General features: G+C 58.3%; 102 protein-coding genes, 1 tRNA gene, 1 pseudogene and 1 riboswitch (2 of these 105 running past the window's edge). Of the genes and pseudogenes, 46 read left to right on the top strand and 58 right to left on the bottom strand.

What is annotated here, in order from left to right:
- Together M5G26_RS02915 and M5G26_RS02910 are read right to left on the bottom strand one after the other, a co-directional pair.
- Positions 1 to 335, bottom strand: partial view of an AI-2E family transporter gene (locus M5G26_RS02915; RefSeq protein ID WP_123376318.1) — the beginning only. Its footprint begins 736 nt before the window's first position; only the first 335 of its 1071 coding nucleotides appear in the window; the start codon lies at positions 333 to 335; its stop codon lies off the left edge, out of view.
- A 32-nt stretch (positions 336 to 367) separates the two neighbouring features.
- Entirely contained in the window at positions 368 to 607 is a 240-nt protein-coding gene (locus M5G26_RS02910; RefSeq protein WP_134178123.1) for a sulfurtransferase TusA family protein, read from the bottom strand.
- A 98-nt stretch (positions 608 to 705) separates the two neighbouring features.
- Between M5G26_RS02910 and M5G26_RS02905 the strand changes: the two genes are divergently transcribed.
- The gene (locus M5G26_RS02905; protein WP_016984698.1) at positions 706 to 2139 is read left to right on the top strand and encodes a M48 family metalloprotease; all 1434 of its coding nucleotides are present in this window, start codon (positions 706 to 708) and stop codon (positions 2137 to 2139) included.
- Between the two features lie 79 nt (positions 2140 to 2218).
- Here M5G26_RS02905 and M5G26_RS02900 read toward each other — a convergent pair whose 3' ends face one another.
- The 4 genes from M5G26_RS02900 to rpoE form a co-directional block, all read right to left on the bottom strand.
- A complete protein-coding gene (locus tag M5G26_RS02900) occupies positions 2219 to 3652 on the bottom strand; it encodes a DegQ family serine endoprotease (RefSeq protein ID WP_134178122.1) in 1434 nt (477 codons plus the stop codon).
- Positions 3653 to 3862: 210 nt separating this feature from the next.
- Complete coding sequence (locus M5G26_RS02895; protein WP_134178121.1) at positions 3863 to 4828, bottom strand: MucB/RseB C-terminal domain-containing protein; 966 nt, start codon at positions 4826 to 4828, stop codon at positions 3863 to 3865.
- Positions 4829 to 4836: 8 nt separating this feature from the next.
- Entirely contained in the window at positions 4837 to 5424 is a 588-nt protein-coding gene (locus M5G26_RS02890; protein WP_007911408.1) for a sigma-E factor negative regulatory protein, read from the bottom strand.
- 30 nt (positions 5425 to 5454) lie between these two features.
- Positions 5455 to 6036 (bottom strand): RNA polymerase sigma factor RpoE, encoded by a 582-nt coding sequence (gene rpoE, locus M5G26_RS02885; protein WP_003172477.1) that lies wholly within the window; start codon positions 6034 to 6036, stop codon positions 5455 to 5457.
- 557 nt (positions 6037 to 6593) lie between these two features.
- On the opposite strand from rpoE, the gene nadB reads away from it, so the two are divergent.
- Positions 6594 to 8210: an L-aspartate oxidase gene (nadB, locus tag M5G26_RS02880; protein WP_273914399.1), complete on the top strand. Its 1617-nt coding sequence runs from the start codon at positions 6594 to 6596 to the stop codon at positions 8208 to 8210.
- Here nadB and M5G26_RS02875 read toward each other — a convergent pair.
- Both M5G26_RS02875 and M5G26_RS02870 read right to left on the bottom strand, forming a co-directional pair.
- A complete protein-coding gene (locus M5G26_RS02875) occupies positions 8179 to 8631 on the bottom strand; it encodes a protein YgfX (RefSeq protein WP_273914398.1) in 453 nt (150 codons plus the stop codon). The two genes, nadB and M5G26_RS02875, sit on opposite strands and share 32 nt — an antisense overlap.
- Entirely contained in the window at positions 8615 to 8869 is a 255-nt protein-coding gene (locus M5G26_RS02870; RefSeq protein WP_007911418.1) for an FAD assembly factor SdhE, read from the bottom strand. The genes M5G26_RS02875 and M5G26_RS02870 overlap by 17 nt, the downstream gene beginning before the upstream one ends.
- A gap of 150 nt (positions 8870 to 9019) precedes the next feature.
- Between M5G26_RS02870 and ygfZ the strand changes: the two genes are divergently transcribed.
- Both ygfZ and M5G26_RS02860 read left to right on the top strand, forming a co-directional pair.
- Positions 9020 to 9961: a CAF17-like 4Fe-4S cluster assembly/insertion protein YgfZ gene (ygfZ, locus tag M5G26_RS02865; RefSeq protein ID WP_273914397.1), complete on the top strand. Its 942-nt coding sequence runs from the start codon at positions 9020 to 9022 to the stop codon at positions 9959 to 9961.
- A gap of 35 nt (positions 9962 to 9996) precedes the next feature.
- Positions 9997 to 10818, top strand: a complete 822-nt coding sequence (locus M5G26_RS02860) for an HDOD domain-containing protein (RefSeq protein ID WP_007911420.1) — start codon at positions 9997 to 9999, stop codon at positions 10816 to 10818.
- 148 nt (positions 10819 to 10966) lie between these two features.
- On the opposite strand, the gene M5G26_RS02855 is transcribed toward M5G26_RS02860, so the two are convergent.
- On the bottom strand, positions 10967 to 12352 hold the full coding sequence (locus M5G26_RS02855) for a sensor histidine kinase (RefSeq protein WP_095119116.1): 1386 nt from the start codon (positions 12350 to 12352) through the stop codon (positions 10967 to 10969).
- Positions 12345 to 13016, bottom strand: a complete 672-nt coding sequence (locus M5G26_RS02850; RefSeq protein ID WP_102900255.1) for a response regulator — start codon at positions 13014 to 13016, stop codon at positions 12345 to 12347. The genes M5G26_RS02855 and M5G26_RS02850 overlap by 8 nt, the downstream gene beginning before the upstream one ends.
- 236 nt (positions 13017 to 13252) lie before the next feature.
- Here M5G26_RS02850 and M5G26_RS02845 point away from each other — a divergent pair, with 236 nt between their 5' ends.
- The 5 genes from M5G26_RS02845 to M5G26_RS02825 are packed head-to-tail and all read left to right on the top strand — an operon-like array spanning position 13253 to position 18634.
- On the top strand, positions 13253 to 14545 hold the full coding sequence (locus M5G26_RS02845) for an OprD family porin (protein ID WP_007911430.1): 1293 nt from the start codon (positions 13253 to 13255) through the stop codon (positions 14543 to 14545).
- 53 nt (positions 14546 to 14598) lie between these two features.
- On the top strand, positions 14599 to 15576 hold the full coding sequence (locus M5G26_RS02840) for a Bug family tripartite tricarboxylate transporter substrate binding protein (RefSeq protein ID WP_134178115.1): 978 nt from the start codon (positions 14599 to 14601) through the stop codon (positions 15574 to 15576).
- A 56-nt stretch (positions 15577 to 15632) separates the two neighbouring features.
- On the top strand, positions 15633 to 16091 hold the full coding sequence (locus tag M5G26_RS02835) for a tripartite tricarboxylate transporter TctB family protein (protein ID WP_095119119.1): 459 nt from the start codon (positions 15633 to 15635) through the stop codon (positions 16089 to 16091).
- A 1-nt stretch (position 16092) separates the two neighbouring features.
- On the top strand, positions 16093 to 17607 hold the full coding sequence (locus M5G26_RS02830; protein WP_134178113.1) for a tripartite tricarboxylate transporter permease: 1515 nt from the start codon (positions 16093 to 16095) through the stop codon (positions 17605 to 17607).
- Positions 17600 to 18634, top strand: a complete 1035-nt coding sequence (locus M5G26_RS02825; RefSeq protein ID WP_038358335.1) for an AbrB family transcriptional regulator — start codon at positions 17600 to 17602, stop codon at positions 18632 to 18634. The genes M5G26_RS02830 and M5G26_RS02825 overlap by 8 nt, the downstream gene beginning before the upstream one ends.
- Before the next feature lie 127 nt (positions 18635 to 18761).
- On the opposite strand, the gene ung is transcribed toward M5G26_RS02825, so the two are convergent.
- On the bottom strand, positions 18762 to 19454 hold the full coding sequence (ung, locus tag M5G26_RS02820) for a uracil-DNA glycosylase (protein WP_007911441.1): 693 nt from the start codon (positions 19452 to 19454) through the stop codon (positions 18762 to 18764).
- Between the two features lie 132 nt (positions 19455 to 19586).
- Here ung and M5G26_RS02815 point away from each other — a divergent pair, with 132 nt between their 5' ends.
- A complete protein-coding gene (locus M5G26_RS02815; protein ID WP_273914396.1) occupies positions 19587 to 20699 on the top strand; it encodes an enoyl-CoA hydratase/isomerase family protein in 1113 nt (370 codons plus the stop codon).
- Positions 20700 to 20767: 68 nt separating this feature from the next.
- Here the strand turns inward: M5G26_RS02815 and M5G26_RS02810 are convergent, their stop codons facing one another.
- From M5G26_RS02810 to M5G26_RS02800, 3 genes are read right to left on the bottom strand one after another with little or no spacing between them, the layout of a single operon-like run.
- Positions 20768 to 26332 carry a calcium-binding protein gene (locus M5G26_RS02810; RefSeq protein WP_273914395.1) on the bottom strand — a complete coding sequence of 1855 codons (5565 nt, stop codon included), beginning with the start codon at positions 26330 to 26332 and terminating at the stop codon, positions 20768 to 20770.
- Positions 26333 to 26334: 2 nt separating this feature from the next.
- The gene (locus tag M5G26_RS02805; RefSeq protein ID WP_273914394.1) at positions 26335 to 27189 is read right to left on the bottom strand and encodes a hypothetical protein; all 855 of its coding nucleotides are present in this window, start codon (positions 27187 to 27189) and stop codon (positions 26335 to 26337) included.
- A gap of 1 nt (position 27190) precedes the next feature.
- A complete protein-coding gene (locus tag M5G26_RS02800) occupies positions 27191 to 28435 on the bottom strand; it encodes a glycosyltransferase family 4 protein (protein WP_273914393.1) in 1245 nt (414 codons plus the stop codon).
- Positions 28436 to 29013: 578 nt separating this feature from the next.
- Between M5G26_RS02800 and M5G26_RS02795 the strand changes: the two genes are divergently transcribed.
- Positions 29014 to 34308 carry an SET domain-containing protein-lysine N-methyltransferase gene (locus tag M5G26_RS02795; RefSeq protein WP_273914392.1) on the top strand — a complete coding sequence of 1765 codons (5295 nt, stop codon included), beginning with the start codon at positions 29014 to 29016 and terminating at the stop codon, positions 34306 to 34308.
- 124 nt (positions 34309 to 34432) lie between these two features.
- Here the strand turns inward: M5G26_RS02795 and M5G26_RS02790 are convergent, their stop codons facing one another.
- Together M5G26_RS02790 and M5G26_RS02785 are read right to left on the bottom strand one after the other, a co-directional pair.
- Positions 34433 to 34840 carry a hypothetical protein gene (locus M5G26_RS02790; RefSeq protein ID WP_064388490.1) on the bottom strand — a complete coding sequence of 136 codons (408 nt, stop codon included), beginning with the start codon at positions 34838 to 34840 and terminating at the stop codon, positions 34433 to 34435.
- 181 nt (positions 34841 to 35021) lie between these two features.
- A complete protein-coding gene (locus M5G26_RS02785; RefSeq protein ID WP_134178108.1) occupies positions 35022 to 35285 on the bottom strand; it encodes a hypothetical protein in 264 nt (87 codons plus the stop codon).
- Positions 35286 to 35568: 283 nt separating this feature from the next.
- Positions 35569 to 35669, top strand: a riboswitch (guanidine-I (ykkC/yxkD leader).
- Between the two features lie 63 nt (positions 35670 to 35732).
- On the opposite strand from M5G26_RS02785, the gene M5G26_RS02780 reads away from it, so the two are divergent.
- The 15 genes from M5G26_RS02780 to M5G26_RS02710 all read left to right on the top strand — a co-directional run bounded on the left by M5G26_RS02780 (position 35733) and on the right by M5G26_RS02710 (position 53308).
- Positions 35733 to 36800, top strand: coding sequence for a putative urea ABC transporter substrate-binding protein (locus M5G26_RS02780; protein WP_273914391.1), 1068 nt, complete (start codon positions 35733 to 35735; stop codon positions 36798 to 36800).
- Between the two features lie 18 nt (positions 36801 to 36818).
- On the top strand, positions 36819 to 37634 hold the full coding sequence (locus M5G26_RS02775) for an ABC transporter permease (protein WP_122608834.1): 816 nt from the start codon (positions 36819 to 36821) through the stop codon (positions 37632 to 37634).
- The gene (locus M5G26_RS02770) at positions 37631 to 38419 is read left to right on the top strand and encodes an ABC transporter ATP-binding protein (protein WP_273914390.1); all 789 of its coding nucleotides are present in this window, start codon (positions 37631 to 37633) and stop codon (positions 38417 to 38419) included. Before M5G26_RS02775 ends, M5G26_RS02770 begins: the two co-directional genes overlap by 4 nt.
- A 25-nt stretch (positions 38420 to 38444) precedes the next feature.
- Entirely contained in the window at positions 38445 to 39170 is a 726-nt protein-coding gene (locus M5G26_RS02765; protein ID WP_273914388.1) for an urea amidolyase associated protein UAAP1, read from the top strand.
- 11 nt (positions 39171 to 39181) lie between these two features.
- Complete coding sequence (locus M5G26_RS02760; protein ID WP_134178104.1) at positions 39182 to 39823, top strand: urea amidolyase associated protein UAAP2; 642 nt, start codon at positions 39182 to 39184, stop codon at positions 39821 to 39823.
- Between the two features lie 253 nt (positions 39824 to 40076).
- Positions 40077 to 43709 carry an urea carboxylase gene (gene uca, locus M5G26_RS02755; protein ID WP_273914387.1) on the top strand — a complete coding sequence of 1211 codons (3633 nt, stop codon included), beginning with the start codon at positions 40077 to 40079 and terminating at the stop codon, positions 43707 to 43709.
- Positions 43710 to 43733: 24 nt separating this feature from the next.
- Positions 43734 to 45506, top strand: coding sequence for an allophanate hydrolase (atzF, locus tag M5G26_RS02750; protein WP_273914386.1), 1773 nt, complete (start codon positions 43734 to 43736; stop codon positions 45504 to 45506).
- Between the two features lie 461 nt (positions 45507 to 45967).
- Positions 45968 to 47455, top strand: coding sequence for a sensor domain-containing diguanylate cyclase (locus tag M5G26_RS02745; protein ID WP_273914385.1), 1488 nt, complete (start codon positions 45968 to 45970; stop codon positions 47453 to 47455).
- Entirely contained in the window at positions 47448 to 47678 is a 231-nt protein-coding gene (locus M5G26_RS02740) for a cysteine-rich CWC family protein (RefSeq protein WP_150692087.1), read from the top strand. The genes M5G26_RS02745 and M5G26_RS02740 overlap by 8 nt, the downstream gene beginning before the upstream one ends.
- A gap of 33 nt (positions 47679 to 47711) precedes the next feature.
- Positions 47712 to 48404 carry a pseudouridine synthase gene (locus tag M5G26_RS02735; RefSeq protein ID WP_273914384.1) on the top strand — a complete coding sequence of 231 codons (693 nt, stop codon included), beginning with the start codon at positions 47712 to 47714 and terminating at the stop codon, positions 48402 to 48404.
- Positions 48405 to 48720: 316 nt separating this feature from the next.
- Entirely contained in the window at positions 48721 to 49605 is an 885-nt protein-coding gene (locus tag M5G26_RS02730; RefSeq protein WP_093438451.1) for an alpha/beta fold hydrolase, read from the top strand.
- A 158-nt stretch (positions 49606 to 49763) separates the two neighbouring features.
- A tRNA-Gly gene (locus tag M5G26_RS02725) sits at positions 49764 to 49837 on the top strand.
- Between the two features lie 638 nt (positions 49838 to 50475).
- On the top strand, positions 50476 to 51702 hold the full coding sequence (locus M5G26_RS02720; protein WP_273914383.1) for a dTDP-4-dehydrorhamnose 3,5-epimerase family protein: 1227 nt from the start codon (positions 50476 to 50478) through the stop codon (positions 51700 to 51702).
- 48 nt (positions 51703 to 51750) lie between these two features.
- Entirely contained in the window at positions 51751 to 52023 is a 273-nt protein-coding gene (locus M5G26_RS02715; protein ID WP_034153121.1) for a hypothetical protein, read from the top strand.
- 64 nt (positions 52024 to 52087) lie between these two features.
- Positions 52088 to 53308 carry an MFS transporter gene (locus tag M5G26_RS02710; protein ID WP_273914450.1) on the top strand — a complete coding sequence of 407 codons (1221 nt, stop codon included), beginning with the start codon at positions 52088 to 52090 and terminating at the stop codon, positions 53306 to 53308.
- Positions 53309 to 53535: 227 nt separating this feature from the next.
- Here the strand turns inward: M5G26_RS02710 and M5G26_RS02705 are convergent, their stop codons facing one another.
- Positions 53536 to 53898, bottom strand: a complete 363-nt coding sequence (locus M5G26_RS02705) for a DUF6124 family protein (protein WP_273914382.1) — start codon at positions 53896 to 53898, stop codon at positions 53536 to 53538.
- A gap of 565 nt (positions 53899 to 54463) precedes the next feature.
- Here M5G26_RS02705 and M5G26_RS02700 point away from each other — a divergent pair.
- Positions 54464 to 55246, top strand: a pseudogene (locus M5G26_RS02700) (class I SAM-dependent methyltransferase).
- A gap of 157 nt (positions 55247 to 55403) precedes the next feature.
- Here the strand turns inward: M5G26_RS02700 and M5G26_RS02695 are convergent.
- Positions 55404 to 56003 (bottom strand): hypothetical protein, encoded by a 600-nt coding sequence (locus M5G26_RS02695; protein WP_273914381.1) that lies wholly within the window; start codon positions 56001 to 56003, stop codon positions 55404 to 55406.
- Between the two features lie 578 nt (positions 56004 to 56581).
- Between M5G26_RS02695 and M5G26_RS02690 the strand changes: the two genes are divergently transcribed.
- The gene (locus M5G26_RS02690; RefSeq protein WP_273914380.1) at positions 56582 to 57445 is read left to right on the top strand and encodes an HNH endonuclease; all 864 of its coding nucleotides are present in this window, start codon (positions 56582 to 56584) and stop codon (positions 57443 to 57445) included.
- Positions 57446 to 57534: 89 nt separating this feature from the next.
- On the opposite strand, the gene M5G26_RS02685 is transcribed toward M5G26_RS02690, so the two are convergent.
- From M5G26_RS02685 to M5G26_RS02675, 3 genes are all read right to left on the bottom strand, one after another.
- Positions 57535 to 57795 (bottom strand): hypothetical protein, encoded by a 261-nt coding sequence (locus M5G26_RS02685; RefSeq protein WP_273914379.1) that lies wholly within the window; start codon positions 57793 to 57795, stop codon positions 57535 to 57537.
- Between the two features lie 609 nt (positions 57796 to 58404).
- On the bottom strand, positions 58405 to 59175 hold the full coding sequence (gene tam / locus M5G26_RS02680; RefSeq protein ID WP_273914378.1) for a trans-aconitate 2-methyltransferase: 771 nt from the start codon (positions 59173 to 59175) through the stop codon (positions 58405 to 58407).
- 134 nt (positions 59176 to 59309) lie between these two features.
- Positions 59310 to 60395, bottom strand: a complete 1086-nt coding sequence (locus tag M5G26_RS02675) for a type I restriction endonuclease (RefSeq protein ID WP_220558258.1) — start codon at positions 60393 to 60395, stop codon at positions 59310 to 59312.
- Positions 60396 to 60607: 212 nt separating this feature from the next.
- Here M5G26_RS02675 and M5G26_RS02670 point away from each other — a divergent pair, with 212 nt between their 5' ends.
- On the top strand, positions 60608 to 61018 hold the full coding sequence (locus M5G26_RS02670) for a low affinity iron permease family protein (RefSeq protein ID WP_007911483.1): 411 nt from the start codon (positions 60608 to 60610) through the stop codon (positions 61016 to 61018).
- Between the two features lie 88 nt (positions 61019 to 61106).
- Here the strand turns inward: M5G26_RS02670 and M5G26_RS02665 are convergent, their stop codons facing one another.
- The 8 genes from M5G26_RS02665 to M5G26_RS02630 all read right to left on the bottom strand — a co-directional run bounded on the left by M5G26_RS02665 (position 61107) and on the right by M5G26_RS02630 (position 66934).
- Positions 61107 to 61610, bottom strand: a complete 504-nt coding sequence (locus M5G26_RS02665) for a DUF4142 domain-containing protein (RefSeq protein WP_273914377.1) — start codon at positions 61608 to 61610, stop codon at positions 61107 to 61109.
- Between the two features lie 76 nt (positions 61611 to 61686).
- Positions 61687 to 61842 carry a KGG domain-containing protein gene (locus tag M5G26_RS02660; RefSeq protein ID WP_007911485.1) on the bottom strand — a complete coding sequence of 52 codons (156 nt, stop codon included), beginning with the start codon at positions 61840 to 61842 and terminating at the stop codon, positions 61687 to 61689.
- Between the two features lie 116 nt (positions 61843 to 61958).
- Positions 61959 to 63308, bottom strand: coding sequence for a sensor domain-containing protein (locus M5G26_RS02655; protein WP_150692081.1), 1350 nt, complete (start codon positions 63306 to 63308; stop codon positions 61959 to 61961).
- Between the two features lie 79 nt (positions 63309 to 63387).
- Positions 63388 to 64026, bottom strand: a complete 639-nt coding sequence (locus M5G26_RS02650) for a LysE family translocator (protein WP_134178092.1) — start codon at positions 64024 to 64026, stop codon at positions 63388 to 63390.
- A 60-nt stretch (positions 64027 to 64086) separates the two neighbouring features.
- Positions 64087 to 64503 carry a fosfomycin resistance glutathione transferase gene (gene fos, locus M5G26_RS02645; protein ID WP_273914376.1) on the bottom strand — a complete coding sequence of 139 codons (417 nt, stop codon included), beginning with the start codon at positions 64501 to 64503 and terminating at the stop codon, positions 64087 to 64089.
- Positions 64504 to 64507: 4 nt separating this feature from the next.
- Entirely contained in the window at positions 64508 to 65236 is a 729-nt protein-coding gene (locus M5G26_RS02640; protein ID WP_273914375.1) for a hypothetical protein, read from the bottom strand.
- Between the two features lie 29 nt (positions 65237 to 65265).
- Positions 65266 to 66000, bottom strand: coding sequence for a hypothetical protein (locus tag M5G26_RS02635; RefSeq protein ID WP_273914374.1), 735 nt, complete (start codon positions 65998 to 66000; stop codon positions 65266 to 65268).
- 22 nt (positions 66001 to 66022) lie between these two features.
- The gene (locus M5G26_RS02630; RefSeq protein WP_273914373.1) at positions 66023 to 66934 is read right to left on the bottom strand and encodes a LysR substrate-binding domain-containing protein; all 912 of its coding nucleotides are present in this window, start codon (positions 66932 to 66934) and stop codon (positions 66023 to 66025) included.
- 78 nt (positions 66935 to 67012) lie between these two features.
- On the opposite strand from M5G26_RS02630, the gene M5G26_RS02625 reads away from it, so the two are divergent.
- A complete protein-coding gene (locus M5G26_RS02625) occupies positions 67013 to 67501 on the top strand; it encodes a DMT family transporter (protein ID WP_273914372.1) in 489 nt (162 codons plus the stop codon).
- A 166-nt stretch (positions 67502 to 67667) separates the two neighbouring features.
- Here M5G26_RS02625 and M5G26_RS02620 read toward each other — a convergent pair whose 3' ends face one another.
- Complete coding sequence (locus tag M5G26_RS02620; protein WP_273914371.1) at positions 67668 to 68978, bottom strand: hypothetical protein; 1311 nt, start codon at positions 68976 to 68978, stop codon at positions 67668 to 67670.
- A 220-nt stretch (positions 68979 to 69198) separates the two neighbouring features.
- Here M5G26_RS02620 and M5G26_RS02615 point away from each other — a divergent pair, with 220 nt between their 5' ends.
- Positions 69199 to 69801, top strand: coding sequence for a hypothetical protein (locus tag M5G26_RS02615; protein WP_273914370.1), 603 nt, complete (start codon positions 69199 to 69201; stop codon positions 69799 to 69801).
- A gap of 15 nt (positions 69802 to 69816) precedes the next feature.
- Here the strand turns inward: M5G26_RS02615 and yiaY are convergent, their stop codons facing one another.
- Positions 69817 to 70965, bottom strand: a complete 1149-nt coding sequence (yiaY, locus tag M5G26_RS02610; protein WP_273914368.1) for an L-threonine dehydrogenase — start codon at positions 70963 to 70965, stop codon at positions 69817 to 69819.
- Positions 70966 to 71121: 156 nt separating this feature from the next.
- On the opposite strand from yiaY, the gene M5G26_RS02605 reads away from it, so the two are divergent.
- A complete protein-coding gene (locus tag M5G26_RS02605; protein ID WP_273914367.1) occupies positions 71122 to 72141 on the top strand; it encodes a DUF4917 family protein in 1020 nt (339 codons plus the stop codon).
- 63 nt (positions 72142 to 72204) lie between these two features.
- On the opposite strand, the gene M5G26_RS02600 is transcribed toward M5G26_RS02605, so the two are convergent.
- Positions 72205 to 72747: a helix-turn-helix domain-containing protein gene (locus M5G26_RS02600; RefSeq protein ID WP_273914366.1), complete on the bottom strand. Its 543-nt coding sequence runs from the start codon at positions 72745 to 72747 to the stop codon at positions 72205 to 72207.
- A 106-nt stretch (positions 72748 to 72853) separates the two neighbouring features.
- On the opposite strand from M5G26_RS02600, the gene M5G26_RS02595 reads away from it, so the two are divergent.
- Together M5G26_RS02595 and M5G26_RS02590 are read left to right on the top strand one after the other, a co-directional pair.
- Entirely contained in the window at positions 72854 to 73636 is a 783-nt protein-coding gene (locus M5G26_RS02595) for an aldolase (protein ID WP_273914365.1), read from the top strand.
- 22 nt (positions 73637 to 73658) lie between these two features.
- Positions 73659 to 74540 (top strand): dihydrodipicolinate synthase family protein, encoded by an 882-nt coding sequence (locus M5G26_RS02590; RefSeq protein ID WP_273914364.1) that lies wholly within the window; start codon positions 73659 to 73661, stop codon positions 74538 to 74540.
- A gap of 138 nt (positions 74541 to 74678) precedes the next feature.
- Here M5G26_RS02590 and M5G26_RS02585 read toward each other — a convergent pair whose 3' ends face one another.
- The 3 genes from M5G26_RS02585 to M5G26_RS02575 all read right to left on the bottom strand — a co-directional run bounded on the left by M5G26_RS02585 (position 74679) and on the right by M5G26_RS02575 (position 76116).
- Entirely contained in the window at positions 74679 to 75023 is a 345-nt protein-coding gene (locus M5G26_RS02585) for a YegP family protein (RefSeq protein ID WP_116028834.1), read from the bottom strand.
- Positions 75024 to 75215: 192 nt separating this feature from the next.
- Positions 75216 to 75521: a ribbon-helix-helix domain-containing protein gene (locus tag M5G26_RS02580; protein WP_016982789.1), complete on the bottom strand. Its 306-nt coding sequence runs from the start codon at positions 75519 to 75521 to the stop codon at positions 75216 to 75218.
- A gap of 13 nt (positions 75522 to 75534) precedes the next feature.
- Complete coding sequence (locus M5G26_RS02575; protein ID WP_134178082.1) at positions 75535 to 76116, bottom strand: DJ-1/PfpI family protein; 582 nt, start codon at positions 76114 to 76116, stop codon at positions 75535 to 75537.
- A 278-nt stretch (positions 76117 to 76394) separates the two neighbouring features.
- On the opposite strand from M5G26_RS02575, the gene M5G26_RS02570 reads away from it, so the two are divergent.
- A complete protein-coding gene (locus tag M5G26_RS02570; protein ID WP_134178081.1) occupies positions 76395 to 77285 on the top strand; it encodes a DMT family transporter in 891 nt (296 codons plus the stop codon).
- 125 nt (positions 77286 to 77410) lie between these two features.
- On the opposite strand, the gene M5G26_RS02565 is transcribed toward M5G26_RS02570, so the two are convergent.
- From M5G26_RS02565 to M5G26_RS02550, 4 genes are all read right to left on the bottom strand, one after another.
- Complete coding sequence (locus tag M5G26_RS02565) at positions 77411 to 78628, bottom strand: class I SAM-dependent methyltransferase (protein ID WP_273914363.1); 1218 nt, start codon at positions 78626 to 78628, stop codon at positions 77411 to 77413.
- 306 nt (positions 78629 to 78934) lie between these two features.
- The gene (locus tag M5G26_RS02560; protein WP_102902728.1) at positions 78935 to 79552 is read right to left on the bottom strand and encodes a TPM domain-containing protein; all 618 of its coding nucleotides are present in this window, start codon (positions 79550 to 79552) and stop codon (positions 78935 to 78937) included.
- Between the two features lie 33 nt (positions 79553 to 79585).
- Positions 79586 to 80341 (bottom strand): TPM domain-containing protein, encoded by a 756-nt coding sequence (locus M5G26_RS02555; protein ID WP_273914362.1) that lies wholly within the window; start codon positions 80339 to 80341, stop codon positions 79586 to 79588.
- A gap of 118 nt (positions 80342 to 80459) precedes the next feature.
- Positions 80460 to 81068 carry a LemA family protein gene (locus M5G26_RS02550; RefSeq protein WP_064393025.1) on the bottom strand — a complete coding sequence of 203 codons (609 nt, stop codon included), beginning with the start codon at positions 81066 to 81068 and terminating at the stop codon, positions 80460 to 80462.
- A gap of 261 nt (positions 81069 to 81329) precedes the next feature.
- Between M5G26_RS02550 and bglX the strand changes: the two genes are divergently transcribed.
- Positions 81330 to 83621: a beta-glucosidase BglX gene (bglX, locus tag M5G26_RS02545; protein ID WP_273914361.1), complete on the top strand. Its 2292-nt coding sequence runs from the start codon at positions 81330 to 81332 to the stop codon at positions 83619 to 83621.
- Between the two features lie 96 nt (positions 83622 to 83717).
- Here bglX and M5G26_RS02540 read toward each other — a convergent pair whose 3' ends face one another.
- The 9 genes from M5G26_RS02540 to M5G26_RS02500 all read right to left on the bottom strand — a co-directional run bounded on the left by M5G26_RS02540 (position 83718) and on the right by M5G26_RS02500 (position 93311).
- The gene (locus M5G26_RS02540) at positions 83718 to 84875 is read right to left on the bottom strand and encodes a phospholipase D-like domain-containing protein (RefSeq protein ID WP_273914360.1); all 1158 of its coding nucleotides are present in this window, start codon (positions 84873 to 84875) and stop codon (positions 83718 to 83720) included.
- Position 84876: 1 nt separating this feature from the next.
- The gene (locus M5G26_RS02535) at positions 84877 to 85467 is read right to left on the bottom strand and encodes a YceI family protein (RefSeq protein WP_273914359.1); all 591 of its coding nucleotides are present in this window, start codon (positions 85465 to 85467) and stop codon (positions 84877 to 84879) included.
- Positions 85468 to 85719: 252 nt separating this feature from the next.
- Entirely contained in the window at positions 85720 to 86490 is a 771-nt protein-coding gene (locus M5G26_RS02530) for an IclR family transcriptional regulator (RefSeq protein WP_150692062.1), read from the bottom strand.
- A gap of 58 nt (positions 86491 to 86548) precedes the next feature.
- Entirely contained in the window at positions 86549 to 88006 is a 1458-nt protein-coding gene (locus M5G26_RS02525) for an amidase (RefSeq protein WP_273914358.1), read from the bottom strand.
- A complete protein-coding gene (locus tag M5G26_RS02520; RefSeq protein ID WP_273914357.1) occupies positions 88003 to 89313 on the bottom strand; it encodes a citrate-proton symporter in 1311 nt (436 codons plus the stop codon). The genes M5G26_RS02525 and M5G26_RS02520 overlap by 4 nt, the downstream gene beginning before the upstream one ends.
- Before the next feature lie 81 nt (positions 89314 to 89394).
- Positions 89395 to 90570, bottom strand: coding sequence for a M20 aminoacylase family protein (locus M5G26_RS02515; protein ID WP_273914356.1), 1176 nt, complete (start codon positions 90568 to 90570; stop codon positions 89395 to 89397).
- A 314-nt stretch (positions 90571 to 90884) separates the two neighbouring features.
- Positions 90885 to 91181, bottom strand: coding sequence for an amidase (locus tag M5G26_RS02510; protein WP_273914355.1), 297 nt, complete (start codon positions 91179 to 91181; stop codon positions 90885 to 90887).
- Positions 91178 to 92251: a serine hydrolase domain-containing protein gene (locus tag M5G26_RS02505; RefSeq protein ID WP_273914354.1), complete on the bottom strand. Its 1074-nt coding sequence runs from the start codon at positions 92249 to 92251 to the stop codon at positions 91178 to 91180. Before M5G26_RS02505 ends, M5G26_RS02510 begins: the two co-directional genes overlap by 4 nt.
- Before the next feature lie 181 nt (positions 92252 to 92432).
- Positions 92433 to 93311, bottom strand: coding sequence for an acyl-CoA dehydrogenase family protein (locus tag M5G26_RS02500; protein ID WP_273914353.1), 879 nt, complete (start codon positions 93309 to 93311; stop codon positions 92433 to 92435).
- A gap of 153 nt (positions 93312 to 93464) precedes the next feature.
- Here M5G26_RS02500 and olsB point away from each other — a divergent pair, with 153 nt between their 5' ends.
- Together olsB and M5G26_RS02490 are read left to right on the top strand one after the other, a co-directional pair.
- Positions 93465 to 94220: an L-ornithine N(alpha)-acyltransferase gene (gene olsB / locus M5G26_RS02495; protein ID WP_016982801.1), complete on the top strand. Its 756-nt coding sequence runs from the start codon at positions 93465 to 93467 to the stop codon at positions 94218 to 94220.
- Entirely contained in the window at positions 94220 to 95014 is a 795-nt protein-coding gene (locus M5G26_RS02490) for a lysophospholipid acyltransferase family protein (protein ID WP_273914352.1), read from the top strand. Before olsB ends, M5G26_RS02490 begins: the two co-directional genes overlap by 1 nt.
- A 224-nt stretch (positions 95015 to 95238) precedes the next feature.
- Here the strand turns inward: M5G26_RS02490 and M5G26_RS02485 are convergent, their stop codons facing one another.
- Complete coding sequence (locus M5G26_RS02485) at positions 95239 to 95823, bottom strand: acyl carrier protein phosphodiesterase (RefSeq protein ID WP_134178069.1); 585 nt, start codon at positions 95821 to 95823, stop codon at positions 95239 to 95241.
- Positions 95824 to 95993: 170 nt separating this feature from the next.
- Between M5G26_RS02485 and M5G26_RS02480 the strand changes: the two genes are divergently transcribed.
- Genes M5G26_RS02480 through M5G26_RS02470 form a run of 3 tightly spaced genes read left to right on the top strand, consistent with a single transcriptional unit; the run spans position 95994 to position 98575 of the window.
- On the top strand, positions 95994 to 96296 hold the full coding sequence (locus M5G26_RS02480; protein ID WP_007917068.1) for an ArsR/SmtB family transcription factor: 303 nt from the start codon (positions 95994 to 95996) through the stop codon (positions 96294 to 96296).
- A gap of 34 nt (positions 96297 to 96330) precedes the next feature.
- Positions 96331 to 97497, top strand: coding sequence for an MFS transporter (locus tag M5G26_RS02475; protein WP_007917078.1), 1167 nt, complete (start codon positions 96331 to 96333; stop codon positions 97495 to 97497).
- A 28-nt stretch (positions 97498 to 97525) separates the two neighbouring features.
- Entirely contained in the window at positions 97526 to 98575 is a 1050-nt protein-coding gene (locus M5G26_RS02470; RefSeq protein WP_273914351.1) for an alkene reductase, read from the top strand.
- Positions 98576 to 98952: 377 nt separating this feature from the next.
- Here M5G26_RS02470 and emhR read toward each other — a convergent pair whose 3' ends face one another.
- A complete protein-coding gene (gene emhR, locus M5G26_RS02465; protein ID WP_038358223.1) occupies positions 98953 to 99585 on the bottom strand; it encodes an efflux system transcriptional repressor EmhR in 633 nt (210 codons plus the stop codon).
- A 266-nt stretch (positions 99586 to 99851) separates the two neighbouring features.
- Here emhR and emhA point away from each other — a divergent pair, with 266 nt between their 5' ends.
- The 5 genes from emhA to M5G26_RS02440 all read left to right on the top strand — a co-directional run bounded on the left by emhA (position 99852) and on the right by M5G26_RS02440 (position 108394).
- Complete coding sequence (gene emhA / locus M5G26_RS02460; protein ID WP_122600734.1) at positions 99852 to 101009, top strand: efflux RND transporter periplasmic adaptor subunit EmhA; 1158 nt, start codon at positions 99852 to 99854, stop codon at positions 101007 to 101009.
- 3 nt (positions 101010 to 101012) lie between these two features.
- Positions 101013 to 104162, top strand: a complete 3150-nt coding sequence (gene emhB / locus M5G26_RS02455) for an efflux RND transporter permease subunit EmhB (RefSeq protein ID WP_016982808.1) — start codon at positions 101013 to 101015, stop codon at positions 104160 to 104162.
- On the top strand, positions 104159 to 105619 hold the full coding sequence (gene emhC / locus M5G26_RS02450; RefSeq protein ID WP_095113831.1) for an efflux RND transporter outer membrane subunit EmhC: 1461 nt from the start codon (positions 104159 to 104161) through the stop codon (positions 105617 to 105619). Before emhB ends, emhC begins: the two co-directional genes overlap by 4 nt.
- A gap of 443 nt (positions 105620 to 106062) precedes the next feature.
- A complete protein-coding gene (locus M5G26_RS02445) occupies positions 106063 to 107322 on the top strand; it encodes an OprD family porin (protein ID WP_273914350.1) in 1260 nt (419 codons plus the stop codon).
- A gap of 268 nt (positions 107323 to 107590) precedes the next feature.
- Positions 107591 to 108394 (top strand): methyltransferase domain-containing protein, encoded by an 804-nt coding sequence (locus M5G26_RS02440; RefSeq protein WP_273914349.1) that lies wholly within the window; start codon positions 107591 to 107593, stop codon positions 108392 to 108394.
- A gap of 95 nt (positions 108395 to 108489) precedes the next feature.
- On the opposite strand, the gene pcaC is transcribed toward M5G26_RS02440, so the two are convergent.
- From pcaC to M5G26_RS02400, 8 genes are all read right to left on the bottom strand, one after another.
- Positions 108490 to 108882, bottom strand: a complete 393-nt coding sequence (gene pcaC / locus M5G26_RS02435; RefSeq protein ID WP_134178064.1) for a 4-carboxymuconolactone decarboxylase — start codon at positions 108880 to 108882, stop codon at positions 108490 to 108492.
- Positions 108883 to 108892: 10 nt separating this feature from the next.
- Positions 108893 to 109684: a 3-oxoadipate enol-lactonase gene (pcaD, locus tag M5G26_RS02430; RefSeq protein WP_273914348.1), complete on the bottom strand. Its 792-nt coding sequence runs from the start codon at positions 109682 to 109684 to the stop codon at positions 108893 to 108895.
- Between the two features lie 12 nt (positions 109685 to 109696).
- On the bottom strand, positions 109697 to 111061 hold the full coding sequence (locus M5G26_RS02425) for a 3-carboxy-cis,cis-muconate cycloisomerase (protein ID WP_273914347.1): 1365 nt from the start codon (positions 111059 to 111061) through the stop codon (positions 109697 to 109699).
- A gap of 46 nt (positions 111062 to 111107) precedes the next feature.
- A complete protein-coding gene (locus M5G26_RS02420) occupies positions 111108 to 112406 on the bottom strand; it encodes an MFS family transporter (RefSeq protein WP_134178061.1) in 1299 nt (432 codons plus the stop codon).
- Positions 112407 to 112616: 210 nt separating this feature from the next.
- On the bottom strand, positions 112617 to 113183 hold the full coding sequence (gene pcaG / locus M5G26_RS02415) for a protocatechuate 3,4-dioxygenase subunit alpha (protein ID WP_273914346.1): 567 nt from the start codon (positions 113181 to 113183) through the stop codon (positions 112617 to 112619).
- Between the two features lies 1 nt (position 113184).
- Entirely contained in the window at positions 113185 to 113889 is a 705-nt protein-coding gene (gene pcaH / locus M5G26_RS02410; RefSeq protein ID WP_038358206.1) for a protocatechuate 3,4-dioxygenase subunit beta, read from the bottom strand.
- A gap of 36 nt (positions 113890 to 113925) precedes the next feature.
- Positions 113926 to 115131, bottom strand: a complete 1206-nt coding sequence (pcaF, locus tag M5G26_RS02405) for a 3-oxoadipyl-CoA thiolase (protein ID WP_273914345.1) — start codon at positions 115129 to 115131, stop codon at positions 113926 to 113928.
- On the bottom strand, positions 115128 to 115343 hold the end of the coding sequence (locus M5G26_RS02400; protein ID WP_273914344.1) for a CoA-transferase subunit beta. Its footprint extends 564 nt past the window's final position; the window shows 216 of its 780 coding nt (coding positions 565-780); its start codon lies beyond the right edge, outside the window — the gene reads right to left on this strand; the stop codon is at positions 115128 to 115130. Before M5G26_RS02400 ends, pcaF begins: the two co-directional genes overlap by 4 nt.

Below are 115343 nucleotides of genomic sequence, written 5' to 3'. Positions count from 1 at the left end.
GATTGCCACTTGGCGAGCATGCCCGGCAGCTCATTGAACAGGGTGATCAACTGATGCCAGAGCAACGGCAGCACCACGACGATAAACAGCATCAACACGCCCATGAACAGAGCGAACACCAGCCCCACCGCCACACCACCCGGCACGCGCAGGCGCTCCAGCGTGACCACCAGGCCCTGCATCAGATACGCCAGCACCATCCCCGCCAGCACCGGCGCGAGCATGCCGCCAAGGGTGAGAACCGCGGTGAAGGCGAGAAACAGCAGCACCGCCAGCACCACAGCTTCTTCATCGGAGAAGTAGCGCTGAATCCAGTCGCGTAACACTTTGAACATCAATAATCCTTAGGTCTTTTACGCTGTCGGTTTCAGGCCTTTTTCAACCAGTAACGGTAAACGCCCGCGTCGTCTTCTTCGAGCAGCAGCGTATGACCGGCCAATTTGGCAAAGGTGCGAAAGTCGCGCTGCGAGCCGGCATCCGTGGCGATCACCTTGAGGACGGCGCCACTTTGGAGTTTGTTGAGTTCCATTTTTGCCTTGAGCAACGGCAACGGACAATTCAGGCCACTGGCGTCCAGTTCCACGTCATGGGCTACAGCGTCAGTCATTGCGTCACTCCGGTTCAGGTCGTCGAGCTGCCTAGAATATCTGGTCGCAGCTCCGGTGTCCGGCTACAGTAAGGTCTTTGTCTTCTAAGGCTTTGTGCATGACTTTTCTGCGCCCTACCCTGCTGACGCTCGCTTGCCTGCTCGCCTCACCAGGCTTTGCCGACGATCTGCCGTCACTCGGCGACGCCAGTTCTGCCATTGTCTCGCCGCAACAGGAATATCAGCTCGGCCGCGCCTGGCTGGCCATGTTGCGTAGCCAGGTTTCACAGCTCAACGATCCGCAACTCAAAGACTACGTCGAATCCAGCGTGTACAAGTTGGTGGAGACCAGCCAGGTCACCGACCGGCGTCTTGAGTTCATTCTGATCAACAGCCCGCAACTCAACGCCTTCGCGGCGCCGGGCGGTGTGGTCGGGGTCAACGGCGGTCTGTTTCTCAATGCGCAGACCGAAGGTGAATACGCTTCGGTACTCGCGCACGAATTGGCGCACTTGTCGCAACGCCACTTCGCTCGCGGTGTAGAGGCTTCGCAGCGGATGCAGGTGCCGATGATGGCGGCTTTGTTGGCCGGGATCGTTATTGCGGCGGCCGGCGGCGGTGATGCCGGGATCGCGACCATCGCCGGTACCCAGGCGGCGGCGATTCAGTCGCAACGCACCTTCTCCCGGCAAAATGAGCAGGAAGCCGACCGCATTGGCATCCTCAATCTGGAAAAGGCCGGGTACGACCCTCGCTCGATGCCGACCATGTTCGAACGCCTGATGCGTCAGTATCGTTTCGACGCCAAACCACCGGAATTCCTGCTGACTCACCCGGTGACCGAATCGCGTATTGCCGACACCCGCAACCGTGCCGAGCAGGCCAAACCGGGCGGCATCGAAGACTCCAAGCGCTATCAGTTGATCCGCGCACGCGTGCAACTGATTTACGAAGAAACTCCGGGGCTGGGCGCCAAGCGCTTCCGTGCGCAACTGGATGAAAACCCGAAAAACGACGTGGCGCGCTACGGTCTGGCGATTGCGCAGATCAAGGGCGGCCAATTGAATGAGGCGCGTGAAAACCTCAAGCAATTGTTGGCAACGTCACCAAACGAAATCATCTACAACCTTGCTCAAGTCGATCTGGACATCACCAATAATCGCCTGCCGGATGCGCAATCGCGGGTTGACCGGATGCTCACGCAGTATCCGGGCAACTATCCGCTGAATCAGGTGCGTGTGGATCTGCTGTTGAAACAGAATCGCGCGCCTGATGCCGAAAAGGCGCTGGAAGCGTTACTCAAATCGCGCCCGGATGATCCGGACGTCTGGTATCAGGTCGCCGAGACTCGTGGTTTGTCGGGGAACATCATTGGCCTGCACCAGGCGCGTGCCGAGTATTTCGCGTTGGTTGGCGATTATCGACAGGCGATCCAGCAGCTCGACTTTGCCAAGCGCAAGGCAGGCAGCAACTTCCCGTTGTCTTCACGCATCGATGCCCGTCAGCGTGAGCTGATGGAGCAGGAGCGCATGATCAAGGACATGATGGGCTGAGCCTTGCACCCTCACAAAAGCTTCAGGCATAAAAAAACCGCCTCTTTCGAGGCGGTTTCTTTTTTACCCTACCGCTGGATTATTCAGCCAGCTTGAAGGTGATGAAGCTGGCACGACCTTGACGCAGTACGCGCATCGACACCGAACGGTTCTTCGGCAGCGCTTTGGCGATCTCGCCGAACTCCTTGGCGGAGCCGATGGCCTGGTTGTTCAGGTGCGTGATCACGTCACCTGGCTGCAGACCGATCAACGCCGCAGGACCGTCCTGCACTTCCTTGATCACCACACCACCTTTGAGGTCGTAGGTTTTCTTCTGCTCGGCAGTCAGTTCGCCCACCGAAACACCGAGGCGATTGCTGGTGCTTTCAGTACCGGACTTCGGCAGCGCATCCAGTTCCTTGTCTTCGTCCGGGATCGCGCCAACGGTCAGCTCGACGTTCTTGCGCTTGCCTTCCCGAATCACTTCCAGATTGGCTTTGGCGCCAGCCTTCAACGCGCCGACCAGATGTGGCAGGTCAGCAGACATGACGATCGGCTGGCCGTTCATGCTCAGGATCACGTCACCGACTTGCAGGCCACCCTTCGCCGCCGGGCCGTCATCCTGAATCTGTGCAACCAGCGCGCCGGCCGGTTTATCCAGACCGAACGACTCGGCGAGATCCTTGTTCACTTCCTGGATGACTACGCCCAGCCAGCCACGGCTGACCTTGCCACCGCTCTTCAGCTGATTGGAAACGTCCATCGCCACGTCGATCGGGATCGCGAACGACACGCCCATGAAGCCGCCCGATCGGGTGTAGATCTGCGAGTTGATGCCGACCACTTCACCGTTCAGGTTGAACAGCGGGCCACCGGAGTTGCCCGGGTTGATTGGTACGTCGGTCTGAATGAACGGCACGTAGTTTTCGTTTGGCAGGCTGCGGCCGACGGCGCTGACGATACCTTGGGTCACGGTGTGGTCGAAGCCGAACGGCGAACCGATTGCCACGACCCACTGGCCGGCCTTCAGATCTTGAGACTTGCCGAGTTTGAGCACCGGCAGATCCTTGCCTTCGATTTTCAGCAGGGCCACGTCGGAACGAGGGTCGGTGCCGATCAGCTTGGCTTTCATTTCGCTGCGATCAGCCAGACGCACGAGGATCTCGTCAGCATCCGCAATTACATGGTTGTTGGTCAGGATGTAGCCATCCGGAGAGATGATGAAGCCCGAGCCCAGCGACTGCGCTTCACGCTGACGACCACCACCGCCCGGCGAGCGCTGTTGAGGCGGCATGCCACGCTCGAAGAACTCGCGCAGCATCGGCGGCAGACCTTCCAGATCAGGCATCTGCTGGTTCACTTTGCGATCCGGCAGTTTTTGCGTGGTACTGATGTTCACTACCGCTGGCGAAGCTTGTTCGACCAATTGGGTGAAGTCAGGCAGATCGGCCGCTTGTGCAGCAGGGACTGCCTGACCGAGCAACAGCACGGTGGCGAAAATGGAGAGATAAGATTTCAAACTTGGTATCGACATACAGCTCCCGTTACGACGAGCAGGGTTAAGCGATATGGAGCAAGGAACACCGGAAACCACCGACCGGCATTTTTGTTCCGGCAAAAACAAACAAGGCCAGAGCCGTGAGGCTCTGACCTATAAAAAATTTCCGGGCTATTTGCAAATGAAAATGCTCAGCAAACATTTCATCTACGTCTCGACGAAGAAGTGGTAATGACTGAAATCAGCTCACTGCTTGCTGGTTGCAGCGCCATCGGTATTACGCATCGACAGAGCAATTCGTTCGGCGGTGCCAATCGGGATCTCGCCAACCACCGTCACCATCATTTCGCCTTGAGGCGTTGTCAGGCGGCGGGAAACAGCAACGGTCGGGCCAAGCTGAGTCCGGGTATCGGTAACGGTTGCACCGTTCAACGGCTCAAGGAAAACCGAGAAACGCGCCAGACCGTCGTCATACAGCAAGCTGCTGACCTGAGTCTTGGTTTCCGGATCTTTGTGCGAGTTACTGCTGGTCAATTCGAAACCTGGCGGCAGCCAGTCCGAATGCCATACCTGAGCAGTCTTGACAGCCGAAGCCTTGTCGCTGTCGAGCGTAATCGCTTTACAGTCGGCGTCGGCCTGCAAGTCTTTGTCCGAAGGGACTTCATCAGTATCAAGACTGGTGAACTGGAAGCGTTCGAGCAGTTGCCCCTTGTCGTTCAGCAACAACGACTTCAGCGGCAAGCCGGTTTTCTTGTCCAGATGCAACTCAAAACCGTAACGATGCTGATCGCGAGGCGTCAGCGATACAATCACTGCGTCTCGCCCAGCCACGCGCGATTTGCCGATGACGGCAAGGTCATACCAGTTTTTCAGCTTTTGCGGATCGAGAGGACGAGCGGCTGAGTTGGGAGAATCCCCCAGTCCGGCTATCAGGGTGCCGCTGACGCATTGAGTATGCCCATCAATGCGCACGACTTCCTGTGCCGAACCGTCGAGCTGGAGTAAACGCTCGCGGACCTGGCCATTCTGGACGCGATGCCAGATGTTATGGGTAGAAAAGCTACCGTTACGCTCGTAAACGAATGTGCCGTGAAAGCTTTGCTGCTGCTCGGCCTGGCCCAGACGGGTCAACCAGTCCTGGGCCTCATCAGCATGGGCTGGAACAATGAACCAGCCACTGAGCAGAAGCGAAAGTAGAGGTATGGCGCGCATGATCCTCCTTAACGGTTTTCCAGACTTGCTGCACGTGCGTATGGCAGTGCGCTTTCAGTGCCTTTCAGTGCAGCCTGTTGAGCGTGCTGGCGCAGATAACCTGGCAGACGCTGATCATGCCAGCCTGGTTGACCTTGCAATACGCCGTTGGCCATAGGGCCAGTGGCTTCCGAACTCTCACTATAGCCTGCCAGAACAGCCGGACCTTTGACCTGTGGGGTCGCCAGGGTTGGCTGATTGGATTGCTGAGCCAGTTCGACGCCAGCGATTTCGTCCTGGTTGTACAGGCGCACACCAGCCAGCACGGCAACAGTCACCGAGGCTGCAACAGCCAGACGGCCGAGGTTACGCCATGGGCTGCGAGATACTTTGGCCGGAGCCGTTTCGTCTTCCAGTGCAGCAGACACTGCCGCAGCGATGTCCAGACGTGGCAGCAGCAGATCCTTGTGCATGGCTGCCCGAGCGATCTGGTAACGAGCCCAGGTCTCACGGGTTTCTACGTCGTCCAGTGCATTGAGCACCCGACGCAATTCCAGTTCGTCCGCTTCGTTATCCATCACTGCGGACAGCGATTCCTGCAGGGCTTCACGACTCATGGCGTTCCTCTCTTGGCTGTCGCCGCTGTCTCAGTTTTCCTGCAACAACGGCTGCAGGGCTTTATCGATGGCCTCCCGAGCGCGGAAAATCCGGGAGCGCACGGTACCCACCGGACATTGCATGACGCTCGCAATGTCCTCGTAACTCAGACCATCGAATTCACGTAAAGTTAAAGCCGTACGCAAATCCTCTGGCAGTTGCTGGATGGTTCGATGGACGGTGCCTTCGATCTCATCCCGCAGCAGTGCACGTTCCGGTGATTCGAGATCCTTGAGGCCGTGATCGCCATCGTAGAACTCTGCATCCTCTGAACTTACATCGCTATCCGGCGGCCGGCGGCCGCGTGAAACCAGGTAATTCTTTGCCGTGTTAATGGCAATACGGTACAGCCACGTATAAAACGCACTGTCGCCGCGAAAGTTTCCAAGTGCTCGATACGCCTTGATAAAGGCTTCCTGAGCCACGTCCTGGGCTTCATGGGTGTCGTGCACGAAACGCACGATCAACCCGAGAATCTTGTGCTGATACTTCAGCACCAACAGATCGAAAGCTCGCTTGTCGCCGCGTTGAACGCGCTCGACCAGCTGCTGATCCTCTTCCTGGGTTAGCATGAACACTCCTCGATAAGCCCGAAGGAGACTTGCATAACTAAACGACCAGACTTGCAAACATAGACTCGGGCTTTTCGCAAAAGTTCTCCCCCTCCAGGCAAGTTTCCTGCGAGCTCTGATTTGGCACGCACGAAAAACGCAGCTCGGGATAAACCGGCTGCGCGAATAATCTTGTCATCGGTTTCGCCGGCAGGAATCCAACCGCAGATTCCGCACTGAAGCCGACACTGTCCCTTATCTCTGGCACCGACTATTGATCTTGGGCCTTTGGCAAAAGTTCCAATTATTTATAGCCGTCGCCACCCGACATTGGGCAACCCTGTGCAGAAAAAGTCTGTTTCAGCGCCGATACAGTCGCCTTTTCCCCCAACCAGGGAAAAAAACTTCCGACGAAGCACCCGTTTTTCCCGTCACAGTAGTTTCACAATGCCATATCGGCGCGGCTATTGTGCCGCCCCACCCCTCTATATACTAGTGGGCTGTGTGGCTGTCTTGACTCGCCGATCCAGCTGTCTTGCTCCACCCCCGACCCGGGTCGCTTTGAGCGGAATCCTGTAATGAGCCAACAATTCCAACATGATGTTCTGGTCATAGGCAGCGGTGCTGCCGGTTTGAGTCTCGCGCTGACCCTGCCGGGTCATTTGCGCATTGCCGTATTGAGCAAAGGCGATCTGGCCAACGGCTCGACGTTCTGGGCTCAAGGTGGCGTCGCCGCCGTGCTCGACGACACCGATACTGTCGAATCCCATGTCGATGACACCCTGAATGCGGGCGGCGGCCTGTGTCATGAAGACGCCGTACGCTTCACCGTGGAGCACAGCCGCGAAGCCATCCAGTGGCTGATCGATCAAGGCGTGCCCTTCACCCGCGACGATCAGTCCGGCACAGAGGACGGCGGATTCGAATTCCATCTGACCCGTGAAGGCGGTCACAGCCACCGGCGCATCATCCATGCGGCCGATGCAACGGGTGCGGCAATCTTCAAAACCTTGCTGGCCCAGGCCAAAGAACGTTCGAACATCGAGCTGCTGGAGCAGCGGGTTGCCGTCGACCTGATCACCGAACGTCGCTTGGGCATGGAAGGCGAGCGCTGCCTCGGCGCCTATGTACTCAATCGCAAAACCGGCGAGGTCGACACCTACGGCGCACGCTTCGTGATTCTGGCCTCGGGCGGTGCCGCCAAGGTCTACCTCTATACCAGTAACCCCGACGGCGCCTGCGGTGATGGCATCGCCATGGCCTGGCGTTCGGGCTGCCGCGTGGCGAACCTGGAATTCAACCAGTTCCACCCCACCTGCCTGTATCACCCGCAAGCCAAGAGTTTTCTGATCACCGAAGCCCTGCGCGGCGAAGGCGCCCATTTGAAGCTGCCCAATGGCGAACGCTTCATGTCTCGCTTCGACAAGCGCGCCGAGCTGGCACCACGCGACATCGTCGCCCGGGCCATCGACCATGAAATGAAGCGTCTGGGCGTTGACTGCGTCTATCTCGATATCAGCCACAAGCCCGAATCGTTCATCAAGACCCACTTCCCGACGGTTTATGAGCGCTGCCTCGGGTTCGGCATCGACATCACCAAGCAGCCAATCCCGGTGGTACCCGCCGCGCACTACACCTGCGGCGGCGTGATGGTCGATCAGAACGGCCGCACCGATGTGCCGGGCCTTTATGCCATCGGCGAAACCAGCTTCACCGGCTTGCACGGTGCCAACCGCATGGCCAGTAATTCGCTGCTGGAATGCTTCGTCTATGCCCGCTCGGCCGCGGCGGACATTCTCGCGCAGCTGGACGATATCGCCGCGCCAAGCGCCCTGCCCGCGTGGGACGCCAGCCAGGTGACCGATTCCGACGAAGACGTGATCATCGCGCACAACTGGGATGAATTGCGCCGGTTCATGTGGGACTACGTCGGCATCGTGCGCACCAACAAGCGCCTGCAACGGGCGCAACACCGCGTGCGCTTGCTGCTGGACGAGATCGACGAGTTCTACAGCAACTATAAGGTCAGCCGTGACCTGATCGAGTTGCGCAACCTGGCGCAAGTCGCCGAACTGATGATCTGCTCAGCCATGGAACGCAAGGAAAGTCGTGGCCTGCATTACACCCTCGACTATCCGGACATGCTGCCCGAAGCGCTCGACACTATTCTGGTGCCACCCACCTACGTCGGCTGAACTTGAGCCGTACTCGCAGGCGTCGGTGCAAATCCGCCGCCTGCGAGTCCCGAGGCACGCAGATCGATCTGACCCGCCATTCGCCGCGCAAGCGAAAACGCAGCACCACAATCAGCGGTAGCGCCAGACTGTCCGGGCGCAACTGCACCGCCTGCCAGCCGTCCGCCTGATTCCACAACTGCCAGCCATCGGCGTCCCGGCGCAAACCGCGAAAGGCTCGACGGTGATTCAGCAGAACCTGCCGAGGTAACACCCAAATCCCGTGAAGCAGGCAAACGAAAGCCCCGAGCAGACTGGCCCAGAGTGGAATCGAAAGCAGAAACAACGCAGCCAGTGCGAACGCCTGGGCCAACAGATACGCCGCCAGCAACTGCCGTGAGGCATGCCAGCGGCATTCGAACGTGTTACTTGGGCTGGACACGGTCCAGGATCATGCGAACCATGCGCTGCAGTTCAGGATCTTCAGACTCGCTGCGCTCCATGAACCAGCCGAACATGTCCTGATCCTCGCACGTCAGCAGACGCACATACAGATCGCGATCCACCTGGTTCAACGTCGCGTAAACCTCCTGCACGAATGGCACCAGCAACACGTCAAGCTCAAGCATGCCGCGACGGCTGTGCCAAAAGAGGCGATTCAGTTCAACTTGTTCGACCATGGAGCCCTCCTCAAATTTGGCGGCAAGTATACAGCCCCGAGGCGGGTCGCACAGTCGGCTTTGGTCGGGCACCACCGATCCTTTATCAACTACCCATTTCACCAACGCGCCCTTATGATGTGCCCCAGTCTATTTACCCTGCGATGACCCATGGCCGATTCTGCTTTTTTCTGCACCCTGTCTCATGAAGGCGTTCTCGCGGTTCGCGGCGCGGATGCCGGAAAATTCCTGCAAGGCCAGTTGACCTGCAACCTCAATTACCTGAGCGACAGCCGCTCCAGCCTCGGCGCGCGTTGCACGCAAAAAGGCCGGATGCAGTCGAGCTTTCGCATTCTGCTCGAAGGTGACGGCGTGGTCCTGGCGATGGCCAGCGAGCTGCTCGAGCCGCAACTGGCGGACCTGAAAAAGTACGCAGTGTTCTCCAAATCCAAACTGACCGACGAAAGTGCCGCTTGGGTACGCTTTGGTCTGGAGCATGGCGATAACGCCTTGACCAGTCTCGGTCTGGACCTGCCGGCAGAAACCGACAGCCTCGTGCGTAATGAAAGCCTGATCGCGATTCGTGTTTCGCCGGATCGCGCCGAACTCTGGGCACCGTTCGATCAGGCGGATGCGATCAAAGCCAAATTGTCCGCAGCCCTGCCTGAGGCCGAGCTGAATCAATGGCTGCTAGGCCAAATCCGCGCCGGTATCGGCCAGGTCATGCCGAGCACCCGCGAGCTGTTCATCCCGCAGATGCTCAACCTGCAAGCCGTTGGCGGCGTGAGTTTCAAGAAAGGCTGCTACACCGGCCAGGAAATCGTCGCGCGCATGCAGTACCTGGGCAAACTCAAACGTCGTTTGTATCGCTTGAGCCTGGACGCTGCTGATTTGCCGGAACCTGGCACACAATTGTTCGCGCCAAGCCACAACAGTTCCATCGGCGAAGTGGTGCTGGCCGCCAAGGCCGGGCAAAACATTGAACTCCTGGCGGTGCTGCAGGCCGAAGCTGCCGAAGCCGGTGATTTGCATCTGGGCACCCTCGAAGGTCCCGCGCTGCATCTGCTCGACCTGCCTTACGATCTGGATCGCGACCGCGAAATCCAGCGCTGATCGCAGCACTTGTTGCAACACCCTAGAGAGTTTAAATGAGCGAACTGGCGGAAAAAGTCCAACAGGATTTGGTTGAGGCCATCGATAACGATGACCTGGTTCTGCCCACGTTGCCGGAAGTGGCCCTGCAGATTCGCAAGGCCGCTGAAGACCCGGAAATCAGCGTCAGCGACCTGAGCAAAGTGATCGGCCGTGACACGGCGCTGTCGGCGCGCCTGATCAAAGTGGTCAACAGCCCGCTGCTGCGCGCCGCGCAGGAAGTCACCGACCTGCACACCGCCATCACCCGGCTGGGCATCAACTACAGCAGCAACCTGGCGATCGGTCTGGTAATGGAGCAGATCTTCCACGCCCGCTCCGAGGTGGTGGAACAAAAGATGCGCGAAGTCTGGCGCAAGAGCCTGGAAATTGCCGGGGTCAGTTATGCGCTGTGTCGCCGTTACACGCAGCTCAAACCCGATCAGGCAGCGCTCGGCGGGCTGGTGCATCAGATCGGCGTGTTGCCGATTCTGACCTACGCCGAAGATCACTATGAGCTGCTGTCGGATCCGGTCAGCCTCAACCATGTGATCGACCATATTCACCCGTTGCTTGGCGACAAGCTGCTGCGGGTCTGGGAGTTCCCGGAGCGACTGGTGGAGTTGCCGGGGCGCTATCAGGACTTCAAACGCGACTCGACGGCCATTGATTACGTCGATCTGGTGCAAGTGGCGAGCCTGTATTGCCACAAGGACACGGATCATCCGTTTGCGCGGATCGATCCAATGACTGTTCCGGCGTTCAGAAAGCTTGGGATCGATCAGGAGAACAAGGAACTGTGCGCGGATCTGGAAGAGTCGCGGACTATGTTTTACTGATCCAAGACCGCGCCGCCCCATTCGCGAGCAGGCTCGCTCCCACAATGAAATGCATTCCCCTGTGGGAGTACAGCTGATTCACACATTGAAATGCATTCCCCCTGTGGGAGCGAGCCTGCTCCCGAAGGGGCCAGCAAAACCACCACAATCACCCGGCGATAAAACTGACCCGCACTTTCAACCCCGCCTGCTCGCCATCATGCAAAGTGATCTGGGCCAGATGCGCCCGGCAGATCTCGCCAACAATCGCCAGCCCCAGCCCAGAACCCGCCACCTGCTGATTACGCCGGTAGAACCGCTCGAACACCCGATCGCGCTCCTCCAGCGGAATGCCCGGGCCGTCATCTTCGACTTCAAGCACAGCCGGCGCTGTCACGCGCAAAATCACGTTGCCACCCGGTGGCGTGTGCGCCAAGGCGTTGTCCACCAGATTGCTCAGCAACTCATTCAGCAGAGTCGGCTCACCGCGCAGCCAGACCGGTTCGTCCGCCTCCAGCGCCAGCGCCACCCCGCGCTTGTGCGCCAACGGCGCCATGGCCATGCCCAATTCCCGGGCCAACTGGCTCAGATCGAGCAACTGCGCACCGCCCTCGGCGATCGCCCGCGCACCGTTTTCGACGCGCGCCAGCGACAACAACTGATTGGCCAAATGGGTCAGGCGATCGGTGCTTTGCGCCGAGGATTCCAATGTCGTGCGCCACGTCTCGGGTTCGTTCGAACGCAGGCCCAGTTCAAGCCGCGCCTTCAGCGCCGCCAATGGCGTGCGCAACTCATGGGCCGCATCGGCGATGAACTGCGCCTGCCGTTCGAACTGACCACGCAAGCGCTCGGTGAAATGATTGAGCCCGCGCACCAACGGCCACAGCTCATGCTGCACTTCAACCAATGGCAGTGGCCGCAAGTCGTCGGGCTGACGCTCTTCCACCGCCGTGCGTAAACGCTCCAATGGGCGCAGTGCCGCACTGACCGCAAACCAGACCAGCAACAACGCGCCGATCGCCAGCATACCCAGGCGCAGCAAAGTATCAGCCGCCAGACTGCGCGCCATGCTCACACGCGCTTCATCGGTTTCGGCGACGCGGATTTCCGCCATGCCGTTCATGTTCGGTTCGGTCACCGCCTTGAGCAGACTGACCACGCGTACGTTTTGCCCTTTGTAGGTGGCGTTGTAGAAACGCGCCAATGCGGGATAACTGTCGGTACGCGGCGTCCCCGGCGGCGGCCCGGGCAAGTTTTCATAGCCGGAAATCAGCTTCTGATGGATGTCATTGACCTGATAGTAAATCCGCCCCGCGCTGTCATAAGCGAAGGTGTCGAGTGCCACGTAAGGCACATCGGCGCTCAATGTGCCGTCACGTTGCGACAGACCCGCCGCGATGGTCCGCGCCGAGGCCAGTAACGTGCGGTCGTATGCCGTGTCGGCAGCTTCGCGACCATTCCAGTACGCACTCAAACCACTGGCGAGCATCAACACCACCAGCAGCAATGCGAGGTTCCACAGCAAGCGCCAGCGCAGGCTGCTGGGCTTATGCATCGCGGCTTTCCAGCAGGTAACCGAGGCCGCGGAAGGTCACGATCGCCACCGGTTGGCCGTCGAGTTTCTTGCGTAAGCGATGCACGTAGATTTCGATCGCGTCGGGGCTGGCTTCTTCGTCGAGGCCAAACACCTGCGCGGCCAGTTGCTCCTTGCTCATCACCCGCCCCGGTCGGGCGATCAGCGCTTCCAGTACGGCTTGTTCGCGAGAGGTCAACGTCAGCAAATCTTCGCCGAGGGTGAAGCGCCGGGTGTCGAGGTCATAGGCGAGTACGCCGCAGCGCTGCTGACGCTCGCCGCCCAGCACACTGCGGCGCAACAAGGCTTTGACGCGCGCTTCCAGTTCAGTCAGTTCGAACGGTTTGGCGAGGTAATCGTCGGCACCCAGATTGAGGCCATGGACACGATCCTTCACATCACTGCGCGCGGTGAGCATCAGCACCGGCAGATTTTTCCCACGTGCGCGCAAACGCGCGAGCACCTCAAAACCGTCCATGCGCGGCAGGCCGACATCAAGGATCGCCACGGCGTATTCCTCACTGCCCAGCGCCAGATCGGCGGCCACGCCATCGTGCAACACATCCACGGTCAGACCGGTGCTTTTGAGCGCCTGAGCGACACTTTCGGCCAGTTGCAGATGGTCTTCGACGAGCAGGACACGCATGGATTTTTACCTCGTTCAGGGATGGCCGACGCCACGCTTTGCCGCGGAGTTTACAGCCGCAACCGCCGCTGTGAAGCCCGAAAACCTTGAAAGTCTGCTGAAAGGTTAGCGAAAGGTTAGCTGGTTACAGTCGGCCCACGGACAGTTCCGACTGCCGTCGCTGATGCCACACAGCGCAACGAAAAACGCCACGAAGCGTTTTCGACCAATAAGAACAATAAACGGAGTACACCCGCATGCCGTCCATGCAGCCTCAGGCGTCCACGCCTGTTCGCCCTTCCCGTTTCAGCCACACCGCCCTCGTCAGTGCCGCCGCCCTTGCCGGTTTTTCGCCGTTGAGTTTTGCCGACTTCATTGAAGACAGCAGCGCCACCTTCGAAACCCGCAACATGTATTTCAACCGCGACTTTCGCGATGGCACCAGCGCCCAGCAATCCAAGCGTGACGAATGGGCCCAGGGTTTCATGCTCAATCTGCAATCGGGTTACACCGACGGCACCGTGGGATTCGGTGTCGATGCTTTAGGCATGCTCGGCGTCAAACTCGATTCAAGCCCGGACCGCACCGGTACCGGCCTGCTGCCGACCCACGATGACGGACGCGCGGCAGATGAGTACTCCAAGGTCGGCCTGACCGGCAAAGTAAAAATCTCTGCCACCGAACTTAAAATCGGCAGCCTGATTCCTGAACTGCCGATTCTCAAACCGAACGACGGGCGCATCCTGCCGCAGACCTTTGAAGGTGGCTTGCTGACCTCCAAAGAGATCAAGAACCTGACCTTCACCGGTGGTCGACTGGAAAAAGCCAAGGATCGCGACAGCACCGATTTCGAAGACATCGCCCTGAACAACAAGAACAGCCGTTTCGCTGGTACCGCGGCCGGCAAACACTTCGACTTTGGCGGCGTGGACTACAAGTTCACCGACAAGATCACCGGCAGTTACCACTTCGCCCAACTCGACGAAGTCTACAACCAGCACTTCTTCGGCCTCGTCGCTTCGCGGCCGATGGGCCCCGGCACGTTTGCAACCGATCTGCGTTTCGCTGTCAGCGATGATCAAGGCGCGGCCCGTGGCGGCGAGATCGACAACCGCTCGCTCAACGGTCTGGTCAGCTACGCGCTGAGCGGCCACAAGTTCAGCGCCGGTTATCAGCACATGTCTGGCGACAGCGCTTTCCCTTATGTCGATGGCAGCGACCCGTATCTGGTCAACTTCGTGCAGATCAACGATTTCGCCGGCGCTGAAGAGCGCTCCTGGCAGGCTCGCTACGACTTTGACTTCGCCAAGCTCGGCATTCCCGGCCTGAGCTTCATGAGTCGCTACTTGAGCGGTGACAACATCAAGCTCAAGAACGGTGAAGAAGGCAAAGAGTGGGAACGCAACACCGAGATCAAATATGTAGTACAAAGCGGCGCCTTGAAGGATGTCGCCGTGCGTTTGCGTAATGCCACTTACCGCTCCAACTACTCGGCTCGCGATGCAGACGAAGTGCGTTTGCTGGTGAGCTACAGCGTTGCCCTTTGGTAAATGCCCGTAAGTGAAAAACACGTCGAATAACAACAATGCCCGTGGAGAATCGAATGAACCTGTCACTGCGTAAAGTTGCACTGGCCGCCAGTTGCATCCTGTTTGCCGGCCAACTGATGGCCGAACCGAAACGTCCGGAATGTATCGCACCGGCCTCCCCCGGCGGTGGTTTCGACCTGACCTGCAAACTGGTGCAGAGCGCACTGGTCAATCAGAAACTGCTGAGCAAACCGATGCGTGTGACCTACATGCCCGGCGGTGTCGGCGCAGTGGCCTACAACGCCGTGGTCGCGCAACGTCCGGCCGATGCCGGCACGCTGGTGGCGTGGTCGAGCGGTTCGCTGTTGAACCTGGCGCAGGGCAAGTTCGGTCGTTTTGATGAAACCAACGTGCGCTGGTTGGCAGCGGTCGGCACCAGCTACGGCGCCATCGCGGTGAAAAGCGATTCGCCCTACAAGACCCTCGACGATCTCGTTCAGGCACTGAAGAAAGATCCAAGCTCGGTGGTGATCGGTTCCGGCGGTACCGTCGGCAGCCAGGACTGGATGCAAACCGCACTGATCGCCAAGGCTGCCGGGATCAACCCGCGCGACCTGCGTTACGTCGCCCTCGAAGGTGGCGGCGAAATCGCCACGGCGCTGCTCGGCGGCCACATTCAGGTCGGCAGCACCGACATCTCCGACTCCATGCCGCACATCCAGAGCGGCGACATGCGCCTGCTCGCGGTGTTCGCCGACAAGCGCCTCGACGAGCCGGAAATGAAAGACATCCCGACTGCTCGCGAGCAAGGCTACGACATCGTCTGGCCGGTGGTACGCGGCTTCTACCTCGGGCCAAAAGTCAGCGATGAAGACTACGCATGGTGGAAAGAGTCGTTCGACAAACTGCTGGCCTCCGACGAGTTCGCCAAGCTGCGCGACCAGCGTGAACTGTTCCCCTTCGCCATGACCGGCCCGGAACTCGACACCTACGTGAAGAAGCAGGTCGCGGACTACAAAGTGCTGGCCAAAGAGTTCGGCCTGATCCAGTGATCGTCCCTGTCTAGCGGCTGCGTTCCCGCTGACGGGGACGCGGCACAGGAGCTCCCATGCTTATTCAACGCATTTTCGCCTCCGTGCTGTTGCTGGTTTGCGCCGGCCTGGCACTGATGGCGTGGCCGTATCAAGCGGCTTTTTCCTACGAACCGGTCGGCCCACGCGCCTTCCCTCTGCTGATGCTCGGCCTGATGGGCGCGGCGCTGCTGTACATGGTGTTCCGCCCGGCGCCGATCAAACACAGCGACGACGAGCCGCCACTGGATCGCGAAACCCTGACCAAGATAGCCATTTGCGTCGCACTGTTGTTGGTGTTCGCCGGTCTGTTCGAACCGCTGGGTTTCATCCTCAGCAGCATCCTCATCGGCATTCCGATGGCGCGCCTGTATGGCGGTCGCTGGATGCCGAGCATCGTGGTGACCACGCTGATGGCCATCGGTCTGTACCTGTTGTTCGACCGTGTGATGGACGTTCCGCTGCCCCTTGGCCTGCTCGACGTGCTGGAGAACTGATATGGATACCCTCGGTTATTTGGGTCAAGGCTTCGGCGTCGCGCTGAGCCCGTACAACCTGGTCACGGCCCTGACCGGCACACTGATCGGCACCGTCGTCGGCCTGCTGCCGGGCCTTGGCCCGATCAACGGCGTGGCACTGTTGATTCCGATTGCCTTCGCCCTCGGGCTGCCACCGGAGTCGGCGTTGATCCTGCTGGCGGCGGTGTATCTGGGCTGCGAATACGGTGGCCGGATCAGTTCGATTCTGCTGAACATTCCCGGCGAAGCATCGACCGTGATGACCACCCTCGACGGTTACCCGATGGCCCGTAAAGGTCTGGCCGGTGTGGCGCTGTCGCTGTCGGCGTGGAGTTCGTTTATCGGCGCGTTTATCGCCACCTGCGGCATGGTCCTGTTCGCGCCGTTGCTGGCGAAATGGGCGATTGCCTTCGGCCCGGCGGAATACTTCGTGCTGATGGTGTTTGCGATTGTCTGTCTCGGCGGTATGGCCGGGGATCGACCGTTGAAAACCTTTATTGCGGCGTTGATCGGCCTGTTCCTGTCGAGCGTCGGCATCGACGCCAACAGCGGCGTTTATCGCTTTACCGGCGACAACATTCACCTGACTGACGGCATTCAATTCGTCGTGCTGGTGCTGGGCCTGTTCTCGGTCAGTGAGATTCTGTTGTTGCTGGAGAAAACCCATCGCGGCCAGGAAGCGGTGAAAGCCACCGGGCGGATGATGTTCAACTTCAAGGAAGCGTCGTCGGTGTTCGTGGTGAACATCCGTTGCGGTCTGCTCGGCTTCATCATGGGCGTGTTGCCGGGTGCCGGCGCGACCCTGGCCAGCGCCGTGGCTTACATGACCGAAAAACGCATCGCCGGTGCCAGCGGCAAATTCGGTGAAGGTGATGCCCGTGGCCTCGCCGCCCCGGAAACCGCCATCGGTGCTTCGGCCTGTGGCGCGTTGGTGCCGATGCTGACGCTGGGCGTGCCAGGTTCGGGCACCACGGCGGTAATGATCGGCGCGCTGTCGCTGTACAACATCACCCCGGGCCCGCTGCTGTTCCAGCAACAACCGGACATTGTCTGGGGCCTGATCGCCTCGTTGTTCATCGCCAACATCATGCTGGTGATCCTCAACATCCCGATGATCCGCATCTTCACCCGCATCCTCGCGGTGCCGAACTGGGCACTGGTGCCGGTGATCGCGATCATCACCGGGATTGGCGTCTACGCAGTGCACGCCACCACGTTCGACCTGTTCCTGATGGTCGGTATCGGCATCTTCGGTTACATCCTGCGCAAGCTCGACTTCCCGTTGTCGCCGGTGCTGCTGGGCTTCATCCTCGGTGGTCTGATGGAGCAGAACCTGCGTCGGGCGCTGTCGATTTCTAACGGTGCGCTGGAGATCCTCTGGTCGAGCCCGATCACCTTCGGTGTCTGGGTGCTGACTGCGATCATGCTGCTGATGCCACTGTTGCGCATCTGGCGCAAACGTTCGGTCGCGCGTCGCGCCATTGCCGATGTTTGATCGCGCCTCACTGAAATCCTGGTGGGGAACCCCGCTGGTCGGTCTGCTCGGCGGTTACCTCGCCAGCCAGATCGGCTGGCCACTGCCGTGGATGGTCGGCTCGTTGCTGGCGATCATCCTCGTGCGCTGCCTGACCCCGTGGCAACTCACCGAAATCCCTGGCGGCCGCAAGTGCGGCCAGTGGATTGTCGGCATCGGCATCGGCCTGCACTTCACCCCGGTGGTGATGGAGCAGGTGCTCAGTCATTTCGGTTTGATCTTCTTCGGTGCGCTGGTCACCAGTGTCTCGGCGGTAGTGGGCGTGTGGTTGATGCGCCGTACCGGTGAAGATCGCGCCACGGCGTTTTTCTCGAGCATGCCCGGCGGTTCCGGGGAGATGGTCAACCTCGGCGCGCGTAATGGCGCGATGCTCAGCCATGTCGCGGCGGGGCAAAGTTTACGGGTGTTGGTGGTGGTCTTGTGTGTGCCAGCCGCGTTCAAGTATTTGCTCGGCGACGGCACACCGATTTCTCATGCCGGCAGCGTCGATTGGCGCTGGCTGGCGATTCTGTTTCCGGCGGGTGGTTTGCTCGCTTGGCTCTGGCAGCGTTTGCGCCAACCCAATCCGTGGCTGTTCGGGCCGTTGCTGGTGAGTGCCGCGGTGAGCATTGGCTGGGATCTGCACATTGGCTTGCCCAATGGTGGCAGTCAGATTGGCCAGTGGTTGATTGGCAGTGGCTTGGGTTGTCACTTCAACCGGCAGTTTTTCCGCCGTGCGCCTTCATTCATGGGGCGGACATTGATCGGCACGGCGCTGACCATGTTGATCGCGACGTTGGCGGCGTTGGGCTTGAGTGCGCTGACCCATCTGGATTTGCGTTCGCTGACCCTGGGCATGATGCCCGGCGGGATTGCCGAGATGAGTCTGACGGCGGAGACGCTGCAATTGTCGGTGCCGCTGGTGACCGCGATGCAGGTGATGCGCTTGTTGTTTGTGCTGTTTCTGGCGGAGCCGTTGTTCAAGTACTGGAATCGTAATCCCGAGTAAGACCGCGTCGCCCTTTTCGCGAGCAGGCTCGCTCCCACAGGGCTTTGAGGTGTGCACACAATCTGTGGCAACCACAAGAACCTGTGGGAGCGAGCCTGCTCGCGAAGGGGCCGGCTCAGTCAGCCCATCAAATCGGCGGCAAACGCCACTCGATCGGCGTCTCTCCATTCTGCTCGAGAAACTTGTTGGTCCGGCTGAAATGCCCACAACCCAAAAACCCGCGATACGCCGACAACGGCGACGGATGCACCGACGTCAGCACCAGATGCTTGGTCGCGTCGATCAGCTTCTGCTTGCTCTGCGCATGGGCGCCCCAAAGCATGAACACCAGATGCGGCTGGCGCTCGCTGACCAGTTCAATGATCCGATCAGTAAAGAACTGCCAACCCTTGTCCTTGTGCGCATTGGCATTGGCGCGCTCGACGGTCATGGTGGTGTTGATCATCAACACGCCCTGATCGGCCCAGCTCTGCAGGTAACCGTGATTGGGAATGTCGATGTTGAGGTCGCGTTTCAACTCTTTATAAATGTTGACCAGCGACGGCGGTGCCGGCACGCCCGGTTGCACCGAGAAGCACAAACCGTGGGCCTGGCCCGGGCCGTGATACGGGTCCTGGCCGAGGATCACCACCTTCACTTTATCCAGCGGCGTCGAGTTCAAGGCATTGAAAATCATCGGCCCCGGCGGATAGATTTCCTTGCCGGCCGCCCGCTCCTGCTGCAGAAACTGGCGCAACTCTGCCATGTAAGGCTGGTCGAACTCAGCACGCAGTGCCTCCTTCCAGCTCGGTTCGAGTTTGATACGGTCGTCAGCAGTCATGGTCATACCCGGCAAAAACAATGGGGCGAACCCTAGGAAAGCCGACCACGCTTGTCAATTGATCTGATGCAGATCCGGCACTTTCCCACACAACGATCATACTGATCGTTCAAATTCCCGATCGAGGTCACGATGAATCTGCACTTCGAAGAACTCACCGGCACCGACGGCGCCCGCATCGGTATCGCCAGCCTGGATGCTGAAAAATCGCTGAATGCGCTGTCCCTGCCGATGATCAACGCCCTCAGCGACAAGTTGAACGCCTGGGCCAAGGATCCACAAATCGTCTGTGTGCTGCTGCGCGGTAACGGCGCCAAGGCCTTCTGCGCCGGCGGCGAGGTGCGCAGCCTGGTCGAGGCCTGTCGCGCCCATCCCGGCGAGGTCCCCCCGCTGGCCGCGCAGTTTTTCAGCGCGGAATATCGCCTGGATTACAGCCTGCACACCTATCCAAAACCGCTGATCTGCTGGGGCCATGGTTACGTGCTCGGCGGCGGCATGGGCCTGCTGCAAGGCGCGAGTACGCGGATCGTCACGCCGAGCAGCCGCTTGGCGATGCCGGAAATCAGCATTGGTTTGTATCCGGACGTCGGCGCCAGTTGGTTTCTCGCCCGGCTGCCGGGCAAGCTCGGCTTGTTTCTGGGCCTGACCGGTGCGCACATGAACGCTCGTGATGCGATCGATCTGGATCTGGCTGACCGCTTCCTGCTAGACGAACAGCAACCACAACTGATCGAAGGCCTGTTGCAGCTCAATTGGCAGGAACAGACCGACGTGCAACTCAACAGCCTGCTCAAAGCGTTGCAACAGGAAGCCGTGGCGCAGATGCCCGACGCACAATGGTTGCCACGGCGGCAGCAGATCGACGAATTGCTCGACGTCAGCGACGTGACCTGCGCGTGGAAAGCCATCAGCCTGCAACGCGACAGCAGCGATCCGTTGATCGCGCGGGCGGCGAAAACCATGAGCGAAGGCTCGCCGCTGACCGCGCATCTGGTCTGGGAACAGATCATCCGCGCCCGGCACATGTCGCTGGCCGAAGTCTTTCAGATGGAATACACCTTGAGCCTCAATTGCTGCCGGCATCCGGAGTTCAGCGAAGGGGTTCGCGCACGGTTGATCGACAAGGATCAGAAGCCGCACTGGCATTGGCCTGATATCAACAATGTGCCGGATGCGGTGGTCGAGGCGCACTTTCACAAGGTTTGGGAGGGGCGGCATCCGTTGGCGGATTTGACGCAGTATTGAAGTACTGATTGCCCGCGATGGTCACCTCTTGGTCCCATCGCGGTTCCCTCAATCTAAAGTTATTGCGGTCACATGTTCAGTTCATAGAACTGAATTATTTCGGCCAATGCGAGTTGCGACTCTTCATTTTCCTTTACAAGAATATCCTCCACATCCCGCAACGGCGGAAGAGGATGCAGTCGTTCGGCAATTTGCATTGAGGTGTAGTCTTGAACTGCCTTTCCTTCACCGCTAACCCTTATGAACCCAATCGCGCTTTCGCCTCCAGAAAAATGATTAGCCACTCGAATCTTGGGGCCCACGCCATAACTGACCACTATGACAAGATCATCCTGATCGCGATGAAACCTTAATTGTTCAATAGGTATACCCACACCAGAAAAATCGATTCCATCGATCCCACCCCCGGAGTTGTCAATAAAGTCTCTTCCAAGACCATCGTATTTATAGAGATCGTTGCCAGCACCACCAGACAATGTGTCATTACCGGGACCGCCGAGCAGCACATCATCGTCGACACTCCCCATCAGCACATCATGTCCCTGCATACCTCTGATTTCACCTGCGCCGCTTAGCGTGTCATTACCGTGACTTCCCACCAGTGGGAGCGCTTGGCCATCTCTCATAGATTTGACACTGGCCGCATTATCGACCAACAGACCATTGTGATAAGTATCCGGGGCAGGACCCAGCTGACTGGAGCCAAACAGCTCTCTGAGAGTAACGCTTGAGCCATCTGCAAATTTTATAATCTCAATGCCAGAACCCTCGATATCTCCGGCATTGGGTAGAACAATGCGAACTTTCTGCGACCCACCCCATTTAATATCGAGTGTCGAATAGAGCATTTTCGCCCGTGGCGAATGGCGATAGGCATCACGACGCGGATCAGGTGCCAACTCAACATTCACTGTTTCAATGAGTGTTGCGCCCCAACTGAGCTGCAAATTCTCCTGCGTCGCGTCCTCTGGAAGCACGACAGTATCTTGATCGACTAATCCATACTCGTCCTTCCATCCGGCCACACCTACTTCAGGTCGGAGAAAAACCGGATTCAGCACATCCGCGATAATGGTCGTTGCGCCAGCATGCGCCTGCACGATGTAAGTATCGGCACCGTTTTCACCGTACAGGTAGTCATCCCCCGCGCCGCTCACTAAATAATCAGCGCCTTCAGAACCGAGCAGGGTATCGTTGCCTGCCCCGGCGGACAGAAAGGCACCCGGTATCCTGTCATTAACAGAGCCATAATCAAGTAGAAAACCAGAATAGGCGACGATCAGGTCATCGCCTGCACCACCCTGGAAAAGATTGCCGACTTCGACATTAACTCGCCCACCGACATCGTCGCCGTGGACAACTTTATGTTTGATCGTTTCAGTTGTGACATCCCGCCGAAATTCCTTGCGGACAGTTTCGCCCGCCGTGAAACTTTCAGCGGGATAGACGTACCACCCTTCAATAGCGCCTGAATCTGTTCTATCTGCAATAATTACGTCGCCGACTTTGAATGAAAAACCGCTGGCAGTGCCAGATCGAAAATAACGTGGCTCCAGCAATAACGGCGACGTAATGCCCTCTTTCTTTACCTCTCGAAAACTGGATTGGGATGTAGAGCTTGACTGTCTTTCGCTAAATACCGCATCGCCAGTGGCAGATCCCATCCATTGAGGTGTTTCAGATAACGTACCCGTTTCGGTGCTTTCATTTACCACGTCAGTGTGGGTGATATATCCCGTATCGCTGGTAGCTATATAGCTCCGAACCCAAACACCTTGGTTATTCAAAGTAAAACCTGTTTCATGCCTGCTTTTGGAACGCTTTGCTTTGAGCTCCGTCAGGAACCTGTCTGTCCAGCCAACATTATGATCAATGGCATTACTTCGTTCCTCACCATGAACAACGATCCCTGATTGGCCCGGAACAGCAACCGGGTCTTCGTCTGCAATGATGTCTTTATCTTCTTCTTTGGCCAGCACTCCATCCCCTGCTGGCGGTTCGATGATATCTACAGCTGGCAACGTTTTTTTCATGACCTCTTGATAGCCGAGAATGACACCATCGCTAAACGTGAACGTTGAATTCTTCCATTCTTCATAATTCCTGATAAGGATGGCGTCCCCCTTACCATTGAACAGCCGCAATACCCGGCCTACGGAAACATCAATGATGTCGGCTTTCAAACTTTCCGCAGAGAACCCGGCACCGAACTTGATGACATTGCTGCCACCTGAATCGGTGATAACGTCAAGACCATCACCCACCCCGAAATAGTAAAGATCAGCGCCGTCATGGCCCTCCATCACGTCGTTACCGGCCCCGCCATCAAAAACGTTATTGCCTGAATCTCCACGAAGGTGGTCTACACCCTCCCCGCCCAACAAAGTGTCGTTGCCACCACCGCCCAGCAGGGTATCGTTGCCTGAACCGCCGTCCAGATAATCTGCGCCGTGTTCAGCCTCGGCTGTCTGCTCGTAGTCGCCGGATAAAATGTCATCATCAGCGCCGCCATAAAGCGTGTCGGCGCCCAAGCCTCCCAGAAGGGTATCGTTTCCTTCATCGCCTTGAAGGTAATCATTGTTGATTCCACCTGACTGCAGGTTGGACACATCACCATCCAGCGCGTCAGCTCCTGCCCCACCGATCAGGGTATCGGAGCCACCCATTCCCTGAAGTGTGTCATCGCCCGTTCCGCCATCGAGTAAATCATTACCGTGATAACGAATCGGGTGCTCAGCATAATCCCCGGCCAGCGCGTCGTTGCCTTCACCTCCGAACAGCAGATCATCCGCCCCACCGCCCCAGAGTGTGTCGTCTCCCGCACCACCGTCCAGCAGGTCATTTCCAAAAAAGCGGGCGGCGTCACCGGCAACGCCGTTCAGTACATCGTCATCCCCCTTGAGAGTGTCACTCCCCGGGCCACCATAAATAGCATCGGCTCCACCGTTACCAGCGAGCCAATCATCGCCACTGCCACCGTCCAATACATCGTTGCCATGGTGTTTGCTTTGCAGTCCACCGCCCCAGTCGAGGTTATCGCCCATCATTGTGTCGTTACCGCTTCCTCCGGCCAGCGTGTCATTCCCGCCATCCCCTCTAAGAAGATCATCTTCAGTTCCGCCATCAAGCAGATCGTCGCCCCATCCGCCATTGAGAACATCGCGACCGCCCTGACCGTAGAGAACATCGTTATCGCCCTGCGTCGAACTATTGAAGGAGGCCTTTGAAAAGACAGTTCGGTGACTGGTGACACCACCGTCTATAAGCACTTTGACGCGTGTGAATCCCCATTTCTGCTCCAGCGCGCCGGTCGTTTCATCCCCTGATAAAACGTCATCTCCGGCACCGCCAATCAGCGTATCCCGATCGTTACCGCCCAGAAGCACGTCCTGGGATGCCGTACCGATGAGCAAATCGTGACCAGCACCGCCATCAAGCCAATCGCCGCGAGTTGCTTTGCCTTTAGAGTCGCCAGCGGCCATGGCTTTTTCGAGCGTCGTCTGCTTGTCCCCAAACAACTGATCGTTTCCGTCCTTACCGAACAATCGGTCTGATCCACCAAGTCCGAGAATGACGTCGTCCTTGGCAGAGCCGTAAAGCACATCGGCCTTGTTTCTCTGTTTTACGTTGGCCAATAGCAAGGCGTTGCCCAGCTCATCGTATGAGAACTGATCCCCGGGAACATTGGGGTCGATATCTTTCGCTTTCCAGTCGCCCTGGAGAACCAGGTCGGCAGCAGAGAACGTAGGGGCTTGGTGTTCAGGAAGTCGGATACCCAGCATCCCGGGGCGGAAGTTCTTGATAACGACGAGATCGTTCAGGCCATATTTGATGTTGAGCGTGGGTTCATTGCGATCTTCGATGAGGGTCAGGGTGATGGCCTGATCCTCGGTCGACCAGATATTGTTCAAAGGGGCGCGACGTTTGAGTGAAGGAATGGGCGCGCCGTTGATCCACAGCTGGCCATTGGCGTTGGCGTCGAAGATCTCATCGATGCCATCACCGCTCGAAAATTCATAGCGATCGCTGCCTTCGCCACCGATCAAAGAATCGTTACCCATTCCTCCGAGCAAGACATCATCACCGGCCATTCCGTACAGCGCATCATTGCCGTCGCCTCCGGCAAGCAAGTCGTTGCCGCGTCCACCCTCGATGACATCGTGACCTGCCAGTCCGTTGATTGTGTCATTGCCCGCGCCGCCATACAGATGATCACTGTTCGTACCGCCCTCGAAAGACCGCGCGCCGTCATCGCCGAACATGACCAGCGGATTCAACACACCGGTGGTCATCGGCGCCTGTTTGGCTGAGGCGAGATCGGAGTAGGAAAACTTCTGTAGCGAGTGTTCTCCAAACGAGCCCTGAGTTCGGGCAATCAACCGGGCCAACATCTGCGCACGATCGGCGAGCCATTGCGCGGTGATGAAACCTTCGCCGGTCAACGGATCGTAGAGCTCCAGTCCGCGTCCGGGGTAACCGTCATCGCGTTCTATGACGATTTCACTGAGTTGCTTAAGCGAATTTCGCAGTGCCAGGCCGATGGGTGTCGACTCACCCGCCAGTTTTGCCCATGAATTCGCGTTTCCGTATTCACCTATTGATCGGGTGACGATGCTTTGGGACTGCTCTGGTGAAAATGCCGAGAAGAATGCGTAGGCGTTGGTGGCGAAGGTTTCATCGGTTGTAGGTGACGCTGCTGAATCGCCTTCGTAGGTGCGCTTGAACATGTCCAGGAATTCGTTCTGGCCATAGCGAAATATCAGGTCGACTACGACGGAAACCGGCGTGCCTTTCACTACATGCTGAATCAGCGGATTGAGGCTGCCACTGGCGAGCGCGATATTGATTTGCTCTGGCACGACGGAAAGCAGACTTTGCAATGGATTGACGCCGAAATTGCTGATCGCCGCTCGCAGGCCGACAGTGTATGAATCGATGGCGAACAGAATATTTTTATAGTCATCGAGCCTGTTGGCTTTTGTTTGAGTCGGCGGGCCGCCATCTTCCCCTTGCGAATCACCAGCGGAGATCAATCTCCAGGTTTCATAGGGAGGCGCTCCTCCCAACAGGCTGAATCCGACGGTCCCGGACCAGCCGGCGTTATGGCTCACGGCTGTATCCTTCTCTCCGCAAGCCTCACTAAACAGTGCTTTGCCGATCGCACTGGCATCAATCTCTGCAATCTGGCTGATGGATGGAACCGTCCAGGGTGCCAGTCGACCCGCGAGGGATCCGTCGATCAAGGTATTGATGAAATTGGCGGCGACCTGATTCGATGACAGCTGCATCAGGTCTTCACTGAAGATTTTATTCAATCTCAGTTCACCTTGCCGCGAGGTATAACCGCGAATCAGGGCGGAGTAGGCACCGTTTCCACCGTTGGCATCAATGGCCACGGCAAGCCAGAGCCTGGCGCTTTTCAGAATTTTTCCCGCTTCATTATCGACAACGGTAACCTCAGAAACTCTTCCGCCAATAATATCGAATAGTTTTTGATACAGGGGCGCGCAGCTAGCCCCCTCTATTCCCAGTGCCTCGTACTCAATTTTTTTTGAGAGAAGCCTCATACCTTTGCAAATATTGGCTGCGTTAAAGATCGCTGTTTTTTCAATATCGCTAAAAACATAACTCATTGTTACTTCCTTGTAATAACTGAGCGTGAAAGATAATCACTGAGAAACTTGAGCATCTCAGGTGCTTCGCGTAATGACGATAGACCGAGGTCTACGCTGCCGTGCCCCCCAGCAAAGTCAAAGCTATCCAGATTGACAGCGCAGAAAAAGTTCAACTTGCCAAAATCCAGATTTTCCAATTCTGCTCTGCTGAACCTTGCCAATTTCTCGTCAGTCAGTTGTTCCTCGGAAGCCGGGCGAATCAAGCCGTTACAGCTTATCAATCGAGGGGTGCCATCACGCCGCGGCCAGCCAGTAATGACAAACGTTCTGACGGAATCCACATTCTTGAAATGCGGCGGCGGAGCATCCAGCCAAATTTCTAACCCCGGATAATTAGTCAACTTCACAATCAACTCATCCGGCCAGTTGACGTGTCGATAGCCCCGCTCATGGGGCTCGGTAGTCTCTTTTCTTGTATAAAGCCCGGCGGTCAATTTATAAAGACGCCAACTTTCAGGAATCGACTTCAGGCTCTGATCCTGGTACCGGCGGAGACCCGTCCCGGTCCACCAGAAATGCCCCTTGAGCGTATTGGCCAGACACGCTTTCTTATTCGCCAGTTCAGGCATGCCCACATAAAACTCCGGCACCAGAGTCTTATCCACATAGCTGCCGCCCAGTATGGGCACCTGCTTCATGCTCGCCAGCTTCTTTTGACAGGCTTCCTGATCCGCGTAATAGATTGCCATCGCCGCGGCGACTTCTTCTTCACGGATATAAAAATCCACCACGCAATAACAGGCATAAATAAACAAGCCGTACTTCAACAACTTCTTAAACCATTTAACCAAATTCTTACGCGACATCCGGAGCATTTCAAATCTCCCTGTCAAACTGAGGATCAGGCTGTTTCTTCAGATGCCCGGACGTCGCGCCTTCAAACACATCAAAGTATTGTTTCGTGCCGTACTTCACATCAAATCTGCTCGCCGTCAACTTCGCGGCGCTGCGAAGGCAGTCGTATTCATCAACGGAACCAAGAACCCTGGCAATACATTTGGCAATACCGTGATGATCGAAGAAATCCACCAGCAACCCATTGTGACCATCAACGATCACCTCCCTTACCGGAGCCGTATCCGACGCTACTACCACACACCCAGACGCCATCGCCTCCAGTAACGACCACGACAAAACAAACGGATACGTCAAATAAACATGAACCTTTGAACACTCCAGAAGCGCCCGGTAAGTCCGGTAAGGAAGCTTCCCTGTGAAATGAACGGTGGAATGATCGAAACTTACCTCTGCCTCCATCCTGCTGCGCCAATTTGCATATCCAGCCGGCTTACACCCGTAACTGACGTCATCACCGCCCACTATGATTATCTGTGCATCGGGACACTCAGCCTGAATAGGCGGGATCGCTCGCATAAAACTATGAAACCCGCGATAAGGCTCAAGATTCCTCGCGACATAAGTAACGATCGGCTGCCCGGCTCTCAGCTCGACTCCATTGGGCAACCTGACTGCCCTGACTTTCGCCAAGCAAGAACTTTGAATGACGCCTTCGTGAATAACCCGAATGGCCGACTGATAAGCTGCAGGAAACAGACTGCGCTGCCACCGCGTAGGGGCAATGGCAATGTCACATTGTTCGAGATTCAAAAGATGCAGCGAATTGAGCACTCGCAGCTTTGATGACTCTCTTGTGGCTCGCGGGAATTCAGGGTCGAACCCGGAATCCGCGCCCTGTGCTCGATAGTAATATTCGCAATAGTGAATAAGCGGCGCGTCAGGATAGACATCCTTGACGAAGAGCGTTTCCCCCCATCCGGGATGAGCGAGAATCACGTCCGGCCGATAACCCGAATGTTTCAGCCGGCTCAGGATGTCAAAAACCTTGTGTCCATCAGTCACCGCTTGTTGGTAACGGGTCAGATAGGGGTGAATATCGCCCGATGCTCTGCTGGCAGCGCGGTATCGACATATTTTCACCTCTGCGATACCCGGCGCCGTATCCCGACCTATCGCCAAAACCTCATAACGCCTGTCAATCGCTGCCAGCACTACGTGACGGAACTGGCCAGGAAAGTTTTGGTGAATCACAAGAAGCTTCATAGCGGCATCGTCCTTTTATTCGCCGCTATTGAACTGAGTTTTGCTCACCTCGATCGGCAGGAACAAACGCTAACAAATGCAAGGAAATGAAACTGTAGGAAGCGTCTGGGAATGCCCTAGGACAAGGCTAATGGGACGACTTTTCGACGGGCATAAAAAAGCGGCGCTAATAGCGCCGCTTTCATTTGTGTGGATTTACCAGCGATTGCCACGCCCATTATGGTCACCGCGCCCGCTGTGGCGGTCGTAGTTGCCACGACCGCGGTGATCGTTATCCCAACCGCCGCCACGGTAGCCATCCGAGCGCCCGGGATCGTTGCCGTACCAGCGACGGCTTGCGTCATAACGCGGGGAGGCATCCGTTGGTGAACTTGACGGTTTACTGAGCTAATCGCCGGGTTGGACAGGAAGCCCATTTACATCCTGTCCGGTCGCGCGACACTGGGCTCATCTGACCTGTACGCAAAGACTCACACTTGGTTTATGGCGTTTGTTCTCGGAGTGTTTTTACGCTCGTGAACGCTGGAAGCGCCAACCTGCGCGCTCCCAAGGATGACTCTTTGACTATGGACAGTCTCATGATGGGCAATACCCTCCTACTCACACCTTCGCAGACGCAACTGCTTTCCCCTTACGATCAATCCACGCCAGGACCTGATGACATCGACTTGCTGGCTCCTCCTGTGGCTAACTTGGGTGGGGCGTTGTACTGGCCCATTCCCCTGAGCGCAGACGAACAACGCCGCTTGCGCCTGATCACCATGAGCCATGCACACCATTTGGGCGACCGGCCACTGGTGATGCAGACCAAGGGAGGTGTGCTGGAGTTTTTGCGTTATCGCTGTCCACTCCCGGATAACATCGCGATCGATCCGGCCCGGATACTGGAAAGCCTGATCAGCTCTGCGCAAGGACAACTGATGGGCACTGCATTGCAGCGAAGAATGCAGGGTATCGACAGCGAAAGCAGTGCGATGGATTACCTGCTGGCGGGGATCGCACTGCAGATGGATCCTGAGTCGATCACTGCCCCCCATCGCAACAAGGCAGCTGGCTTCGATCTGGCCAGCAATCGACACTGCGGCCGGCATGCATCTGCCGTCGTCGATGACCTCGCTGAACACTTGAGCCGTGAAGGTAGAACCAGCGCTGCCCTGGCAAAAGCCGGTGCGTACCTTTTGCTGAGCAGGTCGGCACCGCAGTTTCTGATTGAGGGCATACCCGGGAATGTAAAAGTCGGCAGTCTGGCATGGACGAACCTGACCATGGCGGCAATAGCCATCGAAGCTCATACACCGGGCAAAGTCCCCGGCCTGACGTTTGCCGAGGTCATGAGCAAGGCTGAAAATGCTCGCTTGGTTGACCCGGCATCTACTCAACGCATTCAGACAGCCGTATTACTCGATTGGGCCGTCGCCAACGAAATCATCCTGAAAAAAAACGATGACGCCTACACCGACGGTCAACTTGAAACGATAAGGGCGACATTTAATCAAGAGCTTGATGAGCGTCTTGCTGCCACCAGAATTCTGGACAAGGCATTACCAACACGAAAAGACATTGCCCTGTCCCTGTTGATAGAGCGGTTTGGCGACCTGGGCACGCTTTTCGAAGTCAAGGCACTCCACACGGATACGTATCGCGGCGAGAGTGGACAGACGGGTTTCAGTGGCATCCATTCGCTACTGGATTACGCGATGATGGACTTGCCCAACCCGCGCCCCCTTGCTTCCACTGATGCCCGCCTCCCACTGGAAGCATTGAACAACAACCCGACGTTTGGTGTGCGGGAGGCCTTCGAGCGGCAGTTCACACGCGCAATCGTGGATAAAAAGGCTGCGGTCAATACAACAATCAGACACATGATCTGCCTGCTGCCACGGGAGGAGAGAAAGAACTTCGAATTTGGGAAAATCAGCTTTTTCCAACAAGGTTCCTTTGTGTCGGATGGCTTTTTCAATCATACCCCTTGTCCCAACGAGCCCGGACTGCTCATCAAGACGGAGCTGAGCGGTAAGTTCCAGGCCTATGAAATCAATATCAATAAAGACACGATTGAACGAACCACCTTGCACAAGGCAAAGCAACAGGAGTCAAGGGAAGCCAACAAATATTTCACGACCAGAGAGCTTGTCCCCCTTGAGGCGGCGAATGAATTGGGGCGTGAACACGCTTTGAGCGAATCACTGGTAAACAATTTCAACAGCGCTCGGTCCCGTGCGATTGCCGACGCCTTTGTGCAACATCTCGATCTGGATGATCCCGCGATCAAAGAGCTGGCGCGCGGGCAGACGCCCATGGACGACTATTACCGGCCCAAACCGCTGGGTGAGTTTTTATTGAACCTGATCCCCTTTCGATCAGCGATCGTTAATTTCCAGAAAGGCAACTACGGCGAGGCGGTGTTTGATCTCACTGTGGATGTATTCGGTTTTCTCACGGCGGGCGTCGCCACTGCAGGAAAACTGATCAGGATCGGCAGAACTGTTCTGTCCACTGGCGCCAGGGCATTGAAGACTGCCCAGGTCATCGGTGTCGCCACCATCGATGTGCTCAACCCGGTGGGTGGCTTGGGTGATCTGGCCAGACTTGTAGGCACCGGTGGCCTTTATCTTCTGTCCAAAGGTGCCAAAGCCGTCAACCGGCTCAGGGGCGCCGCCGACCGTTACGACGTATTGAAAGCCATCAGCAAACAATATGACGCTGCGGCAACGGGCACCGTGAAGGTATTCGATCAGACAGTGGAGGGTGCCGCCATACTCAAGAGCGGCCAATGGTATTCATTCGATGTCGACACGATGCAGCCTTATGGTAGCCCGCTCGACGACTTTGTGATCGCCACCCAGGCGGTCGCCGGCAAGGTGGAACATGCGGATTTCGATGATCTGGGCGATCTGAGCTACAGGATGTTCGGTCAGTTCAGCGTGCCAGAGTCGGCAATCGCTGGGCTCTCACCCAACAGTAGAGGCTTGTATATCGCTGTCGATGGGCACGTGGCCCATATCCGCCATACCGACAAAAGCGGAAGAACGGCTATTTACGAGGTCAAAAATGTCCAGCGTGCGCAGGACGGCTCGATTGACGCCCAGATTTATCACGAAAATCGCAAGACCCATTTGCTGCTCCGCAATATAGAGGGTGATCAGTGGCAACGACTGGGCGCGTCAGGGGGTGGGCTGGAAATTACCGCATTGCATTTGCGGATATGGCAAAAATTGACGCCGGCGCAAAAGGAGCAAATTACCCGTAGCGGCTTTTCCCAACAATATCTATTGCCTCGAAAAACATTTCAGTATTACGTCAAGCCTGACGGCGAATTGAGCGCTGCCGGCATGCTGGTGCTTGACCGCCCCGCTGACACCCCCTTTAACCTGCCGAACGCAACGCATGTCCTCGAGTGGCAGAACATGACGCAGAACGCCCGTGACGAAATGACCATGGGGGGATTTGCCGGTCAGTATCACTTCAACACGGCGACCTTACGGAGTTACGTAAAAGCCGACGGTCGCTTGGGCTCGGCGGGCGAAGCGCTGCTGCACAAGGCGAACGGAGGGTCCTATAAAACGTTGACTGGTAATCATCTGGAGCAGTGGCGTAAGCGCTTCAGTGAACCGGGCAACGCGATGACACCCACGCAGTTCATGCAGCAACATCAGTTCAACCCCTTCATATGGAAAAAGCACGTCAAGCAAGATGGATCACTGACAAAGATGGGTCTCAAACGTCTCGGTAACGCAGGAGAAAACGCTAACCCGGCTGTCCCGGCTCAGCAACCCGATGCGCAGGTGATTCGGGAAATCGAGGTGCCCGGCCGGGTGTGGAAGGGCAAGACTCGGCGGATCACTGCCGAGCACCTGAAACTATGGGAGGCAATGCCTCAAGCAGAGAAGCAGAAGCTGACCCGTGAAGGATTTGCGGCCCGGAACAATCTGCCGCGAAAAACGTTTGAATACTACGTGATGCCTGACGGCCAATTCAGTGAAACCGGCTTACTCGTGCGTTACCGTCCGACAGACAAAGCCTTCAACAGGACAAGCGCTACGCATGTCCGTGACTGGCAAAACAAGAGCCAGCTAGAACGTGACACCATCACAACTCAAGGGTATTGCGGTCTGCACTATCTTCACCCGGAGACCTTTGCCGGATATGTGCAAGCCGATGGAAGCCTGAAGCCTGCTGGAAAATCCCTGCTGCACCGGGCGGCCGGTGGCACCTATAACCCTTTGACCGATGAGCATTTGAGTGAGTGGCACAAGCGCTCCCTGCAGCAGAACAACACCCTCACGGCAGAGGAATTCGTCAGTCAACACGCAATCAATCCTACTGCATGGCAGGCGAACGTCAAAGTCGATGGATCCCTCAGAGCCGTAGCCTTGCAACGTATCAAAACTGCATCACCCCCTGAAGTTTCCAACCAGCTACCAGGCCGGACTTCGATAGCGCGCAAGCAAAGGGTCATCGCCGAATATTTGCGGGACTGGGAGGAGCTACCGCAAGCGGAGCGCCGTCGGCTTACGCGCAAGGGCTTTGCCAAACAGCACAACCTGTCTCGAAAAACATTCGAGTACTACGTGAAGCCTGACGGCGAGTTGAGCGCGAGCGGCATGTTGGTGCGTAACCGTCCTGCCGACTTACCGTTCAACCAGCCGGATGAAACACATATTCTTGAGTGGCAAAACATGTCTCAGCAAGAGAGAGACACAATGACCCTGGAAGGATTCGCCGGTCATCATCATCTTTATCCGAACACATTCCCCAATTATGTCCGGGTCGATGGAGGTCTTGGGCCAAGGGGGCAGTTCGTGATGCAAAAGTTAACGGGCCTTACTTATAACGATATTACCAACGAGCACTTACGCCGCTGGGAATCGAATTTAACGCTAGTGGAAAACAAAGTGACGGCGATGGACTTCATGCATCAGAACGGGCTGGATCCACGCCAATGGATAAGCTTCGTCAACATAGACGGTACGTTGAAAGAAACAGCCTTGCGAGGTTTCGAAGGCGCGGGTCAAAGCAGCATGCCACGTCTTGAAGGCCGACAACCTGAAACGAATACGCCACAAAAACGGCCGGCGCAGGACTCACTGGAATCACCACAACCGAAAAGACCCGCAGACGCGCCAGAGCGTGCCGAAGAAGTTTCTGGCCCCTCTTCGGACATCCTGCCTGTCGCAATCAAGTTTGAGCTCGGCACTACCTCGCTCTTGCGTCCTCATAAGATCAACAACACGCTACCGATTCTGCAACACCCGGTCACCGGACGGAGTATGACGCTGGAGGTCGAGAAAGAAATCGAAAAGATTGCTATCACCCACTGGAACGGTCTTCTTGACGACCTTGCAAACGCAAAGAGGGAGGTCACAAGAAACCAGATCATTACATCGGTAAAAAAATGGCTTTATGAAGAGGGTCATCATCAGTCCAGATTTGACGAGACCCTGAGTGTTTTCACGGATCTGGAGCACGGGCCAGATCGCGGTGACTCGGTGTGGGCGCGACGCGATATTCCACAGTTTGAAGTGCTTGGACCGTACGCAGGCAAATTCCATGAATCAGAAGAGTCGTTGTTTCAGGAGATACGCAAGAAAGGTTCACGGGCTGTACTGACCTACCTGTTCGGCACACGTTCGGGCAAACGCTCGGTAAGTGCACTGCATACGGGCAACACACTTAGCCTGATCAACACCTCACAACTGGGCGGATTTCCGGCCTGGAAAACGAACAATGTCACCGCCATTGCGGTCGGAAAAAACCTGACGTTCTACGTTGCACTTAACGATATCAAGAAAGGTGAAGAACTGCTGGTGGACTATGGATTGGCCTATCAGCCGATACCGGATATCGCCATCAAGCCGGATCCTGGTCCCTGAACGCTCGGGCAGAAAGCTGTTACGGCCATCAATCCTCTGGTGCGTTTTACAATTACCTTCATCCTGATGATATTCCGGGCACAAAAAAGCGGCGCTTCAAGCGCCGCTTTTCATTTGCGGGTCATTACCAACGGTTGCCACGCCCATTATGGTCACCGCGTCCGCTGTGTCGATCGTAATTACCACGACCGCGGTGATCGTTGTCCCAACCGCCACGACGGTGGCCATCCCAGCGTCCGCGATCATTGCCGTGCCAGCGACGGCTTTCATAATGACGCGGGGCCGGTTGATAGTAACGCGGCGCCGATTGGTAATAGCGCGGTTGCTGGTAATACCGCGGGGCTGGTTGGTAATAGCGTGGCTGCGCGTAATACCTGCTGCCACCGTTGTAATACGTGCCACCCGTGTTGTAGTAGGCCGGTGCAGGTGAGGTGTAGACCTCTGAGCTGTAATACGAGTCCGCGTAGGAGTACGGGACGCAACCGGCAACGGAAAACATCAACGCAGCAAGCAGAAGAATTCGTCTATACATGGCGGCCTCCTGGACCGCGGGTTGGCCACACCAGCGACGCTGGCAGGCGACAGTCATTTAATCGGTGACTGTCGAAAAATCAGACAGCGTTTTCGGCATCTGGTGCGTTCCTGCAACAAGTTGAAACAAGTGATTGATGAAACCTTGTTCATCCGCAAAAACGCCGTCATTCAGCCGCTGATTAATGGTGACCACCGTGATATCCGCCGCCGTGATAACCCCGTCCGTAACCGCCGCGATAACCGTAGCCGCCGTGGTAATAACGCGCGCCGCCGTAGTAGCGCGGACCGTAATAACCACCGTAGTAATAAGGCGAGTAATAGCCGGGATAGTAGTAAGTAGACGGGTAAGCATCGTAGGGTCCGGTGTAGTAATAACAACCGGACAGACCCAAACCGAGCACCGCTCCCAGCAGCACCCTTCGCAACGTTTTCTGAATAAGCATGGCGGCCTCCTGAAAGACCTGCGACAGCAGTCGGCACAGACCGGCTGACATCAGTTTTGACTGACGAAGCCATGCCGAGTGCCGACAGCGCAAAACCATCGGATCAGCGGCAATCGCGCTGCATCACGGTGCAGCCGCGCACCAACTCAAAGCGCCTCAGCGCCCTCGCCGCCAACCCGATGCGACCCGCGCGCCCGTGCCAGAGCGCCTGACGCGACTTGGCACGCGTCTCGCTTTAGCAAACCCGTGCAGGAGTCATCACAGGTTCGCGGCACCACAATTTGCAATGGCTGACTAGGGTTCCGGCTCGCAATCGCGAGTGGCTGGTCCGAGAGTTGGCGACCTCCAGTTGAGGTTACACGGCGGGACAAAAGCCCGGGAGACAAGCCACCGTTCGCGGTGCCGCGTTGCCTTCCTGTCCGCCCTTGATCAACTGGAGAATCCACCATGACCCGACTACGTTTGCCCGCCCTGCTCGCCGCCGCGTTCGCCGCGCTCATCAGCACGCAATCCCCCGCCGCCCAGAAAGACCACTTCAGCGTGTGCTGGACGATTTACGCTGGCTGGATGCCATGGGAATACGCCGGCAGCCAGGGCATCGTCGACAAATGGGCGAAGAAATACGGGATCAAGATCGACGTCGTGCAGCTCAACGACTACGTCGAATCGATCAACCAGTACACCGCCGGCCAGTTCGACGGTTGCACCATGACCAACATGGACGCACTGACCATTCCAGCGGCGGGCGGCGTCGACAGCACCGCGCTGATCGTCAGCGATTTCTCCAACGGCAACGACGGCATCGTCCTCAAGGGCGACGGCAAGAAAGTCGCCGATCTCAGGGGCATGGACGTCAACCTGGTCGAACTGTCGGTCTCGCATTACCTGCTGGCCCGCGCGCTGGACTCGGTCGACCTGACCGAAAAAGACCTGAAAGTGGTCAACACCTCCGACGCCGACATTTCCGCTGCATTCAACACCGATCAGGTCAACGCCGTGACCACCTGGAACCCGATGCTCTCGGACATCAAGGCCAAGCCGGGCGTGACCGAAGTGTTCAATTCCAGCCAGATTCCCGGCGAGATCATGGACATGATGGTGGTCAACAGCGCCACCCTCAAAGACAACCCGGCGCTGGGCAAAGCACTGACCGGTGCGTGGTTCGAAGTGGTCGAGTTGATGAACGCCAAGAACGCCGCGAGCAAAGCTGCGCTGGAGCATATGGCCAAAGCCTCGGGCACTGATCTGGCCGGATTCCAGGCGCAACTCGACACCACCAAACTGTTCGCCACACCGCGCGAAGCGCTGAGTTTCGCCACCAGCAAGCAACTGCCGGAAACCATGCGCAAGGTCGCCGAATTCTCCTTCCAGCACGGCTTGCTCGGCGAAGGCGCGAAAGACACCAGCGCGGTCGGCATGGCCTTCGCCAACGGCGTGACCAGTGGCGACACCGGCAACCTCAAGCTGCGTTTCGATCCGACCTACGTGCAGATGGCCGCCGACGCCAAGCTGTAAGCCACGGAGGATTTGGCCATGCGCCTGATCAATCGCCACCCGGATCGCCCGAGTCGCCTGTTGCTGGTGATCCTGCCGTTCGCTTTGCTGCTGTTCGCCTATTTCATGGGCTCGGCCGAGCGCCTGGCGGACAACCCCAACGACAAACTGCTGCCCAGCGCCGTACAGATGAGCGACGCGGTAAAACGTCTGGCCTTCAATGCCGACAGCCGCACCGGGGACTACCTGTTGTGGCAGGACACCGCGTCGAGTCTGCGGCGCCTGGCCATCGGCCTCGGTATTGCTGCGCTGGCCGGGCTGTGCCTGGGCATCGCCGCCGGCACGCTGCCGCTGTTTGGCGCACCTTTGTCGCCACTGTTGACGGTGTTGTCGATGGTGCCGCCACTGGCAATCCTGCCGATTCTGTTCATCGTCTTCGGGCTGGGCGAGTTGTCGAAAGTCATGCTGATCGTGATCGGCATCACCCCGGCCCTCGCTCGCGATCTGGAACAGCGCGCGCGGGAAATTCCCGTCGAACTGCTGATCAAGGCGCAGACCCTCGGCGCCTCGACCTGGACATTGATGCTGCGCGTAGTGCTGCCGCAACTGTTGCCGCGTTTGTTGATCTCGTTGCGGCTGATGCTCGGTTCGGCGTGGCTGTTCCTGATTGCCGCCGAAGCGATCGCCTCAACCGACGGCCTCGGCTACCGAATTTTTCTGGTGCGACGCTATCTGGCGATGGACGTGATTCTGCCGTACGTGGTGTGGATCACCCTCCTCGCCTGGCTGATGGATTGGGGTCTGAAGTACCTGACCCGTCGCGCCTTCCCTTGGTATGAGGGAGCGGCCAAATGAGCTTCATCACGGTGAAAAACGTCTGGCAGCAGTACGCCGATCAAGTGGTGCTGGAAGGCTTGAACCTGAGCGTCAACGAGGGTGAATTCTGCACCTTGGTCGGCGCGTCCGGTTGTGGCAAATCGACCTTCCTGCGCTTGCTGCTCGGTCAGGAAACGGCGAGTCGCGGCGAGATTCTGCTCGACGGTCAAGCGCTGGCCAGCGAGCCGGATGCCAGCCGTGGCGTGGTGTTCCAGCGCTACTCGGTATTCCCGCATTTGAGCGTGCTGGACAACGTCGCCCTCGGCCTCGAACTGCCGCGTGCACCGTTGCTCGGCCGGCTGTTCGGCAGCGCCAAACGTGATGCGCGCGAACAAGCGGCGGCATTGCTGCATAAAGTCGGCCTCGGCCATGCCCTCGACAAATACCCGGCGCAGTTGTCCGGTGGGATGCAGCAACGCTTGGCGATAGCCCAGGCGCTGATCATGAAACCACGGGTGTTGCTGCTCGACGAACCGTTCGGCGCGCTCGATCCGGGCATCCGCAAAGACATGCACGCCTTGCTGCTGGAGCTGTGGCGCGAGACCCGGTTGACCGTGTTCATGGTCACTCATGACCTGACCGAAGGCTTCAGCCTCGGCACGCGTTTGCTGGTGTTCGACAAGGTTCGTCTCGACCCGCACGCCCCCGGCGCCTATGGCGCACGCATCACCTACGACATCCCTTTGAACAGCGACCGCCGCGCCCAACGCGCCGCCGTCGATGCCCTGCCGCTACCACTGGCGGGCGCCCTTCGCACCGCTTGAGAGGACTGCTTCGATGAATAAACCGATGACGGATTCAACCCAACTGTTCCCACCCTTCGCCGAAGAAATGCTCCCCGGCGGCGGCCACCGTTCCTTCGTGTTGAAGCGCGGCCAATTGCTGCGCCTGACCGATCTGCGCGGCGGCGCCAACGTCAGCCTGACCCTGCTCAACGCCAATGAAAAAACCGAGCGGCTGAACCTGCCCGACAGCCTCAAATGCCAACACACCGCCAAGCTCACCAGCGGCCACTGCCTGTACTCGGACATGGGCCGCGTGCTGGCCGCAATCACCGCCGACACCTGCGGCTGGAGCGACAGCCTCGGCGGTGTGCTCAGCGCTGAAGAGGTTGCGCAGAAGTACGGTCAGGGCCGCTATCAGGAACTGCGCAACGGCTTCTTCCGCAACGGCACCGACAACCTGTTGGTGGAACTCGGCAAGTGGGGTTTGGGCCTGTCCGACCTGTTGATGACCCTCAATTTGTTCAGCCGCGTCAACGTCGATGAGGCCGGGCGTTTCCACTTCGTCGAAGGCAATTCCAAGACCGGCGATTACATCGAGTTGTACGCGCCGATGGACACGCTGGTGGTGCTCACCGCGCTGCAACACCCGATGGATCCCTCGCCTGAATACGCACCCAAACCGCTAAAGCTGAGCTGGATGAACGCCGACGCCAGCGTCGCCGAACACTGCCGCACCTCGCGCCCGGAAAATGAGCGCGGCTTTATCAACACCGACCGTTTGTTCGCCTGAGGATCGCTGCCATGTCAGTTGCTATCGCCACTTCGCAAAAACAACCCGACACAGCGGTGTACCGCGCCACGATCCCGGCCGGTGAACCCTGGCTGATGGAGGTCAAGGCCGGCCAGACCCTGCGCATCCTCGATCTGGAAGGCAATCAGGCCGTCGATACGTTGTTCTACAGCCTCGCCAATCCCAAGGAACGCTACGACGTGCAGCGCACCTTGCGACGGCAGAACAGCGTCTACCTGAGCACCGGCAGCGTGCTGTATTCCAACCTCGGCCACGCGATGTTGACCATCGTCGCCGACACTTGCGGACGCCACGACACCCTCGGCGGTGCCTGCGCGCAAGAGAGCAACACCGTGCGCTACGCCCTGGAAAAACGCTACATGCACAGCTGCCGCGACAACTACCTGCGCGCCTGCGCCCATGACGGGCGATTGGGCAAAGGCGACATCGGGCCGAACATCAATTTCTTCATGAACGTGCCGGTCACGGCGGATGGCGGACTGACGTTCGAGGACGGGATTTCCGCGCCGGGCAAGTTCGTCGATTTGCGTGCGGAGATGGATGTGATCGTGCTGATTTCCAACTGTCCGCAACTGAACAACCCGTGCAACGCCTACAACCCGACACCTGCGGAGCTGTTGGTATGGAACTGAAAATCAGTCGTTTGCGTCGTTGGCTTTTCGCACTTTGCCAGGCGCGTTCCGGCCAGTGCATCAAATAACCGCTCCCCTGTAGGAGCTGCCGCAGGCTGCGATCTTTTGATCTTGAATTTTCAAAAAGCAAAATCAAGAGATCGCAGCCTGCGGCAGCTCCTACAGGTGCGGCGTGGATTTAAGTCATCCGGGACGGCCCGGATGTCTGTCGAAAAACAGCGGGACGGCCCGCTCCCCCTTCAGGGGTTATGCCATGTTCGAAAAAGTCCTCATCGCCAACCGTGGCGCCATCGCCTGCCGCATCCTGCGCACCCTCGCTTCACTGCAGGTCAAAGGCGTGGCCGTGTATTCCGAAGCCGACGTCGCCAGCCTGCACCTCCTGCACGCCGACGAAGCCCACAGCCTCGGTGAAGGCGCCGCCGCCGGCACTTATCTGGCGGTCGACAAAATCCTCGCCATCGCAAAACAAAGCGGCGCCACGGCGATCCATCCCGGCTACGGATTTCTCTCGGAAAACGCCGCGTTCGCCGAAGCCTGCGCAGCACACGACATCGCCTTCATCGGCCCGACGCCGGAGCAACTTCGCGTATTCGGCCTCAAACACACCGCCCGCGCGTTGGCCAAACAGCACGGCGTGCCGATGCTTGAAGGCACCGAACTGCTCGACAGCCTCGACGCCGCGCTGATTGCCGGCGAACAAGTCGGCTACCCGGTGATGCTGAAAAGCACCGCCGGCGGTGGCGGCATCGGCATGCGAGTGTGCCGTAGCGCCAGCGAACTGAGCGAGTCGTTCGAAGCGGTGAAACGCCTCGGTCAGAACAACTTCAGCGACGCCGGGGTGTTCATCGAGAAGTACATTCAGCGCGCCCGCCATTTGGAAGTTCAGGTGTTCGGTGACGGTCGCGGTGAGGTCATCGCCCTCGGCGTGCGCGACTGCTCAGTGCAGCGGCGCAATCAGAAAGTCCTCGAAGAAACCCCGGCGCCGAACCTGCCGGATGGCATGGCCGATGCGCTGTGCGCAGCGGCGATCAAACTGGCGAAAGCGGTGAACTACCGCAGCGCCGGCACGGTGGAATTCGTCTTCGACAGCGAGGCGCAGCGCTTCTACTTTCTCGAAGTGAACACACGGTTGCAGGTGGAGCATGGCGTCACCGAACAAGTCTGGGGCGTCGATCTGGTGCGCTGGATGGTCGAGTTAGCGGCCGGTGATCTGCCGCCGCTGAGCGAGCTCATACGTGGTTTGCAACCTGAAGGCCATGCGATTCAGGCACGGCTTTATGCAGAAGACCCGGGCCGCGATTTTCAGCCGAGCCCAGGCTTGCTGACGGCCGTGGAATTCCCGCCAGCCAACGGTATTCAACTGCGCATCGACACCTGGGTCGAGGCTGGCTGCGAGATCCCGCCGTATTTCGATCCAATGATTGCCAAAGTCATCACCTGGGCGCCGACCCGCGAACAGGCGCGTGCCGAGTTGCATCAAGCGTTGGGCGACAGTCTGTTGTACGGCGTGGAAACCAACCGCGATTACCTGCGGCAGATTCTCCTCGACACGCCTTTCGCCAGCGGCGAGCCGTGGACCCGTTGCCTGGAAGGTCTGGTCTATCGCGCCAACACCTTCGAAGTGCTCAGCGCCGGCACGCAAACCAGCGTGCAGGACTATCCCGGTCGCCTCGGCTACTGGGCGGTCGGTGTACCGCCGTCGGGGCCGATGGACAGCCGCGCGTTGCGTCTGGGCAATCGTCTGCTCGGCAATGCTGACGGCGCGGCGGCGCTGGAAATCACCATGAGCGGGCCGTTGCTGCGCTTCAATTGCGCAGCAGTGGTCGCGGTGACGGGTGCGCCGATTGCCTTGACGCTTGAAGGCACAAGCGTGCCGATGAACACCGCGCTGCTGATCCCGGCGGGTGCGACGTTGCATCTGGGCAGCATCAGCGGCGCCGGGGCACGCAGTTATCTGTGCCTGCGCGGTGGTTTGCAGGTGCCGGATTATCTGGGCAGTAAAAGCACCTTCACCCTTGGCCAGTTTGGTGGGCATGGCGGGCGGGCGTTGCGTGCCGGGGATGTGTTGCATATCCCTGCGCTGACTGACCGCAGCAGCGGTCAACAACTGGCACTCCAGCACATTTGCGAGTTGCCGGCGGTGCGGCAGATTCGGGTGATTTACGGCCCGCACGCTGCGCCGGAATACTTCACCGAAAACTACATCGGCACTTTTTTTGAAACCCAGTGGGAAGTGCATTTCAACTCCAGCCGCACCGGTGTGCGCCTGATCGGGCCGAAGCCGGAATGGGTGCGGGCCGACGGTGGCGAGGCCGGGTTGCATCCATCGAACATTCACGACAATCCGTATGCCATCGGCGCGGTGGATTTCACCGGGGACATGCCGGTGATCCTCGGCCCGGATGGCCCGAGCCTTGGCGGGTTCGTGTGCCCGGTGACGGTGATCGAGGCGGACCTGTGGCAACTGGGGCAGCTCAAGTCTGGCGATAGAATCCAGTTCATCCCCGTCAATCTAAAAACCGCTCGCGATCTCGCCTGTCAATGGGATAACTGTGGGAGCTGGCTTGCCAGCGATGGGGCCCGGCCAGACACCGCATTAACTTCATCGCTGGCAAGCCAGCTCCCACAGGATCTTGTGTCGCCTGTGGTGCTGGAGTTGGGTCAGGGTGATATGCGCCTGGTCGGGCGGGTTTCTGGCGACACCCATTTACTGCTGGAAATCGGCGAGCCTGAACTCAATCTTGTGCTGCGTTTTCGCGCCCACGCCCTCATGCAAGCGCTGGAACACAAATCCCTGCACGGCGTGATCGACCTCACCCCTGGTATCCGCTCGCTGCAAATCCACTACCAGCCCGAGCAACTGCCGCTGGCTGATCTGCTCGGCATCATCGCCGGTGAGTGGGACGCGGTGTGCGCGGCCAACGATCTGCAAGTGCCGTCACGTATTGTGCATTTACCGCTGTCGTGGGACGACCCGGCCTGCCAGTTGGCCGTCGAGAAATACATGACCACTGTGCGCAAGGACGCGCCGTGGTGCCCGAGCAATCTGGAGTTCATCCGGCGCATCAACGACCTGCCGAACCTCGACGAAGTGCAGCGCACGGTGTTCGATGCGAGCTATCTGGTGATGGGCCTTGGCGACGTCTACCTCGGTGCGCCAGTGGCCACGCCGCTGGACCCGCGCCATCGCCTGGTCACGACCAAATACAACCCGGCGCGCACCTGGACCGCTGAAAACTCGGTAGGCATCGGCGGCGCCTACATGTGCGTGTACGGCATGGAAGGCCCCGGCGGTTATCAGTTTGTCGGGCGCACCTTGCAGATGTGGAATCGCTACCGCGAAGTCGCCGCGTTCGACGGTAAACCGTGGCTGCTGCGCTTCTTCGATCAGATTCGTTTCTACCCGGTCAGCGCCGAAGAACTGCTACGCATCCGCAGGGATTTTCCACTCGGGCGCTTCGATCTCAACATCGAACACAGCCAGCTCAACCTCGCCGATTATCAGGCTTTTCTCAATCGCGAAGCCGAAGGCATCAACGCCTTTCGTGCCCAGCAACAGGGCGCCTTCAATGCTGAGCGTGAACGCTGGATCGCCAGCGGCCAGGCGCATTTCGACAGCGAAGAAGCCGTGACGGAGTCCAGCGAAGACGCGCCGCTAACCGACGGAGAACACAGCGTCGACAGCCACATTGCCGGCAATCTCTGGCAGGTGCAGGTCGAGGCCGGCAGCCGTGTCGCGGCGGGGGATGTGCTGGTGATTCTCGAGTCGATGAAGATGGAAATCCCGGTACTCGCGCCGATGGCCGGGGTGGTGCGCGAGATCCGCGTGCAGCCCGGTTCGGCGGTGCGTGCCGGACAACGGGTCGTGGTGCTGGAACTCGACTGAAGCCAATTGGATAAGGATCAACTCATGAATCTGCAACTCGATGTTCTGCGCCTGGCCTATCGCAATGGCGACACCACACCGCGTCAACTGCTGCTGAAACTACGCGAGAAAGCCGCCGCGCTGAACCCGGATTATCACCTGTTCATTCATCTGCTCAGCGTCGCCGAACTGGAGCCCTACCTTGCCGCCCTCGACGGCCGCGACCTCGACAGTCTGCCGCTGTATGGCGTGCCGTTTGCGATCAAGGACAACATCGATCTGGCCGGCATACCGACCACCGCCGCGTGCCCGGACTTTGCTTATGTGCCGGAGCGTTCGGCGACCATCGTCGAGCAGTTGATTGCGTTGGGGGCGATTCCGCTGGGCAAGACCAATCTTGATCAATTTGCCACGGGGCTTAACGGCAGCCGCTCGCCGTATGGCGCGTGCCCGAACAGCGTGTTGACGGAGTATCCGTCCGGCGGTTCCAGCGCCGGTTCGTCGCTGGCGGTGGCGCTGGGCGTGGCGAGTTTTGCCTTGGGCACCGACACCGCAGGCTCCGGTCGGGTGCCGGCGGCGCTGAATAATCTGGTTGGATTGAAGGCGAGCAAAGGCCTGATTTCCACTGCTGGTGTGCTCCCCGCGTGCCGCACTTTGGATTGCGTGACCACGTTCACCGCCACTGCGCGTGAGGCCAGTCAGTTGCTGGCGTTGACGGCAAAACTTGATCCGCGCGACGAATACAGCCGTCGCAATCCATCGTGGAATGACGGCTCGGCGTTTGGAGCGCCACGCGCATTTCGTTTCGGTGTGCCGCGTGCGCAGGATCTTGAGTTTTTCGGTTGCGTCGAAGGGCCGCTGTTGTTTGGCGATGCCATCGACCGGCTCAAGGCCTTGGGTGGCGAAGCGGTCGAGCTGGATCTTTCGCCATTCATTGAAACCGCGCGTTTGCTTTACGAGGGGCCGTGGGTCGCCGAGCGCTATAGCGTGGCGGGCGAGTTGATGGAACAGAATCCCGAAGCCGTTCTGCCGGTGATTCGCGCCGTGCTGGCCAAGGCCCCGGCGGTGACCGGTGTGCAGACCTTTCGCGCGCAGTATCGGCTGCAAGCCCTGAAAGCGCTGTGCGATCAGGCACTCGAAGGTCTCGACTGCGTGCTCACCCCGACCATCGGCCGCCCGGTGACGCTGGCCGAACTGCACGCCGAACCGGTGCTGCGCAACTCCGAACTGGGTTACTACACCAACTTCATGAACCTGCTCGACTACGCCGCCGTCGCCGTGCCCAGCGGGTTTATGGCCAATGGGTTGCCGTGGGGCGTGACGCTGTTTGGAAGGGTTTTCACCGATCAATATCTACTGAGCGTGGCCGATGCGCTGCAGCGCCAGCTGGATTCCGACCTGCCGACACCGGCGAACGTTGCACGTCATGATCGCGCACGCATTGTGGTGTGTGGCGCGCATCTGCAAGGGTTGGCGTTGAACTGGCAACTGACGCAGCGGGGTGGGCGCTTGCTGGAAACAACGTTGAGCTCGCCTGATTATCAACTGTATGCGTTGGCTGGCGGCCCGCCATTGCGGCCGGGGATGGTGCGGGTCAAGGATGGCGGTGTGGCGATCGCGGTGGAGGTGTGGGAATTGCCGAGCAGTGAGTTGGGCTCGTTCCTCACCGGGATTCCGGCACCGCTTGGGTTGGGCACGGTGCAACTGGCGGATGGGCGTTGGGAGAGCGGGTTTATTTGTGAGCCGTATGGACTGGAGGGTGCGCTGGACATCAGCCATTTGGGGGGCTGGCGGGCGTATCTTGAGACTCGGAACTGATCCGGAAACCAACCCTCACCCTAGCCCTCTCCCGGAGGGAGAGGGAACTGACCGAGGTGTTTGTGAGGGGATTGCCATTCAGTGATACCCCGTCGAACTCAGGTTTTGAAATCACCACAATTCGGCCCCCTCTACCTTCAGGAGAGGGCTGGCAGGCGTATCTTGAAACTTGGAGCTGATCCAGAAACCAGCCCTCACCCTAGCCCTCTCCCGGAGGGAGAGGGAACTGACCGAGGTGTCTGTGAGGGTATTGCCATTCAGTGATAACCCGTCGAACTCGGGTTTTGAAATCACCACTATCTAGCTCCCTCTCCCTCCGGGAGAGGGCTGGGGTGAGGGAGCTATCCTTCTGACACACCCTCTACGTCATATCCCCCGCCATTTCAGGCATAAATCCCGCAGTCTTTTCCCGGCCATCCCACTAGAATGCATGCCATCGGGCCACTGCCAACGGAACTGCCATGCCGCTTCGTTCTCCCCTGTACTCGCAACGCTCCCTGGTCCTGACGCTGATCGCCCTGCTCGGCGCCGGTTTCCTCGCCACGTCGTTGCTGAGTTACTACGCCTCCCGCGCGTCGATCCGCGACAACATCGTCAACACCGAACTGCCGCTGACGTCCGACACGGTGTACTCGGAAATCCAGAAAGACCTCGTCCGGCCAATCTTGATTTCCTCGATGATGTCCCGCGACACCTTCATGCGCGACTGGGTGGTCAACGGCGAGCAAAAATCCGAGCAAATGACCCGTTACCTCGACGAAGTCATGACCCATTACGGCGCCTACACCGCGTTCTTCGTCTCCAACGCCAGCCACACCTACTACCACGCCAAAGGCGTGCTCAAGCAGGTCAAGGTCGATGAGCCGCGCGACGCCTGGTACTTCCGTGTGCGCGACATGAAGGACCCGTATGAGATCAACGTCGACCCGGATCTGGCCAACAAGGACAACCTGACCTTCTTCATCAACTACAAGGTGTACGACTACCACAACCGTTTCATCGGTGCCGCAGGCGTCGGTCTGACCGTGGATGCGGTGATCAAGCTGATCGACAAGTATCAACAGCGCTATCAACGCAGCGTGTACTTCGTCGACACCTTCGGCCGACTGGTGTTGACCGGCGCCGACGGTGGCCCGGAAGGCGCGCACATCGGCCAGAGTCTCGGCGAACTCGAAAGCATGAAAAGTCTGGTCAGCCAGTTGCCCAAACCCCACAGCGGCAGCTACGAATATTCCGCCCACGGTCAGGGGCATTTCCTCAACGTGCGGTTTATCCCGGAGCTGAACTGGTACCTGTTCGTCGATAAACGCGAAGATGGCGCGCTGAGTGAAATCCGTCAGTCGCTGTACCTGAATCTGCTGATCTGCCTGCTGGTGACGCTGATTGTGCTGGCGCTGCTCAACCGTGTGATCAAACGCTATCAAAGCAAAATCCAGGCTCAGGCCACCCTCGACAGCCTCACCGAACTGCCCAATCGCCGTGGCTTCGACATTCTCGCCGCACAGGCCCTGCACGAAGCGCAACGCGAGACCAAACCGCTAACGGCGTTGCTGCTCGACCTCGATCACTTCAAAGTGTTGAACGACACCTACGGGCACATGGCCGGCGATCAGGTGTTGATCGGTTTTGCCCGCGACCTGCAAAGCTGCCTGCGCCATGCCGACATTGTTTGCCGCTGGGGCGGTGAGGAATTTATCGTTTTACTGAAGGACACCGACGGCGACACCGGTCAGAAAATTGCCGAAAAGATCCGCCAACACGTCGAACAACACGAATATGCCTACGACGGCCACCGCCTCAATCTGACGGTAAGCATCGGCGCCACCACCCTGCAACGCGATGACACCTTGCACAGCCTGCTGTCGCGGGCCGATCATGCGATGTACCGGGCCAAACACACCGGCCGCAACCGCACCTGCGTGGAAATGCCTCACTCGACTTATGCCTGATTCCGACGTTAAACCCGACCATTGCCCGGCCTGCGGCGCCCGCAACGACTGCAGTCTGGCCGACCCGCGCACCGCCGACCGCGAATGCTGGTGCTATGGCGTGAACATCGATCCGGCCGTGCTTGAAGCGCTGCCGCCAGAACTGCGCAACCAATCCTGCCTGTGCCCGCGTTGCGCGCAAGTCGAGGCGCAACTGCAAGCGGCCAAGCGGCCGATCCCGTAAGATGCGCGCCCCGCCACTCACTGAAACCTGAACATGCGCGTCGACCGTTTCCTCAGCAACCTGCCCCGCTACAACCGTCAGCAGGTTCGTCTGTTGCTGGTGGAAAAGCGCGTGCGGATTGACGGAAAAGTCGTCAGCGATCCGCACAGCGAAGTGCTGGAATTCAGCCGTGTCGAAGTCGATGACGAAGTGCTACAAGTCGGCAAAGCGGCGCGCTACTTCATGCTGCACAAGCCGCCGGGCTGCGTCAGCGCCACCCGCGATCCGCAACATCCGACCGTGCTCGACCTGATCGATGAGCCGGACAAGGACGATCTGCACATCGCCGGACGCCTGGACTTCAACACCACCGGCCTGATGCTGATCACCAACGACGGCGCATGGTCGCGACGCCTGACCCAGCCGCAGACCAAACTGCCAAAGGTCTACTACGTCGAGACCGAGCAGGAGATTGGCGCGCAATATGCGATCACCTTTGCCGAGGGCATCTACTTCGCCTTCGAAGACCTGACGACGCAACCGGCGCAGCTGGAGCTGCTTGGCCCACGGTCGGCGCGGCTGAGCATCGTCGAAGGTCGCTACCATCAGGTGAAGCGCATGTTTGGTTTCTTCAACAACAAAGTCCTGCGCCTGCACCGCGAATCGATGGGACTTCTACACCTCGATAACGCGCTAAAACCGGGCGAGTACCGCGCTTTGCGCACCGAAGAGATCCATTTGTTCTAAGCCGGCGACCGCTCAGCAGAAGTTGTCGAACAATTTACCAACGGCACTTGCGCGATCCCGACTCCCCTGCTTGAATCAGGACGTCGGCCAGATTGTGACCGATGAGTCACAACATACATCCAAGAAACTTTTTGCCGGTAGAGAGCCTTCAAGGCTCCGCCTCAGCCGGCAGACTGCCCGCCAATAACAATACCCGTCGACCGCAGTCATGGATCGACATGGGCCAAGCAAATTCCAGGCGTATGCCTACCTGTCACAAAGCTCGTGCAATCTCTATTTGCGCGCATACCCGCTTGCTTGCCAGGAGTCTTATGACATGAGGCCAGAAATCGCTGTGCTGGATATACAGGGTCAGTATCGGGTTTACACGGAGTTCTATCGCGCAGACGCCGCAGAAAAGACCATCATCCTGGTCAACGGCTCGATGGCCACGACTGCGTCGTTTGCACAGACTGTGAAAAACCTGCACCCGCAATTCAACGTGGTCTGCTACGACCAGCCCTACGCGGGCCGGTCAAAAGCCCACAATCGCCACGAGAAACATCTGACGAAGGACGTCGAAGGGCAGATTCTGCTCGAGCTGATCGACCACTTCGCCGCCGAACACGTGCTGTCGTTCTCCTGGGGCGGCGCTGCGACCCTGGTCGCCCTCGCCCACCAGCCACGGCGCATTGAACGGGCGGTGATCAGCTCGTTCTCGCCAGTGATCAACGCGCACATGCTCGACTACCTCGAACGCGGCGTCGACTACCTCGGCCAGCGCGACGGCGACCGCGTCGGCCATCTGGTCAACAACACCATCGGCAAACACCTGCCGTCACTGTTCAAACGCTTCAACTATCGCCACGTCAGCAGCCTCGCCGAGCACGAATACGGGCAGATGCACTTCCACATCAGCGACGTGTTGCACAGCGATCGGCAGTGCTATCTGAACGCAGCGAAAAAGATCAACGTGCCGGTGCTGTTTCTAAACGGCGAATGGGACGAATACACCGCAGCCGAAGACGCACGCCTGTTCGGCAACCACGTGGCCCAGAGCACGTTCACCACGCTGCAAGCCACCGGGCACTTCCTCGACATGGAACACAAGGCCGCGTGCCGCGACAGCCAGAACGCCCTGCTCGGCTTTCTGAAACCGGCACAGCAAGCCAGCCGAACGCGTTACTCGTTTGTTCAGGATCAACATGCATTGGCTATTTGAAAGGGTGTCGTCGCGAGCGAGGCTGCGGGGCTGGGATTTTGCTTTACGCACCGCAGTGCTCGCCCGTGATTGACCGTTTGCAGTGATTTAAAGCGTTCATGAGTAAAAGAAAAACTTCAAATCCGTGGCCGAGTCTGGTACAAAGTCAGCCGCTCTGAGCGGGTATAGTTTAATGGTAGAACAGTAGCTTCCCAAGCTTCCGACGAGGGTTCGATTCCCTCTACCCGCTCCACTCAATTTTTGTCTCACGTTGTGTGTTTTTGACGGGGGATGCAGGAACAGCAAAAACCGGCCTACAGGGCCGGTTTTTTTGTGTCTGAGATTTGAGGTTGGTCATTTGGGCAGCGCAGAACCATCAAGCAACAAACCGTTGATTGCAGATTCGCCGGTTCCCTCTGACGCTTCGGTCCCTCCAACGATAAGAAGTGTTGTTATTTTTTTGGTTAATTAAATACGCGTGGGACACCATTCTATGTCTTTAACCCACGAAACCAACAGCGCACCATTAGAGAGCGCTGAGCAGCATATAACTTTACGGCTTCGATCTCCCAGCGCAACGGATAAAGAAATACTCATCCAGTTCAGCCATATTCGGCTGAACGAATAGTGGATCGTATGCCCGCACTATTTTTGCATCCATGCACGAAAAGAGAGCAAATAAAAAATTGTAAAATTTTTCCTGATTTTTTATTGACATCAGTTTTTTGATTGACCTACCTTTGTTTTAACAGCAATGCAATTCAACGGCGCCGTGAGTGCCAAAGCAACGCTGATGTTTTTGTTTCATATGCCAAGGACAATCAGGTCACCCATTGACGGCTGACCCAGGCAATTTGCTTTCTCTAAAAGCAAGCATTGAAAGAGGGATCTATGTTCAAAAACATTGAAGATACTGACTACACATCTGAATTTTCAATCAGCGGGCTAAAGTTCGAAGCCAATCAATCGCTGAGCATTCCCTGCGGGGCCAGCTTGTTTAATCACAAACTAATTTCAAGTGCAGGCCCAATGATTTCCGACTTCGTTACGCATGAAGCCAACTTCAATTACTCGACCTATGGCATACATGTCGGACAAGACGATCGATTGACATTCATGGGTGGTGATAGGCGCAGAATCGAAGGTTATTTTGTTGATTGCAGGGAAGAAAGCCCAACATTGCATCAAATAGTTCGACTCCGTTTCAACACCAGCCTCAAACGGCATCTTGTCATTCCACGTGGTGTAGCACATACGTTCGATAATCTGGAACGTGTAGTGACAAGGGATGAGCCCGTCTGGTATTCAGACACAAACAACTCCGCTTGGAGTATTGATAATGACTTGGTGTCAGTATCAAGAGACACTCGCCTGGAAGACTTCCCTGTGGTCAGACCCAACAAGTTACGTCTTCCAAACGAAGCTCACACGTTCCTTTCAAAAATATCTCAATCTTTGCTGGAAAACCCCAAGGCTTACCTTGCAAGATTTGCTGTAAGCATTGCGGGCACTGAGACCTATGTGATGCTCGAACCTAAACAATGGTCAGATGACGAAGGGTATTTAGCTGAACTGATTTCTAATGTAACCAGCCCTGGCGTTATTGCCAAAAGAAATCGATATGCACTGACGGGGCAGCAATCGTTCACACTTGTATCCAATACCGATTCATGCGTGGCAGATGTACTGATACTGAAAGAGAACGCATCTAGCATTGCACGCCGCTACTGGCATGCACGAACCAGAAAAATCTACACCTTTCTGAATAACGAAGGGTCAGTGATTGAGATAGATTGTATTGACCTGCGCAAGAACTCACCGACCTATGGTAAAGAATATACCTCACAGGTTATTTGTGATCCGCGAATCAGCCTTTGGATTGACCAGGGTATCGCTTACTTTTTCCGCTGTGCCGAAGATATGATTATCCGTTGTGAGCATGAAGTTTTTGTAGACATCAACGAACCACGCGGTGATTTGCCCATGTTTGGACAGGACATGATTCCTTTACCAAATAACGAGGCCTATCCGAACCTCAGCTTGCCCGTTCTCAAATGCCCCGGCGAAGTGGTCTATAAGATGGCGCAGTTTGAACAGCAACAATTTAATAGAATTTGATTTTGGGTGCGCACGCAATTGCTTTTCAATGCATGAAGGAGATTCAATATGGAAGAAGTTCTCGTAGCAAAAGCAGTTTCCTGGAAAACCGAGCTGACCTCAATGATGAGCTCAGCAACCTCTGAGACAGATAAACAGGCCTTGGCTGCATTTCAAAGCGCATTAATGCCTTACCTGGATACCCCCGACTCGCTGCGAACCCTACTAGGAAAAATCCAAATGGCGTCAACGCTTGAGACTCTCACCGCGAGAGCTGAATTTTCAAGTTTGGCGGAGTTTCAATCCACTTTACCAGACACAGTAAAAGTGATCGCCGCGTAACAAAAATATTTACGTGATCGGATAAACAGTCGTGCGTACCTACCTGAACCTTAACAACTCTAAAATGTATATCTTCGCTTCGGTGGGCGTATTTATTGCGCTCTCCGAAGCAGTTTACGATCTGGTATTCGCGAATCTTGCCTATTCTATAACAGGCACTACTTCAGCTGTAACAACCACCTATGCGGTTGGCTATATTGCAGAACTACTGGTAACGCTACTGGGTGCAGGATTCATTGACCGCTTCAACAAGTGGAAATTATTCATCGCCACTCAGGTTATCAACATCATTGTATTTTCAGCAGCAACAATCATTTTATCCTTCCATACCAACACTGTCGCCTGGGTATGGACGTTCGCATTTCTGGTAGATCTGATACACCAGTATTCCAGGCTGATAATGTTTGCCCTGGTGCCTTTTTTATTCGAGCGCGAAGAGATACCCGGCATCAATGGTTTTTTGGCGACAATGAATGGCGTTGCACGGTCTGTTGGGCCGGCAATCGGTGCGATTGCTATTCTACAGATCGGCCTGTCTAGATCACTTACAGTATCGGTCGCGTTCATGTTGATCGCCCTGCTGTTGGCATTAAGCTTAGTCTCTAGATACCAATCTCGACCGCTAGAAGCCGCTGAAGCCGAGCATTCATCCTTCAAGCAGCGCTTTCAAGAAAGTATTACCGGCGCGTCCCGTACTACAGTAGCGCTACTCCGGGCACGGCAATGGCGCGCGTTTCTTGGATCCTACTCGGCGTGCGTGTTAGTTATAAGTGTCCTGGCGCTCCTGTGGATTCCGCTCCTACGCGACTTCCACGAATTTACGCCTGATCAGACTGGCTATCTTTACAGCATTGGTGCAGCAGGGGCAGTCTTGGGAGGCGTCACCACAAAAAGGTATGGTGGGGGAAATTTTCTCCAAATGATTATATTCATCGCGCATTTTGTGATGCTAGCTGGGGTAATAACCACACTACTCATCAGAGGCAACGCTATTTTGGTAGGGGCTGGCATGTTTGCTTTTCAATTTGGAGCAACGGTGTATTTTCGTACCACGGCCAGCGCTATACAGTTGTCAGTCCCTAAAAATATTATCGGAAGTTGGTATGGGGCTATCGATTTCACAAGCCGTTTTGCCGGTTTGACGGGAATATTACTTGCTGGCTGGGGGTACGATCAGATCGGGGTTTACTGGGTTTACTCAGGCTTGCTCCTGCTACTTGTAGTCAGCGCCTTGAACTGGACTCCCAGTCGAAAATTTAACGGGTTATTAAACTCAACTACCTAACCTGGATACGGGGAGTCATAAATATCGAATTATTTCTGCGATCGATTAAAAGCCGAAGCTTTGCTTCATCTGGTTCGATGGCACCCATGCCCAATTGATGGCTGCGAGCGCCTTAAGAAAGTTTGCGCCCGGTAATTAACTGGTAGAAAAACGCCTGTAAATTGGGCAACAAAAAAACCGGTCTTCGACCGGTTTTTTGTGACCGCCAATTATGAGAGAACTCGTGATTAGCCCGCCGGCACCACGTTATCCAGCGCCTTATTCACCGCCAACTCACTCAACATGACAATCTGCGCAATGCCAAGCGCGGTCTTGCGGTGCGAGGTGTCGAGTTGTGCGGCGAAGTTGTTGAGCAGGGTGGTGGCCGAGCCGAGGGTTTCACTGGCGTTGGCAAGTAGCGATTCGGTGTCGTACTTCGGGTTGGCGAGGAACATCGGTTCGGGTTCGTGGGTGGAGCCCATGATTTGGGCGGCGGGGCTGAGGTAGTGGTCGAGCGCGCGTTCGGCGGCTTCGTGGAATTTCTTTGAATTGGGTGATTCGTAGGGGGATGCCGGATCGGTTTCCGGCGGATTGGGCGTTACTTTGAACATTTGGTGTATTCCAAAATAGGGCTACGACCATTCCGCTGCTACACGAAAGGGTGGCGGCTGTACGCAAGTTAGCAGACCGGGCGAATCCACCAAAATCCCGGCGCACCCGAGGGTGCCATGCGCACAGCCACCATTAAGCACAGGAGATCCTGGCTAAATGACGCTCGTACGATTTGGTGGAAACGCGTGGCTGCTAAACCCGATCACTGGAAATCAGTGACGCGAACCAAGTTACCGACCGCCTCCCAAGCGCACAAGCCGGCGGATTCTGGCTTAGCGGTAGGCAACGGCGCAAGGATTTGTAGGCTTCAGGACGTAACACTGCACGCCTTTAAACACTTCGCCCGGAATACGTTTACACGACGACAAACCATAGCGTTTTCCCCGACATTACAGATCCACAACACTCCATCGATTTTCACCGTCCTCTCGACCGACTAGCATTTCCCCATCACCCACCACCCTCCCCCTGCGCGGCCATCAACGAATACGCGCCATCACTTTCGAGGGATTCCAATCGCGGCCACTTTGCCGCTGAAGATCGAACTCAAAAGAGCACTTCACCATGACGCAAAACATTTACGACGATCCCGAGTTTTTTCAGGGCTACAGCCAGATGAACCGCTCCATCGGCGGCCTCGACGCGGCGCCGGAGTGGCCGGCGCTCAAGGCGCTGTTGCCATCCATGCACGGCCTGAACGTGGTGGATCTGGGCTGCGGTTATGGCTGGTTCAGCCGTTGGGCCATTGAGAATGGCGCGGCCAGTGTCTTGGGGCTTGATGTCTAGGAGAAGATGCTGGAGCGCGCGCGGGCATCTACGACGGCGGCGAACATTCGTTATGAGCGCGGCGATCTGGAACAGCTCGAGCTGCCCGTCTGCAGTTTTGATCTGGCTTACAGCTCACTGGCGCTGCACTACATCAAGGATCTGCCGGGGTTGTTTGCGCACCTGTACGCGGCGCTCAAACCGGGTTCGTATTTCGTGTTTTCCATTGAACATCCAATCTTCATGGCGCCGCGTAATCCGGGTTGGTTGATTGACGCTGAAGGTAACAAGCGTTGGCCGCTGGACAGCTATCAGTTGGAGGGTGAGCGGGTGACGAACTGGCTGGCTGAGGGCGTGATCAAGCAGCATCGTACGGTCGGGACATTGCTCAATTCGCTGATCGATGCGGGGTTTACCATTCGACATGTCGATCAATGGGGGCCGAGCGATGCTGAAGTGGCGGCGCAACCGGTGCTGGCAGAAGAGCGAGAACGGCCGATGATGATGTTGGTGGCGGTGCAGCGCTGTCGAAGTGCGCGAAACACCCCGGCCGGAACTGGGCGCCAGTCTTCCATAGGTTGATTTGGAGAATGAGTGTTATTTGTGTTAATGATCTGAGAGGAGCGGCCGCCGAGTGGGGACTCCTCCACCTTGGTGACCGCGCCAAAACAATCGGAGGTTGTGAACCTCTAAAACAAATCCCGATGGACTCTTAAGTTTTATTTCGATGATTAGCACATTAGCTCGTAGCAATATCGGCGCTTCTGGCTTTTTTGCGAAATTTATGTCGAGTGATAATATCAAACTTTAACAATTTCAAAGTTAGTCGACGGAAAAACACTTTAGCGATCGGTCCTGTTTTTCTTCGAAGGGTAGGTATTGATGAGGCCACAATCCAAAACAATAAAATTGGCACAATAATTATGACGCCAACTGGGAGTACTATTAGCTGAGAGCAGTCTTTTATAAACTGAACTACTGAGAAACTCCTTTGGTATGTATGATGTTTCAATAGCGCATCCGAAATTACATTTGTACCTATGGCCGCTGATATTGCAGGAAAGAGATAAGTGAAAATAGCCTGATATTTTAGGAAGTTATCATAAACACTTTGCGATAATTGATTTTCGTTAATTAGCGACACTGCTTCCGTTTGCATTTCCATGAATTGGACATGACCATATGCGCCAAGACAAATCAAACAGACGCCAAGAAATATTACTACTGGCCGCGTAAACTCCCCGCTCAAGAATAGCCCACAAGTCAATAGAGCCAGCATCAATAAGCTAGCGGCAATTATTGACAATATAGTAGGTGAGTAAATTGGATCGAATGGCATATTGGTTTCCGATGCGGGTTTAAATATGATTTGACTGTGGGTTTATGCGCATCATCTTATGGACTACGTTTTTTTGGATGATTTGCATTATCTAAACAGTACTACACTGAAACTAAATTCATACTTTGCTGAACCTAGATTACTTTCTTGTAGCTCAATAGCGTAGTCGTACTAAGTTTATCTTTACACTGTCTTGCCTAATGTGCGCTCTTGGCGTATCAAGCCATATACCGTTTACCTGTGCAAGCTATTTGCCACCATTGGGCCCGATGTCTGTTTTGGTCAAAAGGAGACGGGGGGGCAATTCCGGCGCATAAGGTCTCTGGTCGCCCCTCAGTTCGACAACTTGCGTGAAAAAACGCCTATAGGTACTCCCCCTACCGCTAGATTGTTTTCGCAAAGGGGCATTTGATGCGTCAGCGACGAGGGAGAGTGATCATGATGCTGAAGATCCGGGCGGTTTTGTATTGTCACGTGTATCTGATTGTCGTCACGGTGCCGTCATGCGTGCCATGCTCGGTTTCAGGAGACGCGAGTACTCCATCAAGCTGGTCACCCTTATGGAAGGATAGAAGTCTATGGCGAACAGACACCTTTACAACAAAGATGCGTTAAGTGAGTTTGGCGAGTTCAACGGGGTCGCGATGTACTCCGCAAGGCCAACTACTATCAGCTCAGGTGACCTGATATATGTAGTTTCTGGAAGCGCAGACAAGTTGAAACGTTATTTTTTTCATGGGATTTATCGATATACCAAAGAGGAGGAAACAGATAAGCGAGGACGGCGTAAATATCTGATCGAGGCCTTTACCCCCCTCGCACCACCGCTTGAAATTACAAAAAAAATGCTTCCTGAGGGGCATACATTTAACACCTTCATTGGAAGCCACATCACCTCTTTAGAGCTGGTGCGGGACGATTACAAAGTGCTTTACGACGAGATGATAGCTACTAGTGCTCAGTACAGATCGTCTTTAGAGAAAGATATTGAAGAAATGACTCGCGCTGACTCTAGAGATGCGTCGATTACAAGAGAGGTGATGTGTCGGCTAGGCCAAGGTGAGTTTAAGAAAAATGTCATGAGAGTCTGGGGGAGTAAGGTATGTGCTCTAACAGGCATCGACGTGCCCGAAATGTTGATCGCCTCACACATCAAACCATGGGCCGAATGTGAAGACGGGGAGCACCGAAATGGCTGCAACGGCATTCTTTTGGCCAGTCACATCGACAAACTTTTTGATAGTCATCTAATAACCTTTCGGGAGGGTGTGGGCGGATTTTCGTTGGAGGTCAATCCGAAATATGCGGAAATTTTGGACAAGCATTTTCAACTTAAAAAAAGACGGCTTGAGCTTGGAGAAATGAAACCCTCCGATTCGAGAGAAATTGGTGCTTTTTTGCGCTTTCATAACAACGCGTTTGATCTAAAGCGGGGGACGTAACGCCCTAGCTCTGCTTCAAGATGGGATTACAATCCACATAGCGAGGCCGTGGATATCTGAGTGAATACCGGACTGCCCGGAAAATTGGCTCAAACGAGTTCATGCTCCCATTTGTAGCTGCTGTATAGGAATGGTCGGCTGTCTTCCTTGGTAGTCTCCACAACCCTCAGGCGCACCTTCGTGCCTACTGGATAATCTCTGATCTCTCTCGAGCACTCAATCTTCATGTTTTGGGCAAAGGACTGCCCGCTTGTTGGTCGCACGCCATTCTTGCGGCGGGCGGGATCATAGAAAACCTCCGCGATGATTGAAACGTATTCCTTTGGGTCGTGCCTGCGTTCCCAGGTCATGGTCGCTCCTTAATACATCGTATCTGTCGAGACGTGAGTGAAGGTTAGCCAACGCGTGCTGTCAAAGCCTTATATCTGATTTGTGCTCGAACCTAAGAAAACCTGATACTGGATAAGCAACGCGACTTGGACAATGGTTTCCTGATTGGTCACCACCCACGTTTAGAGAACAGCTATGACTTATCTACAGACTTTGTATCGATTGCGATCAGGTTTGTGGATTTTTGGAGGCATAAATCCACGCAACTACAACCTCTGATATCGCGTTCCAAGGCATGGCTTCTGATAGGGCCGTGATTACTTCCACCAGTCCCGAACCTTGAGAGTTTGTGAAAAACATATGAATGGGGCCGTGCAAAATCTTGGCCTCATCCAGAGCGTCGAGGAACGACCCTGCGCTGTGTTTGAAAAGTGTTAGGCGAATTTATGTATACGTGTCTGTGTCCATGCTGAACTCATTGGTCAAATTGGAAGCGGCAGCGATATCCGCTGTAATAATTATCAGATCAAGGTCTCCCTCGGGAGAGGCTGGGCGGGCGGCGTTCCGATGAAGGGCCCGTCCCAAAGCGCACCAAAAATTTCCAGCCGAAAAAACAGGACCAATTTATTTCAGCGCGTCGCGACGATAAACAACCTGGGAAATGGCAGCAGTACCGAGCCATCCGCTAGCGCCGGATAAGCCTTCTCAACCTCCGACAAATACTGCTCCAGGTACTGCGCCTTTTCCGCCTCGGTCAGCGGACTCAGAAACGGAATCAACCCGCTACCCTTGAACCACTCCACCACCCCCGCCGCCCCGCCTGACAGCTGATGGTGATAGGTCGTACGCCACACATCGACCCGAGAGCAATGTGGCCGCAGCATCGAGAAATAATCGCCGGCACTCGCCATGTCAGTACGCAGCCCCGCAGCGCCTGAAAGCTTGCTCGCCCACGGACCCTCCGCGGCAACTTCACGCATCAAGCGGTGTGAGGGTTCATTGAGGTTATCCGGCATCTGGATCGCCAGGCTGCCACCGGCCGACAACTTGCTGGCCAACGCCGGCAACAACGTCGCGTGATCCGGCACCCACTGCAGCACGGCATTGGCGAAGATCACATCAAACGGCCCGGCATCGGCCCACTGATCAATCTCGGCGACATCAAAGCGCAAATCCGGCAAGCGCTTGCGAGCCGCGTCGATCATGTCTGCCGAGCTATCCAGCCCGCTGACCTTCGCCCCGGGAAAACGCTGCACCAACAACTCAGTCGAGTTACCGGGACCACAACCGATATCGACCACTGTTCGCGCTTCAGGTGTGGGAATCGCCGCCAGCAGATCGCGGGCCGGGCGGGTGCGTTCATCTTCGAAAGCGACGTATTGTTTGGCGGACCAACTCATTGCGTTCTCCTGTTCGGGACATTCCAGCGGTTCGTCACGATACAGGCAGCGTCGCGAGCAGTTCCAGTGCGAGACGTTGCAAAGAGTGTCTTCATGCTCATCAAAAAAACCGGCCTTGGGGGCCGGTTCTTTTATCAGTCGTAATAGCCGACCGTTTTCTTCAGATGATCCGAATACTCATAGATGTCATCGACTGAGCTGATCGCATGGCGGGTCTCATTTTTTTCTTCATCAAAGATTCCGATGTACTTCTGCGACCGGTTGAAATGCAGGCGGCAGATCGGTTTGCGATTGTTGTCATCCAGCAGAATCCCAAAATAGCTCTGAGTATCACGTTGAACAATTCGCTTGGCATCGACCACCGACCGAACCAAAGCACGAACGATGTGGTATCCCTCAAGCTCTTCCAGTGTTGTCAGGACTTTGTCGTCTGATTCATCTCGCGGATCCACTGGATCAGTTCCGGTGGACGCGGCCGGCAACGACGCCAGCGCTGGTTGAATTGCACCGCTCATTGCCGATTTGAGTCGGTCATTGATCTGGTCATTCAAAAATTGCACGACGGCTTTTCTGGTCAGTTCATGAAACTGCTCGCGTACTTTTTGTGTGATCACACCGTCGTAAACACGGGAGGCAAAAACCTTAACGAAGTCATCATCCGGTTTACTGACCTGCGCAGCGATCACCTTCTTGATTTGGCTGACATACTTCAGTTCGCCCGCCGCGTTGATGATCGAGTCAACGTCAAAAGCTGACTTCGTCAGTTTGATCAGCTCTGGAACCGAGTACTCATCTATATCGAGAAGATCCAGCTCCAGAAATGGCTTTTCATCCATCTTGTTTGGCGCATCCAGATCGGTAAAAAACTTGTAGATCTGACCGTTGGTGAGGATGGAAATACGAGCGCTGGTGACGTGAAAGTAACGAAATAGCTGGGAGGCGTGATTGATATGCAGAGGCTCACCGATCTTTTTGCACTCAATCAAAATCTGAACTTCGCCCTCCTTCATGATGGCGTAATCAATTTTCTCGCCCTTCTTCGTACCAATGTCACAGACAAACTCTGGCGTCACCTCAGTCGGGTCAAAGACGTCGTAGCCCAACACCGTGCTGATAAATGGCATGACGAACGCATTTTTCGTTGCCTCTTCCGTCTGGATTGCGGCGCTCTGCAACCGTACTTTGGCGGCTAGGCTGGCTAACTTTTCGAAGAATTCCATGAGTGGCCTCTTGCGTGATGTCTGTCCGTGTAATGGGCTACTGGCAATTTGATCGCCACTTGATACTAGCCACAAACCCACACAATGAAAGTTTCGCCATCAGGCGGACATTGCGCGGCCGTGTTTTATCGATAGGGCATGGATGTAAGTAGAATTTTCATAACGCCCCCAATGTCTGAATTTCAAGCACTCCCCCAATAAGGAACACGGCTATGAAATTCGCAAAAATCTCCCAGAAGCTCGCGATGGTGGCCGGTAGTCCCAAGACCTTCATGGGCGCATTGATTCTGATCGGGTTGTGGGGTTTGAGCGGGCCGATCTTTGATTACAACGACACCTGGCAACTGATCATCAACACCTCGACCACCATCATCACCTTCCTGATGGTGTTCCTGATCCAGAACACGCAGAACCGCGATACCGATATTCTGCATTTGAAAATCGATGAATTGCTCTTGGTGACCAAAGAGGCGCAGAACGCGATGCTTGGGCTGGAGGCGCTGGATCTGAAGCAGTTGGAGGCGTTGCGCAGGCACTACCGCTCGTTGGGCGAGGGTGAGGTGTTTAACCTTGAGGGGCTGGGCGAGAAGAGCAAGTCGAAGCAGGATTTGAATGAGTGTTGAGGGTTTAAAATCAAAAGATCGCAGCCTTCGGCAGCTCCTACATAAACAGGTGTAGGAGCTGCCGAAGGCTGCGATCTTTTGATCCTGATTACCGGCTAGCCTGTAAGGCGCGAGCCTTCTCCAGATGACTTTGCAGCTTCGGCAAGGTCTCGTCGGCAAAAGCCTTGATCTCCGGCACGTCCGTGGTCTGCGCTTGCTGCTGAATCTGCTCGATGGCCTCTTCAGTGGCTTTGACCTGACTGGCGGCGTAGGCCTGATCGAAGGAGGCGCCGTCGGTCACTTGCGGCATCATTTCCTTGGCCTTGTCGGCCAGTTCTTCACGGGGCGCGACGGGCAGGTCGAGCTTCTTGGCGATTTTCGCCAGGTGCTGGTTGGCCGTCGTACGGTCGTTGATGACGACGATGGTGTAGTCCTTGACCTCTTTCGATTCGGCCTTGCTGTGGGCCAGACGACTGGCCTCGATGTCGGCCATGCCTTTGGCCGAGGCATCGTTGATGAAATCGGCGGGCGACTGGGCAAAAGCACTGCTGGCACACAGACCCAACAGCGATGCAAAACTCACGGTACGTATACGGGTGGCCATTCGGCTCATGGTCGCGCCCTCCTTACTTGCAAAATTCAAGCGGGAGCTTACGCCCCCGCCTCTCAATCAAAACTACCTTCACCGACTACTTCGATTTCTGAGCGGGCTTGCGGCCCATGTCTGGTTTTGGCTCTTTGTCGACGGTCGTTGTGGTGGTTTTCCCACCTTTGCGACCTGCTTCAGAGGCCTTGGTTCGATCGTTGGCGAAGTTTCCCGAGTTCGAGTTTCTTGAATTAGGCATGATTCTCTACCTCTTGGTAATGATCGTGGCGAGCAGGTGCCCGCCTAGATTGAGAATTTCCCGGGCCGTAAAGGTTTAGAAAAGTTGCAGTCGCTGCGACGAACGGCGGCCCCGGATCAGCTGTTGAGCGCGTGATGGTTCAGGCGTTTGGCGGCGTACATCGCCTGATCGGCATGGCGAAACAGTTGCTGTTCCTCACTGCCGTGCTCTGGATAGCGGGCCACGCCGATGCTTGGTTCGATGTGCAGGTTGTGGCCATCGAGACGCATCGGTTGCACCAGCACCTGTCGGATTTTTTCCGCCACGCCGTCAGCATCTTCCGAAACCTGAACGCTGTGCAGCAGCACGACAAATTCATCGCCGCCAATTCGGGCCACCGTGTCGGTTTCCCGCACGCAGCCCTTGAGGCGGTTGGCCACGGTTTGCAGGAGCATGTCGCCGACGGCGTGACCAAAGGTGTCGTTGACCTGTTTGAAGCGATCCAGGTCGACATACAACAAGGCCATGTGCCCTGATTGCTCGCGAGCGCCGGCCAACGCAGCCTTCAAGCGATCGCGCAGCAATTCACGATTGGGCAGCTGCGTCAGCTGGTCGTACTGCGCCATACGTCGCAGGCGGGCGTGCAATTGCTGGCGTTCGATGGCCGTGGCGACCTGGGCGCAAACGTATTGCAGCAGTTCCTTGTCTTGCTCGGTGTAGCGCTCGCCGCCGGGCAGGCTTTTGACGATCAAGGCGCCGATGGTGCCGTTTTTCGAATTCAACGGCACGCCGAGCCAGCAAGGCGCGTTCTGCCCCGCCACCAACTCGGCGAAATCTACCGGGGAATCCGCACTGTCCGGTGTCAGAAGAATCGGCTGGCCGCTACGGATAACTTCCGTGCACAGCCGCCCGGTGACGGTGCCCGGTTGCTCGGGCTGCAATTCGTGATCGTCGACGTGATAAGGGAAATTCAGTTGTGCGCAGTGCTCGTCGTACAACGCCACGGAGAAATTCATCGCCGGCAGCCATTCGCCGATGATCAGATGAATACGCTTGAACAGCGCCAGCAGATCTTCCGCCGCATGGGCCGCTTCGGAAATCGCGTACAACGCTGCCTGGCGCGACTCGGCCTGCTTGCGCTCGGTGATGTCGCGCGCCACGGCGATGCGCAGTTGATCGACTTCCGACCAGCGCGCCGACCAGAGGATATGCACAACGCTGCCGTCCTTGCGCAGGTAACGGTTTTCGAAGTTGAGTTTGGGTTCGCCACCCATGATTTCGTTGGCGGCTGCGAGGGTGCGCTGACGATCCGCCGGGTGCACCAGCTCGATCATTTGCCGGCCGATCAACTCTTCAGGCGAATAACCGAAAACACGCTCACAAGCGGCACTGACAAAAACGAAGCGACCCTGTTTGTCGACCGCGCAAACGGCGTCCAGCAACAGATCGATAAAACTCGCCAACGGCGCGGAATTTCGGCTTTCCATGGTTCAGCGTGGGTGTCCGGGCAATGCAGCACTGATCAACCATCCCTGACCTTTTTATTGCGCCTCCCTGCACACATTTTCAAGCCTTGTTCGGCATCAGCCCCGGCAGTGCATGCACCAGCGCGTTGATGGCAAAACCGATAAACATCACGCCGCACAAGCGGGTGATAAGCAACTCATGACGCTGATACAGCATGCGTACCCGTTGCGCGCCAACCACGCCAATCAGAATAGCGTAGGCCAGCAGGCCGCCGAGGAAACTCAGGGCAATCAACGCCGGCAGCATCGACCAGTTGAGCAGTTCGGCGCGGCTCGACAGCAGCGCGGTGAACGTTGCGACCGCCACCGGGTAGGCCTTGGGATTGGTCAAGCCGAACAGAATGCCGTGCCAGAACGGCTTGCGCGCCGCGCCCTGCGGCTCGTCACCATTGCGACGCTGGGCGCGCACCGCGCGCCAGCCGAGCCAGAACAAGTACACACCGCTGAGCACACCGAGCACATCAAACGCGGTGCTGCCGATTTCCCGGGCGCCGACAATTGCGATCAGCGCCGTACTGCACCAGACCACATCACCGAGCAGGTGCCCGCAAAGAAACCCCGCCCCGGCCCGTCGCCCGTGGGCTGCACCGATGCCAAACACCGCCAGCACCCCCGGCCCGGGCGTGATGCCGTAAATGAAACCCGAGGCCAGCACGGCCATTAGCAACGATGGAGTCATGGAAAACCTGCAAGCGCCAGAACACGTGGCCGCCAGTCTATAACAGACAAATGTGTCTGATCATGACTCGTCGTAAAAACGCATGCCGGCGTACGGTTTTTGCCGACACGCTGCCAGCCGTGAAGCGAGATCGCCGACGTGAATTTCCAGCTTGTGGCCGTCGGGATCGAGAAAATAGAACGACGCACCTTCGCTGCGGTTATCGCGCCATTCCTGCACATTCGCGGCTTTTAGCTTCTGCACGAGATCTGGAAAATCGGCCGTATTGAGACTGAAAGCGTAATGGGTGTAATCGGCGCACGGTTCGCTTGAACGCAGCGGATCAAGCGACAGACACAACCACAGCCCCGGCAGCGACAGGTAAGCGCCGGCGTCCCACGTGGCTTCGACGCGCAGCTGCAACACATCGCGATAGAACGCCAGACTGCGATTCAAATCGCTGACCGCGAGGGTCAGGTGGTTGAGGCCGGTGAGCATCGGGTCAGTAACCTCTGAGGTCTTCGGGGACGATGTATTGCTGGCCGTCGTAGGTCAGGACGACGCGAGTTTTCTTCATATCGATCGTTTTCGAGATGCACTCCTTGCCCGACAGGAAGGATTTGTAAACTGAACCACTCGAGCTGACGATCAGATCGGCAAAACCATGGTGGCTCGTCGCGCCGAGATCAACAGTCCTGCGGATTTGCGTGTCTTCGGTGGCACACTCATCCGTCCCTTCGCCGAACTCCTTGCGAATCACCAAGCCTTCCAGCACCGGGCGCAACTTGTTGCCTTCGCGCACATATAACGCCAAATCGGTTTTTGCGTAAGGATTGGCTCTGGAGCCGTGACTGGCGAATTTCGAACGCAATCCGAATGCACGGACATCTGCTGCCAATCGGTAGCGGGCCGTATCGATTGTCAGATCGTCGAAACTGATGGCATCGGAATTGTAGGCGCCCGGCTTTGCATAAGTAGCGAGGCTCTTGCCGCTTGTCGAACTGACGAGCGCCAGTTCCAGATCGAACACCCCCATTTCATCGTCGCCCGAATCGGAGAGAAATGAAGATTTCGCCGCAATCGACTGGTCGTTGTACGCCGGCCACGCTTTGCAGCGCGAAAGGGAATGGCCGTCGAACTTCTTCACTTCGCAAGCGGCCTGGGCTTGGGCGGCCATCGTTAAAAGGCCCATCGCGATGAAAGAGCCCAGCAATGTAGTATGCGAGAACATTATTCTTCCTTGAGTAAAAGACATCGGTCTTAGAGGCCTTTGAAATCTTCAGGCATTACGTAGTTTTTGCCGTCATAGCGAAGAGTCGTCAAGACAGGTTTTTGCGTGACGGTATTGGATACACACGCCTCGCCCTCACCCTCGCCAACAGTCGAGCTACGGATCGTTTTGATAATCAGGTCGGCATAGCCATGGCTGCTGGTCTTGGCCAGTGCCACGGTTCGCGTAGTTTCATAGCGCTCTCCCGCACAATTGCCATCCCACTCCCCGCCATATTCAAAAACCACCAGCCGATTCATGACAGGACGCAATGCGTTGCCGTCTTTCACATAGAGCGACAACCAGGTTTCATCCACAGGATTCACGCGCGAAGAGCCTTTGAACCGTACTCGCACGCCAAAGGCCTGCAATTGCGGCGCGAGCTTATAGCGGGCAGTATCGAATTTCAGTTCATCAAGCGCGATGGCATCAACAGAGAATGCGGAGGGCTGATAAAAGCTCGCTAACGGCTGCGAGTCTGCGCTCGCCACCAAGGCCAAACGCAAGTCGTAAAGCCCCACAGTCCCTGATGCGCCATACACCGGATCGGGCGAGAAATTGGCGGCGGCGGTGAGCGTCAGCCCGGGATACGCCGGCCAGTCCTTACAGACGGAAAAATCCATCTCATGCGCCGTGGGTGCCGGCGTGCAATCGGCCAATGCCTGCCCCGCCAGCAACCACCCGCACAATACCGCACAACCGATCCAGCCAGACTTCACTGTCACTTCCTTCTCCTTGAGTACTTTTTCAGCCGCGCACTATCCCCTGCTCAATCGTCCGATTCAACCAGTTCAACGCCTGATCCCCGCCCCGCCGCTTATGCCACGCCAGCACAAACGTGAACGGCGCAATCTCGAACGGCGGCGGGACCACGACCAGTTCGCGCTGATCAATCTCGCGCACGCTGCGTGAAGACACCGTAAGAATCAGATCCGTGCCACTGATGAACTGCGGCGCGACGTTCCAGTGCGGCAGGCTGATCGCGACGCGGCGACGCTCACGCAGAGAGGTCAATGCGCGCTCGATTTCCGGCGTGCCGCTGCCGCGCATCTCCAGCAGTACATGTGGTCGTGACAGGTAGGTCGGCAAATCCAGCACACCGCTGGCCGGCAGCGTCTGGCGATCCAGCAGGCAGACGTAGCGCTCTTCAAACAGTACCGAGCTGCGCAGTTCGTGGGGCATTTCTGGGAAGACGCCGGCGGCGACGTCGATATCGCCATTGAGCACGCCTTCCAGCATGCCTTCGCGACTGGCATGGCTGATTTGCAGGTCGATCCCCGGCGCTTCATGGCGCAAGGTGCGGATCAGCTTAGGCAGAATGATCGCTGCGCCGTAATCCGACATCGCCACGCGAAACGTCCTGCGCGCACTCGCCGGATCGAAGGTGTTCGGCGCCAGCAGCGATTGCACCTGAGCCAGCGCTTCGGCCAACGGCGCGACCAGTTCCAGCGCTCGCGCGGTGGGCACCAGCGTCGAGCCGGCCCGCACCAGCAGCGGATCGCCGAGCAGGTCGCGCAACCGCGCCAGCGCATGGCTGACCGCCGGTTGACTGAGGTGCAAACGCTCGGCGGCGCGGGTGACGTGCTGCTCGCTGAGCAGGGCGTCGAGGATCACCAACAGGTTGAGGTCGATACGACGCAGATCATTCATCTGATGCATGTACTGGATGACGAAACGGAATTTAAATCTGCGCGACGAATACTCTAGAGTCCAGCAAAACCTCTTGGAGTGATGAACATGAGTACGTTGCAGTGGGCCGGTTTGCTGGTGCTGGCCGCGTTTGCCGGGGCGCTGGTGCCGTTTCAGAGTGCGATCAACAGCAACCTGGCGCGGGGACTGGGGCATCCGTTGTGGGCAACATTGGCGTCGTTGCTGGTCAGCGTGATCGTGTTGCTGCCGGTGATTCTGGCGTTGCGTTTGCCATTACCGTCGCTGGCGTTTATCAGCAAGGCGCCGCTGTGGATGTGGGCCGGTGGTGCGTTTGGTGTGTGTTTTGTGGCGTTGGCGGTAGTGTTGTTGCCCAAGCTTGGCGCTTCAGGGTTTGTCGCGCTGGCGTTGGCTGGGCAAGTCATTGCGTCGATGGTGCTGGATCACTTCGGGTGGTTCGGGCTGGCTGAAAAACAACTGACGGTATCGCGGGTGTCGGGCGCGCTGTTGTTGATTGCCGGGGTGGTGTTGATTCAGTTGGGTGAGGTGTTTGAGAAGAATGCAGTGGCCGTTGGATGATCGTTTGAATCGATGCTTTTCAGTGTCTGGAAGTCCGTCTTCGCGAGCAGGCTCGCTCCCACAGGGGATCGAATTTCAATGTGGGAGCGGGCCTGTTTGCGAACGCGTCACAGCAGGCCAACGATCTCGGAGGATTGACGTTCTGCCAATCAACCGACGGGGGATTTCACAGATCACTGACCGATGCGGTAAGCAAGCGAATCAGTTGCGCACTTCCATTGCTGTTCCCCAAGACCAGCACCGATGAATTCTGCAGACAGGCACTCTTGGCAGGCCACTCGATCTGCGCCGCACCCTCGACTTTGAATGCCGGATCCACGGCGCCATTTGCCAAAAAGCCTCCCGTCAGTAAACCTCGTGTGCCCCCCGAGGTTTGTCCAGCCGTGACGATTCGATTGCCGGCGCCGTCATCCAGGGCGACCCCTTCCGTCCAGCTCCTGAGATCGAGGGTCCCTGTCGCAGGGGTGATAACCGGATATTTGCCATTGAACGTTTCATCCGTCTCGCCGGTGTGGGTGATGCCGCTGATAAACGCATGCTGGAACTTGTCCCCTGCCGACGCTTCGACCGCCGATCCGAGCAAGAGCAAGCGCTCTGACGTTTGCACAATGATCTGCTCGACCGAGCTTTCGAGCGGCTGGTCATCCTTTTGAAGGTTCAACAGCAATGTCCCGTTGTTGCCAAACGCTTCTGCGACTTTTCCGGTGTGGTCGAACGCCATGACCAACCCCTGGTTGGTGACTTGTGTTTTCCCAAACACCAGAGTCAGCCCATTGCCCAGTTGGATGATCCCCTGCAACGTGATCGCCACCTGTGGCAGCGTCAGAACAATCCAGCCGTTGTCAGCGAACGATGAATCGTCAGAGCCATCGAGATGGAACCGCGTCAGCAAGCCACTGCCCTTTTGCGAGGTCACGAACAACAGTCTGTCCGGCTCTGCTGCCTGAGGAGTGGATTTCGCCAGAATCAGACGCCCACCCGTGGCACCTGTCAGCAGAGGAATACGCGTGGGCACAATCCGATAGCCGCTCTTATCCTCACCGAATCCGGTATCCGGCGAGCCGTCGGGCAGGAAGCGGGCGATGACCTGTTGGTAATCGATGGCCGTGTCTTTGATCACGGCAATCACACCACACAGATAGATCCGACCGTTTGCGTCAACGATCAACTGCCCGCCTTGCGACAGCCGACCACTGCCAAACTGGTCGCGAAGATAGCCGTCATCACCAAAGCCCGGATCTGGATTGCCATTGGCATCCAGACGCGCCAGGCCGTAGTACGAAAGGCCCGATACCTCAACGGTTGCGCTGACCATGATCTGCCCTGATGGGGTTATCGCCACCCCACGGCCAATGGTCTTGCTCGCTCCGGGAAAACTCAGCGTTCGCAGGCCAAAGCGATCATCCAGCTCTCCTGCTGACTGTGCTTTTGCTGTTTTGGGGGCTTTCGATACTGTGGGTGCTGTGGCTTTCGGCATGTTCGTGTGCTCCTTGAGAGATCGAAGTCGACCCCCGTTGTCAGAGCATTCGATCCGAAGCAGCCACGCCAGACAACTGACAGAAATGACAGTTTTTTAGAAGAAAATGAAATTACCAACCAAGCAAAAAAAGCTAAAAAACTGGTAGTTTTTACAGGTTCGAAACGAAATTCGTCATGCCAATCTCTCGGTTCAAATCCAGCCTGAAACGAGAAGAGCAATGAGCACTCCCGATAAGCCCATTACCGAACCATTCGCGCCGACTATCAAACTCCCCGAAGAGGGAAAGGAAACGGGGGTTGCAACACTGTTTCTCGGCAGCGGTATACCAGGTGCTCTGGTGCAGGTTTGGAACATTGAAGAGACGCATTCGCTGGGTGGAGGACAGGTCAGCGCAAATGGACGATGGACGTTTAGCTTCAGCGGTGCCCAGTTCCCGGGAGAGCATGGGATCAAGGCCCGCCAGGAGGTGGAAGGCGTCATGTCAGGTTGGAGTGAGGAGCGCAAATACAAGGTGCTCCTGCAGCCCCCCATCAACATTCCGGTCGTTATGGAACCGGAGGAAGAAGCCGAGGTAGATGCCGTTCCGGTCTTTTATGGCGATGTCACCCAGCCCATTGGCATCGTTAGCATTATCGATTTGGACACCGGCCTGGAGATTGCCAGAGCCAACGTCGACAGCGAAATGCAATGGCATACTCAACCTACCCTCCCCCTGAAGGAAGGCAGGTATCGAATATCCGCCATTCACAACATCAATGGAAAATTGTCAGATTGGGGCCGTGTTCGAACGTTTACGGTGACCACTGAGGGCGAGGGCTGACTCCCTCATAAGCGCTCAAAACGCGTTGCGAAAAATCTCCTCGATCTGGCGCTGATCGGCCGCCCGTGGATTGGTCAAACCGCAGGCGTCTTTCAACGCATTGGTCGCGAGCAGCGGAATGTCACTGAGCCTGGCGCCGAGTTCGCGCAAACCACCGGGAATCTCGACATCTTTGGCCAGGCAGCGGATCGCATTGATCGCCGCCTGCGCGCCCTCTTCCGCGCTGAAACCGCGAATATCTGCGCCCATGGCGTGAGCAACATCGGTCAGCCGATCGGCACACACCAGCGCGTTGAACGTCTGCACATGAGGCAGCAGCACGGCGTTGCACACGCCATGGGCCAAGTCGTAGAACCCGCCCAATTGATGCGCCATCGCATGCACGTAACCGAGCGAGGCATTGTTGAAAGCCATGCCGGCGAGGAACTGCGCGTACGCCATGTTCTCTCGTGCGGCGAGGTCGCTGCCGTCGCGCACGGCCAGGCGCAGGTTGTTGCTGATCAGGGTCATGGCTTTCAGCGCGCAAGCGTCGGTGATCGGGTTGGCGGCAGTCGACACGTAGGCTTCGATGGCGTGGGTCAGTGCGTCCATGCCGGTGGCGGCGGTCAGACCTTTGGGCATGGCGACCATCAGCGCCGGGTCGTTGACCGACAGCAGCGGCGTGACGTTGCGGTCGACGATGGCCATTTTCACGTGCCGCGATTCGTCGGTGATGATGCAGAACCGGGTCATCTCACTGGCGGTGCCGGCGGTGGTGTTGATCGCGATCAGTGGCAGTTGCGGCTTGCTTGATTGATCGACACCTTCGTAATCGCTGATCTGCCCGCCGTTGGTCGCGCACAGGGCAATGCCTTTGGCGCAGTCGTGCGGCGAACCGCCGCCCAGCGACACAACGAAGTCGCAGCGACTCTCTTTGAGCAATCCCAGCCCCGACTCGACATTGGCAATGCTCGGGTTCGGTTTGGCGCCGTCAAAAATCACCGAATCGATGTCCTGCATTGCCAGTTTCTCGGCGACCATCGTGGCCACGCCAGCCTTGGCCAGGCCCGCGTCAGTGACGATCAACGCTTTGCGAAAACCGTAGTTGCGAATGGCGACCATAGCTTCATCAAGGCAGCCGTTGCCCATGATGTTTACCGCCGGAATGAAAAAGGTGCTGGTCATGCGCGCATCTCCTGACAGGGGCCGAATCGACTGCTCCGGTTCGGCGGATAGACACAGCATCGACCGATCGGTCACGAGCGATGTTGATCTGGCTCAATGCCCGCTCGTGATAAAGTCGCCGTCCATCAGCCCTTATGTTTTGAGACCGCCTACGCAATGACCGATTTTCTCGATGTCGACGCCAGCCTCGAAGACTGGAACACCCTGCGCGCCGCGACCGACTTCAACGGCTTGCTGGTGGGCAATGGCGCCAGTCGTGCGGTGTGGGATGACTTCGGCTATGACTCGCTGTTCGAAAACGCCCGAACCGTCGAGGAGAAACCGCTGAGCCCGTCGGAACTGGCGGTGTTCGACGCCATGCAGACGCGCAGCTTCGAGCAGGTACTCGGCGCGCTGAAAACCACCAGCCGGGTCAACAAAGCGTTGGCCGTCAGCTCGGCGGCGCCGCGCAACCGCTACTACGCGATCAAGGAAGCGCTGATCAATACCGTGCACGCGGTGCACATTCCGTGGCGACTGGTGAAGCCTTCGACGCTGGCGACGTTAAACGAAGAACTGGCGCGCTATCGCACGGTGTTCACCACCAATTACGACTTGCTCAACTACTGGGCGCTGCAGCATCAAAGCGACGCCATCGACGATCTGTTCAACGGTCCGAATGCCAGTTTCGACCTGAGCGAAAGCACCACCGACAAACCCCGTTTGCTGTACCTGCACGGCGGTCTGCATCTGGTGCGCAATCAGGACGGCACGGCGCGCAAGCTGACTTCAACCGAAGGCACGTTGCTTGGTAGTTTTGCGATCAACAACACGATCAAAACGCTGGATGACGTGCCGCTGTTCGTCACCGAAGGACCGAGTGCGGACAAGCTCAAGACCATTCGCAGTTCGGATTACCTGTCGTTCTGTTATGAGCAATTGCTCGGGCATGGCGGCAGTTTGTGCATTTTTGGCCATGCCTTGGGCGAGCAGGATGCGCACATCGTTCGGGCGCTGCGGTTGGCGAAACCGAAGACTGTGGCGATCTCGATTTACCCGCGCAGTGCGGCGTTTGTTCAGCATCAGAAGCGGCATTACGCGCAGGTGTTTGAGGGGACCGGGGTTGAGTTGCGGTTCTTTGATGCCAAGAGCCATGCGCTCGGCAGCCCTAAGTTGTCGGTGCCCGTCGAGGTTTAAAGCAAGATCAAAAGATCGTCCGAAGGCTCGGGCCGCGTTCGGACGATCTTTTGACTCTAAGGTTCATTCTTCGGCGCTGTGCACCACCACCAGCAACTGCGCCTGCACCTCGCCCACCGAGCGGATCCGGTGCGGTTTCTGCGCATTGAAGTGCAACGCATCGCCGCGCTCCAGCAGCACCTTCTCGTTCATGAAATCCACTTCGACCTGCCCTTCGTGGACGAACAGAAATTCCTCGCCCAAGTGTTCTTTGAAGGTTTTGTCGCTGAACTCGCTCGGCGGGTAAATGATGAACGGCAGCAAGTTACGCTCGCTGACCTGATGGGCCAGCACCGCATAACCGGGGCTCTGATCATTCGCTGCGAGTGACTGGCGCTCGTGGCTGCGCACCAGGCTGTAGCTGTCGAGGCTGACGTTGTCTTCGGAAAACAATTCCTCGACTTTCACGTTCAGCGCCTTAGCCAGTTTCAACGCGGCGGCAATCGACGGGGTGTTCAGCCCGCGCTCGACTTTGGACAGATAACTCTTGGTCATGCCGGATTTTTCGGCCAGTGCCTCAAGGGTTACGCCAAGTTTTTTTCTCAATAATTTCAAACGGATAGACATGCGCGGCGGTTATTCCAGCAAGGAAGCGACGATTTGTGCTTGCCAATGACACTTTGTGTCATATAGCCTCTTTCGTGTCATTTGCAGTCACCCAAAGGACACAGACATGGCCAAGACATTAGCACTACCCAAAGACCAACTGGTCAAGCAAGCACTGACCCAGATGCAAAAAAGCCTGGCGGATAATACGTGGACGGACCGGCAAAAGCTGGCCCTGACCTGCCGGATTCTCTTCGAGAACGGTCACGACTCAGGCCTCGCCGGCCAAATCACCGCCCGTGGCCCGCAGCCCGGCACCTATTACACTCAGCAATTGGGCCTGGGTTTCGACGAAATCACCGCGAGCAATCTGCTGCTGGTCAACGAGGACCTGGAAATCCTCGAAGGTCACGGCATGGCCAACCCGGCCAACCGTTTCCACAGCTGGGTATACCGCGCTCGCCCGGATGTGAATTGCATCATTCACACCCACCCGACGCACGTCGCGGCGTTGTCGATGCTGGAAGTACCGCTGCAGATTTCCCACATGGACCTGTGCCCGCTGTACGACGACTGCGCATTTCTCGAGGGCTGGCCGGGTGTGCCGGTGGGTAACGAAGAAGGCGAGCTGATTGCCGGTGCGCTGGGCGACAAACGCGCGATCCTGCTTTCGCACCACGGTCAGCTGTCGACCGGTACGACGATTGAAGAAGCCTGCGTCATCGCCCAATTGATCGAACGGGCGACGAAGCTGCAACTGCTGGCGATGGCCGCCGGCACGATCAAACCGATCCTCCCGGAGCTGGGCCGCGAGGCGCACGACTGGATCGCCAAGCCGAAACGCCACGCCGCTGCCTTCAACTATTACGCCCGGCAGAACCTGCGCCAACACGCCGATTGCCTGAACTGAACCTATTTACGGAGAGATTCCCATGTCCACTATTCACGGCATCATCGGCTACACCATCACCCCGTTCGGCGCCAATGGCGAAGGGCTGGATTTGCCAGCGCTCGGGCAATCGATCGATCGCCTGATCGACAGCGGCGTCCACGCCATCGCGCCGCTGGGCAGCACCGGCGAAGGCGCTTACCTGAGCGATGCGGAGTGGGATCAGGTCGCCGAGTTCAGCATCAAGCATGTGGCCAAACGCGTACCGACCATTGTCAGCGTGTCCGACCTGACCACTGCCAAAGCCGTGCGCCGCGCGCGTTTCGCTGAAGCTCACGGTGCCGACGTGGTAATGGTGCTGCCGGCTTCGTACTGGAAACTCACCGAGGCGGAAATCCTCGCGCACTACCGTGCCATCGGCGAGAGCATCGGCGTGCCAATCATGCTCTACAACAACCCGGCCACCAGCGGCACCGACATGTCGGTGGATTTGATTCTGCGCATCGTCAATGCCGTGGAAAACGTGACCATGGTCAAGGAGAGCACCGGCGATATTCAGCGCATGCACAAACTGCAACTGCTCGGCGAAGGTCAGGTGCCGTTCTACAACGGCTGCAATCCGCTGGCACTGGAAGCGTTTGCCGCCGGGGCGAAGGGCTGGTGCACGGCGGCGCCGAACTTGATTCCACAACTGAATCTGGACTTGTACGAGGCCGCCATGGCCGGTGATCTGGATCGCGCGCGGGATTTGTTTTACCGCCAGTTGCCGCTGCTGGAATTCATCCTCAAGGGCGGCTTGCCGGCGACGATCAAGGCAGGTTTGCGTCAGACCGGGCTTGAGGTGGGCGATCCGCGCTTGCCGGTGTTTCCGCTGAGTGAAGCGGGGCAAACGCAGCTGCAAGCGATCCTGAAAACCCTGCACTGATCTACTGACAACGCAAAAACCTGTGGGAGCTGGCTTGCCAGCGATGGCGGTGGATCATTCAACATCGATGCTGAATGAAATGGCCTCATCGCTGGCAAGCCAGCTCCCACAGGAATGGTGGTGGATTTGAAAATGGGTTCAGAGGACGGGCAAAGTCTTGTCCTTGATCACTTTGCTCGGTCCGTTCGCCTTCACACTGGCAATGCCTTTATCGCACGCCGCATCCGATGAATACGCCTCGCTGCTGCCGATGACCTGATGATTGGCGGCTTTCAGGTTGAAATACGGATGGCCGTCCTTCGTCGATTTCTTCTCGTAGCGCTCATCCAGCGGGCTGTTGGTCTGCACCGCCGCGATGCCGCCGTCGGCCGCTGCGCGAGTGGTGTACAGCTCGCTGGTCAGAATCGTTTCGGCATTCGCCGCTTTCAACACGAACCTGAACTGGCCGTTGCTGCTTTTACTGAGTTCGTACCATCCGGACATGCTCGTTGCTCCTTGGCGATTGAGAGATTTCGCGCTTCAGAGTAAAGACCAGTCCTGATTATCTGTCGCCTGTACCGGCCCTATCGCTGGCAAGCCAGCTCCCACAGAGGTCTGTTGTGTGCCCTATAACTGTGCCGCATCACAATACCTGTGGGAGCTGGCTTGCCAGCGATGGGGTCAACCCGGCCTGGCCTATTTCACCACCGCCCGCACCACCGACAACTCCGGCGCACTCACCCGTCGCTGACTCAGATAGCGCGTACAACTCACCCGCAGGAACGAGGCAAAATTCACCACTTCGCCGCGATAATCCATCACCTCCTCATACAGCTTGGCGATCAGTTGGTTGGTGGTCATACCGTCGACCTCGGCGATTTCGCTGAGGATGTCCCAGAACTGATTCTCCAGGCGCAACGTCGTCACCACGCCGCAGATGCGCAGCGAGCGCGAGCGTGACTCGTAGAGAATCGGGTCGGCCTTGACGTAGAGCTCGCACATCGGCGAATCCTCGTTACAGGGTGATTTTGGTGCCGAGCAAACCGAGGAACCCGGCCAGCCAGTTCGGATGTGCCGGCCACGCCGGTGCCGTGGCCAGATTGCCTTGAACGTGGCCGTCCGTCACTGGAATGTCGATGTACGTACCGCCCGCCAGTCGCACTTCCGGCGCGCAGGCCGGGTAGGCGCTGCACTCACGACCTTCCAGTACACCCGCCGCCGCCAGCAATTGCGCACCGTGGCAGACCGCGGCAATCGGTTTTCCGGCCTTGTCGAAGGCGCGCACCAGGTCGAGGACTTTTTCGTTGAGGCGCAGGTATTCCGGCGCACGCCCGCCGGGGATCAACAGCGCGTCGTAATCGGCTTCGCTGACCTTGGCGAAGTCAAAGTTGAGGGCGAACAGGTGACCGGGCTTTTCGCTGTAAGTCTGGTCGCCTTCGAAGTCATGGATCGCAGTGCGCACGGTCTGGCCGGCAGCCTTGTCCGGGCACACGCCGTGGACGGTGTGACCGACCATTTGCAGGGCCTGGAACGGCACCATCACTTCGTAGTCTTCGACGTAATCGCCGACCAGCATCAGGATCTTTTTCGCGGCCATGGGGAGGACTCCTCTGGAGAATGCTTGGGAGTGTTCAAGGTAGACCTAATCTGGAGCTCCGGGTAACAACCGGCTACTACCTGAAAGACCGTGTCATCGTTCTTCGCGAGCAGGCTCGCTCCCACATTGGAATGCGATCCACTGTGGGAGCGAGCCTGCTCGCGAAGAGGTCGTCAAACTGTACGGATAAGTCTGTGCCTAGCTGTAACAGCCCGAACTCCGCAGGTTATGGCTAGATGAAGATACCTTTCAGCCACCTCAACATCTGGTCCACCATCATGTCCTCGCGCGAAAACACCGGCATGGCCCTCGGCCTGCTCGGCGTGGTGATTTTCAGCCTTACCCTGCCCTTCACCCGCATCGTGGTGCAGGAACTGCACCCGCTGCTCAACGGTTTGGGCCGCGCATTGTTCGCAGCAATTCCGGCGGCGCTGCTGTTGTTGTGGCGTCGCGAGAAGTGGCCGACATGGCAGCAAGTCAAAGGCCTGAGCCTGGTGATCGCCGGGGTGATTCTGGGTTTTCCGGTGTTGTCGGCGTGGGCCATGCAAACCTTGCCGGCGTCCCACGGTGCGCTGGTCAACGGCCTGCAACCATTGTGCGTGGCGCTGTATGCCGCGTGGTTGTCCCATGAACGCCCGTCAAAAGCCTTCTGGGCCTGCGCGGCGCTGGGCAGTGCGTTGGTGCTCGGTTATGCGTTGTACACCGGTGCCGGCAGTATTCAGGCGGGCGATCTGTTGATGCTCGGCGCGATTGCCGTCGGAGGACTGGGCTACGCCGAGGGCGGCCGGTTGGCCAAGGAGATGGGCGGCTGGCAGGTGATCTGCTGGGCGCTGGTGCTGTCGACGCCGCTGTTGATCGGGCCGGTGTGGTATCTGGCGCTGCAGCATCATGGCGCGGTGTCGGCCAAGACCTGGTGGGCGTTTGGTTATGTGGCGTTGTTTTCGCAGTTTCTTGGATTCTTTGCCTGGTACGCCGGGCTGGCCATGGGCGGCATTGCCCGGGTCAGTCAGATCCAGTTGCTGCAGATCTTCTTCACCATCGCGTTTTCGGCGTTGTTCTTTGGTGAACATGTCGAGCCGATTACCTGGGTGTTTGCCTGTGGGGTGATTGCGACGGTCATGCTCGGGCGCAAAACCGCCGTGCGCCCTGCCCAACCTGCCACGGCCTGAACACATTCCCTTGTAGGAGCTGCCGCAGGCTCGGGCCGCGATCGGACGATCTTTTGATCTTGTTTTTTAAGATCAAAAGATCGCAGCCTTCGGCAGCTCCTACAGTGGTTTTATTTCAGATCTTGTCAGGTCAGGTAGCCGTCGGCGCGCAGCAGGGTTTCCAGGCAGTGCTCGCTGATGTGGTAGAAGGCCTTCAACTCTTCGATCTTCACCAACAACTGCGCCGGGTCCACCGGCTCGGCGCGTTTCACCGCCAGAATCATCTTGTTCTTGTTGGTGTGCTCCAGCGAGATGAACTCGAATACCTTGGTCTCGTAACCGCAGGCCTCGAGGAACAATGCGCGCAGGCTGTCGGTGACCATTTCGGCCTGCTGGCCCAAGTGCAAACCGTATTGCAGCATCGGTTTGAGCAGCGCCGGACTCTGGATCTGCAGGCGGATCTGTTTGTGGCAGCACGGCGAGCACATGATGATCGACGCGCCGGAGCGGATGCCGGTGTGGATCGCGTAGTCGGTGGCGATATCGCAGGCATGCAGGGCGATCATCACGTCCAGCTCGCTCGGCGCCACGCTGCGCACATCACCGCACTTGAACACCAGCCCCGGATGATCGAGCTTCGCCGCGGCGGCGTTGCACAGGTTGACCATTTCTTCACGCAACTCGACGCCAGTGACCTCGCCCTCGGCGTTCAAGGTGTTGCGCAGGTAATCGTGAATCGCGAACGTCAGGTAACCCTTGCCCGAACCGAAATCCGCCACCCGCACCGGTTTGTCCAGCGCCAGCGGCGACGAGGTCAGGGCGTGGCTGAACACTTCGATGAACTTGTTGATCTGCTTCCATTTGCGCGACATCGCCGGGATCAGCTCATGCTGCGCATTGGTCACGCCCAGATCCTTGAGGAACGGTCGGCTCAGCTCAAGGAAACGGTTTTTCTCGCGGTTGTGCTCGGCGGACGGTGCTTCGCGCAATTGCTGAGGTTTGCTCTTGAACAGCGAAGGCTTGCCCTTTTTGCTGTATTCGAGCTGCGCTTCATCAGTTACCGCCAGTAAATGGGCATTTTTGAACGAGGCTGGCAGTAGCGCGGCAATCGTCGCCACGCCTTCGTTCAGCGGCAGGTTTTTGGTGATGTCGCGGGTTTTGTAGCGATAGACGAACGACAGATTCGGCTGCGCCTTGACCGTCACCGGTTTGATGATGACTCGCTGCAAATCCACTTCTTCGCCGACGTACTTGGCCAGCACCAGTTTGATGAAGCCGTTCTGGTCGAGGCTGGTTTGCAGCAGCTCGATGAACTGGGCGTGGTGATCAGGCGCGGGTTTGGTGGCAGGAGCAGTAACGGACATGGAAAAGCGGCCTCGGACGGGCGAAATCGGGAATGGCGGGTATTTTAGGGGGGATGGGGGTTGGGGACACGCTCTTATTTACCGAACGGTTGGTTAAAGCGGCCCTCACCCTAGCCCTCTCCCAGAGGTAGAGGGGACTGATTGGGGGATATTGACGAGATACACCGACTTGAACGATTTGCTTTGAATCCATAATCGATACGTTTTTCCAAGTCGATGTAGAGCACCAGACACCTCGGTCGGCCCCCTCTCCCTCTGGGAGAGGGCTGGGGTGAGGGTTTGGATCTAAAACAGGAAGAAAGTACTTCAGCCCAACACCACCAACCGATTCGGCAACTCATTCCTCACCTGCGTCACCGGCACATGCACCTTCAGCAATTCCCCACACGCCTCGATACACGTGACAAACCCTTCCAGCGTGCGCCCCTGCCTGACCTGCTCGGTAAACGCCGCGACAATCGCATCCCAGGATTTATTATCGAGCCGCTTGGAAATCCCCTCATCCACCAGAATCTCCACATACCGCTCCGCCTCGCAGACAAAAATCAGCATGCCGGTGCTGCCCACGGTGTGGTGCAGGTTCTGCTCGAGAAACTGCCGGCGCGCCAGGTTGGACGCGCGCCAATGCCGCACGCGACGCGGAATCAGATGGGTGGTGATTTTCGGCAGACGAAACAGCAGGCACAGCACGATAAACGCGCCCCACTGCACCAGCAGCAGGCTGCGCAGGGTCAGCCAGCCGGTCAGGTAGTGGACGATGCCCGGTACCATCAGCGCCAGCAGGCTGGCCCACAACAACGGGATGTACGCATAGTCGTCGGCGCGCGCCGCGAGCACCGTTACCAGTTCAGCGTCAGTGTCGCGCTCGACCCGGGCGATCGCCTCGGCGACCTTGCGTTGTTCGTGTTCAGTCAGTAATGCCATGTTGAAAAGTGCCTGCTCATTATTCTTCTGATATCACCAGCCGCCGGACGAACCACCGCCGCCGAAACTGCCCCCGCCGCCGCTGAAGCCTCCGCCTCCACCGCCGCCGCCAAAACCGCCGCCACCGCCGAAGCCGCCCCCTCCTCCGGAGCCGCCCCGGCCGGCAGGCAGGATACCGAGCATCTGGCAGACAAACACCGTCAGGATGAACAACATCACCAAAAACACGAACAATCCCGGGTGCCGCGAGATGAAATCATCGGACGGATCACCGCTGGATTCATACACCGTCGACGGCTCATCCAGCGGATTGCCACCGAGCACCACCAGCATCGCCGCAACGCCATCACTGATGCCTTTGCTGAAGTTGCCGGCCTTGAACGCCGGGGTGATGACTTGATGAATGATCACTGAAGTCTGCGCATCGGTGAGCCGGTCTTCCAGGCCATAACCGACTTCGATGCGCAGTTTGCGCTCATCACGGGCGACGATCAGCAGGGCGCCATTGTTCTTGTCCTTTTGCCCGATGGCCCAGTGGCGACCGAGTTGAACGCCGAAGTCCTCAATGGTCGTGCCTTGCAGATGCGGCAGCGTGACCACGACCAATTGCTCGCCGGTCGCCTGCTCGTGGGCCTGCAACTGCTGGCTCAGTTGCGCGCGCACTGATGGCTCGAGCATCTGCGCTTCGTCCACTACCCGCCCGCTCAGCGCCGGGAACGTCAACTCGGCCCGGGCGCTGACGGCGAACAGCCACAGCATCAGCACCAGGCCCATTTTCAACACACGCATGCATACCCCCAGCGTTCCCTTGTAGGAGCTGCCGAAGGCTGCGATCTTTTGATCTTGTTTTTTTACCAACCAACGTCAAAAGATCGCAGCCTTCGGCAGCTCCTACACAGGTGTGTTCTCAGAATTTGACCTGGGGTGCCTTATCGGCATCCGGCGTGGTGGCTTCAAAGGTTTCGCGGATCGGCAGATCGCTGTACATCACGCTGTGCCAGAGGCGACCGGGAAAGGTGCGGATCTCGGTGTTGTATTTCTGCACCGCCAGAATGAAATCGCGGCGCGCCACGGCGATGCGGTTTTCCGTGCCCTCAAGTTGCGATTGCAGGGCGAGGAAGTTCTGGTTGGCCTTCAGGTCCGGATACCGCTCGGACACCACCATCAAGCGACTCAATGCACCGGTCAGTTGATCCTGCGCCTGCTGGAACTGCTTGAGTTTTTCCGGATTGTCGAGGGTGCTGGCGTCGACCTGGATCGACGTGGCTTTCGCCCGCGCCTCGATCACTGCGGTCAGCGTTTCCTGCTCGTGAGCTGCATAACCTTTCACCGTTTCCACCAGATTGGGGATCAGGTCGGCGCGGCGCTGGTACTGGTTCTGCACCTGGCCCCACGCAGCTTTGGCCTGTTCGTCGAGGGTCGGGATATTGTTGATGCCGCACGCGGTCAACAGCGTGGCCAGCACCAGCAGTGTGGCGACCTGCAAACGCGAGCGATTGGTTGGGCTTACATTCATCGCAGTGATGCTCCTTGGCACATATCATTATAAAAACCGAGCGCGAAACATTCTCAGCGGGCTCTTGGGGCATAATCGGCCGCGTCGCTGGATTACGACGGGGCAATGGGCTAAAAAGTGCCCTGCGTGATCATGCGGCCAAGTGTCGGCTGCCGTTTTTGGCTCTGTTTCTTTGAGCCTGTACCCGAACAACAATAGTCGCTCCCTAAATTTTGGCTGGCCGGCGTTGCATTGCCGCTTGGGCCCTTGAGAAAACTATTCATGAAGAAGCTGTGTTTGCTGGGTCTGTTCGTCAGCCTGGCCAGTCATCAAGTATTGGCCGCTACGACCCCGGTACCCCTGGAAAACAAGGACGCGTTCATCAGCAACCTGATGAAGCAAATGACCCTCGACGAGAAGATCGGCCAGTTGCGCCTGATCAGCATCGGCCCGGAAATGCCCCGCGAGCTGATCCGCAAGGAAATCGCCGCCGGCAACATCGGCGGCACGTTCAACTCGATCACCCGCCCGGAAAACCGTCCGATGCAGGACGCTGCCATGCGCAGCCGCCTGAAGATTCCGATGTTTTTCGCGTACGACGTGATCCACGGTCACCGTACGATTTTCCCGATTCCGCTGGCCCTCGCCTCGAGCTGGGACATGGACGCCATCGGCCAGTCCGGACGCGTTGCCGCCAAGGAAGCCGCTGCCGACAGCCTCGACATCACCTTCGCGCCGATGGTCGACATCTCCCGCGACCCGCGCTGGGGCCGCAGCTCCGAGGGTTTCGGTGAAGACACCTACCTGACCTCGCGCATCGCCGGCGTCATGGTTCGCGCCTATCAGGGCGCCACCCCGAGCGCGGCTGACAGCATCATGGCCAGCGTCAAGCACTTCGCCCTGTACGGCGCGGTCGAGGGCGGTCGCGACTACAACACCGTCGACATGAGTCCGGTGAAGATGTACCAGGATTACCTGCCACCGTACCGCGCCGCGATTGATGCCGGCGCCGGCGGTGTGATGGTTGCGCTGAACTCGATCAACGGCATTCCGGCCACGGCCAACACCTGGCTGATGAACGATCTGCTGCGTCGCGACTGGGGTTTCAAGGGCCTGGCGGTCAGCGACCACGGTGCGATTTTCGAGCTGATCAAGCACGGCGTGGCTCGCGACGGTCGTGAAGCGGCGAAGCTGGCGATCAAGGCCGGCATCGACATGAGCATGAACGACACCCTGTACGGCAAAGAACTGCCGGGGCTGCTCAAGTCCGGTGAGATCGAGCAGAAAGACATCGACAACGCCGTGCGTGAAGTGCTCGCGGCCAAGTACGACATGGGCCTGTTCAAGGACCCGTACCTGCGTATCGGCAAGGCTGAAGATGATCCGGCCGACACCTACGCCGAGAGCCGTCTGCACCGCGCCGAGGCCCGTGAAGTGGCGCGCCGCAGCCTGGTGTTGCTGAAGAACCAGAACGAAACCCTGCCGTTGAAGAAAGATGCGAAAGTTGCACTGGTCGGCCCATTGGCCAAAGCACCGATCGACATGATGGGTAGCTGGGCGGCGGCGGGTAAACCGGCACAATCGGTGACGCTGTTCGATGGCATGAGTTCGGTGATCGGCAACAAGTCGAACCTGATCTACGCCCGTGGCGCCAACATCACCAGCGACAAGAAGGTGTTGGACTACCTGAACTTCCTCAACTTCGATGCGCCGGAAGTGGTCGACGATCCGCGCCCGGCCAACGTACTGATCGACGAAGCAGTGAAAGCTGCAAAAGACGCTGACGTGATCGTTGCAGCGGTAGGTGAATCCCGTGGCATGTCCCACGAATCCTCCAGCCGCACCGACCTGAACATCCCGGAAAGCCAGCGCGAGCTGATCCGTGCGCTGAAAGCCACCGGCAAACCGCTGGTATTGGTGTTGATGAACGGCCGCCCGCTGACCATTCTCGAAGAGAACCAGTCAGCTGACGCGATTCTGGAAACCTGGTTCAGCGGCACCGAGGGCGGCAACGCCATCGCCGACGTGCTGTTCGGCGACTACAACCCGTCGGGCAAACTGCCAGTGACCTTCCCGCGTTCCGTGGGCCAGATCCCGACTTACTACAACCACCTGAGCATTGGTCGGCCGTTCACGCCGGGCAAACCGGGCAACTACACCTCGCAGTATTTCGATGACACCACGGGCCCACTGTTCCCGTTCGGTTACGGGCTGAGCTACACCAACTTCGCCCTGAGCGACATGGCGCTGTCTTCGACCACGCTGAACGCCACCGGCAAGCTCGACGCCAGTGTCATGGTGAAAAACACCGGCAAGCGTGACGGCGAAACCGTGGTGCAGTTGTACATTCAGGACGTCACCGGCTCGATGATTCGCCCGGTGAAAGAGCTGAAGAACTTTCAGAAAATCATGCTCAAGGCCGGTGAACAGAAAGTCGTGCACTTCACCATCAGCGAGGATGACCTGAAGTTCTACAACGCCCAGCTCAAATACGCGGCAGAGCCTGGCAAATTCAACGTGCAGATCGGCCTGGATTCCCAGGACGTGACGCAGCAGAGCTTCGAGTTGCTGTAACGCCTAAAAGCAAAAGATCGCAGCCTTCGGCAGCTCCTACAGAGGAACCCATTCCCCTGTAGGAGCTGCCGAAGGCTGCGATCTTTTGATCTTGCTCTACCCGCGGCGGTCGAGGATGTTGACGACCACCCGATCCACCCAGCCCCACACCCGCTGCTTGACCCGCCGCCACAACGGCCGGCGCTGCCACTCCTCCAGGCTCACCTGCTGACTCAGCCCGAAGTCCTTCACAAAACTCGCCTGCACCGCTGCCGTCAACGACGGATCCAGCGCCTCCAGATTCGCCTCCAGATTGAAGCGCAGGTTCCAGTGATCGAAGTTGCACGAACCAATGCTCACCCAATCGTCCACCAGCACCATTTTCAAATGCAGAAAGCACGGTTGGTATTCGAAGATCTGCACCCCGGCCTTGAGCAGTCGCGGGTAGTAGCGATGCCCGGCGTAGCGCACCGACGGGTGATCGGTGCGCGGCCCGGTCAGCAGCAAGCGTACGTCGACACCGCGCGCCGCAGCCTTGCGCAGGGAGCGGCGGATTTTCCAGGTCGGCAGGAAGTACGGCGTGGCCATCCAGATGCGTTTTTGCCCGCTGTTCAGCGCGCGAAACAGCGATTGCAGAATGTCGCGGTGCTGGCGGGCATCGGCATACGCCACACGGCCCATGCCTTCGCCCTTGTCCGGTACGCGCGGTAATCGCGGCAAGCCAAAATGCGCGGCCGGGCGCCAGGCGCGGCGATAGCGGTTGGCAATCCACTGGCGGTCAAACAGCAATTGCCAGTCGATCACCAACGGGCCGCTGATCTCGACCATCACTTCGTGCCATTCGCTGGTGTCATGCCCCGGCGTCCAGAACTCGTCAGTGACTCCGGTGCCGCCAACCACCGCCAGACGCTGATCGATCAGCAGCAATTTGCGGTGATCGCGATAGAAGTTGCCGACCCAGCGCCGCCAGTTCAACCGATTGTAGAAACGCAGTTCAACCCCGGCGTGCGTCAGGCGCTGGCGCAGATTGAGCGTAAACGCCAGGCTGCCGTAATCATCGAACAGGCAACGCACACGCACACCGCGCTCGGCCGCCAGCACCAGCGCCTGGACGATGGTTTCGGCACAGGCGCCGGCCTCGACCAGGTACAGTTCGAGTTCGATCTGCTCCTGAGCGCCAGCAATCTGCTCGAGCATGCGCGGAAAGAATTGCGGGCCGTCGATCAACAGCTCGAACCGGTTGCCGTCCCGCCATGGGAACACCGCGCCGCGCATGTCAGCGCGCCGTGAAGATCAGCACCGCACCCACCGGCACCGACAGACTGATCGCAGACAGGTCGGCGAGTTTGCGCAGGCTTTCCAGCCCCGGCACGAGATCGAAATCTTCAGCGTTGATCACCAGCGGTTCTAGGGTGACCACCTGAAAACGTCGATCATCGAGACGCGTCGCCAGCAGCTCGGCGGCATATTCGTGCTGCTTGCCGTGCAGATTGACGGTCAGTGGCAGGCGCAATTCCAGCTGCGCGCCAGGGGCCAGATCGTTGATCGGGCGCAAATCAATCTGCGTGGTGATGGTCGCTTCGGGAAATTGCTCGATCTGGAACAGCTCCTTGCGCATGCGCTCATCGCGCAGCGGGATGCCGCTGTTGATCGAGTCCAGCTCGACTTCGACTTCGGCGCGACCGTTAGGGTCGACCTTGCCATGCAGCACCAGAAAGCGCTGCACTTCGGAAACGTGGGCGTTTTTCGTGCTGACGAACGACAGCCGCGACGACTCGCCGTCCAGATACCAATTGGCTTGCGCCGGCAGCGCGACGGCGGCGAGCAGCAGGCTGGACAGGGTTGCACAGAGGGAGCGGTTGAACATTGAACACTCGTGGGGCCGATAAACCTGCACGAACCTTAACCGCCCCCAAAGTTATTGCAACATCAAGATCAAAAGATCGCAGCCTGCGGCAGCTCCTACACGGGGAATACATTTCAAATGTGGGGGCGGGCTCGCACGGGGAAACGTACCGCCAGCCAATAGATATGCCTTCTGTCGAATCGTCACACCGCCGTTCTCACAGGGGAACAGTGCTTGATGTAGGAGCTGCCGCAGGCTGCGATCTTTCGGCTGTCAGGCCAATACCTGCTGCACATCGCCAATCGTCGCCGCCAGACTATTCAGATGCAGACTCAACACCCGCTCCACCGGCGCCTGATCCATCGGCCAGTGCAGCGCCATGCTGCCCACCAACTTGCCTTCAGCACGAATCGGCAACGCCACCGCGCGAATCAGAAACGGCAAACGCACCGGGTACTCCCAATAGCCTTCCGTGCGCTGGCCAAAACCCTGATGCAACGACTGCTCAGTCACACGAAACACGCCTTCATCACGCAACTGCTCCCGCTCGGCCAAGCGCTCGACCTCATCACTGGCCAACTCGCCGAGACACGCCCGGCCCATCGCCGAATGAAACAGGCTGGCGTGATGCCCGACGATCTGGCAGTTGTTCGGATAACGTTTGCGCAGCACCTGCGGGATCGCACTTTCCATCACTTCGACCCGCTCGCCATCGAAACACGACAGATCCGCGACCAGCCCGGTGCGCTCGCTCAGCTCCAGCAACATCGGCGCCGCGCTCTCCACCAGATGCCGCTTGAAACGCTGCTGACGATCGCCAAACAAACGCTTGGCACACAAGCGGTAACGGCGGTCACTGAGGCCGCGATAGATCCAGCCCTGCTCCTGCAAGGTCGCGAGCATCCGCGACACCGTGGCTTTCGGCAGACCCGTGAGGTAGTGCAATTCCTCCAGCCCCAACGCCTGATGCTCGCCGAGCAATTCGACGATGGCCAGCGCCCGTTCGACCGAGCGCACGCTGCCGGTATCTGCTTTGCTGCCCATGTGATCGATCTCCCTGCGTGCAGATGATGAACACTTTGTGCAGCAAAATACGGGCCGCTCAGGTTGATTGCAGGCATGTCGGCGGGCAGCGTTCGACCCAACGGGTCAGTTGTTCGTGGGCATAAGCCAGTTGCAGCACCGCCCGATCAGCCTGGGCCGGGCCGATGATTTGCAGGCCCATCGGCAGCCCCGCCGGGTTGAAACCGACCGGCACGCTGATGCTCGGCAACCCGGCCAGAGTCGGGCCGATGACCACCTCCATCCAGCGGTGATAAGTGTCCATGCTCTGCCCGCCGACGACGCGCGGCCACGGCTGCTGTGCATCAAAAGGGAACACTTGCGCGGTGGGCAACAGCAGGAAATCGTAACGCTGGAACAACTCGCTCAGGGCGCGATACCACTCGCTGCGGTCGACCGACGCCTGGTAGACATCGGCAGCGCTCAGGCGCAAACCGCCCTCGACTTCCCACTGCGCCTCTGGCTTGAGCAACGGGCGTTTACGCGGGTCGGCGTAGGCCGCGCCAAGGCTGCCCTGCACCAGGAAATGCCGATGAGTCAGCCAGGTCTGCCACAGCCGCGCCATGGCGAAGTCCGGCTGACAGGCTTCGACCTGACAGCCCAGCGCGCTGAAGTCCGCCAGCGCCGATTCGCACAGACTCAATACGCCATCGTCCATCGGCAGATAGCCGTTGTAGTCGCCGAGCCAGCCAATGCGCACATCGGTGAAATCCTGTTGCAGGCCTTCGGCAAAGTTGCCCGGAGCATCTTTCAGCGACAGTGGCACGCGCGGATCGTAGCCGGCCTGAATCGACAGCAACCGCGCAACGTCGGTGACCGTGCGGCCCATCGGCCCTTCGGTGGCCAGTTGCTGGACGAATACTTCCGGCATCGGCCCGTGCGGCACCCGGCCTTGCGACGGGCGAAAACCGAAGACGTTATTGAAGGCCGCCGGGTTGCGCAGCGAGCCCATCATGTCGCTGCCATCGGCCACCGGCAGCAAGCGCAAGGCCAACGCCACCGCAGCCCCGCCGCTGCTGCCACCGGCAATCAGGCTTGAATCATAGGCATTGGTGGTGGTGCCAAACACGCTGTTGTAGGTCTGCGAACCGAGGCCGAATTCCGGCACATTGGTTTTGCCGATGATGATCGCGCCGCAATCACGCACCCGCCCCACGCTGATCGCATCGTGTTGCGGCACCTGCTCGGCGAACAGTGGCGAGCCCATGGTCGTGCGCAGTCCGGCGGTGGCCGCGAGATCTTTGATTGCCTGCGGCATGCCGTGCATCCAGCCTTTCGACTGGCCGCGATCGAGTTGCCGGTCGCAGTCATCGGCTTCGCGCAGCAGGTCTTCTTCAGCGCGCAACGACACCAGCGCATTGACCTGTGGGTTGAAGCGTTCGATGTGCGCCAGATAGGCCTGCATCACTTCACGGCACGACACCTGGCGCGCATGAATCGCCCGCGACAACGCCTCGGCGTCGAGGGCAACAAGCGGATCAATCGCTAACGTTTTCACGGTTCGACTCCCAGATTGAGCGCTACGGATTTCTTCGTGCGCGGCGCCTCGTGCAGACAGTAAGTACCGAGCAAGGTCAGCAGGCAAGCGAACAACACATAGAAGGATGGCGCCACCGGGGTGTTCAACACCTTGCTCAGCCAGGTGACGATCAGCGGTGCGAAGCCGCCGAACACCATCACCGCCACGTTGTAGGCGACGGACACGCCGGTGGAGCGCACTTCAATCGGGAACTGCTCGGCCAGTGCCGTTGGCGCCGGGCCGAAGAACCCGCCAATCGCACTGCATAGCAGCAGTTGCATCACCAGCAAGCGCTCGATCGATGGCGCTGCCGCGACCCACACGTAAAGCGGATAGACCATCACGAAAAACGCCAGGGTGAACGCCATCAATACCGGACGACGACCGAGGCGATCCGACAGCGCGCCGGAGAACGGTATCACCACGGTCATCAGCGCCACCGCAAGCATCTGCACCAGCAGCACCTGATCCAGCGGCAAGCCGAGGTTGGTGTGGGCGAAGGTCGGCATGTTCACCAGCACCACGTAAAACGACACCGTCGCACCGCTGGCCAGGCCCATGGATACCAACAGGCTGCGACGGTGTTCGCGGATCACCTGCCACAGGCCGGGCGCGTCACCTTTGGCTTTCTTGCGCGCTTCGAGAAACTCTTCCGGTTCTTCCATGTGCTTGCGAATCCACAAGCCGACCGGGCCGATCAGCAGACCGATCACAAACGGAATCCGCCAGCCCCAGGTGTCCAGCGCCTCGGGCGAAAACACATGGGTGACCAGCGCCACCATCGCCGCGCCGGCAAACACCGCCAGGCATTGTCCGACCAGTTGCCACGAACCGTACAAGCCTTTGCGATGGGCTGGCGCGCTCTCCACCAGAAATGCCGTGGCGCTGGCGTATTCGCCGCCGGTGGCGAAGCCTTGCAGCATCCGCGCAACCACGATCAGCAGCGGCGCGCCCATGCCGATGGCGGCGTAGCTCGGCGCAAACGCGATCAGCGCGATGGACACGGTCATCAACCGAATGATCAGCTGCATCGCCGCTTTGCGCCCCTTGCGGTCGGAATACATGCCAAGCAGGATGCCGCCCACCGGGCGCATGAAGAAGCCCACGCCGAAGGTCGCCAGCGCCATCAGCAGCGAAGCGTAGCCATCTTCGGAGGGGAAGAACTGCCGGGCAATGATGCTCGCCAGAAAGCCGTAAACGATGAAGTCATACCATTCCAGCGCATTGCCGATAACCGCAGCGACCACTTGCCGGGTACGCGAAACACCAGTGCTCGAAACCTGCATGGAGAGTTCTCCATAAAGCTGTTGGGTGATCACCCGCGCGCTCGTGCGCGTGGGGTTCAGCGGCAGCAGAAAGTGAAGAAGTCAGGCCGGCTTGAGCCAGCTCTCGGTCAGCGCGCCCCAATAGGCGGCGCCAGTCAGCAGGATGTCGTCGTTAAAGTCGTAAGCGGGGTTGTGCACCATCGGCCGCGACACGCCGTTGCCGATGAACAGGTAAGCGCCGGGGCAGCGCTGGAGCATCCAGGCGAAGTCTTCGCTGCCCATCAGCTTGGGCGTGTTGCCGTCGACGGCATCGGCGCCGACCAGTTCAACGCCGACTTTGCGAGCGAACTCGGTTTCGGCAGCGTGGTTGACCAGCACCGGGTAGGCCGGGCGGTGTTCGATGGTTGAAGTGCAGCCGAAGCTTTGCGCCTGGGTTTCGATGATCGAGCGCACGCGGTCGAGCGTCTGTACCCGCACCTCGGCGTTCAAGGCGCGCAGGCTCAGGCGCAGGATCGCCTGCTGCGGAATGACGTTGGCCGCCTCCCCCGCTTGCAGCGCGCCGACGGTCACCACCGCCGCTTGCTGTGCATCGATATTGCGCGCGACCACGGTTTGCAACGCCATCACCACACTGGCGGCGGCGACCAACGGATCGACTGTCAGGTGCGGCATCGAGCCGTGGCCACCGACGCCTTCGATGACCACGTTGAGCAAATCCTGCGACGCCATCATCGGCCCGTCGCGAAAGCCCAGATGCCCGGCAGGCAGCCCCGGCATGTTGTGCATGCCAAACAATGCGTCGCACGGAAAACGTTCGAGCAATCCGTCGGCAAGCATGGCTTCGGCGCCGCCCTGACCTTCTTCCGCCGGTTGGAAAATCAGCGTGAGGGTGCCATCGAACTGACGGGTCGCCGCCAGATAACGCGCGGCGCCGAGGAGCATCGCGGTGTGCCCGTCATGGCCACAGGCGTGCATACAACCCTGGTGTTGACTGCTGTAGGCGACGCCGGTGTTTTCAATGATCGGCAAGGCATCCATGTCAGCACGCAGGCCCAGTTTGCGCGAGCTGCTGCCATGGCGCAGCACACCGACCACACCGGTTTTGCCGATGCCGGTGTGGACTTCATAGCCCCAGCTTTCGAGGGATTTGGCCACCAGTGCCGAGGTGCGGTTTTCTTCAAAACCGAGTTCGGGGTGGGCGTGGATGTCCTGGCGGGTGGCGTGCAGGTCGCTGGCCACATCGTTGAGCCAGGCCAGAATGTGCTGATGTCGGGGCATGACGGTTCTCCTCGCACGGGTGTTCCCGGTCTTTTTGTTCGGTTCGATTTCACGACACATACAAGGCAGGTCGTGCTCACCGCCAGATAACCGCGAGATGCGCGCGAGGACAATCGAATGTGGTTCCACGGTGTGGAACCACAGATTTTCGGGTCGTCATCGAATTTTGTGGGCCCACACAAAAAACTGTGGGAGCTGGCTTGCCAGCGATAGCGTCGGCACAGGCGATATTTTTTGACTGACACACCGCCATCGCTGGCAAGCCAGCTCCCACAGGGTTCTTTATTCACAGGGGGATGGTTACGCCCCTTAGATCAGGGATTGAGGCGACAGCCCTGGCGTTCACTTTGCCACTGGGCGCTGCTGCTGCGGCCCATGCCGCTGACGGTGATGGTTTTGCTGTTGGGCTCATCGGTGAATTGGCTGGTCGGCAGCCACTGTTTCACATAGCCACGGCAGTACTCGGCATCGTTGTTCATCACGTATCGACAGGAACAATATTCCTTGGCGGTGTACGCGCTGATGATGTCCGGAAAAGCCCAGAGATTTTCGCGCTCGTAGCCGACCCAGCCGAGCAGCAGGACCAGCAGCACCAGCAAGAAGCGCTTCATGGCTGCACCGCCTTCAGCACACGCTTGAGCAATTCGTTATGACGGTAGCTGCCGTCGCGATCATCGGCGTAACGCACGACCACCAGTTTCTCGCTGGGAATCACGTACAGCGCCTGGCCCCAGTGGCCAAGGGCAGCAAAGGTGTCGGGCGGCGCGTCAGGCCACGGAGAGCCGGCGCCATCGGCCGGGCGATTGAGCCACCATTGGCCGCCGGGCACCGCTTCGTCCTGGTGGGCCTTATAGCCATTGAAGGGTTTCAGGTTGAAAGCCACCCAGTCCTTGGGCAGCAACGGCTTGTCATCCCAGCGCCCGTCACGAGCCATCAGCAATCCGACCCGCGCCAGATCTCTCGCGGTGAGATAGGCGTAAGAGGAAGCGACAAAAGTGCCGGTAGCATCGCGCTCCCACACCGCGTGGTGGATGCCCAGCGGTTCGAACAACGCCGTCCACGGATAATCCGCATAACGCTGCGGGCCGACGATGTTTTTCAACGCAGCGGCGAGCAGATTGCTGTCGCCACTGGAATAGCGGAAAGCCTGACCCGGCTCAGCGTAAGTAGGGTGATCAGCAGTAAAAACGGCCATGTCGCCATGGCCTCGGGTGTAGAGCATCGCCACCACCGAGGACTTCAGCGGCGCGTATTCATAGTCTTCTTGCCAGTCGATGCCGGAGGCCCAGTGCAGCAGGTCAGCGATTTTTATCGTCGGATGTTTAGCCAGTGGCGGGTAGAACGTTGCGGCGGGATCTTCGAGTCTGAACAGACCTTCGCCGTACGCCACACCGAGCACGGTGGCCATCAGGCTTTTGCTGATCGACCAGGTCAGGTGCGGAGTGTGTTCGGTGGTTGGGCCGGCGTAGCGTTCGTAGATGATCTGGCCGTCGCGGATGATCAGCAGTGCGTCGGTGCGGATGCCTTTGCGGGTTGCATCGTCGCGGGGTGGGAAGGCGTAATTTTCCAGTGCCTCTGGATCGGTGACCTTCGGGCCGGTTGGCCATTCTTCACCCGGCCATTGTTCGGCGTGAACGGTGAAGCTGATCAGCAGCAGAAACAGCGACAGGCCTTTGCACATGGGGAGGGCTCTTGGAGAGAACCTGCTGAGGTTAGTCGGGACTCATGACAAATTTGAGATTTTGCTTTTCCATGAATTCGCTATCGCTGGCAAGCCAGCTCCCACAGGGTTCTTGAGTGGATACAAATTTTTTGAACACCTGTGAAACCTGTGGGAGCTGGCTTGCCAGCGATGGGGCCAGTCAGGACACCACCAGTGCCTTGGCCAACCGCTTGGCCCGAGCACCTGCGGCCAACTGCATCACCCCCCGATCCCGCTGCCACATCTGCGCCCATTCTGTCGGTCCGTCAGCCAACGCCTGACTCACCTCACCCTGCAATGCCTCAAACTGCGCAAACAACCCACCCAGCAACACATGCCCGGCCGGATTGTTCGGCGGTTGCCGACTCGCCTCGGCGCACCCGGCCAACAGCGCCAGCAAACGTAATTGCAGCGCTTGCGGCCAGTCGCTGTCCTGCCCGACGCCATACAACCACGCGGTCATCGCGCTCAGTACATAGACATCCTCCAGGGTGCGAAACGGTTTGACGTAAGCATCCCAGCCATCCCCCGCCAACAATTCGCACAACGCGCCATCCAGCTGCAAGCGGCCATGACTGATGTCCGGCATCAACGGCAGCGCCGGCAGTTTTTCCACGGTCACGCCGGGTTCGCCGGGATACACCACGGCCAGACTCAGGCGCGGCGTTTCACCGGGTTCTTCACTGCGCGCAGCGATCAACAGCCAGTCCGCCGCATCACCGGCGGTGACGAAGTCCTTGCGTCCACTCAAGCGCAAATCGCTCAGCCGCGTCTGCATGTCCGCCGGGCGCAAACTGCGCTGTTCGGTCGCACACAATGCACCGAGGCTCAGCGGCGCACTCGGCCACAACATGCGCAATGCCGCCTGATAACCGACCAGAAACGCCAGCCCCGGCGTCGCCATCCGCCGCCCGCCCGCGACCGCCAATTCGAACGGCGTGACGTTGCCCAGTTGCTGCAACAACGTCGCAAAACCCTCGGCCAGGTCAGCAACGGCGGGCAATCGGTCACGGCTGTGCAGCAGATCTGGCCAGGGCATAAGAGGCTCCTTGTGGGCTGTCATATAAGCATCACCGAACGTTCATGGCGATGACACCGGGGCTACATAGCCTGACTTTGCACAACACGGCTGCATAAAGAAAGTCGATCGGCTGCAACCCACGACGGGTTAAAGGCCCGTACGGAGATTCACATGACTCAGATCGCCCGCATCAGCGACACCGGCAATGAACGCCGCCTGCAAGCCGAACGCCTGATCGGCGCCGAGGCTCTGCAGCAAGCCCAGGCCTTGCGTTTCAACGTCTTCAGCGGCGAGTTCAACGCCAAACTGAAAGGCGCGGAACTGGGTCTGGACATGGATGATTATGATGTTCACTGCAGCCACATCGGCGTGCGTGATCTGAACACCGGCCGTTTGGTCGCGACCACACGCTTGCTCGATCACACCGCCGCCAGCAGCCTCGGCAAGTTCTACAGCGAAGAAGAATTCAGCTTGCATGGTCTGGCGCATCTGCAAGGCCCGATCCTCGAAATCGGCCGCACCTGCGTCGACCCGGCGTACCGCAACGGCGGCACCATCGCGGTGTTGTGGGGCGAATTGGCCGAAGTATTGAATCAGGGCGGTTACAGCTACTTGATGGGTTGCGCGAGCATTCCGATGCAGGACGGCGGCATCCAGGCCCACGCGATCATGCAGCGCCTGCGCGAACGTTATCTGTGCACCGAAAACCTGCGCGCCGAGCCGAAAAATCCGCTGCCAACCTTGGATATTCCATCGAACGTGATCGCGGAAATGCCGCCGCTGCTCAAGGCTTACATGCGTCTGGGCGCGAAGATCTGCGGTGAGCCGTGCTGGGACGAAGACTTCCAGGTCGCCGACGTTTTCATCCTGCTCAAACGCGACGAACTCTGCCCGCGCTACGCCAAGCACTTCAAGGCGGCTGTGTGATGAGCCGGTTGCGGGTGTACGCGCGGATCGCGCGGGTGCTGTTGGTGGTGGCGCTGGGTTTGACCATGGCCAGCGTCTTCGGCGTGTTTGAGCGGATTGGCCTGGCGCATTCGATGGAACGGCGTCAGCGCTGGTCGCGCTTCTTTATGGCGCGTTTGAGCAACGCCCTGCCCTTTCGGGTGACGGTGCACGGCGAGCTGCCGAAACAGCCGATGCTGTGGGTCAGCAATCATGTGTCGTGGACCGACATTCCGCTGCTCGGCATGCTCACGCCGCTGTCGTTTCTGTCCAAGGCCGAAGTGCGCACTTGGCCGGTGGCTGGTTGGCTGGCGGCGAAGGCCGGCAGCCTGTTCATTCGTCGCGGTTCGGGCGACAGCCAGTTGATCCGCAAGCAGATGACCCGTCACCTGCAAACCGAGCACGCCTTGCTGATGTTCCCGGAAGGCACCACCACCGATGGCCGCTCGCTGCGCACCTTTCATGGTCGCTTGCTGGCGGCGGCGATTGATTCCGAGGTGATGCTGCAACCGGTGGCGATCCGTTATCTGCGCGATGGCGAAATCGATGCGCTGGCGCCGTTTATTGGTGACGATGACCTGCTCTCGCACCTGATGCGCCTGTTCAGCAATGATTGCGGCGATGTTGAAGTGCACCTGCTCAAGCCGATTGCCTGTCAGGGGCGTGAGCGTGCGGCGTTGGCGTTCGAGGCGCAGCAGGCGGTGCAGAAGGCGTTGTTTGGTGAGGTCGCGAAACCGGCTGAACCGCGTCGCGCCGGCGAATTGATTGCCGCTTGAAAAGCAAAAGATCGCAGCCTTCGGCAGCTCCTACATTGATCCCTGTAGGAGCTGCCGAAGGCTGCGATTTTTTGATCTTGCTTAATCCCGCAACCCAGCAAAATCATGGAGAACTGCCTGAAACACAAATCCCCTGTAGGAGTGAGCCTGCTCGCGATAGCGGTGTGTCAGTCAATACTAATGTCGACTGACACACCGCTATCGCGAGCAGGCTCACTCCTACATTAGGTTTTCTGTGTCTGAGGGTTTTGTGCGAAGTCCTGGAGTTGCGGGTAGAACAGGCGGAAGTCTTCACTCAACGGCTCATACAACCGCCGCAATTCCTGCATCGCCCCCGCCAGTTCCTCCGGCCGGCTCAACCGCCGCGAGATCCCGCGCAACACCTGCTCCAGCACTTCAAATTCCTGATACGAACCCAGCCAGTCATTGGCAACCATGTGCGGGGCAATCTTCGCCAATCGCTCGGGCAGTTGCCGTTCGCGGGTCAGCACCCGATACACATCAGCGGTAAAAACCTCCAGCGGCTGCTCGGCATACAGCCTCCAGTCTCGCGCCAGGCAATGATCGAAAAACACATCGAGGACGATCCCGGCATAACGCCGGCGCGTGTCGGAAAACCGCCCCAGGGCGATATCCACCAGCGGATGGCGGTCAGTGAACACGTCAATCCGTCGATGCAATTGAATGGCCGCTTCCACCTCCGGCGCAAACTGCCCTTGCAGCCGACCTTTGACGAAATCGCCATACAGACTGCCAAGCAGTTGCCCGGGGCGCTGGCCACCGAGGTGTAAATGTGCGAGATAGTTCATGGGCGCAGCTTAGCACTGCGACCCACAAGCCATACACCCACGTATCGTTATAACGCGATATACCAATTTATGCTGATATCAGATCAAAATCATATTGGTGTATCGCGATCTAACGATTTATATTTCGCCACATCGCGATATAGCGTTGTACACATTGTGAGCACCCTGCCATGAACCTCGACCTCGACGAAATAATAAAAGCCCTGGCGCACCCAGTACGGCGAGACATCCTCAACTGGCTGAAAGACCCGAAGAACGAATTTCCGGAACAGTTGCACAACCACGAGTACGGCATTTGCGCCGGGCAGATCGATCAACGCTGTGGCCTGTCGCAGTCGACCGTTTCGGCACACCTCGCAACGTTGCAGCGCGCCGGTCTGATCAGCAGCCAGAAGGCCGGTCAATGGCACTTTTTCAAACGAAACGAGGACGTGATCCAGGCGTTCCTCAGCACCCTCAGTAAAGAGCTCTGACCCTTAACGTCAGCCAGCCGACAAGGAAACCTGCATGCCCCTCTCGCTACTCATCCTCGCCTTGAGCGCCTTCGCCATCGGCACCACCGAATTCGTCATCATGGGCCTGCTGCCCAATGTGGCGGCCGACCTCGGTGTGTCGATTCCCGGCGCCGGTTGGCTGGTGACCGGATACGCCCTCGGCGTGGCCATCGGTGCGCCGTTCATGGCCATGGCCACCGCCAAACTGCCGCGTAAAGCGGCGCTGGTCGCGTTGATGGGCATCTTTATTGTCGGCAACCTGCTCTGCGCCATTGCCAGTGACTACAACGTGCTGATGTTCGCCCGAGTGATCACCGCGCTGTGTCACGGTGCGTTCTTCGGTATCGGTTCGGTAGTGGCGGCCAATCTGGTTCCGGCGAATAAACGCGCTTCGGCAGTGGCCTTGATGTTCACCGGCCTGACCCTGGCCAACGTCCTCGGTGTGCCGCTGGGCACCGCGCTGGGTCAGCAATACGGCTGGCGCTCGACCTTCTGGGCCGTCACCGTCATCGGCGTGATCGCACTGATCGGCCTGATCCGCTTCCTGCCGGCCAAGCGTGACGAAGAAAAACTCGACATGCGCGCCGAACTCGCCGCCCTCAAAGGTGCCGGGATCTGGTTGTCGCTGAGCATGACCGCGCTGTTCGCCGCGTCCGTCTTCACCCTGTTCACCTACGTTGCCCCGCTGCTCGGCGAAGTCACCGGTGTGTCACCGCGTGGCGTGACCTGGACGCTGATGCTGATCGGCCTGGGCCTGACCGTCGGCAACATTATCGGCGGCAAACTCGCCGACAAAGGCATGGCCGCCACGCTGATAGGCGTATTCATCGCCATGGCCGTGGTCTCCACCGTGCTGACCTGGACCAGCGTCGCGCTGATCCCCACCGAAATCACCCTGTTCCTCTGGGCCACCGCGTGTTTCGCCGCCGTGCCGGCGCTGCAAGTCAACGTGGTGACCTTCGGCAAAGCCGCACCGAACCTGGTGTCGACCCTGAACATCGGCGCCTTCAACGTCGGTAACGCGCTCGGCGCCTGGGTCGGCGGCAGCGTCATCGCCCACGGCTACGGCCTGACCAGCGTACCCCTCGCAGCCGCCGCACTGGCCGTGCTCGCCCTGCTGGTGACGCTGATTACTTTCCGTCAGAACGGCAATGCCGATCTGGCCCCGGCAACTAACTGATTAACTTTTACTTAAGAGGGTTGTAGACATGGCAACTATTTTTGATCCGATCAAACTGGGTGACATCGAGCTGGCCAACCGCATCATCATGGCGCCGCTGACCCGCTGCCGCGCTGACGAAGGTCGCGTGCCGAACGCGCTGATGGCTGAATACTATGTGCAGCGTGCTTCCGCTGGCCTGATCCTCAGCGAAGCCACGTCGGTGACGCCGATGGGCGTTGGCTACCCGGACACCCCGGGTATCTGGTCCAACGATCAAGTGCGCGGCTGGGCCAACGTGACCAAAGCCATTCACGGCGCTGGCGGCAAGATCTTCCTGCAACTGTGGCACGTCGGCCGGGTTTCCCACCCGTCGTACCTCAACGGTGAAGCACCCGTCGCTCCAAGCGCGATCCAGCCGAAAGGTCACGTCAGCCTGGTGCGTCCGCTGGCCGACTATCCAACCCCACGCGCTCTGGAAACCGCTGAAATCGCCGACATCGTCGACGCCTACCGCACCGGTGCCGAAAACGCCAAAGCCGCCGGTTTCGACGGCGTGGAAATCCACGGCGCCAACGGTTACCTGCTCGACCAGTTCCTGCAAAGCAGCACCAACCAGCGCACTGACAACTACGGCGGCTCGCTGGAAAACCGTGCGCGTCTGCTGCTGGAAGTGACTGATGCGGCGATCGAAGTCTGGGGCGCTGGTCGCGTTGGCGTGCACCTGGCACCGCGCGCCGATTCCCACGACATGGGCGATGACAACCTGGCGGAAACCTTCACCTACGTTGCACGTGAACTGGGCAAGCGTGGCATCGCGTTCATCTGCTCCCGCGAGAAAGAAGGCGCCGACAGCCTTGGCCCGCAATTGAAAGAAGCTTTCGGCGGTCCGTACATCGCCAACGAGCGCTTCACCAAGGACAGCGCCAACGAATGGCTGGCCAGTGGCAAGGCTGACGCTGTGGCGTTTGGTGTGCCGTTTATTGCCAACCCGGATCTGCCGGCTCGTTTGAAGGCGGATGCGCCGTTGAATGATGCGCGTCCGGAAACCTTCTACGGCAAAGGCCCGGTCGGTTACATCGACTATCCAGCGCTGTAAGACATACCGCAGAAACGCGAAAGCCCCCGACTTGTAAGAGTCGGGGGCTTTTTTGTGTTCGCCGGGAGAGCTATTGCGCGGCTGAGTACGTAGCCCCTCACCCCAGCCCTCTCCCGAGGGAGAGGGAGCCGATTTGTGTAGTTTTCAAATTCGGAGTTCGACTGGATATTTCAGGTCGGCGTATCTCGAAAGAACACCTCGGTCAGTCCCCTCTCCCTCTGGGAGAGGCTAGGGTGAGGGCAAGCGGCCAACACTTGTTCACACAGACGACACAAATTCCCTACAAAATGCGTAGCTCGCTACGTTTAAACTCCCCGCCGCAAGCCTGTATAACGGCAGGCCAATTGACATAAGCTGTGCCAATTACGCATTTTGTTTCATTTGCGCAGGCTGGGGCTCAGGCGCAGCATATCCAACCCTGTATCGACCCAACGCTCGGCCTCGGCATGCAGCTCAAAGCTGTCCGGCGCCAGAAGCCATCCATACAGCAGGCCATCGATGTAAGCGTGAATGCTGATGGCCGCGCGGGCAGTGTCGAGATCTTCCGGCAACTGGCCGCGATTCACCGCATTACGCAGGGTCAGCCCGATGCGCTCATTGCACTCGAGACTGGCCACCCGGCGCTGCTGGCGCAAATCGCACATTTCATCGGTGAACTCGCACTTATGAAACAGAATTTCGTTGATACGCCGGGTTTTCGGGTCCAGCGCAACTTGATGAAACAAATGAATCAGCAATTTGCGCATGCAGCCCAGCGGGTCGAGTTCGTCTTCGCTCTCGCTGGCCTTGGCCAATTCATCCAGTGGCTCATGCAGGCTGTCGAGCATCGCCTGGACCAGGTCCGCCTTGTTGCTGAAATGCCAGTAGATGGCACCGCGCGTAACACCGGCCATTGTCGCGATGTCGGCCAGCGTTGTACGAGCGACCCCCCTTTCATAAAAGGCTTTCTCCGCCGCTTCCAGAATCTGGCTACGGGTTTCTTGAGCTTCCTCTTTGGTACGACGGACCATGACAGTAAAACCTCAAACAGGATGTTTCAGGGATGGCTGAATATCCGCTGAATAAAGAGGGGGCGATCTCTCACGGATCAGCTCCCCGGCCTACAATTTCAAACCTTGCGACGAGTTTTGTAACAGGGTGGATACGACGCCAAGGTATTTACAAACAACCATGAACGTAAGTATATTCCTTAGCAAGCTACTTATCCACCCGGTATCCTTTTTTTACCTTTACACACTTCTTGTGCGCTTTTTGCGCGCCTGACCCGAGGATTTTCATGCAATTCAAGCCAGCTGTTACCGCTCTGGTCACTGCCGTCGCCCTGGCATCGCTGCTCAGCGGATGTAAAAAGGAAGAAGCGGCACCGGCCGCTCCTCCGCCTCAGGTCGGCGTCGTCACCCTGCAACCACAAGCGTTTACCCTCACCTCCGAGCTGCCGGGCCGCACCAGTGCGTTCCGCATCGCTGAAGTTCGACCGCAGGTCAACGGCATCATTCTCAAGCGTCTGTTCAAGGAAGGCGGCGATGTCAAAGCCGGCCAACAGCTGTATCAGATCGATCCGTCGGTCTATGAAGCGACCCTGAAAAGCGCCGAAGCCAACCTGCGTTCGACCAAGTCGATCTCCGACCGCTACAAGCAACTGGTCGACGAGCAGGCCGTGAGCCGTCAGGAATACGACACCGCCGTGGCCAACCGCATGGAATCGGAAGCGTCGTTGCAGACCGCGCAGATCAACGTGCGTTACACCAAGGTTTACGCGCCGATCTCCGGCCGCATCGGTCGTTCTTCGGTCACCGAAGGTGCACTGGTCAGCAACGGCCAGACCGACGCGATGGCGACGATCCAGCAACTGGACCCGATCTACGTCGACGTCACCCAGTCTTCGGTGGAGCTGCTGGAACTGCGCCGTGAGCTGGAAAGCGGCCGCCTGCAAAAATCCGGGGAAAACTCGGCAGCGGTCAAGCTGACCCTGGAAGACGGCAGCCAGTACAAGCTCGACGGTAAGCTGGAATTCTCCGAAGTCACGGTCGACCCGACTACCGGTTCCGTGACCTTGCGCGCAGTGTTCCCGAACCCCGATCACACCCTGCTGCCAGGCATGTTCGTCCGCGCCCAGTTGCAGGCCGGTGTCAACGCCGCCGCCATTCTGGCACCGCAACAAGGCGTGACCCGCGACCTCAAAGGCACCCCGACCGCATTGGTCGTCGGCGCCGACAACAAGGTCGAACTGCGTCAGCTCAAGGCCAGCCGTACCGTCGGTAGCCAGTGGCTGATCGAAGACGGCTTGAAAGCGGGCGATCGTCTGATCACCGAAGGGCTGCAATACGTGCGCCCGGGTGTTCAGGTCAACCCGTCCGAAGCCACCAATGTCGGCAACAAGAACCCGGCCCCCGCTCAGGCAGCTGACAAAGCCGCCGGCGGCAAAGGGGAGTAATTCATGTCAAAATTCTTCATCGACCGTCCGATTTTCGCCTGGGTAATTGCCCTGGTGATCATGCTGGTCGGGGCACTTTCGATCCTGAAACTGCCGATCAACCAGTACCCGAGCATTGCGCCGCCGGCCATTGCGATCTCCGTGACCTACCCGGGCGCTTCGGCGCAAACCGTGCAGGACACCGTGGTCCAGGTAATCGAGCAGCAGCTCAACGGTATCGACAACCTGCGTTATGTGTCCTCGGAAAGTAACTCCGACGGCAGCATGACCATCACCGCGACCTTCGAGCAAGGCACCAACTCCGACACCGCGCAGGTGCAGGTTCAGAACAAGCTGAACCTCGCTACCCCGCTGTTGCCGCAGGAAGTGCAGCAACAAGGTATCCGCGTGACCAAGGCAGTGAAAAACTTCCTCCTGGTCATCGGCGTGGTATCGCGTGACGGCAGCATGACCAAGGACGACCTGTCCAACTACATCGTGTCGAACATGCAGGACCCGATCTCGCGGACCGCCGGTGTCGGTGACTTCCAGGTCTTCGGTGCCCAGTACGCGATGCGCATCTGGCTCGACCCGGCCAAGTTGAACAAGTACAACCTGACCCCGGGCGACGTCAGCACCGCGATCTCGGCGCAGAACGTCCAGGTGTCTTCCGGTCAGCTCGGTGGTTTGCCGGCGTTGCCGGGCCAGCAGCTGAACGCGACGATCATCGGCAAGACCCGTCTGCAGACTGCCGAGCAGTTCAAGGCGATTCTGCTGAAGGTTAACCAGGACGGCTCGCAAGTGCGTGTCGGCGACGTCGCTGACGTCGGTCTGGGCGGTGAGAACTCGAGCATTTCCGCGCAGTTCAACGGCAGCCCGGCTTCTGGTCTGGCGGTAAAACTGGCCAACGGTGCCAACGCCCTCGACACCGCCAAGGCGCTGCGCAAGACGATTGACGACCTCAAGCCGTTCTTCCCGCAAGGCATGGAAGTGGTGTTCCCGTACGACACCACCCCGGTGGTGACCGAGTCGATCAAAGGTGTGGTTGAAACCCTGGTCGAAGCGATCGTGCTGGTGTTCCTGGTGATGTTCCTGTTCCTGCAGAACTTCCGTGCCACGGTCATCACCACGATGACTGTGCCGGTGGTATTGCTGGGTACATTCGGCATCCTCGCGGCGTTCGGTTTCAGCATCAACACCCTGACCATGTTCGGCATGGTGCTGGCCATCGGTTTGCTGGTGGACGACGCCATCGTGGTGGTGGAAAACGTCGAGCGGGTGATGAGCGAAGAAGGCTTGTCACCGAAGGAAGCGACCAAGAAGTCCATGGGCCAGATCCAGGGCGCACTGGTCGGTATCGCGCTGGTGCTGTCGGCGGTACTGTTGCCGATGGCGTTTTTCAGCGGTTCCACCGGTGTGATCTACAAGCAGTTCTCGATCACCATCGTTTCGGCCATGGCCCTGTCGGTACTGGTCGCGCTGATCTTCACCCCGGCGCTGTGCGCCACCATGCTCAAGGCGATTCCGAAAGGCGAGCATGGCACGCCGAAGAAGGGTTTCTTTGGCTGGTTCAACCGCAATTTCGATCGTGGTGTGCAGAGCTACGAGCGCGGTGTCGGCAACATGCTGTCGCGCAAAGCGCCGTACCTGCTGGCTTATCTGCTGATCGTGGTCGGCATGATCTGGCTGTTCACCCGCATCCCAACCGCGTTCCTGCCGGAAGAAGACCAAGGCGTACTGTTCGCCCAGGTGCAGACCCCGGCCGGTTCGAGTGCCGAGCGTACTCAGGTGGTGATCGACGAAATGCGCAGCTACCTGCTGGATAAAGAAGCAGGCGCGGTGTCCTCGGTGTTCACCGTGAACGGCTTCAACTTCGCCGGTCGCGGTCAGAGCTCTGGTCTGGCGTTCATCATGCTCAAGCCGTGGGACGAGCGTAACTCGGACAACAGCGTGTTTGCCCTGGCCCAACGTGCCCAGCAACACTTCTTCAGTTTCCGCGATGCGATGGTGTTCGCTTTCGCCCCGCCCGCAGTACTGGAGCTGGGTAACGCCACCGGTTTCGACGTGTTCCTGCAAGACCGCGCCGGTATCGGTCACGAAAAGCTGATGGAAGCGCGTAACCAGTTCCTCGGCCTCGCCGCTCAGAGCAAGGTGCTCTATCAGGTGCGTCCGAACGGCCTGAACGATGAACCGCAATACCACCTGGAAATCGACGACGAGAAAGCCCAGGCCCTTGGCTTGAGCCTCACCGACATCAACAGCACGCTGTCGATCTCCTTCGGTAGTAGCTACGTCAACGACTTCATCGACCGTGGTCGCGTGAAGAAGGTTTACGTGCAAGGTCAGGCGGGTGCTCGCATGAGCCCTGAAGACTTGAAGAAATGGTACGTGCGCAACAACGCCGGGACCATGGTGCCGTTCTCCGCGTTCGCCAAAGGCGAGTGGATCTACGGTTCGCCGAAGCTGGCCCGTTACAACGGCGTGGAAGCGATGGAGGTGCTCGGTTCGCCAGCACCGGGTTATTCCACCGGTGAAGCGATGGCCGAAGTCGAAGCGATTGCCAAGAAGCTGCCGGCGGGTGTCGGTATCTCCTGGACCGGTCTGTCCTATGAGGAACGTCTGTCGGGTTCGCAAGCGCCCGCGCTGTACGCTCTGTCGCTGCTGATGGTGTTCCTGTGTCTGGCGGCGTTGTACGAGAGCTGGTCGATTCCGATCGCGGTTATGCTCGTGGTGCCACTGGGGATCATCGGTGCGCTGCTGGCCACCAGCCTGCGCGGTCTGTCCAACGACGTGTACTTCCAGGTAGGCCTGTTGACGACCATCGGTCTGGCGGCTAAAAACGCCATTCTGATCGTCGAATTCGCCAAGGAACTGCATGAACAGGGACGCAGCCTGCGCGATGCGGCGATCGAAGCCTGCCGCATGCGTCTGCGCCCGATCATCATGACCTCGCTGGCCTTCGTCCTCGGTGTTGTACCGTTGGCGATCTCCACTGGCGCCGGTTCAGGCAGTCAACACGCGATCGGTACCGGCGTGATTGGCGGTATGCTCACGGCCACGATCCTGGCGATCTTCTGGGTCCCACTGTTCTTCGTTACGGTTTCGTCCATCGGCCAGCGTAAGATCGCTGACGAGGATGAAGCGACTGAAACTCCTAAAGAGGCTGGCCAATGAGCAAGTCGCTACTCTCCATCGCAGTCGCCGCCTTCGTGCTGAGCGGTTGCTCGCTGATACCTGACTATCAGCAGCCTGAGGCTCCGGTCGCAGGTCAGTACCCACAGGGGCCGGCGTACTCGCCGGCCCAGGCACCGGCGCAAGCCGCTGCCGAGCAAGGCTGGAAGCAGTTTTTCCATGACCCGGCGCTGCAACAGCTGATCCAGGTCTCCCTGGAAAACAACCGCGACCTGCGTGTCGCGGCGCTGAACATCGACGCTTACGCGGCTCAATACCGCATCCAGCGGGCTGATCTGTTCCCGGCGGTTTCGGCCAATGCCAGCGGCAGCCGTCAGCGTCTGCCGGCTCGCGCGTCGACGACTGGCGACTCGATGATCAGCAGTTCGTATTCCGCCACCGTCGGCATCAGCGCCTACGAGCTCGACCTGTTCGGTCGCGTTCGCAGCCTGAGCGAGCAAGCGCTGCAACAGTACTTCGCCACTGAAGAAGCGCGCCGCAGCACCCAGATCAGTCTGGTCGCCAGCGTCGCCAATGCTTACCTGACCTGGCAAGCGGACAAGGAACTGCTCAAGCTGACCCAGGACACCCTCGGTGCCTTCGAAGAAAGCTACAAGCTGACCTCGCGCAGCAACGAAGTCGGTGTGGCTTCGGCGCTGGATCTGGCGCAGTCGCGCACTTCCGTGGAAAACGCCCGGGCACAACTGGCGCGTTACACCCGCCAAGTGGCCCAGGACGAAAACAGCCTGACCCTGCTGCTCGGCACCGGTATCCCGGCCAATCTGCAAACGGCCAAGCCGCTGTCCGATGACCTGCTCAGCGACGTACCGCCGGGTCTGCCTTCGGACCTGCTGCAACGTCGTCCGGACATTCTGCAAGCCGAGTACAACCTGAAAGCGGCCAACGCCAACATCGGCGCGGCCCGTGCCGCGTTCTTCCCGAGCATCAGCCTGACCGCCAACGCGGGCAGCCTGAGCCCGGATCTGTCCGGTCTGTTCAAGGGTGGTTCGGGGACGTGGTTGTTCCAGCCGCAGATCAACCTGCCGATCTTCAACGCCGGCAGCCTGCGCGCCAGCCTCGACTACGCCAAGATCCAGAAGGACATTGGCGTGGCGAACTACGAGAAGTCCATTCAAACGGCCTTCCAGGAAGTCGCCGACGGCCTCGCCGCCCGCCAGACCTACACCGAACAGCTGCAAGCGCAGCGTGACTTCGTGCAGGCCAACCAGGATTACTACCGTTTGGCCGAACGTCGTTACCGCATCGGTGTCGACAGCAACCTGACCTTCCTCGATGCCCAGCGTCAGCTGTTCAGCGCGCAACAAGCGCTGATCACCGACCGCCTCGCGCAGCTGACCAGTGCGGTCAACCTGTACAAGGCATTGGGCGGTGGCTGGAATGCGCAAACCGCGCAGAACGAACCGCTGAAAGAAGAAGCACCGAAGATGAAGTTGTTCTGATCATCATCCGGTGAACACAAGGAGCCCACCGATTGGTGGGCTTTTTGTTGCCTGTCAGAAAGTTGTGGTGTCTGGGCTGGCTCCATCGCTGGCAAGCCAGCTCCCACAATGTTCTGTGGTGTACCCAACATTGTGAACGACACAAAAACCTGTGGGAGCTGGCTTGCCAGCGATGAGGCCCTCCCATTCACCCAAAACCCCGAGCAAATCTTGCGTTCGATAATCGCCCAAAAACCGCTTCCGCCGATTGAATCCCCACCACCGCCCCCCGCACCATTCGATCAACAAAACCAATAACAACAGGTTCGACACCATGCTCCCGCGCCCTGCTCCGACCGGCTGACCGCCGTCGCTTCACCCCCTGAATTCATCGCATTTCTGCACCGTAAAAAACGGTGGCAGCGCACCCGTTCGCCTTAAAAAAACAAGAGAGACCCGAGCCCATGACAACCTCCCCTGCGCCTTACGCAATTCCCGGCCTGATCGCCCTGGCCCTAGCCAGCGCGGCGATGCCCGCTGCGGCTGAAGAGGCCGGTTTCATCGAAGGGGCCAAGGTCAACCTGAACCTGCGCAACTTCTACATCAACCGCAATTTCACCAACCCGACCAAAGCTCAGGGCAAGGCCGAAGAGTGGACGCAGAGCTTCATCCTCGACGCCAAATCCGGTTTCACCCAAGGCACCGTCGGCTTCGGCATGGACGTGCTCGGCCTGTATTCGGTAAAGCTTGATGGCGGTAAAGGCACCGGCGGCACGGCGTTGCTGCCGCTGGATCACGACGGTCGTCCGGCGGACAACTTCGGTCGCACCAACGTCGCCTTCAAAGCCAAACTCTCGCAGACCGAAGTGAAGGTCGGCGAGTGGATGCCGGTGCTGCCGATCCTGCGTTCGGACGACGGCCGCTCGCTGCCACAAACTTTCCGCGGCGGGCAGATCACTTCGAAGGAAATCGACGGCCTGACCCTCTATGGCGGCCAGTTCCGCGCCAACAGCCCGCGCGACGACAGCAGCATGAGCGACATGTCGATGACCGGCAAAGCGGCGTTCACCTCTGATCGCTTCAACTTTCAGGGTGGTGAATACGTTTTCAACGAAAAACGCACACAGATCGGCCTGTGGAATGCCGAACTCAAGGACATCTACAGCCAGCAATACGTCAACCTGATCCACAGCCAGCCACTGGGCGACTGGACACTGGGCGCCAACCTCGGCTTCTTCTACGGCAAGGATGACGGTAGCGCCCGCGCCGGCGATCTCGACAACAAGACCTGGTCGGGGATGTTCTCGGCGAAGTACGGCGGCAACACCTTCTACGTCGGCCTGCAGAAACTCACCGGCGACAGCGCCTGGATGCGCGTCAACGGCACCAGCGGCGGGACGCTGGCCAACGACAGCTACAACGCCAGTTATGACAATGCGCAGGAGCGCTCCTGGCAAGTGCGCCATGACTACAACTTCGTGGCATTGGGCATCCCCGGCCTGACCCTGATGAACCGCTATATCAGCGGCGACAATGTGCACACCGGGACGATCACCGACGGCAAGGAATGGGGTCGCGAATCAGAACTGGGCTACACGGTGCAGAGCGGCGCGTTGAAGGATCTGAACCTCAGATGGCGCAACTCGACCATGCGCCGTGACTTCAGCAACAACGAGTTCGACGAGAACCGCCTCATCGTCAGCTACCCGATCAGCCTCCTCTAAACACCGATCCAACCTTGTAGGAGCTGCCGCAGGCTGCGATCTCTTGATCTTGTTTTTAAGATCAACAGATCGCAGCCTGCGGCAGCTCCTACATTGGAATTCTCGCCACTGGTCAGGAGAAGTGGCACTTTGCCGGTCGGCAGGTAAAGTGACAAAACCTGAAGGAATCAGGTGCTTCACCTTTCCGCTTCCGTCGTCGTAGTCGGTCCTCAAGCTGGGAGCCAGGTTGTCATCGGAAGACACCAACGATCACCGGAGGACCCCCTCAATGATCTCTCGTCTCGCAACACCCGACTGGGACGCCAAGGCGTACCAGCAGTTTTTCCGTCTCAGGCAACGCCCGGTCAATGAATTGCTCGACCGTGTCGACTTGCAAAACCCTCAACGCATTTACGACCTCGGCTGCGGCACCGGCATTGCCACGCAGTTGTTGGCCGAACGCTGGCCGCGCGCGCAGTTGCAGGGCATCGACAGCTCGGCACAGATGCTCGCTGAAGCGCGTTGTCTGCCGCTCAGGGCATCGTGGAAACACTGCGATCTGCTCGAATGGCGGCCGGAGCAGCCGGCAGATCTGCTGTTGGCCGCCGCCGTGCTGCACTTTATCGGGGGCCATGAAACGCTGCTGCCGCACCTGCTCGGTTATCTGAATCCTGGCGGTTGTCTGGCAGCGCACATGCCGGACTGGCGCGATGCGCTGTGGTATCGGCTGATGCTCGACACCCTCGAAAACGGCGGTCCCGATGGCACGCCGATAGGCACACCTGAGCTGCGTCAGCGCATGGCCGCGCGGCCGTTGTTGGCACTGGAGGATTACTACCGCTTGCTCGCGCCGCTGACCTCGTCGCTGGATATCTGGGAGACCGAGCAGTTGCAGGTGGTCGACGGCAAGTCGCCGGTGTACGACTGGGTGAAGGTCTCGGCGCTGCGGCCGGTGATGCAGGCGCTGAGTTCAGCGGAACAGGCGCGGTTTATCTATCACTATCTGATGCGAGTGAATAAGCATTATCCGCAGGAGGGGGATGGGCATACGTTGTTTGCGTTCAAGCGGATATTTATTGTCGCCACGGTTTGAAGAGCAAAAGATCGCAGCCTTCGGCAGCTCCTACAGGGGAACGCATTCCAAATGTAGGAGCTGCCGAAGGCTGCGATCTTTTTCGGTTTCAACCGTCATTCGCGGGATTCGGTACCCAGTTCATCCCACACCGATTCAGCCAGATGAAACGTCGCATTCGCTGCCGGAATCCCGCAGTAGATCGCGCTCTGCATGATCACTTCCTTGATCTCACCCCGGCTCACGCCATTATTGGCCGCCGCGCGCAGATGCAGTTTCAGCTCACCCTCGCGGTTCATGCCGATCAGCATGGCGATGGTGATCAGGCTGCGCGTGTGCCGAGGCAAACCCGGACGCGTCCAGATATCACCCCAGGCGTGGCGGGTGATCATCTCCTGAAACTCCGAGTTGAACTCGGTCAACGTGGTCAGGCTGCGATCGACATGCGCATCACCGAGCACCGCGCGGCGCACTTGCATGCCTTCGTCGTAACGTTGTTTCTCGTCCACAAAAACTTCCTCACTTAGCCTGCAAAAACGCCAACACGCGCTCACTGAAATCCGCGCCGGCCTGCACGTTGGACAGGTGCGCCGCATAGAACTCGGCGTATTCGGCACCGCGTACATGCTCCTGAATGAAATGCCCACCGGACGGCGGCGTCACCGCGTCTTCGGTGCCGGCAATCACCAGCAACGGCACGTTGATCGACGCCAGTTGCTCGCGGAAATCAGCATCACGCACCGCTGCGCAGTTGGCCGCATAACCCTCAGGCGAAGTCGCTGCGAGCATGTCGGTAATCTGCTTGGCAGCCGCCGGATGCGCCGCCGAAAAGTCCGGTGTAAACCAGCGGGCAATCGACGCATCACGCAAAGCAACCATCGCCGCTGCGCCATCACGCAACACGGTTTCGATGCGTGGATTCCACACCGACGGATCGCCGATTTTTGCCGCCGTGTTGCAGACGATCAGCTTGTGCAGACGATGACCAGTGTTGATCCCCAGCCACTGCCCGATCAGACCGCCCATCGACAGCCCGCAGAAATGCGCGCGCTCGATGTGCAGCGCATCCAGCAGACCGAGCACGTCATGACCGAGTTGCTCAATGCTGTAAGGCCCCGGCGTCACCAGCGATTGGCCATGGCCACGGGTGTCGAAACGCAGCACACGAAAGTGTTCGGTAAATGCCGGCATCTGCGCGTCCCACATGTGCAGATCAGTGCCCAGCGAGTTGGACAGCACCAGCACCGGCGCATCGACCGGACCTTCAATTTGATAGTGCAGTTCGCCATCGGCGAGTTGAACGAAAGCCACAGCCCTCTCCTTTCAGACAGACAATGCGTTGTGTTCGGCCACCGCACGCTCGACCCAGGTTTTCGCCTGACCGAGATAATGGGCGGGGTTCAAAAGATGATCGAGTTCAGCGTTGCTCAGCTCAGCAGTGACTTGCGGTTCATCACCCAGCACGGCGCGTAAATGGCGCTGCTCGGCCACGGCGCGTTTGCAGCATTGTTCGAGTAGGTGATGCGCGGTGTCGCGGCCGACACGCTGGGCGAGGACGATGCTGACGGCTTCGGCCAGCACCAGCCCCTGAGTCAATTCGAGGTTGCGGCCCATGCGCTCGGCATCGACTTCCAGGCCATCGGCCAACAAGCGTGCTTGTTGTAGTGAACCGGATACGAGGCAGCAGATTTCCGGCAATGTTTCCCATTCGGCATGCCACAGGCCGAGGCTGCGTTCATGTTCCTGCGGCATCGCGCTGAACAGCGTCGAGACCAGACCCGGCACGCGCGTCGCCGCGCCGATCAACACCGCTGCGCCGACCGGATTGCGTTTGTGCGGCATGGTTGACGAACCGCCCTTGCCCGGCGCCGACGGCTCGAAAACCTCGGCGGCTTCGGTCTGCATCAACAGGCTGATGTCGCGGCCAAATTTTCCGAGGCTGCCGGCGATCAGACCGAGCACCGCGCCAAACTCCACCACGCGATCACGCTGGGTGTGCCACGGCTGTTCCGGCAAGGTCAGTTGCAGCTCTTCGGCCAATGCCTGGGCAATCGGCAAGGCCTGCTCGCCCAACGCGGCGAGGGTTCCGGACGCACCACCAAATTGCAGCACCAGCAGACGCGGCTTGAGTTCGCGCAGACGCTGGCGGCTGCGAGTAACAGCGCCCAACCATCCGGCGATTTTCATGCCCAGGGTCACCGGCGTCGCGTGTTGCAGCCAAGTGCGTCCGGCCAGCGGCGTAGCGGCATGACGTTGCGCCTGGGTGGCGAGAGAATCGGCCAGTTGCGCCAGATCACGTTCAATCAATTCCAGTGCCTGACGCAATTGCAGCACCAGACCGGAATCCATTACGTCCTGACTGGTCGCACCCAAATGCACGTAACGTTCGGCTTCAGCGTCGCTGGCAGCAATCTGCTTGCCCAACGCCTTGACCAGCGGAATCGCCGAATTGCCGGCCGTGGCAATCGCCTCGCCCAGTGCCGCGAAGTCATACAGACCGGCACTGCAAGCCGTCGCAATCGGTGCCACCGCAGAGGAAGGAATCAAACCAACCCGCGCCTCGGCCCGGGCCAGCGCCGCTTCGAAGTCGAGCATCGCCTGCACGCGGCCCTGATCGCAGAACACTTCACGCATATCGCGGGCAGTGAAGTAGGCATCGAACAATTGATTGCCCGGTCGCTGAGTCATAAACAGTCCTTGCCGGCGCGGGCCATGACAGCCCGCGCACTTCGGGTTAGAGATCGTGGTGCAAATACGCCGCCTGTTTCGGCAAGCGCAGACTGAACAGGAAGGCGATCGCCATCATCGCTGTCACGTACCAGTAGAAGGAGTTTTCCATGCCGATGTTCTTCAGGCTCAGCGCGACGAATTCCGCCGAGCCGCCGAAGATCGCATTTGCCACCGCATAGGCCAGACCAACGCCAAGGGCGCGGACTTCTGGCGGGAACATTTCGGCTTTAACCAGGCCGCTGATCGAGGTGTAGAAACTGACAATCGCCAGCGCCACGGTGATCAACACAAATGCGAGGAACGGGCTGCTGACGCTTTTCAGGCTCAACAGAATCGGCACGGTGAACAGCGTACCGAGCGCGCCGAACCAGAGCATCGAATTACGTCGGCCGATCTTGTCAGCGAGCATGCCGAACAGCGGCTGCATGCACATATACAGGAACAGCGCGCCGGTCATGATGTAGCTGGCGGTCTTGGCGTGCATGCCGGCGGTGTTCACCAGGTATTTCTGCATGTAGGTGGTGAAGGTGTAGAAAATCAGCGAGCCACCGGCGGTGTAACCGAGCACGGTGATGAACGCGGCTTTGTGATCGCGGAACAGCGCGCTGATGCTGCCGGCGTCCTTGTGCGCGCGGGTTTCCTTGTTGGTGGTTTCTTTCAAGCTGCGACGCAGGAACAGCGAAATCAGCGCCGCCACTGCACCGACCACAAACGGAATCCGCCAGCCGTAGGCGCGCAGGTCTTCTTCGGTGAGGAACTGCTGCAGGACCACTACCAGCGACACCGCCAGCAGTTGCCCGCCGATCAGCGTCACATACTGAAACGAGGCGAAAAATCCGCGCTGGCCCTTGAGGGCGACTTCGCTCATGTAGGTCGCAGTGGTGCCGTACTCGCCGCCGACCGACAGGCCTTGCAGCAGACGGGCGAACAACAGCAGCACCGGTGCCCAGACGCCGATGTCTTTATAGGTCGGCAGGCAGGCGATCAGCAACGAGCCGAAGCACATCATCAGAATCGAGATGAGCATCGAATTCTTGCGCCCGTGTTTGTCAGCCACGCGACCGAAAATCCAGCCACCAATCGGGCGCATCAGGAAGCCGGCAGCGAACACGCCAGCGGTGTTGACCAGTTGCACCGTCGGGTTGTCGGAGGGGAAAAACGCCGGGGCGAAATAGATCGCGCAGAAGGCGTAGACGTAGAAGTCGAACCATTCGACGAGGTTGCCGGACGAGGCGCCGACAATGGCAAAGATGCGCTTGCTGCGCTCTTCACCGGTGTAATGGGAGGCAGTGGTGGTTGTCATTGTTTTTCACTCGATAGGGACAGTGAGAGTCTAGACATACTTTGCAACAGTCCCGTTCCACATCCTACATCGATCGTTCCCACGCTCCGCGTGGTAACGCATCCGGTGACGCTCCGCGTCACAGTGGACGCGGAGCGTCCATGGCGGCATTCCCACGCAGAGCGTGGGAACGATCATGTAGAAGCTGCCGCAGGCGGTGATCTTTTGATTTTAATAATCGAAGAACACGGTTTCGGCATCAGTGCCCTGCAGAATCACATTCCACTGGTAAACACCCGAGGCGTCCTGCTTGGCCAGCAACGTGCTGCGACGCTCGGCCGGCACACAATCGAGTAACGGATCATCAACGTTGGCCGGCTCGCCTTCAAAGTAGATCCGCGTCAGCAAATGCTTGACCAAGCCACGGGCAAACACCAGCACCACCAGATGCGGCGCCTGGGTCGAGCCCTTCAGCCCCTCAACCGTGCCCGGTTTGATCGTGGTGAAACGGAAGCGCCCTTCAGCATCCACCGGCACCCGGCCAAAACCTTCAAAGTGCGGATCAAGCGGTTTGTCTTGCTCGTCTTCCGGGTGGTCGTATTTGCCGGCAGCGTTGGCTTGCCAGACTTCGAGCATGGCGTCGTTAACGACATCGCCGTTGCCATCCACCACTTGCCCGGTGATCGCCACACGCTCGCCAAGAGTCTGATCAACGGTGAGGTTTTCGCGGTTCAGCCAGGTCAGGCCGATGTGGTAGTACGGCCCGACGGTGTGGGACGTGGTCGCAGTCAGCGTCATCTTATTTCTCCATCGGCGTGGCTTCACGCCCGCGCAGCACGATGTCCCAGCGATAACCGAGGGCGTAGGACGGAATGGTTTTTTCCAGATCGAAACTGGCGATCAGGCGTTCCTTGGCCGAAGTGTCGGGCACGCAGTTGTAGATCGGGTCGTAGGCCAGCAGCGGATCGCCCGGGAAATACATTTGCGTGACCAGACGGGTGAGGATGCTCGGCCCGAACAGCGAAAAGTGGATGTGCGCCGGACGCCAGGCGTTGTGGTGGTTGCCCCACGGGTAGGCGCCGGGCTTGATGGTCTGAAACTGATACCAGCCGTCGGCGTCGGTGACGGTGCGGCCGGTGCCGGTGAAGTTCGGGTCCAGCGGCGCATCGTGCAGATCGCGCTTGTGGTTGTAGCGGCCGGCGGCGTTGGCCTGCCAGATCTCCACCAGAATTCCCGGCACCGGCAGACCGTTTTCGTCGAGCACGCGGCCGTGAACGATGATGCGCTCACCTTGTGGCTCGCCTTCATGCTGGGCGGTCAGGTCGTTATCGGTGTCGCCCACGCGCTCGGCGCCGATGGTCGGCCCGGTGATTTCCGACAGCGAGTGCGGCAGAAACACCAACGGCTTCGACGGCGAACGCAGGTTGGTGGATTGATACGTCGGGTGCAGGTACTCAGGCTGAGTGCCTTCCTGCGGACGACGGTAACCAGGCTTGTCAGACATGTCGCTTTCCTCTGTTCTTTTTCGTCACGGCTTGCGTCAGACGCGTTCGATGGCCAGGGCCAGACCTTGGCCGACACCGACGCACATGGTCGCCAGACCTTTCTTGCCACCGGTTTTTTCCAGCTGATGCAGGGCAGTCAGCACCAGACGCGCACCGCTCATGCCCAACGGGTGGCCCAAGGCAATGGCGCCACCATTCGGGTTGACCTGCGCGGCGTCGTCCGCCAGACCCAGTTCACGCAGCACTGCCAAGCCTTGGCTGGCGAATGCTTCATTGAGTTCGATCACGTCGAAATCGCTGACCGCTACGCCAAGGCGCTCGATCAGTTTGCGCACCGCCGGCACCGGGCCGATGCCCATTACCCGCGGCGCGACACCGGCGCTGGCCATGCCGAGCACTTTGGCGCGGGCGGTCAGGCCATGTTTTTTCACCGCTTCGGCGGAAGCCAGAATCAGTGCAGCGGCACCGTCGTTGACGCCGGAGGCATTGCCGGCGGTGACGGTTTTGTCTGGGCCGTTGACCGGTTTGAGTTTGGTCAGTGCTTCTATCGTGGTGTCGGCGCGCGGATGTTCATCCTGGCTGACCACGGTTTCACCCTTCTTGTGGGCAATCCGCACTTCGACGATTTCTTCAGCAAAGTAGCCGGCAGCCTGCGCAGCGGCGGTACGTTGCTGGCTGCGCAGAGCAAAAGCGTCTTGATCGGCGCGCGAGACTTTATAGTCGTCGGCGACGTTGTCAGCCGTCTGCGGCATCGCGTCGACGCCGTACTGCGCCTTCATCAACGGGTTGATGAAACGCCAGCCGATGGTGGTGTCTTCCAGCTTCATGTTGCGCGAAAACGCTGCGTCAGCCTTGCCCATCACGAACGGTGCGCGGGACATCGACTCGACACCGCCAGCAATCGCCAGCTCCATCTCGCCGCTGGCAATCGCTCGGAACGCCGTGCCGATCGCATCCATGCCCGAAGCGCAAAGACGATTGAGGGTCACGCCCGGCACGGTTTCCGGCAGGCCTGCCAACAGCAGCGCCATGCGCGCGACGTTGCGGTTGTCTTCGCCGGCCTGGTTGGCGCAACCGAGGAACACTTCGTCGATGGCGTTCCAGTCCACTGAGGGATTGCGCTCCATCAGGGCCTTGATCGACACAGCGGCCAGGTCGTCGGCGCGAACGGCAGACAAACCGCCGCCGAACCGGCCGATCGGGGTGCGAATCGCGTCGCAGATATAAACCTCACGCATCATGCTTCTCCCGGTGCCTGACCGTGGGCGGCCGCCGTGCGCGCTTCGAGATCGCGCAGCGCGGTCAGTTCGACTTCAGTCGGTTGCGCAGTGCTCTCGACGTTGTCGGCAAAACGGATCGCCCAACCGGTGGCCGCGACCACTTGCTCGCGGGTCACGCCCGGGTGCAGTGCGGTGACCACAAATTCGTGGGTGCCCGCTTCCGGCTCCATGAT

This window comes from Pseudomonas sp. TNT2022 ID642, assembly GCF_028656995.1.
GTDB lineage: Bacteria > Pseudomonadota > Gammaproteobacteria > Pseudomonadales > Pseudomonadaceae > Aquipseudomonas.
The sequence above is the reverse complement of the archived record's forward strand: the minus strand, read 5'-3'. Positions and strand labels throughout refer to the sequence as shown.

Excerpts from the sequence above, each read along its gene's own strand:
- M5G26_RS02910 (WP_134178123.1), bottom strand. The coding sequence starts at position 607 with ATGACTGACGCTGTAGCCCATGACGTGGAACTGGACGCCAGTGGCCTG.
- M5G26_RS02905 (WP_016984698.1), top strand. The coding sequence starts at position 706 with ATGACTTTTCTGCGCCCTACCCTGCTGACGCTCGCTTGCCTGCTCGCC.
- M5G26_RS02900 (WP_134178122.1), bottom strand. The coding sequence starts at position 3,652 with ATGTCGATACCAAGTTTGAAATCTTATCTCTCCATTTTCGCCACCGTG.
- M5G26_RS02895 (WP_134178121.1), bottom strand. The coding sequence starts at position 4,828 with ATGCGCGCCATACCTCTACTTTCGCTTCTGCTCAGTGGCTGGTTCATT.
- M5G26_RS02890 (WP_007911408.1), bottom strand. The coding sequence starts at position 5,424 with ATGAGTCGTGAAGCCCTGCAGGAATCGCTGTCCGCAGTGATGGATAAC.
- rpoE (WP_003172477.1), bottom strand. The coding sequence starts at position 6,036 with ATGCTAACCCAGGAAGAGGATCAGCAGCTGGTCGAGCGCGTTCAACGC.
- nadB (WP_273914399.1), top strand. The coding sequence starts at position 6,594 with ATGAGCCAACAATTCCAACATGATGTTCTGGTCATAGGCAGCGGTGCT.
- M5G26_RS02870 (WP_007911418.1), bottom strand. The coding sequence starts at position 8,869 with ATGGTCGAACAAGTTGAACTGAATCGCCTCTTTTGGCACAGCCGTCGC.
- ygfZ (WP_273914397.1), top strand. The coding sequence starts at position 9,020 with ATGGCCGATTCTGCTTTTTTCTGCACCCTGTCTCATGAAGGCGTTCTC.
- M5G26_RS02860 (WP_007911420.1), top strand. The coding sequence starts at position 9,997 with ATGAGCGAACTGGCGGAAAAAGTCCAACAGGATTTGGTTGAGGCCATC.
- M5G26_RS02855 (WP_095119116.1), bottom strand. The coding sequence starts at position 12,352 with ATGCATAAGCCCAGCAGCCTGCGCTGGCGCTTGCTGTGGAACCTCGCA.
- M5G26_RS02850 (WP_102900255.1), bottom strand. The coding sequence starts at position 13,016 with ATGCGTGTCCTGCTCGTCGAAGACCATCTGCAACTGGCCGAAAGTGTC.
- M5G26_RS02845 (WP_007911430.1), top strand. The coding sequence starts at position 13,253 with ATGCCGTCCATGCAGCCTCAGGCGTCCACGCCTGTTCGCCCTTCCCGT.
- M5G26_RS02840 (WP_134178115.1), top strand. The coding sequence starts at position 14,599 with ATGAACCTGTCACTGCGTAAAGTTGCACTGGCCGCCAGTTGCATCCTG.
- M5G26_RS02835 (WP_095119119.1), top strand. The coding sequence starts at position 15,633 with ATGCTTATTCAACGCATTTTCGCCTCCGTGCTGTTGCTGGTTTGCGCC.
- M5G26_RS02830 (WP_134178113.1), top strand. The coding sequence starts at position 16,093 with ATGGATACCCTCGGTTATTTGGGTCAAGGCTTCGGCGTCGCGCTGAGC.
- M5G26_RS02825 (WP_038358335.1), top strand. The coding sequence starts at position 17,600 with ATGTTTGATCGCGCCTCACTGAAATCCTGGTGGGGAACCCCGCTGGTC.
- ung (WP_007911441.1), bottom strand. The coding sequence starts at position 19,454 with ATGACTGCTGACGACCGTATCAAACTCGAACCGAGCTGGAAGGAGGCA.
- M5G26_RS02815 (WP_273914396.1), top strand. The coding sequence starts at position 19,587 with ATGAATCTGCACTTCGAAGAACTCACCGGCACCGACGGCGCCCGCATC.
- M5G26_RS02810 (WP_273914395.1), bottom strand. The coding sequence starts at position 26,332 with ATGAGTTATGTTTTTAGCGATATTGAAAAAACAGCGATCTTTAACGCA.
- M5G26_RS02805 (WP_273914394.1), bottom strand. The coding sequence starts at position 27,189 with ATGCTCCGGATGTCGCGTAAGAATTTGGTTAAATGGTTTAAGAAGTTG.
- M5G26_RS02800 (WP_273914393.1), bottom strand. The coding sequence starts at position 28,435 with ATGAAGCTTCTTGTGATTCACCAAAACTTTCCTGGCCAGTTCCGTCAC.
- M5G26_RS02795 (WP_273914392.1), top strand. The coding sequence starts at position 29,014 with ATGATGGGCAATACCCTCCTACTCACACCTTCGCAGACGCAACTGCTT.
- M5G26_RS02790 (WP_064388490.1), bottom strand. The coding sequence starts at position 34,840 with ATGTATAGACGAATTCTTCTGCTTGCTGCGTTGATGTTTTCCGTTGCC.
- M5G26_RS02785 (WP_134178108.1), bottom strand. The coding sequence starts at position 35,285 with ATGCTTATTCAGAAAACGTTGCGAAGGGTGCTGCTGGGAGCGGTGCTC.
- M5G26_RS02780 (WP_273914391.1), top strand. The coding sequence starts at position 35,733 with ATGACCCGACTACGTTTGCCCGCCCTGCTCGCCGCCGCGTTCGCCGCG.
- M5G26_RS02775 (WP_122608834.1), top strand. The coding sequence starts at position 36,819 with ATGCGCCTGATCAATCGCCACCCGGATCGCCCGAGTCGCCTGTTGCTG.
- M5G26_RS02770 (WP_273914390.1), top strand. The coding sequence starts at position 37,631 with ATGAGCTTCATCACGGTGAAAAACGTCTGGCAGCAGTACGCCGATCAA.
- M5G26_RS02765 (WP_273914388.1), top strand. The coding sequence starts at position 38,445 with ATGACGGATTCAACCCAACTGTTCCCACCCTTCGCCGAAGAAATGCTC.
- M5G26_RS02760 (WP_134178104.1), top strand. The coding sequence starts at position 39,182 with ATGTCAGTTGCTATCGCCACTTCGCAAAAACAACCCGACACAGCGGTG.
- uca (WP_273914387.1), top strand. The coding sequence starts at position 40,077 with ATGTTCGAAAAAGTCCTCATCGCCAACCGTGGCGCCATCGCCTGCCGC.
- atzF (WP_273914386.1), top strand. The coding sequence starts at position 43,734 with ATGAATCTGCAACTCGATGTTCTGCGCCTGGCCTATCGCAATGGCGAC.
- M5G26_RS02745 (WP_273914385.1), top strand. The coding sequence starts at position 45,968 with ATGCCGCTTCGTTCTCCCCTGTACTCGCAACGCTCCCTGGTCCTGACG.
- M5G26_RS02740 (WP_150692087.1), top strand. The coding sequence starts at position 47,448 with ATGCCTGATTCCGACGTTAAACCCGACCATTGCCCGGCCTGCGGCGCC.
- M5G26_RS02735 (WP_273914384.1), top strand. The coding sequence starts at position 47,712 with ATGCGCGTCGACCGTTTCCTCAGCAACCTGCCCCGCTACAACCGTCAG.
- M5G26_RS02730 (WP_093438451.1), top strand. The coding sequence starts at position 48,721 with ATGAGGCCAGAAATCGCTGTGCTGGATATACAGGGTCAGTATCGGGTT.
- M5G26_RS02720 (WP_273914383.1), top strand. The coding sequence starts at position 50,476 with ATGTTCAAAAACATTGAAGATACTGACTACACATCTGAATTTTCAATC.
- M5G26_RS02715 (WP_034153121.1), top strand. The coding sequence starts at position 51,751 with ATGGAAGAAGTTCTCGTAGCAAAAGCAGTTTCCTGGAAAACCGAGCTG.
- M5G26_RS02710 (WP_273914450.1), top strand. The coding sequence starts at position 52,088 with ATGTATATCTTCGCTTCGGTGGGCGTATTTATTGCGCTCTCCGAAGCA.
- M5G26_RS02705 (WP_273914382.1), bottom strand. The coding sequence starts at position 53,898 with ATGTTCAAAGTAACGCCCAATCCGCCGGAAACCGATCCGGCATCCCCC.
- M5G26_RS02695 (WP_273914381.1), bottom strand. The coding sequence starts at position 56,003 with ATGCCATTCGATCCAATTTACTCACCTACTATATTGTCAATAATTGCC.
- M5G26_RS02690 (WP_273914380.1), top strand. The coding sequence starts at position 56,582 with ATGGCGAACAGACACCTTTACAACAAAGATGCGTTAAGTGAGTTTGGC.
- M5G26_RS02685 (WP_273914379.1), bottom strand. The coding sequence starts at position 57,795 with ATGACCTGGGAACGCAGGCACGACCCAAAGGAATACGTTTCAATCATC.
- tam (WP_273914378.1), bottom strand. The coding sequence starts at position 59,175 with ATGAGTTGGTCCGCCAAACAATACGTCGCTTTCGAAGATGAACGCACC.
- M5G26_RS02675 (WP_220558258.1), bottom strand. The coding sequence starts at position 60,395 with ATGGAATTCTTCGAAAAGTTAGCCAGCCTAGCCGCCAAAGTACGGTTG.
- M5G26_RS02670 (WP_007911483.1), top strand. The coding sequence starts at position 60,608 with ATGAAATTCGCAAAAATCTCCCAGAAGCTCGCGATGGTGGCCGGTAGT.
- M5G26_RS02665 (WP_273914377.1), bottom strand. The coding sequence starts at position 61,610 with ATGAGCCGAATGGCCACCCGTATACGTACCGTGAGTTTTGCATCGCTG.
- M5G26_RS02660 (WP_007911485.1), bottom strand. The coding sequence starts at position 61,842 with ATGCCTAATTCAAGAAACTCGAACTCGGGAAACTTCGCCAACGATCGA.
- M5G26_RS02655 (WP_150692081.1), bottom strand. The coding sequence starts at position 63,308 with ATGGAAAGCCGAAATTCCGCGCCGTTGGCGAGTTTTATCGATCTGTTG.
- M5G26_RS02650 (WP_134178092.1), bottom strand. The coding sequence starts at position 64,026 with ATGACTCCATCGTTGCTAATGGCCGTGCTGGCCTCGGGTTTCATTTAC.
- fos (WP_273914376.1), bottom strand. The coding sequence starts at position 64,503 with ATGCTCACCGGCCTCAACCACCTGACCCTCGCGGTCAGCGATTTGAAT.
- M5G26_RS02640 (WP_273914375.1), bottom strand. The coding sequence starts at position 65,236 with ATGTTCTCGCATACTACATTGCTGGGCTCTTTCATCGCGATGGGCCTT.
- M5G26_RS02630 (WP_273914373.1), bottom strand. The coding sequence starts at position 66,934 with ATGCATCAGATGAATGATCTGCGTCGTATCGACCTCAACCTGTTGGTG.
- M5G26_RS02625 (WP_273914372.1), top strand. The coding sequence starts at position 67,013 with ATGAGTACGTTGCAGTGGGCCGGTTTGCTGGTGCTGGCCGCGTTTGCC.
- M5G26_RS02620 (WP_273914371.1), bottom strand. The coding sequence starts at position 68,978 with ATGCCGAAAGCCACAGCACCCACAGTATCGAAAGCCCCCAAAACAGCA.
- M5G26_RS02615 (WP_273914370.1), top strand. The coding sequence starts at position 69,199 with ATGAGCACTCCCGATAAGCCCATTACCGAACCATTCGCGCCGACTATC.
- yiaY (WP_273914368.1), bottom strand. The coding sequence starts at position 70,965 with ATGACCAGCACCTTTTTCATTCCGGCGGTAAACATCATGGGCAACGGC.
- M5G26_RS02605 (WP_273914367.1), top strand. The coding sequence starts at position 71,122 with ATGACCGATTTTCTCGATGTCGACGCCAGCCTCGAAGACTGGAACACC.
- M5G26_RS02600 (WP_273914366.1), bottom strand. The coding sequence starts at position 72,747 with ATGTCTATCCGTTTGAAATTATTGAGAAAAAAACTTGGCGTAACCCTT.
- M5G26_RS02595 (WP_273914365.1), top strand. The coding sequence starts at position 72,854 with ATGGCCAAGACATTAGCACTACCCAAAGACCAACTGGTCAAGCAAGCA.
- M5G26_RS02590 (WP_273914364.1), top strand. The coding sequence starts at position 73,659 with ATGTCCACTATTCACGGCATCATCGGCTACACCATCACCCCGTTCGGC.
- M5G26_RS02585 (WP_116028834.1), bottom strand. The coding sequence starts at position 75,023 with ATGTCCGGATGGTACGAACTCAGTAAAAGCAGCAACGGCCAGTTCAGG.
- M5G26_RS02580 (WP_016982789.1), bottom strand. The coding sequence starts at position 75,521 with ATGTGCGAGCTCTACGTCAAGGCCGACCCGATTCTCTACGAGTCACGC.
- M5G26_RS02575 (WP_134178082.1), bottom strand. The coding sequence starts at position 76,116 with ATGGCCGCGAAAAAGATCCTGATGCTGGTCGGCGATTACGTCGAAGAC.
- M5G26_RS02570 (WP_134178081.1), top strand. The coding sequence starts at position 76,395 with ATGTCCTCGCGCGAAAACACCGGCATGGCCCTCGGCCTGCTCGGCGTG.
- M5G26_RS02565 (WP_273914363.1), bottom strand. The coding sequence starts at position 78,628 with ATGTCCGTTACTGCTCCTGCCACCAAACCCGCGCCTGATCACCACGCC.
- M5G26_RS02560 (WP_102902728.1), bottom strand. The coding sequence starts at position 79,552 with ATGGCATTACTGACTGAACACGAACAACGCAAGGTCGCCGAGGCGATC.
- M5G26_RS02555 (WP_273914362.1), bottom strand. The coding sequence starts at position 80,341 with ATGCGTGTGTTGAAAATGGGCCTGGTGCTGATGCTGTGGCTGTTCGCC.
- M5G26_RS02550 (WP_064393025.1), bottom strand. The coding sequence starts at position 81,068 with ATGAATGTAAGCCCAACCAATCGCTCGCGTTTGCAGGTCGCCACACTG.
- bglX (WP_273914361.1), top strand. The coding sequence starts at position 81,330 with ATGAAGAAGCTGTGTTTGCTGGGTCTGTTCGTCAGCCTGGCCAGTCAT.
- M5G26_RS02540 (WP_273914360.1), bottom strand. The coding sequence starts at position 84,875 with ATGCGCGGCGCGGTGTTCCCATGGCGGGACGGCAACCGGTTCGAGCTG.
- M5G26_RS02535 (WP_273914359.1), bottom strand. The coding sequence starts at position 85,467 with ATGTTCAACCGCTCCCTCTGTGCAACCCTGTCCAGCCTGCTGCTCGCC.
- M5G26_RS02530 (WP_150692062.1), bottom strand. The coding sequence starts at position 86,490 with ATGGGCAGCAAAGCAGATACCGGCAGCGTGCGCTCGGTCGAACGGGCG.
- M5G26_RS02520 (WP_273914357.1), bottom strand. The coding sequence starts at position 89,313 with ATGCAGGTTTCGAGCACTGGTGTTTCGCGTACCCGGCAAGTGGTCGCT.
- M5G26_RS02515 (WP_273914356.1), bottom strand. The coding sequence starts at position 90,570 with ATGCCCCGACATCAGCACATTCTGGCCTGGCTCAACGATGTGGCCAGC.
- M5G26_RS02510 (WP_273914355.1), bottom strand. The coding sequence starts at position 91,181 with ATGAAGCGCTTCTTGCTGGTGCTGCTGGTCCTGCTGCTCGGCTGGGTC.
- M5G26_RS02505 (WP_273914354.1), bottom strand. The coding sequence starts at position 92,251 with ATGTGCAAAGGCCTGTCGCTGTTTCTGCTGCTGATCAGCTTCACCGTT.
- M5G26_RS02500 (WP_273914353.1), bottom strand. The coding sequence starts at position 93,311 with ATGCCCTGGCCAGATCTGCTGCACAGCCGTGACCGATTGCCCGCCGTT.
- olsB (WP_016982801.1), top strand. The coding sequence starts at position 93,465 with ATGACTCAGATCGCCCGCATCAGCGACACCGGCAATGAACGCCGCCTG.
- M5G26_RS02490 (WP_273914352.1), top strand. The coding sequence starts at position 94,220 with ATGAGCCGGTTGCGGGTGTACGCGCGGATCGCGCGGGTGCTGTTGGTG.
- M5G26_RS02485 (WP_134178069.1), bottom strand. The coding sequence starts at position 95,823 with ATGAACTATCTCGCACATTTACACCTCGGTGGCCAGCGCCCCGGGCAA.
- M5G26_RS02480 (WP_007917068.1), top strand. The coding sequence starts at position 95,994 with ATGAACCTCGACCTCGACGAAATAATAAAAGCCCTGGCGCACCCAGTA.
- M5G26_RS02475 (WP_007917078.1), top strand. The coding sequence starts at position 96,331 with ATGCCCCTCTCGCTACTCATCCTCGCCTTGAGCGCCTTCGCCATCGGC.
- M5G26_RS02470 (WP_273914351.1), top strand. The coding sequence starts at position 97,526 with ATGGCAACTATTTTTGATCCGATCAAACTGGGTGACATCGAGCTGGCC.
- emhR (WP_038358223.1), bottom strand. The coding sequence starts at position 99,585 with ATGGTCCGTCGTACCAAAGAGGAAGCTCAAGAAACCCGTAGCCAGATT.
- emhA (WP_122600734.1), top strand. The coding sequence starts at position 99,852 with ATGCAATTCAAGCCAGCTGTTACCGCTCTGGTCACTGCCGTCGCCCTG.
- emhB (WP_016982808.1), top strand. The coding sequence starts at position 101,013 with ATGTCAAAATTCTTCATCGACCGTCCGATTTTCGCCTGGGTAATTGCC.
- emhC (WP_095113831.1), top strand. The coding sequence starts at position 104,159 with ATGAGCAAGTCGCTACTCTCCATCGCAGTCGCCGCCTTCGTGCTGAGC.
- M5G26_RS02445 (WP_273914350.1), top strand. The coding sequence starts at position 106,063 with ATGACAACCTCCCCTGCGCCTTACGCAATTCCCGGCCTGATCGCCCTG.
- M5G26_RS02440 (WP_273914349.1), top strand. The coding sequence starts at position 107,591 with ATGATCTCTCGTCTCGCAACACCCGACTGGGACGCCAAGGCGTACCAG.
- M5G26_RS02425 (WP_273914347.1), bottom strand. The coding sequence starts at position 111,061 with ATGACTCAGCGACCGGGCAATCAATTGTTCGATGCCTACTTCACTGCC.
- M5G26_RS02420 (WP_134178061.1), bottom strand. The coding sequence starts at position 112,406 with ATGACAACCACCACTGCCTCCCATTACACCGGTGAAGAGCGCAGCAAG.
- pcaG (WP_273914346.1), bottom strand. The coding sequence starts at position 113,183 with ATGACGCTGACTGCGACCACGTCCCACACCGTCGGGCCGTACTACCAC.
- pcaH (WP_038358206.1), bottom strand. The coding sequence starts at position 113,889 with ATGTCTGACAAGCCTGGTTACCGTCGTCCGCAGGAAGGCACTCAGCCT.
- pcaF (WP_273914345.1), bottom strand. The coding sequence starts at position 115,131 with ATGATGCGTGAGGTTTATATCTGCGACGCGATTCGCACCCCGATCGGC.